This window comes from Oscillatoria nigro-viridis PCC 7112, from assembly GCF_000317475.1.
GTDB classification, from domain to species: domain Bacteria; phylum Cyanobacteriota; class Cyanobacteriia; order Cyanobacteriales; family Microcoleaceae; genus Microcoleus; species Microcoleus nigroviridis.
In genome coordinates this window covers 1-115,343 of the sequence record NC_019730.1, presented here as the reverse complement: position 1 = coordinate 115,343, position 115,343 = coordinate 1, and the positions used below count along the sequence as shown (strand labels likewise).

Here is a 115,343-nt window from a genome sequence, read left to right as displayed (position 1 = left end):
GATTACCAATTCTCAACCAGCATCGAGTCAAGGTTAAGCAGCTTTTTGCAGCCGATTTGCCTTTAGTCAATGCTGATGCCCAGCAGCTCTGGCGGGTGTTTGGCAATCTGATCGACAATGCTGTTAAATACAATCAGTCTGGGTTTATTTTGACTGTAGAAGCTAAAAAGGAAGGTGAGATGGTTCGCTGTACGGTTGCAGACAATGGGGCAGAAATTTCTCCTCAGCAATGTGCAAGATTATTCGAGCCTTATACGAGGGGAGTTGGAGTTAGTTTAAGGCAAGGATTGGGATTGGGACTTTATATTTGCAGGCAAATTGTTGAGGCTCACGGCGGAGAGATTGGCGTTGATAGCGAATTGGGAAAAGGAGCGAGGTTTTGGTTGACCTTGCCAAAGTTTGAAGATTGACAATATGCCATAATTTGCTACGCGATAGCTACGCCTCAAAAACCACTTTTTTTAGAACAATTAGAAGCTGCATTCCAACGGCTAAACCAGCCCTAAACGCAGTGCTTTAACGGCAGCCTGGGTGCGATCGCTCGCTTCAAATTTAGCTATAATCATCTCTACATGACCTTTGGCGGTGTGGACGCTCATGCCTAGCCCAGCGGCGATTTGTTTATTGCTTTTACCCTCAACTAGCTGCTGCAAAACCTGCATTTCCCGTTCTGTCAGCTTGATGTCGTCATTCGCATAGCTTTCGGGCAGTGGCGTTTTGAGATTTTGCAGCACGCAGTCGGCAATCTTAGGGTCTAGGTAACTGCCACCTTCTTGCACAGCCGTAATCGCTGCTAGAAGTTGTTCTGCGTTAGAGACCTCCACAAAAAGAATGATCCAATAGCTATGTGGGTTTAGCGAAAATTTCTACAAACCATTTGTGAAGATTGGGGAGACGATGAATCTGGGTTTCAATTTCTGCCATAGCTAACTCCGAAAGTTTAACTCCTGTGGAGTAAATTGTTTCTACCAATGTCACCACTGGATTTTTATCCTTAAATGTGAGAGTTTTGGCGAAATTTACAACAGTCTCAACAGTGTCAAGTAAACTACCATTCCAATGCTTTTCTAACCAACCAAAACAACGTTCTATTGGGTTATATTTACTATGATAGGGCGGATAATAAGCTAATTGTAACGTCAGTTGAGATTGTTGGGAAAAATCTAAAATTCGTTTCATAAACTGAGTACGACGAGAATGATTTTCCGGTCCATTATCCTGATTGATGACCAATTTTTGAATGTGACTAAAACGGTGTTTAACAGTTTGCCACCAACTTTCAAGTAAGTCAACTATACAATCAGCCGTCAACTTAGAAGTAACGAAGAATAAAAATAGCTCATTGTACTCAGGCAGAAAAATACCATAGGGAATCACACTTGATTGAGTCGAAAAATCGTGGTCAACTGCAATAGTTGGCGTCCGATTTTTACCACCTCTATCAAATTCTCCAATCTTGACGGAAGCTTTGGCATCAATGGAAATTCGGAGAGTATTTGGGTTATTATCGGCTGCTGTATTGACTTGTTCAAGTTGTTCAAAAATGGCTGAGGTCTCGGGGATTTTTTTGACTGGTTTAGTTTTCAAAACTCGTTTTAAGGTATAACCCAAATCATTCAATCTTCTTCTAATTGTTTCGGCGCTCGGTAGTTCTTCATCACTATAACCAAATTGTTTAATTAATTGACGACGGACTTCATTGGCAGTCATGCGCGTATATAATCGTGTACTCTTAAAGCTAGGATCAGTTTGACTGTGTGGGTCTACTAACGATGTAATATCTTTCAATAAGTTGGGTAATTTTGTTTCAACCCGCTTTCGTCCACTGCGCTTGAAACCATCGACAATTGGCTCACCACTTTTCAATTCTTTCATCCCTTTACGGATGGTCCGTCTATTCCATCCTAACTCCCGTTCTACTAACGTTTGTCCACCTATTCCTAAATCTTTGACTACCGATGCCATGAATTGTCGTCTGTCTGTCCCCTTGAGTTTTTTAGCTGTTTCGATGTAAAGAGATTTGGCGTGTTCGGTCAGTTTCATGATAGATTTTAGAGACATAAGATAGGCTGCACACTGAAATTATATTTTGACTATTATAGGATCAATCATTCTGTGGCGTTCTCTTAGTGCCTTTAACGCAGTAGCCGTGAGCGCCGCTTGACAAAGCCGCCATTACCTGAGTTGGATTGCTGTGGTGGGTGAGCATCAGGATGCGAGTATGCGGCAGTGCGGCTCTGATTTGCTGCGCGGCTGCAATACCGTCGATTCCGGGTAAGTCAATGTCCATCAGCACGATGTCTGGTTGGTGTTGCAGTGCAGCACTGACGGCTTCGTTGCCGTTAACAGCTTGTGCGACAACTGTTAAATGGGGTTGGTTATTGAGGATATGCTGTAGACCGAGCTGCATCATCGGGTCATCTTCAACTATCAGGATGGTTTTTAGTTGGCTTGTTTTTGGTTGGGTGGCGGTAGTTGCAGTCACGGCTAAGATTCCTACTACATTTTATCCATAGTCTATTGTTTTTCCTCATATTAAAGAGTGTCATCCTCCTATGGAGAGAAGAAAAGTATTGATTTTTGGGCAATTTCGTCGGAAGGTGGATGTCTATCGATAGGAGGATGGTATTGACACTCCCCGGTCTGAAGACACGGGGATTCTTAAGGACAAACTTTGGGGGATGAACCCACCCAAAGTTTGATTCTTAAAGGGTTTGTCAGCAACCCACTACCCACTCGCTCAACAATTGAGTCTATGGCTACATTTGATTTTCGGATGATATTGGCAGCACCATTTACATCTGCATTCAGTATTAATCCGCTCGCCGAACGGTACAAACCTCTTTTGATTCTTTTACCTGATGGTTGCCAATTGTCAGGTTTTTCACCAACTTTAACTGGCAGAAAATCTCGGTCTAAGAAGCTGGCTTTTGAAGTGTAAGATTCATCCTGTTCTACAAATCTCCATCCTAGAGAATCGCATTCTTGTTGTAATCTTTCTTTGACTTTAGCTGTCGGTATTTGGACAAAGTTCTGATTGGTTTTTTCTCCCATATTGACCTCTTGCTTCTGTCCTTTATTCCAACCAAAGGCTATGACATTAATTTGGTAACTTTCGCAATAATCTATGATAGTTCTGACAGCTTTATTAACCGCATATCTCATTCTTCTGGCGCGATTTTCCGATAACTGTTGCAGTTTTTTTGACGAGAATCCTTGAGGTAGCTTATGTCGGGAATGTTCTGATTGAACTCTGGCTTTTTGTTTGTTAAACTCTTGGTTCCAAGATTTCAGCTTATGACCATCAATAATAAATGGCTTACCATTGCTAGAAACACAAGTTAGCCAGTTGTTGATACCATGATCTATGCCCAGAATCCCTGTTACTTCGAGACTACAGCTAGGAGCTTGCTTGGTAAGAGATTCATGGACGTATTCAATCCAGACCTTACCATTTCTAGGGATTAACCTGAGTTCTTTAATCTGGCAACCCTTAAGCCTTTCTGGTAGTGGAATCCAGAGAGCATCTGTCCCGAAGTGTTCTTTCCCTTGCTTTCCTAGAGGGAGTCTTACCCTATTGCCGACTATTTTTAAGGCTTGTCCCGGATAGGAAACTTGGTACATACCGCCTTTGGTTCTGTACTTAGGCAATCTGGGTTTTTGATTGATTTCCCCTTTTTTGGCTAACCTTTCTAAGGCTCGGAAAGAGCTGAAAGATTCAGCAACAGATTTAAGGGATTGTTGCGCGACTTGCGAGTAAAGTAAGCTGTAATTCTCGTTAGTTTTAGCAATCCTGTACAAGTCGGGATATTTAACCGCACTTTTGTCTTTAAAGTATCGTTGCCGACTTTCGTAAGTCCCGACATTAAACAGATTGTTTGACCATCTCAGCAGTTGCTCTACAATGGATTTGTCGAATCCCTTTAAATGCCAGATATCTTTTTGTACTGCATACATTTGACTTTCACCTCCCTTGATTAATTTTACTGCATTTGGTAGTTGGGAAATTGGTAGGCAGGATAAATCCTGCGATGCCCTTTCATCCCTGGACTAAAGTCACAGGGTTTTCAGGGAGTTTTTTATAAAGTCGATTCTCCCGAGTTTTAGGTGATCATAAAAATTCTAGTGATGCGGCCCGAAAAGCCCGCGTGAAAGGATCACAATACCGTTTCCACTACAAATCCAGGAGAGTCATAAAGTCTGAACAGATTAGATCGACACTTCGTTGACTTCATCCAAATTGATTTCATCCAAATTGATTTCATCCAAATTGATAGCTGTTGCTACTTCCTTCGGTTGAGGTGTTAGATGACCATTAAGCTTGATAACTGTTTGTTTTCTCTCTCGTTCAATGGTAGTCAAAAGCCAATTTTGAGTGTGTCGGTGTTGCTTGCTGTCCCAGGCAAACAGAACTTTTTCTGCTGGTTGAGTCGGGTGCAGTGCCAAAATAATCAGTTGTAGCTTGTGAGGCTCGATCTCGAAGAATTCGGCAGCTACCCATAACTTAACTCGGTCTTGCCAAGTCAGTACAGGATGGCGAATCGCCCACTCAAATAGTTTGGGCGTCCCTTTGACTAGACCCACATTTGCACGGACTTGTATCACTTTAAATGGAGGAGAAGGGGAAGAATTTTCTTCTGTCACTCCCCTTTTTGCTCGGTCTAGTTTTGTTTGAATTGGAATGTCAACAAACAGTTTTCGCTGCGGTAAAAACAGTGATGGCGATAGTTCTTTGAGCTGGAAAACCCACTGCTGGAACTGGGGGTGACTGTTGAGAATTGGCTCGACAGGTAATCCCATTAAAATTTGCTTGACAAGCAGTTGCAAGCGTTCTTGAAGATAGGAAGGAACAAGAGGCGGCTCTTGTAGTGGGCTAGTATGAATAGTTTGATTGAGGTCTGATAGAGTAAGGAGGTACATTGCTCAGAGCATAAAAGACTGAGCAATAGCGGCGATCGCCAGAAGTCAGGGGGGAAGTGGGGAATGAGACAGTGATTTTTCCGGCTTCTCAACTGAAAACCGTAAGGGTGCAGGCTGCTTGTTACTAACTATACAAGTTTGGCTAAAAATGCTACTGATGAAGAAATGATATCGGCAATATCATCTGGATCGAGGGAATAAATCTTTGCTAAAACTTCTTTTTTAATTTTTTCAGAGCCTATCCTCTTGCTGCCACTCACTTGACTTATCGCCACCTCATCCAAACCGCCTTGATAAACTGATAGGGATATTTCTCCATCCAAATAAAGTTGCAGAGTCTTGGTACTGCCACCGCTTAACTTTGCCAGTTGCCGAAAGTTCTTAGAATCGGATTCGGGTATCGTTTTCCCTTTTAACCACCGATATACGGTTGAAAAATCTACTCCGATAGCGGACGCTAAAGCGCTTTGAGTCCAGCCTTCTTTCAGCAGCAGCTCGATCAACTGAGTCAGCCGCTTTTGGCGATCGAGTATGAGAGAAGACACAGAGCTAACAGTCACAAGTGCTTACCTGACGCTATTACCGTACACTATTTTACTTTCTGTAGCATAGAAATTGTTGTCTAACCTCTTCGCTACAAAAGGGAGGGATTGAGACAAGACCTTTTGAGAATCAGGTAAATTACCTGGCACTATACATCATATAAGGTAAAGTCCTTGTGTTTGCAAGGTTTGAGCAATTTTTTGACGATCGCATTTTTGACTGCCCCTGCTGTATTTTACCGCCTTTCTACAAAATTTGAGCAATCAAAGCCTTAATCGATTACGCAACTACCTTTGCATTATGCAATACTTAATCTTGCACCGTGCAAAAAGGACGGAACATCAATGTCATCCTCCAACACAGTTCGCGGTTCTGATGCAAATAACTTCTCTGTTGTTCCCAGCGCTGAACTCCCTGCGAGAGTTGCACAGGACTGCCAGCTAAACAAAGCCGACGCTAAAGATTTGTCTGCTCAGAGCAGTACGCTCACTGATGCTGAAGCATTAGAATTAAGCAGCTTGGAAGCTACAGTCGAACGGAGCTTGAAAGCTTTCTGGGAAATAGGGCAAGCTTTGCGCCAGATCCGGGATCGCCGCCTCTACCGACAAGACTTCTCGACGTTTGAAGACTATTGCACTAATCGGTGGGAAATGTCTCGTCGCTGGGCCTACCAACTGATTGAAGCGGCAACCGTCTATGAAAATGTGCGCCATGGCGCACCAATTCTTCCCGCCAATGAGCGCCAAGTTCGCCCTCTAACAGCACTACCCTCCCAAGAGCAGCCTAGGGCTTGGGCCCAAGCCGTTTCTACTGCTCCGAATGGCAAACTTACGGCTTTTCACGTTGCCCGAGTTGTTGAAGAACACCAGAAAAAAATTTCGAGGAATAAGTCTAACAACGAGAGCAGTTCCAAAAACCAACGAACTCAAACAGCCAATCATCCGTCAAACCGTGAAATTTCAGCATCCACTCAAAAGAATGCTGGGGAATTGGGAGCAACATCCAGTCAGACAGAAACTCCATGCCGAAGCTGCTGGAATTGCTATCATTGCAGTTTTGAGCCTGTTCAAGACGACCCTCACAGTTTTTATTGTCAAAAGCTAGGCAAACTAAGCTTTATTGAGAAAGATGGTAACGAACGAGGATCTAAATGTAAATTGTGGCTCGATCGATGGATCGAGCCAGAGTTAGTCAAAAAGGCAAAACGAGCCCAACGAGATACTTTTACCTTAACTCTACAGCTCCCGATACACCTGCAAGCCCAGATGCAAGATGCGGCTAAAACTCAAGGGCTGGCTGTAGTAGATTGGGCAGCACAAATCCTTCAAGCAGCAGTTGGTAAGTAGTATTGGGCTAGAATTCGTCTAAATTAAACAGCGTAAATTGGTGAGGAGATGTTGTCGTTTTTCTGGATCGGCGTTTGCCCTTAACAACTTCTTGAATTACTGGATTTGAGTGAATTGATGTCTTCTCATTCAAGTCAATAACTTCTGAGCTTTCTCCTGAACTTATTTCATGTTCGACTGGACAATCAGTATGATTTTTAGCCTGAGACTCGACAGGCTCAAACCACTCATTATACCAGTAAGCAGCGTTTATTGATTGAGGTCTATCGCTACTTAAAGTATTGCCAAGGAGCAAATCAGTTTGACCCAACCACCAAATCGGAACAGCCAGCCAAGGTGAAAACATATAAAACTGAAACAAAGCACATTTTAACAGAGTAGGGTTAGAGTCGATAGAAGTCTTGCGACTTCTACCTCTCCTTCAAAACCGTGCTTGCAACTTTCACTGCACACGGCTCCTTGATAATTCCACCTTTGTTATAGGTACGAGTTAGAACGGTGTTTCGTCAAAGTTCTTATTTAAGGAACCATCCGAAGCCGTCTTTGTATCGTGGCAATATCTATGCAGAAGTTGTAGATTGTCATGGGTGTTTTTGCCTCCCAGACTTTTTGGTTTAATGTGGTCAACTTCTACAATGTCTGTATCTGTAAAGTACAAACCGCAGTGAGAACAACGCCCTTTTTGTTTCTTAAGTAATTTGGCTTCCCGTGTTGGGATACCAGGGTATGTTCCCCTTCGCGCACTCCAATAAGACCAGTCTCCGTTGTAAGGACTAACCTCGCCTTTCACTTTTACGTGCCGTACAATTGCCGTGTCAGAGTGTGAGATTAATTCGTGTCCTTCGGCGGTTCTGAAACTTTTGTTGGTTTTTACTGTTAACCAGTATTTGTTGTACCAACTGCCGTCCCCTTTCCCCCTCGATTTGCCCCATGCCATTAATTTTTGATAAGTTAAGTAGTCAACCGTTGAGTAGGTTTCCTTACTACAGACTGTCGAGTAATAGTTTGACCAGCCCCTAATGATTGGGTTCAGCTTGCTAATTAAAGCAGCTTGTGGGGCGGTCTTATGGGTATCTATTACCTCAGCAATCTTGGCTAGATGCACCTTTATTTTGGCTGGGGAGGGGGTGATTAGTGTTTTAAAACCGAGCTTAATAGTTCCATTAGACGCAGCCCGGTAGTATCCTACTTTGTGCTGTTGTACATGGAATCCTAGAAACTCAAACCCAACATTACCATCAATCTTAATGAGGGTGTGGGTTAATTTTGTCTTGCTTGCCTTTAATTCCAATCCCATGTCACGCAACCATTCCGCGATTATCTCCTGACATTTCTTAACCACGCTCAAATCTTCGTGCATGATTACGAAGTCGTCAGCATAACGGATTAGGCTGAGGGCTTGGCGGTTATCCCGTTTTTTCCCTTTTAGTGTTTCCGCGTATTGCTTGACTCTATTCTCCATACCATGTAGGGCAATGTTAGCCAATAGCGGGGATATTACCCCACCTTGCGGCGTACCCTCATCTGTAGGGAATAGCGAACCTTCGGCACAATACCCGGCTTTGAGCCACACTTTCAACTGATGTCTAAGTGTTGGGTATGTGTTTACTTTTGCGAGTAATGCTTTATGGTCTATGCGGTCGAAGCATTTGGCAATATCAGCGTCAAGCACGTATTTGGCTTTCAGACGGATACTGTTGAATATTGCCTCAATCGCATCGTGACAGGAACGCCCTGCTCTGAACCCGTAACTGTTAGGCTCAAATTGCGCCTCCCATTCTGGCTCAAGCGCTGATTTTACTAGCGCTTGCAAAGCGCGGTCTTCGATTGTAGGTATTCCCAGTGGTCGTTTTTCGTCGCTACCAGGTTTAGGAATCATAACCCTTCTAGTGGGTTTGGACTTCCCGGTAACTCTCAACCGTTTAACCAGTTTTACCCGTTGAATTGGACTGAGGGATTTTACCCCGTCAATCCCAGCGGTATTCTTTCCCTGGTTGTCTTGGGTAACTCTACGTACCGCAAGACACTTTGCAGACCAAGACCTAATCAGGGTCTTCTGAAGTTTGCGAACTGCTTTGACATCACCTCGTAAACTCGCTTGGAATATCCGCTTTTGTAACTTAAAAGTCACCCGTTCTAGCTTGCGCCATTTGATGTCTTTCCATTCCACCGTCTGATTGTTCAGCGTATTAGATTTATTCATCACTACTTGTTTTTATTCCTTTGAAATTACCGAGTATCTGTCAGCATATCTCTGTCATTACAACAGAGCATTCGCTTTTGATACCATCCCGTCCTTAATTACCGTTCGTTAGCTACTTACTGGATTTCGACCTCTCCAGAGGTAATTAAGGGTTATTTCGTTCCGATTACACATTTGATTGAGTCTTTAGCGCGATGCTCTCCACCGGGTTTATGGGCGGTGCTTATAAGTCGGATAGACAACCGCTTATGCCCTATCCTTGCCTTTTGGCTTGGTGTTAATCAGCTTTTTACCGTATTTTCAACGGGTTTATGCCTTGATTCAGTCTTTTACACCATTTCAAGTGTCGATGGTTCAAACACATCTTTGCTTTTGCTACGCATGGACTCTTACGTAATAGTTACCGAGGCGACTCCCCGACTTCTACCTTTACCCCCGCTTTAACCTATTTGGTTGCTACCCAATAAATTAGGGGGTACGTTTTCACCTCTGCACTTGAGGGGAAGGACTAACCGCACGGCGGCGCACCTTCAAATGTAATCAGTTGTCACTAACTGCCTGAGCAGCTAGGCTGACCGTCCCATAAGGGTTTGACCCCTTATTTTAGGTTAAACGAATCGCACGTCTATATCTTGACCGATACCGCTCAGACAGTAATTCGACTGTGTTAACATTAAAGCACCCGTACCGCACGCAGGTTCATTGAAGCTGGAAATTCGCTCTGTTTTATCGCCACTGACTAACTTAGATATGAACTGACACAAAGCTAAGGGTGTCGGATAAAACCCTGAACTTTTTTGAGCAGTCTTTCCGCAAATTTGGGGTAGCAGTCGGCCCATATAATCTTCAGGATATAGCATGAGAATTGACAGGTCAAACATCTGATAAAGACGCATTGATGCACCTTCACAGCCGGCGGGTTCTTTGGGTAACATTTTATAAGCTGGATGTCCGAATGCGAACAAAACCCAGTCCAAGAAAAACTCCAAATAGTCCCAAGCTGACCAAGTTTTCCATTCTCCATGTTGAGGAATGCAATTGAGACTGTCATCTAGCATGGCTTCTGCGGTAGGAGAATGCTGCCATTCGATTTGGGGAATCGGTTCTGCTGGCAAAGTTTCCTCAATTACAAATTTGGGTAAAATTTCTGGTTTTCTGTTCTCCAGAATGGCTAGCATTGGCTCCATCTTCCACCGCATCCAGGCATGAGCGGGGACAGCTTGACACAAAGCCCAATAATCCCACCTTCCCCATAAACATCGGTCTATTTGTGCGAGAATTGTTAAAAGCCAGCCATGCTTTAAATCTCGTGTGAGGTTGGGGATTAAAGCTTGGTTTTTCTTTTGTTTATAGGGTTGATTTCTGAAATGTAACAGCGTTGACTCTCTAATTTGGGAGTCAATGATTGGCAAGACAAGCTTGTTTTTCATCAAAATAATGGGTAGAAAGCCCGTCTTAAAAAACGGCTTTACTTGAGTTAAAATTGGTATGAATATCCATCTTTCCTCTGAAGAATATGACAGTATTTGTGGCTAATACCTTGTACCAATTCTTTTGCCGAAATATTGAAAGAGCCACTGCTGCGAACAGCCACTCGACCAATATATTGACCAACTTTCTTTCCACTGGTTACTACTGCTTTAACAATGTCGCCAGTTTGAAAACCTTTGACAAATTTGTCACGAGGTACATAACGAGATGGAAAACCAAATTTATCAGTGCGGCACATTTGTCGAGTGCCGTGACCGTTGGCCTTGATTAACAATGGTTGAGTGGTTAACACAATTAATTTATCAACCTTGCCAACACAAGCAGCATCAAAATAATGAGTTTTGGGCAACTCTAATCGAATGCGATTGTATTTTGTCTGCCCGCCGGAACCCGTCGTAACAGGTAATCCCGTTAGCTTGAGTTGATTAAACAATGCCCAGCGGGTTGAGTTGACGGCGGTAGCATCTTTGAGTGGTTGTTTGACTTGTGCCATAATTTGCTTGAGCAAATCTGGCTTCTTTAAAAGGAAGTCGTTAATATCTTGAGTACCTTTCTTGAGATTACATTTTTCGCAAGCTAAACACAGATTAGAGATTCGATTGCTACCTCCTTTTGCCTTGGGATGAATGTGCTCTACCTGCAAAGGAATATTTTCTACCTTGCAGTAAGTACATTTTCTCTCCCATTTGTTAAGCAGATATTCTCTGATTTCGTACCCAAGTAATTCGCCTTGCTGATATCCGACCCCATAAATTTCAGGTTTCTCTAGTTGTTGAAGGTCGAATCGAACTAACTCCATCGCAATACTATTTACGGGTGCAAATTTGATGAATTTGTTGACCCAGGTCAGCGTAGTATCTACTCGATGTTTTAAGCTAGGAGCTAGCCAACCTTTCGGACGAATGCGATTTAGGAAACGCGCTTGACGGTAGCGGGTATGTCTAGCTCGACGACTTCTACGGATAGCACGACGAGAATCCAAGCTAGCTTTAATTGCTTGTCCTCTGTGATTTAGCTCACCTACGAAGATGATATTTTCACCTTTTAGTAGCGCAATTCCCGTAGTTTTACTACCGGGATCGAGTTTGATCTCGTAGCTTGCGGGGCGGAACGCCATCGACTGTTCAGTTGTATTGACAGCACGTTTAAGGTCGGGTAAGAGGGCATACGTCGCCGTATCCCTCTCCCCAACGAACCGGACGTGACACTTTCGCATCATCCGGCTCTGGCATTCTTGGACTCCGAGGTTATTTAGTACCATGAACTTTCCTGTGACAAATTTGGTGAAGGTGTATAAGATTGTCGATTTCATCTGTGCCTCCCTTTGTCACTTCAGTTATGTGGTGAGTGTGGATTTGTTCTCCGTTTAGCAGGTAGTCTCCGCATTCAGTGCATCTCCAGTGCTGGAATTGAGCCACTTTGTAGAGCTTCGAGCCTTTAGCCCATACGCTACTACCCAGTTTTGATTGGCGTTTCTTCCAGTAATCTACTTTGGTTGAGTCATCTGGACTAGCTGCGCCTTCAACCTTTGTATGTCTCAGGATTGGGATGTCACTTACATCTTTGAGATAAAGTCTCTTTCTTTTTCCTGTTCTATCCTTAGTGTCGGCAAAGAATGTCCAGTGGTCATTTCCCAGTACGGTAAAGTATTTGTTCTTGACCCTTTTGAGATGTTTCTGGTGGTGTCGTCTTTTACACCATTGCCATAGCATTTGTACAATTCTATGGTTGAATGTAGCGAAGATTTCCTTGCTGGAGCAGTGCCTGTAATAGTTCGCCCATCCTCTTAGTATAGGGTTTAGATGTTTGATGACTTCTTCCGGTTTTACCGTTTTGTGTCTTTTGAGCCATCCTCTAATTTCTCTGAGTTTGGCAATCATCTTATCCTTTTGAGGTTTGCAGAGCGTGGTTCCATCTGAGTAGCTTCGGATTGTAAAACCGAGGAAGTTGAACCCATTTCGCTTATTGACGATGTTGGTTTTTTCTTCGTTCAGTTCTAGTCCTCGCTTTTTCAGCCATTCCTTGATTTCAGGCAGAACGGCTTCCAAGTCTTCCTTTGTTTCGGCTGTGACAAGGAAATCATCGGCATATCTGATGTACCCAAATCTAGGATAATACCTGTTTGTGTAGTAGGTTTTGCCTTTGTATTCCCCACTCTTGCTCTGTTTGACTTTCTGGTGGTTGGATAATACTTCTCCTTCCAGTCCGTCTAGGGCGATGTTAGCCAGAAGTGGGCTAATGATGCCGCCTTGGGGAGTGCCTGTTTCTGTTGGGTTAAACTTGTTAGCCTCCACGTAACCTGCTTTTAGCCACTGTTTAATTAGCTCTTTGCTAGGAATTTCTCCGAGAGCATTGAGTATGTATTCGTGGCTGATGTGGTCAAATGCTCCTTTAATATCTGCGTCTAGAACCCATTCATCGCCTCCTTTTCGTAATCGGGTATGAACTTGTTCTATCGCATCGTGACAGCTTCGCCCTGGTCGAAAGCCATAGCTGTTGGCTTCAAATCTAGCTTCCCAACTCGGCTCCAGTGCGTTTTTGACCACTGCTTGCATCACTCTATCTTTGAGAGTTGGTATCCCCAAAGGACGCTTTTTACCATTTGCTTTTGGAATGTATATCCTTTTAGCAGGTTTTGCTTTCCAAGGGTTCAGCTTCAGGATTTCGTGTATTAGTTGGATTCTCATCTGAGGGTTGAGAGCAAGTTGGTTATCCACGCCTGCTGTTTTCTTCCCTTGGTTAGTTTGAGTGACCCGTCTAACTGCAAGTAGCAGGTTGGACTTACTTTTTAACATGAGTGAAGTAAGGCTCCTGACCTTATTCCACTCATTCCTCTGAGTCGCACGATAAATTCTCTGTCTGAGATTTCTCACCACCTTTGTAGCAGCTTTCCAATTAAGGTCTGCCCATTTCTCAGGTAATGCGTCTGTTCCGATTTCGTTACCGAATCTATCTTTCACAGAAGTTTGATTTCCTTACGTTGGTTTATCGTTAAACACCTGCCAGAATTTGGCTTCCTTTCAGTTGGAGCAAATCTTGAACTCCTATCTGTGGCATTACCCACAGCATTCGCTTTTTCTGGCATCCTTTACCCTCTAAGTATTCTGCTTTCCTTACGGTTGGCTTACTCAGACTTCGACCTGTACTGAGAACCTATAGGGCTTTCCGCAGTTCTATGTGTTTGAGATTCGTCACGGGTCGGGTTCCATCTCTACTCCGGCGGGATTATATTTCGTCGAACTAGAGAATCATCAACTCTAGTTCTACCCACTTACCTTTTGGTGAGAGTGTTTCAGCCTTATTTCACTCTTTATTCATCACGAAGTGTGCAAACGATGGTTACTGGTGATTAACCCTTTCGTGCTTCCCCTTGCTCCTTTCCAACTTAGGCTGTTAGATTAGGCTACTTTCGTGGTCTGCATTCCATTAGGTTCATTATTTACTACTAACGTGACCGGGGTATCGTGACCCTTTTACGTGGGGACAACGGGACGAAATCCGTTGGGAGAGAAGGCTCTCCACTCAGAACACGTAGCTTAACTACGTCGCGCAATGATGGTAAATGGGTATCTACGGAAGACCGCAGCTTCGCCATTTGAGAGTAATCTTCTAGCCACGGCAGGATGAACGGGATGTAGTGGTTGTTTATTTGGGTCCAGTACAAAGGTATAGTTTTGCATGAAATTCTCCCTTGCGGGGTAATGTTTGCTTCGCCAATATTTCAAGAGCTTGTTAAGCTAACAACACTGTTTCAGTGACCGTAAAACTGTTTAATTGTTAGCGACAGAGCAGAAGACTAGCACGCATCTAAGGGTGTCGTGACTCTCGAAATGTAGTCAGTTAAGACTGTGGCTGGTCAGAATGGCTTACTGGATTTCTCCGGCAAGCCTCATGCATTTAGGCTGAGGTTCCTGACGAGTACAAGTCTGAAAAATGCACCCCTAAAAACCGCGGTAGCGGTTCACACATTTTAAGAATAGGGAGTGGGGAATGGGGAGTGGGGAGTAGCTTTTTATAATTAGAATCGCTCTGGAAGCAATGTTGAACAATTGCCTATTTGTTTGATAACTTTTATGAAGTGAGTTCGTTTCCGGTTGCATTGGAATGGGAGTGGAGGTCAATAATTCCACATTCCCCCCCACTCCCATTCCCCCATTCTTAAAATGCTTCGCACAGCAGCAGCCCCACCTGCTTGAGTAAAGCTTTATTGCCATCAGGGCATCCCGACTGAATCAAACATTTAGGACAGCCAGAACTGCAAGAACAACTGCGGGCTAACTCAGCAGCCGCATGAGCTAATTGAGGGAGAGAACGAAAAATAGCTTCGGAGGTTCCCGAACCCCCTTCTGCTAAATCGTAAAAGAGTCCTGCATAGTCATTTGCACCTCTCTTCTCTACCAGAAAATTTACATCATTAGCTGAAGCCAAAATAGTCAGAGGTAAAGCTGCTAAAATTTGATGACCGAAACTGTGAATAGCCAACAAATTCGCGGGGTACTCCCACAACTGCTGATATCCGGGAGGAATCGGCTGTTGAGACTGAAGCAATTCCTGGCGAGTAGCTGTTACTACGTGTTGCAGGTAACATTCAACCGGGGAATTCAAACTAATTTGCAGTACAGGAGTCGCAAATTTGATTTCGTAAGGTTGCTCAAAGTTTACCTCATTAAGAACCGAGGTTAGCTCAGCCGAGCGAGTTCTTTTACCACAAACAGGACAGGCAGTACATTTTGATAAAGGCTCTCGGTAATTGACGCATTTTCTATTGAGACAAGTTAACTGGTAATTGCGAGTCAATAATTGATAACCCGTGACAAGTTGGCTAATTTCTCCCCAAGCCAGTTCCAGAATAGCTTGAGCTGGAATTGCATTACTATCCGTTGAATTGGTTTGAACATTTCCTTCAACTTCTGGAATAACCAACGGGATTTGTTGAGGCAAACTCAAATTCTGTTTGAGGCTGGTATCAGTGTGGCTAATCGCTAGAGTAAACAGTCGAGTTTCAGGGATGTTTTGTAAAATAGCTTTGCCATTCAAGAGTGAGCGCGAAGTATAAGTCACCAAACAGCCGTCTGAGTTTTGCGTGCGGTAAATAGCACCAGGAAATACCTCTCGATAAGCAATCTCCGCACTGAGGAGTTCAATCTCTTCTTGAGTATCCGCATCCACCAGTTGTATCGTGCTAGCACCCGTTCCCCCTCGAAAGTTTACATCTTTATGCGGAAACCCCTTAGCCCATAATTTATCCCGGCTTTTGTGAAGAACACCTTGCTCAATTAAAGCCGTTGCAATTTGAGGAGCGCTCTTGCCAAAGTAGTGCTTGAGCTTATTGGCAGGAATGCCAGTTTCAACAGCCGCGCACATCAAATGTTTGGCAATATCTATGGGATAATTGGCATTAAAGCTCACTAATTCAGATTCTGCCGACAGCAACAATTCAGGGCGAGCGGCAAAATAGTTATCCAAAGGTGATTGTGCAATGGGAATGAAGATAATTAAACCGGAGTTTGTGCGACCGGCCCGGCCAGCCCTTTGCTTGAAAGCTTGCAAACTTCCCGGCCATCCCCTAATAATAGCAAAGTCAAGTTGAGGCAAATCAATTCCTGCTTCGAGAGCGCTAGTGCTGAGGATGCACTTAACTTTTCCTGACTGCAAAGAGTTAATAATTTCGGTGCGGCGCTCGCTTGTTAAACTGCCGTAGAAAATTGCTACTTGCGACTCAATTCCCGAGTTAGTTTGAGTTACAGCTTCTTGCTTAAAAGTTGCCCACAAGTTCTTAATTGCTTGTCTGCCGTTACCGAAGCAAATTCCGCTTTGCCCTTGCTGCAACAAAAACATAATAATGCGAGCCACATCGGAATTAGCATCATGAGTCGGTTTAGTAACAATTAATTGCCGTTCTGGGACAGCAGCTCCGCTAGAGTTAATCCAAACTAACCGCTCGGGTTTATTGATATTTCGCTTTCGACTTCTACCAGATAGTAACTTCGCTAATTTAACGGGATTGCCAACGGTAGCACTCAACATCAGGAATTGCAGTTTTTGAGAAGAACCTCCGCGCTCGTCTACTGCCAATTTTAAGCGGCGAATTAAGCTAGCCATGTTAGCTCCGTAAACTCCGTTAAAAGTGTGAGCTTCATCTAGGACAATATAGCGGAGGCGACTTAAAAAATGCTGCCAAGGCTGACTCCAGTGAACGCCTTTCAGCGCATAGTGAATTAATTCTGGTGTGGCGCTGATTATGCTAGGATTGGTAGCCAATAATTGTTCTCGGGTTTTGGGAGGAGTATCCCCAGTTAGAAGGGCAAGGCGCGGGCGGGCAGGCTCAGGAATCAGTTGGAGCAAATCGGCAAGTTTTTGACTTTGGTCGGCTGTTAAAGCTTTCAAGCCATAAATAGAGAGTGCCGTAAATTGATGTTGGAGAATGCCCTCTAAAATAGGCAAGTACGCACTTAAAGATTTGCCAGAAGCTGTTGCTGTGCTGAGGATGACATCTTTGCCCTGGCGCACGGCTTTGAGTGTTTTAATTTGGTGCGAATAAAGCTGTTGAATGCCTTGGCGGTGCAAAGCAGAAATTATTGAAGGCGGCAAGTCTTGAGGAATTTTGTAGAGCTTAGGAGTTGTAGCAGGCGCGATTGTCTGATAAATAACCTCTTCGCCTAAAAACTCACACAAATCGGCTGTTGCAGTTGGCTGCAAGTGGCTGGCTTCTGGAAAGTTATTTTGGTGAAAATCATGTCTGGCTATTAGTTGGGAAAGAAGGTTGATATAATTGGGAGGCATCGGTCACTCTAAGAATGAATCTTTTCTCTTTTACTACCGATAGGTAGGAAAAAGAACGAGAGAAGAAATTCCAAAAAAACCAACTGGGAGTCGGACTGAATTTGGTGGCAATTATGGGTTTTGGTTCAGGAACCAACAAAGCGGTAGACTTCCACCTCACTGCGCGATTACCCTGCCCCGTGAGACGCTAGCATTAACACAGTACACTTGCTATGTATATAGCGGTTCTCAAGCAAGTGAGGCGTCAACTGCCCATTAAGCTGCTACGCATTTAAAGTGTCTGTTGGGAATGAGGGGAAGAGAGGGAGAGGGGAAGAGAGTGCAGTTCGGAGTTGAAGGTTGGAATGTAGCAAAGAAGAGAGGGAGAGGGGGAGAAAGGGAGAAGGGGAGAGAGGGAGAAATTTTTACGCTTTTTCTACAAGGATTGAAGTATATAATTTAAAGACGCGACAGCTTACCAATTACTAGATGTACCTCATTTAACCCAGAAATGTTATAGTACCCAATTAAGAATAATAAACTTATGCCTTACAGTAAATTCACTCTCAGCAAAGCTGTAGAAGATTTTCATCTCACAATCGTTGAAGGAGCGCGTTTTTTACCAGAAATACTCCCAGTGACTCCTAGTCTTTTACTACAGGATACTCTCAAAGAAACAATTCCTTGGGCGATCGCGGTGAGTAGCGAAAAAGCTCGTTCTGAGGGTATCATCAATCCTGTCTTACTGGAAGTAAAACGCCAGCTTCAAGGACAAATTAGCGTTTTTTCAGGCGAAGAATTCAATGTAGAACCGGAGGCTGAACTTACAGGCTATGTTGACTTTCTCCTGAGTCGTTCCCCGGAGCAACTATTTATCAAAGCCCCTGCGGTTATATTGGTGGAAGCCAAGAAAGAAGACCTTAAACCGGCTCTTGGGCAATGCCTTGCAGAAATGGTTGCAGCTCAACGCTTTAACCAACAAAAGCAACAGCCGATATCGACGATTTATGGAACGGTTACTAGCGGTACAGTTTGGCGGTTTCTTAAACTGGAAGAGCAATGCGCGTCCATTGATCTTACAGATTATCCGCTTCCTCCGGTTGAGCAAATCTTGGGGTTTCTGGTTTGGATGATGCAGGAAAGATGAGCTGCTATTAAACGTTTTTTGAGTAGATCGGTTAACTGATTTTCACCATTGGTGACAAGTTAAGGCTGTAAGTCTTTTGTCAAGAGGCTTTCGGAGAGTTCTTAAAAAAGAATTGGTCAGACCCTCGTTGCTTTTCAGGAAAAGGGGCAATAATTAACTTAACATTCGGTTTTCGCTGCTGTTTAATAATGCCTAAATCTCGATTTTGGGGGTCAGCAAAATACTTGATTGGCTCTGTTGCTTTACCTTGATGATGAGCCATAGTAAAATGATAAAGACCGCGATAAATCATTTCTAAAGAAATCTGCTCAAAAGGTAGAGCTAGTTCATCAGCTACCGCATCACCTAAATCTACTAAAACTGCATAAAATAACCAAGTTGCCCAAATCTGTAATTTAATCCCATTGATTGAACCCGTCCATAAATAGCTTAAATCTAACAGCCTTTTTACAATATTAAAAGCTTCTTCAATCCGCCAACGTCTTCGATACAAATCTGCTACTACATAAGGGGGTAATTTTTCTGGCTCTAGCACACTTGTTAAATAAGAATGCCAGGTTTTTTATGAACGAACTTCAATCAAACGTAAGGTAATAAACGGAGTTTTCTTTGTTCCAGACCCCAAACGTATCTTACGGTCTCGCAGTCCATAACTATCGGTAAATACTTCCTCTACTTTGATGGCGGCTCCTTTCTTTATTCGGGTAATAAAGTTAACCTTTTGCTCAATTAAGTTTAACCAAAAAATAAAGCGATCGAAGCCTCTATCTAATAGTAATAACGTATTTTCGCTGACTAAATTAAGGATATTCTCTTCAAGTTTTACATCAGATTCTTTCGCATTTTCGGTAAACCTAATTTCGACTGGCAATCTAGTTACTAGATCAATTACTGTACTTATTTTCCCCGCCAATTGTCCTATTTTAGCTGACTCTAAGTTTGATAATTTCCGAAATAATGCCTCTAATATTGAACTATCTATAATCCAAATCTGCTCAAATCTTGTTAAGGTAAACTGAATACTTTCTGGTAAGGTTCGTTGATTTCTCCTCTGCCAATTTGTTCTTAAACGCGGTAATAAATCCTTAAATACTTGTTCAAACAGCTCAGCAGGAAAGGTCAAAAATCTTTGTGAGAGTGCTTGTTGGCTGACTTTAGTGGGATTACACCACAGAAAGCCGTCTCTCGTTAACATTCGGGTCAGCTCTCTTACCCCTGCCACATCTCGCCATAGTAAGGTTAAGACCGCAGCCATCATCAATGGCAAGTTGAGAATTCGGTCTCGAAGTTTTAGCTGACGGTAGGAATTTTCCTGATTGAGCATGGCTGGTGTCAGTAATGCTTCTAGTTGCTGGGCAATTACTTCATCCTCTATCAGTGGTCGTTGTTTCTTTTTCGCGTGGTCCCGATTGGTAGTTCTGGTCTTGGTCATGGCTGGTCATAATTGCTCAACTACTTGCCTATTCTGAGTTTCATCTATTTTTTAACCAATGTAAATACCCCCTTGACAATTTACCCATCACCTTAACTTGTCACTAATGGATTTTCACTGGAAAGTGTAAGAATGATGAGAGTGGGTAAGTTTATTGTGGCTCGGAAGTTTATACAAATAGAGATGAGAGTGCGATTGTACCCTCAAAAACTGCTGCGATATCTAGACAATAACTCAATACGCTTGGGTTAACTATTTTTGTCATTGCGAGCGTCTTCGCGTTAGCTTTCGCGATCCGTTCGCCGAAGGCGTTCGGTGAAGGGTAGGAAAGCAATCCCGTCTGTTTTTCACATTGTTTTACTGAACGGACTGTCTTAAATGAACCGTATTGGACAATAAATAATGACTATTTTTCGGCTCTCTGAGCTTTAAATTCTAACTGCTTTCGCTGTCGTTCTACAAACTCAGCCAGAGAACTTTTCCTCCCTTCCATCTCCTGAAAATCCACCACAAAACTAGCTGTTTTCAGCTCAACCGCTAAAGCTTCAGTAATATCGATAATTTCCACCCAACTCGCACATTGATAATCTGAGTCTTCGTATTGCTTAATTCGATTTTCTTCCAGCCCCAGTCTATCCGCAAGTTCTTTTTGAGTCATTTTCGCAGCAATTCGAGCTTTAATTAAGACTCTTGGCAGCTCTAAAATCGAATCTACTTCAATTTTGAGGTCAAGAGTGCGATCGCACTCCACCAATCTTTCATACTCAGCTATTTCTGCCCTAAAAGTATCCAGATGACTTTGGATAGATTCACGCATCACTAACCACCAAGGATCGTTCTTTTTCACCTCTTCATCTTGGGCGTCATACTGGGCTAGCGTAGATTCACATCTTTTCGCTAACTCTTGGGTATACTCATATTGCTTTTTATTTCTAATCATGGCGACCACCTTACTAAATCTATAGCAATAATTCCTTTAGGATGCAGCTCTCTGTCCCGTTGAAATAATTCATAGGAAGTTAGATCGTAACTACCGACTGGCTGGTCGGACGGAAAGATTTCACCGCGATAAAGAGCTTTCTGTGCGGCTCTATCTGCATAATTTCTCAGTCGAGGAGCATGAGTTTTCAGATAATTCATATCAACCTCTTCTCTATCCCAACAAGCATCAAAATCTTGAGGAGCTAGTTTGCTAGTAATAAAACTACCAGTGATGTAAATTGTTCTGCATCCTGCTGCTTTTAGCTGCTAAGAATGCCATTTGCAAACCATCTATCATGCGAGTACGAAGTGGTGTTATTCCAAAGCGATCTTTGAATTATTCCCATTCGGCCGAATACACTCCTGGTGGCAAGTTGCCGTTCTCATCAAATTCGGGAATCATGCCCTCACACCTTTACATTTTAACACAATTTTATTGTCGGTTTTTATAGCTATTGATTTCCTCAGCATACCTGAATATGCAGGCAAAAAGCCATCGCTCTGAGTGATAATTAATAAGTTGTAACAGAAGCGACTGGTGCGATGCAGGGTTTTGAGTTAACTTTCAGGTCTAATTCGACACCGAATGTTCCGAATATTCCGACTCAATACGGTCAAATAGAAGTCGCCACAACTACATTTAGACTCAACGGTCAAACTCACACCTAAACGATGGAATACGACGAGGATTCGGAGGACTTAATCGTCGCTATCAGAACCTCCCAAGGTAACAGTCAATCAGTAGTTTATGATGCCTTGGAACAGGTCAAATCGATGACAGATGTATTTGGCAACGTCACATCATACAGCTACGACTTGCACCAAGCATCCGGGCCAACAATACAACTCCACCTGCTGGGTCGGTTGTAACTCGCATTGACGAAATTACCTTACAGAAAAAATATGGTAAGCGGAAAGCGAGCAAAACTTTATTTAGTCCGCTCGATGCAAGCGACTATCTTAGACTTTAGTTCCAGTAAAATTGGGCAACAAATCTGGACTTATTGTACATTATATTACGCCAAAAATGTTAATAAATAACTTGGATAAGTAATGAAATCACAGCTTTTTTTACAAGGCAGTTAATGAAAGACTGCCGAATTAACTCGGCAGCGCTTTCCTGTTATTTAAGGTGAGTGAGTTGAGTGATTCTGAGCAAAGCAGGCAACATTGAGTCAGGCTTATCTCCTGTTTTCAGAGCAATTTCTAAATCAAACAAAATGGAGAGCGATCGACTTAAGAAGTTCGCAGATACTTCCTTAACCTCCTGCTTAAGGAAATACAGCCGTTTGGGGTTACTAATTCCGCACATACTAGCAATTTCGCTATCTGAACGTTGTTGGTCGGAATTGATAGTAGCTTTTACCCACAGCCAAGTTTTAAACTGAGTTTGGAGAGTGGCAATAATTGCTAAAGGAAACTCTGCCCGAGATAGCAATTCATCAAGCACCTTAATTGCCGCCACTGCTTGACATTTTAAAAGAGCTTCGGCAAGTTGAAAACAGTTGGCTGTGGTAGCTGGAACGAGGATTTTAGCAGATTCTTTCGTAATGCGAGCGCCTGCTGCATAAATGGCTAATTTCTCCAGTTCACTAACTCTTCTAGCAGAATCGTTGCCAATCGCTACTGCTAGATAGCTGACAGCATCTCTGGCAATTGAGAGATTCATCTGTTTAGCAGTAGCAGCGATCGCACTTTCAATCAGATCAGTACGCCAAGGAGGAATGAGAGTAAACTCCTTGAGGTTACCAAACTGCAACAAATGCTTGACTACCTTGAGTCGCTTGTCGATAACAGCAGCAGTGAAGACTAAGTGCGTTGTAACAGGTAATTGGGGCAAAATTTGCAGCAATTCTAGCCCCATTTCTCCAAATTGCTTGAAATCGCAATTTTCAACGACAATAAGTTTGTTTCCTCCGCCGAAAGGAACTGAAGCAGCAGCAGAGAGGGCTGCATCTAGGGAAGAAGCATTTCTGCGGTGGATGTTGAAATCTCGCCAGAGAGGATGAGTTTGAGTCTTAAAATTTTCAACTTCTCGTTCAATTGCGTAGGTATCATTCCCAATTAGGATGCTAATCATGCTGCTAACTCTTCCTGTTGTTTGACAGTAACAGTAACAGAGCGGCCTAAAGCTTTAGTAACGATCCGCTGCACGGATTCAAGGTGACTCTGAAACTTGTTCGCGTATTTTCTTTCTACTGCTAACACACATGAATCAGCAGAAAGTTCGGCAATTTGAGCGCGGTTTAATAGGCTACGATTGCCTGGTTTCGCTGCTGCTACTACTTGCGCCCAAGTTGTCTCAAAGTCAGGAGAATCTGCCTCTATTTTTGGAGGGGTTTTATCAAAATTGTCAGGCTGATTAGATGGGAAAGTTGCCGGCAATCGCGTTTCCTTGGCAGCGGGTTTGCTTGACAGCATCAAGTTCAGCAGACAGACTTCTAACCAAGTAGCAGCATTGGTGCTAGTTCTCAATTGAAATTCTGATTTTTGCAATTGTGTACAAGCCGCATCAATTGTTTCAAAATCGAGATGAAGAGCGAGCGAGCGCAGTTGTGAGTAGCCTACTGGCCCTGCAATTAAATTCTGGCAGTGGCGCGTTGATTTGACAATGAGCAAATCTCTCATTGCTGCTAGCAAGCTGCTGAGAATAAGTTTAGGGGTTTTGCCGCTGTCAATGAGCGTTCTCGAAGATTGCAGTACGCTTAAGGTATCGCCAGAATGAATGGCTTTAAGAAGGGCGATCGAGTCTTGCTCGCTGATGCTGCCAGATACTTCGGCAACTTGAGTTAGGGTAATCTCTGAGTTTAGCAGTGAAAGCTGAGAAAGTAATTGCAGGGCATCTCTTAACCCTCCGTCGCAGGTACGAGCGATCGCCCGCATGGCCTCACTTGCGATCTCAATAGATTCAGCGGAGCTAATTTTGTGCAATTGGCCGACAATAGCATCAACTGACAAGGCTCGGAAGTTAAAAGTTTGGCAGCGGGAGATAATTGTCGGCAACACTTTATGTGCTTCAGTCGTACAGAGAATAAATACCACATGAGCCGGAGGTTCTTCAAGGCATTTGAGGAGAGCATTTTGAGCGCTGGTACTGAGTTGGTGACACTCGTCTAAAATCCAAATGCGGTAACGGCTCAGCGCTGGCGCAAAGTTGCTGTGTTGTATTAATTCTCTGGCATCATCCACGCCATTGTGAGAGGCAGCATCGATTTCAGTTACGTCTAAGCTTGAACAGGAGTCAATGGTTTTGCAGCTTGAACATTCTCCGCAAGGAGTGGCGGTTGGCTTTTTGCTATTCAAACAATTGAGGGATTTAGCAAGAATGCGAGCGGTTGAAGTTTTGCCTGTTCCTCTGGGGCCAGTAAATAGGTAAGCTTGAGCAATTTTGTCCGAGGTGATGGCATTAGTCAAGGTGGTTTTGATGGTGTCTTGACCCACTAATTCTTGTAGGTTTTTGGGGCGGTATTTGAGGTGCAGTGGTTGGTACATTTTGAGTCGTTAGAATACTTCTGGTAACTATTCCCCGATAGGGGATAGGAAAAAGGGAGTGGGGAATGGGGAGTGGGGAGTAGGGCAAGACAGGTGATACCAAATCAGGGTTAAAATCCCTTTATTGCTGAAGAGGGGAAAGGGGAGAAATTAGCGATCGAACTCAAAAAGGCGGTGAGTAACCCGAATTTAGTATGATTGGTAGTCAAATCGCTCGCGACTCCTCCTCTTCTTACTCTTTTCTTTCCTCTCCTCCCCACTTCCCCACTCCCTACTCCCCACTCCCTCCATGACTATTCTTGCGGAGCGACAATATATTCGCACTCCTTAGCCTCTGTACCCGACGCAGGCGTTCCAAACGGTGCAATCAGTAGGGGAGCGGTAGGAGTTGCCATTAACACCCGCAAATCTGAGCTGGAAATCGCTTTGGCTGTATCAATCAAATAGCGGATGTCGCACTTGAGACGAAACTCACAGCCCCATAGTTTGGCATCAACTGTCTCCGTTCCTGAACTGAGAGTATTGTTGAGTGATGCTCGCACTTGTTGGGCATCTAAATCGAATTCTAAAATAGCTGTTAGGTGAGACTTGTCGCTGTGAGAAGCTAACCTCTCTAAGGCTTTTAAAAAGCTCAGCCTCTCAACCACCACTTGATGGCTAAATTGATGTCGATAGGGAGCGATAATTTGGTCACAAATTGGATATTGCCCTTCTAGCAACTTCGTGGTCAACCGCCAATTATTCCACTCGAATGCGACAAAATTGCTAGGTTGCTCTGGCAAACCTTCATAGTAAATCGTAACTTTGTCAGTGGAATTCAAAGAACGCTCCAATAACCGGAGTACCTTAGCAGGGACAGTAAAATTAACTATTTGACTGCTCAAAAGGTGGGAATTGCTGCTTTCGTTCAATCCTAAAACCATTGCTACCCGATGCCCGTCTGTCGTCCAAACTCTCAGTTGATCGAGTCCTCTGTCTGCGTCGCGGCTGAGTTGAAAATTACCTCCAGTTAAAATGCGTTTATTTTCCTCGGAACTAACAGCAAATAAGCTAGCTTTGAGGACAGAAATTAACACGCTAGCAGGAAGCGTTACAAGTTTCTGTTGAACGCTGGGGATAGCCGGAAATTCGTCCGCAGCTAGCCCGCGAATGGCGTGCTTGCTTCTTGACGCACTCAGAGTGGCACTGACTGATGGAACGTCGCTTCCTTTAATAATTTCACAAGAACTCTTTAAGGTGAGGCTGCCGTTAGGAAATTTTCCCAAAATGTCAGCAAGTATGGGTGCGGGGAGGGTAAGCTTTCCAGATTGATTGACATTCGCACCAAAGCTCACTTGCATTCCAAATTCTAAGTTGTAAGCAGTCAGATGCAAATGTTGAGTTTCAGCATCAGCTTCAATCAAAATATTGGACAAAATGGGATGGCTGCTATTGCTGGGAATGATGCCTTTCAGGGCTTGTATATAATCGTTTAATTCTCTTGAATCGCAGGCAAGTTCAATAGCTGATGGGAGAGTAGAAGGGGAAGGCAATATCGCCTCATTTGACAATGTTTCTAGAGAAAGAGCTTCGACGGCTGGAAGTGCTGCAAAATTTGTGCAAGTTTGCGAGGTTTCTACTTTTTGTGGAGAGATTGTTAAGGGTTCGCAAACCGAGTCAGTTTCAGTTGTTGCTTTGACTGATTTCTTCACTGTTTTGGCAGAATTATGTGCTGTGGCAGTCGAGCGTTTTTTCTTAACTATTCTCTCCAAATTTTCCTCTTTAGGCGGTGTTCCTGTTAGTCGAGATTTTGCCATAATTAGTCTGGTGTCAGGGGTGCGATTGGCCGCTGCGGTAGCAGCACTTATTCAGGTTGTTGAGAAAGAGGAGTGGGAAGGGGAAGGGGAAGGAGAAAGAGAAGGAAAAGGAGAAGGGGAAGGAGAAGGGGAAGGAACCCACGCTTAAAAGCAAAGGATTGAAAGGTGGACATTGTATCTAACTCGGTGCGTATCGATACAATTATTGATTTTTTGAGCGTTGCTATCAACCCACAACTAAAGTTTTTTATCCATTTTTACTTTCTGCTTCCCCTTGCTTTTCCGTTTCCCTTTCTTCTTATTTTATAAATAGGACTTACGCACAGACTCTACTTGTAGGGTGCTGATGGCACACGTTACTACTACAGATAGTATGAAAATTGACTTATGCAGCGTAAGTCCCGATGGAGAAGCTTTCTGAAAGTTGAGCGTTAGTGACTGTTTTTTAGAAAGGACTTTACCTGTTAGTTGAGGACTTTACCTGTTATAGCAACAGCCAAGACGGTTAGGACATTCTTAATCGCTGAAACCATTGCTATTACTGCTTCTTCCTTCTTCCTTCTGCTATAGTTGAAGACTTTACCTCTTGGTTGAGAAGTTTACATTGTACTTGAGAATTTTATTGTTTGAGTACGAGTCATTGGGGGCAACAAATAATATCCGATATCGGCAGCGGCTTGCACCGACATAATAAAGTCGATGGTACTCTTTAAGTTTCTGTTGCCTGCTCAAATCTTGACCGATTAACAATCTGCTGAAAAGGTCGCTTCCGTCAATGCCAACTTCATCAAAAGTGCTGCCTTGCGAATTGTGAATAGTCAGAGCAAAGCAATTGTTAATTTCAGCAAACAAGTCATCTTTGAACCAGTAATATTTCCTCCAAAGAAATCCATTGCGTTTAGCACTCTTTAGCTTTTCTTTAAGTTCAGCCTGGTAGCGCTTATTTTCCGACTCGTGCAGGACAAAGATTTGCCGAAATAAACCGTCATCAGTTACAATCAATAGCCGCCAAACTCGATAGCCTCCGTGCTGGTTAATCTCAACTTCCTTGACGGTAAATTCCGTTGAAGTCGGCAAAATTACGGTTTTGCCGTCAGGTGCCATGACGGGTTTTTTGGTAATTAGCCTTTCTCCCGGTACAAATCTGGATGCAGCTTGACCGTAGACTTGCTTTCTGATAAGCTGATTGTAGTAGTTGACTCGTTTGTTAGTCCAGCACAGAATTCGGAAGCAATCGGGATTTTGACCAAATTCTCGCTCGATCGTTTTGACGGCATATTGCAGCAGCGTTTCTGATTTGACTTTGAATGCACCGTTTGACTTGTCTCCTTTTTTGTATTTAGAGTATGGCAAAAATATGTCGGCTTTACTATTGACAAAAGAGCGGCATTCTGTTAGAAAATCGAGCACAGGGCTTTCCCCTGCTTGCCTGACAACTTGGGTCAGTACAGCTTTATTGGTAATGCTAAAAGCAGGCGACTTTTTTTCTCCTACAGGATTGAGTTGAGCGGGGTCGCCCATTAAAATTAGCTTGCGGTGATTGAAGAATGTGCGTTCAAAATTGCGTTCTATCCATTTCCACAATTCGCTTCCAACCATCGAACATTCGTCGAGGAAGATGATATCGTAGAGGTGAAGGCTGCTGGAACTTGTCTGTGACAAGGCTTTTTCTTGTTCTTTTCTGACCATGCCTAATCCTAAAAGTTGGTGTATTGTCATAAAATCAACTCCGAAAATGCCTTGAGACGCTGCCATTTTTCTGAGGATGCCGACTGCTTTGTTAGTAGGTGCTGTGAGGGCAATGCGTTTGCTTTGACTCAAGAGTTCTTGGATAATTTGAAAGACGATTGTGGATTTTCCAGTTCCTGCGTAGCCGCACAGCAAGAAGAATGACTCGGTAGTGGTTAGAAAGCTTCTTAATTTGTCGATGGCTTGCTGCTGTTGCGGTTTGAGCGTGAAGGGAAATTGTGTAAGTTTCTGGGGTTGTTCGAGTAAGGTTTGAATCATTAGTTAGCGTCCATTACTAATTTTATCAACCTCTGATTAAGCGTTAGCTTGAGAGGAGTGGGACTGGGGAGTGAGAATTGGGGAGTGGGGAGTCAGCCTGTATAGCTTGGTGAAAAATGCTCTCAAACGCTTGAAATTTAGTAAGACGCCATCGCTCTAATTTTGTTGGGACAGCGAACGACAATAAACAAGATTTATTAGGGCGTATCTTCTAAATTAAGTTCCGCAACTTTTGCCAGAGCTTCTAAACGCTTGTGTAATGTTTTATGCCTGGGACATTCTACAGCGTACTCGTATTTAGCACCTGTATGTTGAAGTTCGGAAATCTGGCAGTCAATTAAGTTACTAAGATGACCGACTAGCTTTTTAACAGGTATTAGCCACGCCTTAGCTAATGCTTTAGTGCGGAATCCTATCCAAGCTCTAAAGTAAGACCCGTTTTCGCTAATTTGATATGCTACGTTGGGCGATAATTTAACAATAGGTTCAATTCGGGTCACACCCAAACATTTGAGTTCTGTTAAGGTGTAGTTTTGAATATCCCCATTGTCCCAATAAATTTTTATGGATCGTATTACCTCAATATTCAAACTAATAATTGTCCCCATTCGTTGAGTTCCTTCTCGCTGCTGTAAAAGGCGAGTTTCCTCTCTAAATCCGTTCCATCCTTGTTTTTTAACTAAACTTTCAATGCAGTGCTTCCAGGCTTCTTCCCAAGCTATCTCAAAGTCAGAAAGATTGAGGGGTGGAGAGTAAAAATTAGGAAGCTTCCCTGCTTCCCACTCCCCACTCTCCACTCCACCCATTTCTTCGCTCAATTGTCGAGCCAGTTTTTCTTTTAACTGCTGTTTGTGGATTGGCATAGCGAATTCTAAAAAATTGTCGGGTACTTCGAGAGCTAAATGCGTTTTAGCTCGGATTCTGATATCGGTAACAGATAAATAGCTGGCGGCTTTTAATTGTTGGGGTGTCGGGATATCTATGGTACAAATTGTCGGGTAGCCGGGAAACAAGTTGATGGGAAAGTGATACAATTGGTCGATAGCCGAGATGAGAATGTGGTGTTCGGTCAGGGATTCTACTTTGAAAGGAGTTGCATTGCTGAATTGTACCTGGTCGGAATTAGCCAGTACGATGGTTGTGCAAGTTGGAAGTTCTCCAGCAGTCTTTTTAGGGATAAACTGAGGAACGAGGGAGATTGTGAGGGCGCGGATTTCGTCGAGGTTATAAGTCCAAGAAAATGAATCTTCGCCGGGACTTGCGTCCCAAGTAATTGTCACAGGTTTTTCAGTTTTGTTGAGAGAAGTAACAATACCGTATTGGTTGCCTGTTTTTACGATCTCGTTTAATTTGAAGGGATGTTCTTCAGCAGGTGCCTCCGCGAGAAAAGGAAAAATTACTGCAATCACTTCTTGGATTTGAGGGGAGTGCTGGCTGGCTGATTCAGGAAAGGTTTTGTGGGGGTTAATATTAGAATTGTTAGTATTCATAACGGTAAAAAGTTGGTTATCCCTTAACTTCTCCCGCTAGGGGGTAGCTTTTAACTTAGAGCGTTTTTCAAGCAATGGTTCTTGCTTATTGCATTGCCGGAAATGACTTAGCTGTTGTTAGAGGGGAGACTCTGTTGCTGCAATCGCCAACTATACTGGTATCAGCCAGCCCTAGAATCGCACAGCTATCAACTTTAGGATTATTACTCATATAATTAGAGAAATCGATACAAAATGCGATGGCTCCTTTGCGTCAATTAAAACTCTAATAACAAGCTCTAATTAGTAGAGTTTAACAAACCCGGTTTTGAGCATCTATCACTCCAGTTAACAGCCCCCAGTAGATAAAAAATTACCCCAGCTATCAGTAGGAGCTGTAGCTGGGGTAATTCGCCCGAAAGCGGATATATTAATCTAACGCAGCTATATCGATTAATTCGATTTCACATAGAGCTGCGTCGTTATTCTTTAGGCAAAGTAGGCTTTGGTGGGATGTCAAAAACAATCACAAATGTGAATTCTTTGACAAACCGTTGCAAAACCCGAAAATGATCGTCTGCATCCCTCCTCCTGCGAAATCGCGCCACAACAATACGCTGACAATTAGGAAGCAGCTTAATGATGCACCACGGATGCAATCTCTCAAAATAAGTCATTTTAACCTCACCAGCGACAGTAACAGGTTGCGTTCTTTTTTCCTTGCTTGCCATTACGCTAGTTGAGAGAATATTCTTCAAGACAGGTCACGCTGACCTTGACAATTAATTAGGTTTGTGCTTTAAACCGCTCAAATTCTCTTCTAACGCACCTTCTTATCTTCGGAATGCGGACACAGCAAGTTCGCCAGTACGTCGGGAATCTCCTCAAAGTGTTCCAGCAGAAAATCCATTACTGCCAAATGGCGCAAATCAACAGCAGTAGGAAATCTTCGATTTTTTCCGCGTTTAAACCAACCCTGTACCGTCGAATCAGAGCGGGAACAAATGGAGGCAATTTGCTCGTAACTTACGCCCCACTTGACATAAAACTGTTTCGGCGTCATGCCCAATTGGCATTGGCTGTAAACTGCAATCAAATTGCGTTCTCTATCTGTCAAAGTATGCGGCTTTTTCATCCTCATACCTCTCTAAATCTTCCTCCCACGCCGTATCAAATTGACACCAAGCTGTACTCTTGGAATTAGGAGCCAGCCAAATTATGTAGCACCAAATCCAGCAGCAACGGCGCGGTTCGTAGTTGTAAAATTTGCCAATAACTATTCCCCAGTCACCTTCTTCACCAACATCAGTCCAGCGCACCATCTCGCCACACTCAAAGCGCGGGGGATGAATTTTGGCAAAATTTGCAGGCAACTCAGTTGAAGGTGGTATATCATTCAACTGGTAACTGCTCACCGCAACTGCGTTGCGGTATTGCTAATGATGGCAATCGAGCTGGCCTCTGTTGCATCTGTTGCAAGTGTAGTAAGGGGTTGAGCCAAAGCCGACGAAAATAGAGTATAGTAGCTTTCATGCTTAAAACACCAGCACTGACCAGCGAACCACCAGAGATAGCCATCGCAGTAGAGCAGATGGCACAGACAATGCTGTCATTAGGAGAATGGCTGCTCAAGCAACAACAGCAACTCAAACAGCAACAGCGAAAACTGGCAGAAAAACAGCAGCTTATCGAAGAACAACAACAGGAAATCGAACAGTTAAAAGAAGCATTATCCAAGCTGAAAAACCGCTCCTCATCAAACAGTTCTATCCCTCCATCAGCCGACCAAATTAAAAAACCTAGCGACAAAAGCAAGCGAAAAAAAGGAAAAAAACGCGGTCCAAAATACGACCATCCGGGCAAGACACGAAATGGATTTGGCGAACCCGACCACATCATTGAGTTACAACCCGAGCGATGTCCAGTTTGTCAGGCAGGAGTTGAGGCGATCACAACAACACCAACCAAAGTGCAACAAGTAGCCGAATTGGTAGAGCAACCAGTAGAAATCAGAGAATACCGTCGCCCATTATGTCAGTGTGTTGATTGTGGCTGGTCGGGATACTCTCAACTACCACCCTCCGTCATCGAAGGGTTTAGCTATGGTAGCAGGTTATGTAGCGTGGTGGGTTGGCTGGGATATGGTGGTAACTTACCCTGGAGAAAACAAGAATATTTTGTGGAACACGTCTTAGGAGTACCCATCTCTCAAGGAAGTTTAGCCAAAATGCAGCGCTACTTTCAGCAAAGTTTGCAGCCAATTTATCAACAATGGCTCACCTACGTGCAACAGCCGGGAGTGCGCTGCGTAGATGAAACAACTTACTGTATTGATGGCATCAAGTATTGGTTGTGGGTAGCCACCAGCGATCGAGTTTGTGTACTATTATTAGCTCCGACTCGGAGTAGTGCCGAACTTCAGCAGTTATTGGGACAAAACTTTGAAGGCATTCTCAGCAGCGATTGTTTCAGTGCTTACAACCGACAATCAGCAGCGGCGAAACAGAAATGTTTAACACATCTGGAACGAGATTTAGAAGCACTCAAGCTCAGTCGATTTGAAGCTAATCGTTTGTTTGCCCAAGGCGTGGGTGAGATTTTAACCACTGCCAGAACTTTGCACAGGGACTATCATGCTGGGAAATTGAGTTGCCTTCAACTCGCTGGCAATCGTTCGGTAATTGAAGCTCAACTGCAAGCAGTTTTGCACAATCCACCAGTTACGGGATGGCCTGCCGATGCCCAACGATTAACCAACCGAATGCAACGTCATTGGACAGAGTGGTTCACCTTTTTAGATTATCCACAAGTGAAACCTGATAACAATGATGCCGAAAGAGCTTTACGTCCAGTAGTTGTACATCGGAAAGTAACTGGCGGGGCGCGCAGCGATTGGGGCGCTCAACTGGTGGCTCAAATGTTCAGCTTTCTCGAAACAGTTCGGTTGCAAGGACATGAAGCGATCGCGCAACTTTATCAGTTACTTTGTTTAGCAGGTCGTAGTCCTCCGGGTTTACAGTTCAGTTGAACTTAATTGTGGGCTTGTGACGGTAGCTATTTTCAGTGGCAGCCTGCATTTTGAGCTTGGGAAATTTCCCGTTTCTACAAAACGCGCAAATTTTTCCATCACCATTTGTGGCTCCATTTGCGATACTGCAACGCAGTTGCGGTGAGCAGTTACTTCAACTGTTTTAGTGGCAGGCCCGAAATCAAATCTCGCTTTCCTTTTGAGATTGACATGAGTTATTAACTGTGCATCGACTGCAACAGATTTGTTTTGATAGGTTTTTAGGCCAATTTCTTGATAAAGAAATTGCTGGGCGATATTTCCTTAAATCAATCAATTGGAATCTATATTTGACGAACTATTCTCAAAGCCCAACTCTGGCTAGGCTATCAGTTTTTTGAGATACCGCCCAATCGCGTTGATGTCAAGTCCGGTTGCAGCAGACTGGTATAGTAAAGGTGTAGGTGCGATTCGTTTAGCCGAAACCTGAAAGAGGGGATGGCTAGCAGCGATGGGGTAAACCCAAGCAAGGGTTAGAGATCGCACTTTAATCCCCCACCGCCGACAACTTACTATTCATGCAGGTGAGGAAACCTAGTCAAGCATCTAGCTCTCGACAACTAGGGGAAAAGGGGAAAGATAAAGGTGCAAGCCAACATCATAACCAAAATCCAAAATAAACCAAGTCCTGACATCATGGTGCGTGATTTAAAGCACACAAAGAACCAGAAATAAATCTGGTTTCCCCTACACAAAGATTGACAACCTTTGCGTAAAGCAGGGGTGAACGCGGACTATCGGGATAGCTGAATACCGACACCGCAAGCAAAAATCCTATAACCGAAACATTACGAAAGTAATGAAGTCGTGGGGTAGAAGCGCAAGCTAGCAAATTGTCGATACAACCGTCGTAATTTATTGCCAGAGGATATAAGCTCTCTCAGAGAAATCTGAACTTCTGGGTCAGGAACATCTGACAAGGGTAAGGACTATCAGACTTCTACAACCGAGATAGCGCACCACCTAGAACCCCGGCGGAAAGACAAACCCTAACGGATTTAATCAATGGATAGTAGGAACGAAGTAATCCTTTTGTATGCTCCTCTTCAAAGAACAATTGTTGAGGTAGGCTGTCAGGCTACACGCTGCGAAAGGCTGGGATGGTTTAAGAAGCTAATGCCTAACCTGAAATAACAGGTAATGCCGAAAAAGGGATGGGGTAATGCCCAGGATATGCTGACGTAAACCGCGAAGGTGGTTAAGTGAAAAGGTGCAATTAGTAATGAACAAGCCTAAATCTGATTTGGAAACAAATACAGAGGGATGGAAAGCTATTAATTGGCGTCAAGCCGAAAGATATGTTTTCAAGTTGCAAAAACGCATTTTCGCTGCTTCCCGTTGTGGTGATGTCAAGAAAGTTCGCCAACTTCAGAAGACGCTGATGAGGTCTTGGTCTAATAGGATTTTGTCAGTAAGAAGGGTCACTCAGGATAACACTGGTAAAAAGACGGCAGGAGTGGACGGGCTAAAAAGCTTAACCCCAGCAGCTCGTCTAGAACTGGCAAGGGAATTAAAACTAACCGGAAAATCCAAACCGACTAGAAGAGTTTGGATACCAAAACCAGGAAGTAATGAAAAACGCCCACTGGGGATACCTGTAATATATGACAGAGTTTTACAAGCCGTAGTAAAATCCGCACTTGAGCCGGAATGGGAGGCAATTTTTGAGCCAAACAGCTATGGTTTTAGACCGGGCAGGTCATGCCACGATGCGATTAAGCAGATTAAACTCTGTATTCAACATAAAGCGAAGTTTGTACTAGATGCAGATATAGCTAAGTGTTTTGACCGCATCAACCATTATGAACTACTCCAAAAGTTGAACATAAAAGGCAAAATCAGGAGACAAGTAAAATCCTGGCTAAAATCTGGAGTAATTGACGATGGAGTATTCACTGCAACATCTGAGGGTACGCCACAAGGCGGGGTCATTTCTCCGTTATTGGCAAATATCGCCCTCCACGGGCTTGAAAATACACTCATGGAATACGCCAAAACCATAGACATGAAAGATAAACGTGGTTATCAACTTGACTGGCGACACAAAGTAATGTCCTTGAGCTTCATCAGATATGCTGATGATTTCGTGGTTTTACACAGAGATAAGCTCGTAGTCCAAAGATGTCGAGAGATAATCTCGGAATGGTTAGCTGGCATGGGTCTAGAATTAAAACCTGAGAAGACGAGGCTAACTCACACTTTCAAAAATGAATTAAGTGAGGATGGTAAAGCTGGCGCATGACTTTTTAGGTCATCACATTCAGCAATACCCTGCTGGAAAACATCGGAGCAGTTTAAATCTGCACCGTGAGATATTAGGTTTTAACACACTCATTACCCCAAATAAGAAGTCCAGTAAGGCTCACCAAGAGGAAATCGGAAGAATCATCAAAAAACATATCTCATCGCCACAATCGGCGTTAATTAGAGACTTAAACCCTGTAATAAGGGGATGGACTTCTTTTTATACAAACTCCGACGCTAAAACCGTTGGAGAACTAGCTAAACAAGATAACCTCACATACCTGAAACTTCGACGTTGGGCAAAACGCCGTTGTGGAAACATCAATGCAGGACATCAACTGTATTGGCATTCTATTGGCGGTGATAACTGGGCATTCTCAACCAGAGAAGAGGGAGCGAACCCTATAAGGTTACTAAAGCATAGAGAATTCGAGTGTAGCAGCACCGACTATGTGAAAGTTAAAGCCCACATTCCGCACCCTCAACTGGCACACACGCAGTTGGGGTGCCCCGTCCGAGTCGATCAGTCGGCTCTAGATGAGTAGAAATACTCTCGCCTGCCGTGTCAGGTGATCGAGCAAGCGATCGATTCAGTTGGAAAATGTACGAGCGTGTAAATTAACAACAAAAACCAATTATCCCCCGTGCGACGCGGAGGATAAAAATAGTCTAAACTCAAGTAGCAAACAATTCGCTCGATCGAATGAAACCCGTGCATCAAGCAACTGAACTCGCCGTCTCTAACCTCGACCATCTTGGTTTAATAGCAGGTCTAGTTGATGAAATAGAAATTGTCCAAAAAATCAATGAGTTAGTAGGGGAACAACCGGGTGAGATTGTCAGTCCAGGTCTAGCAGTCAAAGCAATGATTATCAATGGGTTAGGGCTTGTTTCCGCTCCATTATACTTATTTCCTAAATTTTTTGAAGGCAAAGCGCTCGAACATTTAATGGGTGAAGGTATTCAAGCATCACACCTGAATGAATACCGTTTAGGTAGAGTATTAGACAAGCTATATTTAGCAGGCAGCAGCCAAATATTTACAACTATTGCCGCTTCAGCAGCTCAAAAATTTGAGCTCGATACAGAGACATCCCATTTAGATTCAACTTCCTTTCACCTGCATGGCAAATACGAATCCGAGCTACCATCTGTATCTGTTATCGAGCCAGAAACGGCGCTAGATAGCGAAGATAGCGAAGATAGCGAGTCAACTAAACCCGTGTCATCTGCCGTGCCAATTAAGATTACCTACGGCTACTCCCGCGATCGCAGACCCGACTTAAAACAATTCATTTTAGATTTAATTTGTAGTAGCGATGGAGATGTACCGCTATTTTTACGGGTGGGTTCGGGAAATGAATCAGATCGAGCCATATTCGCATCAATTTGTCAGGAGTTTAAACAACAGTTAAACCTTGACAGTTTAATGGTTGCAGATAGTGCATTATATTCAGCTCCTAACTTAGAAATGTTAACCAATTTAAGATGGTTAACCCGCGTACCGTTGAGTATCAAGCAAGCGCAGCAACTGGTATCTCAGTTAAATGAAGCAGAATTTACCCCCAGTTCTGTGAGTGGATATAGCTGGTCAGAACACAAAAGTAATTATGGTGGAATTGAACAAAGATGGCTAGTAGTAGAGAGCAGTTTGCGACGCGATTCAGACCGACAAAAACTCGAAAAAAAACTCAAAAAAGCCCAGGCTGAAGCTGAGAATAAACTGCAAGAACTCTCAAAAATTGAATTTGCTTGTGCCGCCGACGCTGCCGCCGCAGCTCATCGCTTATCCAAACAACTAAAATTTTACAATATCACCCAAGTTAGTAGCAAAGAAATTACAGTAAAGACTAATACTAACGATCCAAATGCTCGCGAGAAATCCAGCTCGAAACAGAGATTTAAAGTTCAAGCAAAACTGGAACCAGATACAGGTGCGATCGCCAAAGAAACCAAAGCCTGTGGCAGGTTTATTCTCGCCACTAATGTGCTGGAAACTCAGCAATTAGAGCCTGACGATATGATTGTGAAATACAAAGAACAGCAGTCAGCAGAAAGAGGGTTTGGGTTCTTGAAAGATCCGCTGTTTTTTACGGACAGTGTATTTCTCAAGTCGCCGGAAAGAATCGAAGCTTTGGCATTGGTAATGGGTTTGTGTTTGTTAGTCTATACTTTAGGTCAAAGGTTACTGCGTCACAGTTTGCAACGCACTAATTCCCAATTGAAAAATCAGTTGGGCAAACAAACTAATCGACCGACGCTCCGTTGGATTTGCCAGATATTTCAATCAATTCATCTGGTGAGCCTACAAGGGATTCAACAAATTTCTAATTTAACAGCCGAGCGAATGGCTATATTGAACTTGCTGCCGCTCTCCTGTAAGTCTTATTATTTATTAATCTGAGATCGAGCAGTTTGTTTGATGAGCAAAACTGACAGAAATTTCATAAATATTTGATTCAGTAGTGATGTGTAATTATCAGGCTGCTGGAAATATCTGCTGTCGATTAATAGTTAATTATGACGGATGAAGGTGTTGTTAGATATCGAGAATCTAGGATTTGCCCGAAAGCAGTTAATTTTCAACTTGCCCCAACAGGTCGATGCGATTGTGACCCAACAGGTCGCGGGTATTTTTGATTATTATCTCGGACGAGAGACTCGGACGGAGCACCCCAACTGCGTGTGTGCCAGTTGAGGGTGCGGAATGTGGGTTAAAGGAGATAAAAGTCCTTACGATGAGGACCTAGTTTATTGGAGTTCCAGAATGGGGAAGAATCCTGATTTGCCAAGTAGGGTATCAAAACTCCTGAAATGGCAGAAAGGGAAATGCCCTCATTGCGAATTTATTTTCAGAAATGAAGATGTAATGGAAGTTGACCATATCGTCCCCAGAGCCATTGGAGGCAAGGATGAGTACAAAAATCTTCAACTATTGCATCGGCATTGTCACGATGTTAAAACTAAAGCCGACCTGGAATTAATTAGGAAACATAACCTGGAATTCGTATCTTCAGGAAAGAAACCTCAAACAAGTCGGAAGAAAGGGAAGCCCTCAAATGACAAGAGGACACCCGAGTAGCCGTGTGAAGCGAAAGTTTCACGCACGGTTCCGAATGGGAGGGAGAAGATGGTAACATCTTCTTTCGACCCTACCTTGCTTTCGTCAGCGAGGTGCGATGATCGACAAACGTCTCCAAATCGAACCACACCGGGAAGTAGAAGAACTATTGGAGAATATTGATGACTTGTTCTTCAGAATATAACCAGCCAGCCAAAAAGGTTGCAGGTAGAATCAAACAATAGTATAATTAGATTAGTGGCTAATAATTTTATTGGTGGCGCGGTGTTATGACAGCCCTTGAACCTGTTACCTTCAGAGACCTCATCGACGCGATCGCCACCTTGCCGATTATCAACTTTCCCGAGAATTCGAGTCAGTTGAATAGCAATAAGCGGGAAGTGAGTTGCAACAAGCGCCTCCGATTGCCCAGAAAGCGATTGAGCCGGATTTGGTTGGCTATCAAAGAATAGAAGCCAGCTAGCCTACTTGACGTAAAGCGCTCTTTCCTGGGTTATTGTCAAAATCCCTTTTATTCCTAAAGAAAAAATAGCCCAAAGGAAGTGGAATGGATTTTGGGGCCGGATTGTGGAGGTGGGAGCGACTTTGAAAGTCGATATGGGTTCAGAGGTGGTGTCGCTCCTTCACTCAGATGTGGTGGCAATATGGAACCCAACGCCGAGTTTTTGCTCAATAGCTGAGCGAATTCTTAGGCTGCAAAGCTTCGGCACGGTGTACGAGTTTGGGAAAATAGTCTTGAACAGGATGCAGAGAAAAGTGGTTTGGGATGCAGCAGCGCTAGCTTATCTGGATGCTGTGGAACAAGTGGAATTGGCGCGGCGGGCGATCGAACAGGCTTTATAATGAGGCTCTCGTTTACTGGCACTAAATTCGTAATTAGCGATCGGTTTCTTTAATTCCGAATTATTTTGCCATTAGCTTGTACCTTTAATTACGAATTATTCAGTCACCCCTCGTTCGGGCGATCGCACAACTAGAATTTGTTTGCGTCGTGCGATCCCCCCTACCTTCTTATCCTTTACGCGGCAGACGGCAACTTTTCAACTTCTTTCCCCAAAAACCGCACGTTGACGATTTCCCTGTAAGCCTCTAAATCGGGCTGCCAATTCTCTAAAAGTTTGTACAAATGTTGCAGTTTCTCGCCTTCTAATTCCCCTGTAATTTCGTACTGGAAACTACCGGAGAACAATACTGCGGGAGTTGGTTCTGCATCTTGTAATTGCAGCAAAGCTTCGGCAACGCTCAAGTTGAGTTCTCCCTGTTCTAGAGAGTACACTAAATTAACCGCTGCTTTTACAGGAGCTTTCCCCACATCAGACCAAGTGCCTTTTGCGAGTAAAGTGGACGTGATAAACTCGCGGGCTGCATTTTCATCGCCAGTTTCAAAGGTGACGAAACTTCTGGGGTTGATGCTCAAATTTTGATAGTCGGTGCGGGGTAGTGCTTCAACGTACTTGCGGATGATGTCGGGAATTTTTACGTCTTCTTGTGATTTTGTAGAGAGAGATTCGATGAAGGTGATGGCGTTCGATTGGGCGACGATATTGATGCCGTTGGTGAAGGCAACTTGAGAGATTTGGGGGCTGAAAACGGGAGGGCGGGCGAGTTCCCAATCGGTGGGGACGATGCCGCTGTATTTGAGGAAGTCTGCGTTGAGGAGGGTAGGGGAGTGGTTTTTGGCAGTCAGGGCTAAAGCTAGTTCTTGGATGGTTATTGTGGGTTTCATGGCTGTTTGTAGGGTGGTAGTGTTTGCATTTTATACTGTATATGGCTAACCTAAATCATTTGTATAATTCTCGTAACAGCAATCCCTTGTGGTTGCCACTGATTGTTGGGTAGGCGCTCCTGGCACTGCGCCTACAGATTTGCAAAAATGGTTTAGACACGCTATACTATCTGTCAGAGATTAAATTGTTTTTTAAAATCTTTTGTAGCATTTGTCAAATCATATTTAACACTTCCACTTTCCAGTAGCTCGCCATAATTCAACATAAAAGTATTTACTTCTTGCCAAATTATTTCAATAAATACCCCAGGCGAGATTTCATCAATTAACTCACTTTTGGCAGTAGTAAGTATTAAATTACTAGCATCTTTTTTAACTATGAAAAACTCAAAAGAACACCCAACTCCTACAAAATCATATGTTGTTTTTCTTTCAGGTATACTTAATACCGCACAAATGCCATAAAGAAGATCGATTAAAGATATAAAAATCATCATCGACTGATTTTTGTTTGATTTTGATATTTTTGAAGAGATTGTCTTATGTCTTCCTTGAAGAGTAATATGACCTCTAGTGTAGCTATCAATTTCTTCTTCTAATTCATCGATTTCTATTTTGAAAACTAGCATATTTTATTACTCACTTTGAACAGGGAACATACTAATAACTTCTCCCGTAGTAGTATCTACACTGACGCGGGTGCATCTCACTTTGGCACATACATCAAATTGAAAGTTGACCGTTGAGATAAGCACAGCGAAGAGCCAGGATTGAGGAAACGTTCTCAATATTCCATTGCGCTCCCGATATTTTCACCCTTAATCCAATGCGTTTAATTGTTGATTCAACTGTTCCCGAACCAATCGAACTTATGGACTCTTCTTTGTAGTATTGGTAATTCACTATTCGGCAGCGATGGGTCTCTAAATAATTGCAAAACGTTTTAAATGCTTGACTTTTAAAGTCTTTAAATAAATTTCTAACTTCATCAACTTTGCCTTGCCATAACATATTTTCTGCTAATTTCAATCGTTTTATTGAACCCCCTACCTTGTAGAGATTTTCTTTGAGATGATACCAATCTAAAATTTCTTGTCTTTGTTCATTATCTCCAATTTCTTTAAAGATGTTCCAAATCCCGGCATGACCATCTCCTAGACAATACATAGGGTGTAGTAATTTTTGGCTATTAGTCCAATCAATTAAATCTTGATTATTTTGAAAAAAGGCTCCCGAATAAACATTATCTAAACACACGGCTTTATAGTCTTTCCAGTAACAGCTCTCGCCCTTGGTTTCGTTGCGTAGTCTAACTTTCCCGCCATCCAATGTAATTTCTTTGACTCCTTGTTTAGATGTAGGCAATTCAAATTCTTGTCGCTTGACTAATCTTTGTAATGTACTGTGAGAAATTTTGATCCCCGTAAATTTTTCCAAATCTTTTTCGGCGCTTTGATAAGATTCGTTAGCAGTGATTAAAAGACAGCAATTTTCCATCAGTGGACTCAATTGACTGTAAGCTTTTAAGCCAAAATATTTTGCCTGATTATCTGTAATGTCGAGCGAGCCGATTATTGATTTTATTTTTCGGGGTTTTCCTGTTTGAATTCCTGATACTGCTGAAAAAAAAAGTTACCTATTTCTGGACCAACTTCTGATAACATTTTCTGACGGACTGATTTTTCTATACTTTCAAAACTTTTTAACTCGGTTGGCTCTGTATTTCTGTAAAGAATTTTTGCTACCGCTTTTAAGTGGGCTTTTAGTTGTTGTTGGTCTGAGGGTGTCATTTTATTTACCTCATCTTTATTTGACGATTTTACTAGCTTTTTCATTTTAACTCTTTTTTGACACATTCGCAAAAGTGAGATGCACCCCACTGACGCGAACTCTGAGATGTTGTCCCTGAATTTTAACTCTATCCTCAAAATTTTGCATTGTTGTTTGGGGGTTTCCTGAGCTTCTTGTTCCTTTTTTCACAATTTTCTCGGCAACTTTTTCAAGTTCAGCTCTCGTAGTCCCTGGCGGAAATAGGTCTCCAGGTCCTTTTGCAGAAGTCCCTGTGATATGGCGCTCGTCGATATGTTGCCAGCCTTTCTTTGAATTCCCATCTAACATGATAGGTTTCCCTCTCCAAGGAGGAGGAGGAGTGTAATTCGCATTATGAACCAGCACCCCCAACTCCGAGACGAAGTAAGTCGGAATACCCTCAACCTTAAAATTATAAACCGGAAACTTACCTTCTCGCTTCTCAATTTTATCGACATCAACAACCCGACCATCCCCAGTCTGCAACAAACTCCCAACAACTAAATCCTTCGCCTCAACCCACCCCTTATCCGTTACCCAGAAAGGATGCTCCCCAGTAGTAGAAATCACCTCCCCGTCTACATACAAATCAACCAGCGCATCAGTTTCCCGTACAAACGTATCCAAAACCTGCTTTGCTTCAATCCCCCCAGGAGTAGTCGGGTCATCAGCAATCACCCAATCGCCAACAACAATATCCTCAATATTCTTAATCCCATCAACCGTCAAAATCTCCGTACCAGCAACAAAACAATTCCCCGCTTTTGTGATTGTTTTTTGAGTATCTCCCAGGACATCATTAACACCCTGAATACCATTTTTAGGTAAATTACTAGCACCCAATAAACCCTTAATACCCTTAATCGCCGCCAGACCAAAAGGCACATAAGCCAGCAGATTCCAAGTATCCTGAATTTCAAACTTACCATTATTTTGCCAACTCTGATTCAGATTATTAGTAGCAATCGCCGCTCCATAACCATCGAATGCCGTATCTACCGCACCTAGCCCAACACCTACCCACTTCAAAGGCCCCATCGCAGTAGTAGCCCAAGTAGCAGCCTTCATCCCAGTTAGAAAAGAAACCCCAATCCCAGCCACACTCCCAGCATTGTAGAGCATCGCATGATTACGGATCGGCAATAAACTTGGTTTGTTACCTCGCGCAATTTTAACCGAATCACATTTAACTCACACCCGAACGTCAATTTTTAGGAATCTCCAACTGGGTGATGCTGAGCGATACAGGTTATTGAGTATTATTGTCTCGGACGATAGACTTCGATCCACTCTTGCAGTGTATGCTGCCCCTTGGGGGGTGTGGAATGTGGGATATAACAATCCGTAGCATCTATGATACGCTTCTCTTCGATCTACTTTTTTGCTCCAGAATTTTTACACCAGATAGCAAATAATTCACTACTTGCTAATTTGGGGCAAACTATTTTAACCGCTTCGACAAAAGAATCTCTGAGATTGTATAGCTGCATTAAAATATCAGATTCTCTCACAAAACAAGCTGAGGGATTAGGTTCCCAAAAAGTGCCACTGTAGCAACTGATTTTAATGCATGTGTCAGCTTCTTCAAAATTTAATTGGCGTTCAACACCTTGCTCATAAAAATCTAATTGAAAAGGATAATTAGCGCAAGCAATTGAGTGCAAAATTTGAGGTATTTGTTCAAGAATTGTTGATAAATCGGTTCTGACATCTACAGGCCACCGTTCTTGTCCAAATCCACTAACTTGGAATTGAAAAATATTTGTTTCTTCAAGCACATCACACAAATCCATGATTGCCGAAACAACATTATCATACTGGTAGTCATAATCAGGCTCTCGATCTAATTGAGGAAAATGGACTAAATTTCCAATAATTTGTAAGCGCAAGGTAAGCATAATTTTTCCTAAGGACCTAGTGTGGGAAAAGCAGTTTTATAAACACCACCAGGTTGTAGATATAGCTCAGCCCAAGTAGCGGGAACTATAGAACCATCGGGCATAATAACCTGCCCGATTCCTTCTGGAATTGGGGTAGCTACTGAACCGTCTATCTGACCATACATTGTTTTTAAGAATTCAGCAGCGGCTTCATTATCTGTCCATTGTCCTTGTCCTTGCTCCTTACCAGCAGCTCTACCTCGCAAATTTTTAGTATTTTTAGTAGCAGCACCATGTCTTTCAAAAGTGTGACCCCAAGTAGGTTTGCTTTTAATAGACCAATTAATGTTGTTAGAATCATAATTTGCATTATGAACCAGAATCCCCAAATCCGAAACAAAGTAAGTCGGAATCCCCTCAACCTTAAAATTATAAACCGGAAACTTACCTTCCCGCTTCTCAATTTTATCGACATCAACAATCCTACCATCCCCAGTCTGCAACAGCGACCCAACAACTAAATCCTTCGCCTCAACCCACCCCTTATCCGCTACCCAGAAAGGATGCTCCCCAGTAGTCGAAATCACCTCCCCATCCACATAAAGGTCAACCAGCGCATCAGTTTCCCGTACAAAAGTCTCCAAAACCTGCTTTGCTTCAATCCCTCCAGGAGTAGTAGGGTCATCAGCAATCACCCAATCCCCAACTTGAATATCCTCAATATTCTTAATCCCATCAACAGTCAAAACCTCCGTACCAGCAACAAAACAATTCCCCGCCTTCGTTAGTGCATCTGCATTTTGCAGAGCTCTATTAGCACCCAAGAAACCCTTAACACCACCCAGCACCACCCCAGCAAAAGGCACGTAAGCCAGCAGATTCCAAGCATCCTCAACCTCAAACTTCCCGTTATCTTGATAACTCTGATAAAGATTATTAGTAGCCCCCACCGCCCCATAAACATCCAATCCCGTATTCACAGCAGCAACCCACTTCAAAGGCCCCATCCCAGTAGTAGCCCAAGTCGCCGCCTTCATCCCAGTGATAAAAGACACCCCAATCCCAGTCACATTCCCAGCATTGTAGAGCATCGCATGATTCGGTTCAATCTTATTCCCAGTAGAGTATTCATAAACATCAGTTAGAAAACCACCAGACACACCCGACGCAAAACCAGCACCCCACTCTCCAAACATTCCCCGAATTTCCTCAACGCTAGCCCCGCCAGCAGCCGCACCAGCGATATAACCCGTACCAAAACTAACACCACCAATCGCAGCTAGTGAAGATATTGTATTCAGCGTGGCCATCATATCGCCCATCGTGAAATAGCCGCTGGGGTCAGTATTGCTAACCGGATTAGCATGAGCGTATTGATAATCGTGCTGACTCATCGGGTCATCCAAATACCCAGGAAAAGCATCCTTAGAAATAAACCTTCCCAAACTAGAGTCATAATACCTTGCTCGTAAATAATCCAATCCAGTAGCGCTATCCCGCTGTTCCCCCGCAAACCCAAAAGAATTACCAAAAGTCCCCGTTTGCTCTAACAATCCTCCAAAAGCATCGTAAGTATAGCGGTCAGTTACCAAACCAACATTATCCGTAATCGCCCGAGTCGAACCCAATCCATCAGTATGAACAAATCCTTCTCTACCATCGTGACGCGACCTGACCAATCCCACACCCTGAGTATAATCAGCCTTAACCGCTCCACTAGCATCGTACTCCATCAACACTTCAGGTAAACCCCAAATCGGAGCCGTCAAATAATTCGTCCTTACCCCATCATTAATAGCTGCAACGCGGCTACCAAAAGCATCGTAAACAAACTGGGATTGAGACGTACCGTTATTCACCCCAACCAAGCGATTTTCACCATCATTAATCCAGTCATAAGTAACAGTCTCAGTACCCGACGACCGAGTTTTGAGAGAACCATTATTATCGTAAGTAAAGTTGGTCAGATTGCTACCTTCCGCCGTCCGATTGAGGCGATTGTTGTTATCGTAACTATAGGTAGTTGACCCTGACAAAGTATCAGTTTTGGTTAAGCGATTCCCCACCAAGTCATAGCCATAGCCAAGAGTTCGATTTCCGACAGCAGCATCAGCAATCTTTTCCTCCGTCAATCGATTGAGTGCATCGTAGCTGTAATCGACAGTGCGACCGTTATATTCTTGAACCTGCTTGCGATTGCCAACAGCATCAAGGGTGTAATTAAAACCGGAGAAAACAGTACCAGTGACATTTTTAGTAGTTAACTCAGTTAAACGGTCGCGCGTATCGTATTTGCGCGTTTCTACCGAACTGTCCGCAAATTTAGTTTGAATTAAATTACCAACTTTATCGTAATCGTAATCAGCCAGAGTGCGATTTCCCTCCTTGACTGTATCCAAACGATTCAGCTTGTCGTAACCGTAAGAAGTCGTTCCCGCCCCAGTCGTCAGGGAAGTAATATTGTTTAACAGGTCGTAGCCGTAACCGACAGTTTTCAAATCCGGCGTGGTAGTTGTTTGTAACCTGTCGCGAGTATCGTAAGCGTATTGCGTTACGCCGCGTCCGTCTGTCACAGTCCGCAATTGCGATGTAACGGGGTCGTAAGTATAGGAAACGGGCGAGATTCTGGGGTCTGTGAATGTTTTTTGGTTTAAACGTCCGAGGGTGTCGTAGGTATAGTTAATCGTGTCCCCGTTAAAATCAGTTTCGCTAACAATTTGCCCAAATTTATCGTAGACTGTTTGATTCCGCTGTCCCATTGGGAGAATGGTTGCTGTGGGGCGGAAAAATGCGTCGTATTCAAACTTGGTGACGTTTTGGTTGGCATCTTTAATCTCGGTTAATCGGGCCAAATTGTCGTAAGTGTATTTTGTTTTGGCTTGATTTGCTTGTTCGATTTCGATTAACTGACTGAGATTGTCGTAAGCGTATTTGGTAGTGTGTAAATTCTCATCGGTGACGCTGGTGATGCGACCGAACTGGTCGTAACCCGTCAATATTTTATCGCCATCATGGAAAGTTGTTTCAACTTTCTGCCCGTATTCATCGTATTTATAACGAATGCTACGACCGAGTGCATCGGTAACTCGAACTAAATTGCGACGCTTGTCGTATTCAAACTCCGTGCGTTCGTTTAGGGCGTTAATAACCGCTTTGATTTGGCTGTAAGCATCGTATTCGTAGGTGGTGGTTTGATTGAGTTCGTTGGTTTCGGTTTTAACTCTTCCTTGTGAGTCGTAGGTCAGCGATAAGCGAGAGTTATCGAAGAAAATTGTTTCTTGAATTCGGGCTTTGTCATCGTAAACATAGCGGGTTGTACGATTTTTGAAGTCTGTAACTGACTCAACTTGTCCGCCTGGGTTGTAGGTGTAGGTGGTGTCATTACCAAGAACATCTTTTGAACGAATTAATTGACCGATGTCGTTGTAGAAATACGCTTCTTGATTGGCATAAATATCTGTTTGAGATTTGATGCGACTGGCGGCTGAATATTCGGTTTTGACTCTCTTGTTGTCATCCCAATTGAGGGGCGTAGAATCCGGTAGAATTGTTTCTGCTAAACGGCCTAACTCATCGTAGGTATAACGAGTTTCTAATCCAGTAGTCGAGACTTCTGCAATTAGATTATTGGCAGAGTCGTATTTTTTGATGACTTTCGGATTATAGTAACAAACGGCATCCTCATGCTAGCTGATTATACGCTTTTAGGGAGTGTAAAAATAAAAATCATAGCATTTTATCTTCTGAATATTGTCATTTTTAAAAACACTATACTTCAAGTAACACAAGGCATTTTTTGCTCCTAAATACTCAGCAATTTATACCAGGAATAGAACTCATTTATGAATTCATAAATTTTCATACGTGTGTTTAGATCGGGGTCTCTAACAAATGCTTGTTCGAGTTGTTCTTCTGGAAGTTGAACATGAAGTTCTGATTGAATGGCTTCAATAAATCTTGTCGTATTAAATCCCGCCTCTCCACACAAATTCCAAAATGAAAGTAAATCTAGATCCTCAAAAGAAACTTCGGCTCGAATAAATTCACTTTCAATATTTCCAAGTATAGCAATTGCACGACGAATAGCAAGTGCTACCTCTTGTTGTTTACTGCAAGGTTTTTGAAAGCAAATTGTAATAAAATCTGATTCTGATTGAGAAGGATTCCTCTGTAAGAAAACTCTGCGATCTTCTTCAAAATGCTGATTGGTCATAACCCCTAAAAGTTGCTTCACACTTTGATGTTGATTTTTGATGAATTGAAATACCATTTTAATTCTTTGAACCTTCTACTAAATTACGTACTCCAACAGCAGCAAAATAACCTAGATTGAAGCCTGTAATGTATACCGATGCTAACTCAATTCCTCCAGGAACAGAGGGGGTAACACCGAGTATAGATTGTTGAAGCCACCTATAAATAATTAAAGCATTACCACTACTATATCTTGATAGGGAAGCTACTGAAACTTCATCTCAAAAATGAGCATAATTCCATTTTTTTTAACCAAATATTTACTATTGAGCCATTAACCTAAGTGATTCAAAGGTTATCATTTGGATTGATATCTTTTTAGCAAATTGATCGCATCTTCAATAGTGTAAACGTTTAGCCACTCATCATCAGGGACATCAATTTTTAGTTTTTCTTGAAGTGGTATGGCAAACTCAAAACTCAGGACATCTGAGTCGATTTTTAAGTCTTTAACTAAGCGATGTCTCAAACACAATTGTCGTTGCGAACCTACAATATCCTTAAGTAATTCACAAACTGATCTTTCAATGTCTTGGCTTTCATGTGATTGCATAATATCTCCTTCTTTATCAGCTTGTTTCTATCAAATATTTTATCAACAAAGCAGTATCTGCAATTGCTAACCCTGTTCTTAAAATAGAACTAGCTCTACCTATTGTTCTGAGTATTTTATTGCTGCCAAAAATACGAACAGGGCTGCGGTTCCACTGTGCGTTGTCAAAAAACATGAACGACAGAGCGCTAAGAGGGGCAGTGTATTTACTTGAATTGCCAACTATGGGAACTCTACGCGGTCCTCGATACCAGGATGGCATTGTTTGCAGTATCTTTCCTAAGAGTTTTTTAGGAATTGGTAAAGTTCCTCCATAAACAAGAAATCGGATTACATAGTCATGAGGTGCGAAATTTTCAAAAAAGTCTACAACCCGTTCATTAAAATTTGCCCCCCCTGGAAAAGTTAATATGTAGTAATCATCCAGCGGAAAGCTATCGTTATTTTCTATTGTAGCTCCGATTAGATAACTACCACTTTCCCACTGTATGCCCGCTAAAGTGTTAGCAATATCGGCTGCCGCTTGAGCCTCACCCGCACTAAACAAACCAGTAGGATCGGTATACGTGACTGGATTAGCATTACCATAAAGATACTTATGCAGCGACATCGGATCTTCAAAGCTGCCCTCATAAGTATCCCTCCGAGTAAATCGCCCAGTATCAGTATCATAATACCGCTGCCTCAGATAATAATCCCCCAAACTAGGATCGAACTGTTCCCCAGCAAACAGATAATCATTAGCAGTACCGCCCGCAGACGCAATGAGATTCCCAAACGCATCATAGGTATAAGTATCAGTCATCGCACCCGACGCATTAGCCAACCCCCTCGTACTGCCCAACCCATCAACTAAATAATACGAATCAACATTCCCCCTCTCTTGAGAAATCAAATCCAACCCATACACATAACTAGCACTCAAAACATCATTAACCCTTTTCTCCAAAACCTGAGCATAATCCCGATTCTTATCAACCAAATACTCAGGAGTCACCCCATTAACAGTCTTACTAACCCTCACTCCATCCGCATCGTAAGCATAGCTAATATTCTCACCCGTCGGAGTTTGAACGCCAACCAAACGTTTTTCTTGATTCCAAGTATAAACCGTCTCTTGAGTACCGTTCTCAATCTTGCGAGTAGTATTCCCATTCGCATCGTAACGATACTCAGTCGTCTTAACCAGCCCCCCATTCTGCCGCAATTCCTCCTTCAACAACCTATCATTATCGTCATCAACATAACTCGTCACCCCACCAACAGAATCAGTCTTCGTCAACCGATTCCCTACAGCATCGTAACCGTAACTAATCGTGCGAGATCCATTCACAGTATCGGTAATCGTTTCCTTTGTCAGCCGATACAAATCGTCGTATTCGTACTCAACCTTGCGCCCGTTTTGTTCGGTAACAACTCGCCGATGCCCGACAGGATCTAAGGTGTAATCAAAACTTTGAAGCGTCGCATTATTTCTTTGATAAGTCAACAACTTCAACCGATTCAACTCATCATAAGTCCGAGTTTCCACAACCTCATTCGGTAACTCAGTTCGTTCTAAATTCCCCTCAGCATCGTAGAAATAACTCGTCACCGCCAAATCCGGGTCAATCACTTTCTCCAAGCGATTTTGCTCGTCATATTCGTACTGACTCAACCCAACAGGAGTCCTTACAGAGGTCCGATTTCCCGCCGCATCGTACTCGTACTCAATCGTCGCCCCGCTTGCCAAATACGGCCCATCCGGGTCAATTCTCGACACCAACCTTCCTAATTCATCGTAATTAAAAACAGTCGTTTCCTGCCCTTTAACAACAGTCTTAATCTGCCCGCTACTCGTGTAGGTAAACGTAACGGGAGATTCCCCAATAACAGAAAACTGCTTAGAAGTCAAGCGATTCTCAGCATCGTAACCGTAGGTAACAGTATTGCCGTTAAAATCTGTCACCGTCTTAACATTTCCTACCTCATCGTAAGTAGTAACCGACCTTTGAGTTAGCGGCAACTCAACAGCAACACGACGACCGTTTTTATCGTACTCAAACTCAGTGCGATTATCCTTCGCATCCTCCTGCCAAATTAACCGTCCAGCTTCATCGTAACCGTACTCGGTTCTGAGATTAATTGGATTAGTTCCAGCTTGATTCAAAGTCTGCACGACAGCAGTCAATCTACCCAAAGCATCGTACTCGTACTTGACTGTTTTACCCGCAGCATCAGTAGCAGAAATGCGCCGTCCCAAAGAGTCGTATTCAGTCTTGGAAGTCGGATTATCTAATAGATTGTTGGGAGTAGCATCGGGATAAATAGTCTTCACCAACCGTCCCAAATTATCGTACTCGTAGCGAGTTATTCTGCCCTTAGCATCAATGGTAGCAACAGTCCGTCCCGCGTAGTCGTATTCTGTTTTAGTCCGAGGATTATCAGTCAGATTGTTCGGCGTATCGTCGGGATAAATTACCTCTACCAACCGCCCGTTATTATCGTAGCGGTATTCGGTACGATTTCCCCGTTCGTCAATCTCAGCTTTGACATCGCCGTTTTTGTAATACTCAGTCTTGCTGCGAGGATTGTCAGACAAGAAAGCAGGCGCAATGTCGGGATAAATTACCTGAGTCCAATCAATTGTAGCAGGAGTTTGACCGGGCGCGAGAACGCTGACTAATTGCGCTAGTGTATCGATTTTATCCTGGTAAATCGTTTCAACTAACCGCTCAGCATCGTCGTAATTGTAATGAGTTGCATGCTTATCTGAATCAATAGTAGCACGCAAACGCCCGCCCTTATCGTAAATGTTAATTGTCCTGGGATTGTCAGCGGGATTACCGAGAGTATTGTCGGGATAAATCGTTTCGACTAGCTGACATGAACTATCGTAGCGGTATTCGGTTTTATTGTTGCGGGCATCGATGACAGCAATTTGATTGCCGTTAGCATCGTATTTGTACTCAGTTACCTTATTTTCAGCATCAGTAACTTTCGTAACTTTACCGTTACTGTCGTAATCAGATTTAGTAACTAAAGTTTGCACACCCGAAGGAGTAGTTACAGTGCGAGTTTCAGTTTTGCGGTTGCCGCTGCTGTCGTAAGTGTAAGTTGTTGTATTCCCGATCGCATCCTTCACTGACAGTACGTTACCCGCAGCATCGTAGGTAAAGCTAGTAACTTTATTAGTCGCATCTGTAAGGGTGAGAAGATTTCCCCTCATATCGTAGCTGAACTTACTAACATTCCCCGCCGCATCTTTAGTCGTCAGCAAATTGCCACTCGGAGAATAAGTATAACTCGCAGCATTACCCAAAGCATCAGTCTCAGTCAAAACCTGCCCGCGACTGTTATAAGTCCACCGCGTAATATTCCCTAACGGGTCTTTTTCACTTAACTTATTCCCTTTCGCGTCGTAAGTCCACTCAGTCTTCGACCTCACCTCAACCGAAGTCCCAGCAGCATTTAACTCGCTAGTAATTACAGTCTCACTCAGAACGTTATTATCCGCATCGTAAGTCCTGTCAACCCTCTTCCCTAACGGGTCAATCTCAGTTAAAACATTCCCGCGACTGTCGTAAACGTAAGTAGTTTCCTTGCCAAAAACATCCTTAACCTTCTGAAGCGAATTATTCGGATCGTAAACCAACTCCACCGCCGAACCGTTCGCATCCACCATCTGTTTGAGGCGACCTTGTTCATCGTACTCAGTCTTAACTCCACTGCGTCCCAACGAATCAATAACCTCAGTCAAAAAGTGCGGTCTGTCCTCATCTCCATAAACAAACCGAGTAGTATTATTCTCCCTATCCTTAACAGCAACCAAATCCCCCTTAGCATCGTATTCGTACTTAACCTTCTTCCCATCCGGGTCAACAACACCGACAATCCTCCCAGCAGCATCCCTCTCAAAAGTCACCGACTTACCCGTACTGCTAGCAATCCCCGCATCGCTAAAAGTCAACTTATTCCCATTCGCATCAGTAGCAGTCAGCAAATCCCCAGATGCCGCATCAATCTCGTAAACAATACCCTCTTTAGTAGTCAACACATAAACCCTACCAAAAGCAGGATTTTCGGGATTGAAGGGCTGCCCGTTCACCCCGTAATACTCGCCGTACTCATTCCGTATCAAATTCGCGTCCTTAACCGTCAGAGTCATCGTCGAACCCTTTTGAGACTCAAAAGCCGGCTTGTACATCGCAGCCCCCGGCCCAGCAGCCCCTAAATACTGATTCAAATGACTCGGAGTCGGCTTAAAAGTAAAGGTTTCCCGCTTACCTCCGGGTAGGGTGATGAATACCTTAGTCTTGCTATCAAATGCTGCGGTATTGATGCCCAATTCTTCGTAAATCGGGTCAGCCTTCAAAGAAGTCTTCAAATCAGTATCCCGGAACTCCATCCGCCAGCCGTAGCCAAAATCATCGCCCTTATTCGCATTCAAAGAATCGTAAGTCCGAGTCACGTTAATCGGAATACCCGCCACTGGAACCGTCAAATCAGTAAACGACAACCGGAAATTCCCCAACTTCAAATCACCCGAAACATTCACCGTCCTTTCAGTAGTCGAACCGTTACCGTTGGTATCGAATGCAGTGAACTTGAGAACGTAAGCGCCGTTAGCCAAAACAGTCGGGTCAAAAGTCGCAATCGTTCCGTTGCTGACAGCAGTCGTTCCGCGATAAACCTCCTTAAATCCTCCGCCATCGCCCGGAATTTGCCCGCCACCGACTGGCGCTACTTCTAATGTATAGTAAGCTAAATTGCTGTCGCTAATCGTGCCAACTATATTGACAGGCGCGGTGATTTCTGCATCAGATTCTAAACTGATGTTGATAGTTGGCGCATTGACATCGCTAGTATCAATTGCAGCCACAGAAGCAGTCGCAGTTCCCACATTTCCAGCCGCATCTAGTGCCGTTGCAACTGCCGTAATACTGCCTAAATTATTTAACTTGACATTTGCCTGACCTTGTGCATCTAAAACAACAGGAGTGCCGTTAATAGTTAAGCCCAAAGATTCGACTTTTACGTTATCGACAGCATTCACAGTAAACGTGACATAATCCCCAACATCGACGGTATTGTTGCTAGCAATTAAACTCACTTTCGGCGCAACAGTATCGGCGACAACGCTTAAATTGTAAGAAACAGTAACGCTTTCCCCAAAAGTATCAGTCACCTTAACCTCAACCGGATGATTGCCGATATTAGCAGCAGTCGGCTTCCAACTAATGCGGCCGAATTCATCAACAGTCATGCCCGGAGGAGATTGAATTAAAGCAAAAGTCAACAAATCCCCATTCGCATCAGTAGCCTTCAAATCTAAGCGATAACTAGAACCGGGCGAAACAGATTGAATCGGAATAGTTGGAACAACCGCTGGTGAATTAGCCCTGGCAATTAACTCAAATCCTTGGGCCGCACCCGTACCCGAATTGTCAAGGGCCCCGACTACTATTTGATGGTTTCCAGCAGTCGGATTGTTCCAAGTAATCGCACCCGTAGCTGAATTAATAGTCATTCCCGGAGGAGATTGCAGTAACTGGTACTGCGAGATAGTACCGTCAGCATCAGTTGCTTGTACCTGATATGTATAAGGGCGTTCTGGCGATGCTGTAAATACAGGTGTGGAAGTAATTGCTGGGGGAAGGTTGATAGCAGTAGTTCCCGCAGTGACAGTGAAAGTTTGAGTAGCAATTGCCCCCTGCTTATCAGTCACGGCAACTTCTACAGAATGCTGTCCGATTTGATTGGCATTGGGAGTCCATTGAATCTTGCCGTTGCTGTCAATTGCCATCCCTACTGGATACTTATTCAAACTGAAAGTCAGCGGGTCATTTTCGGTATCAGTCGCGACAACTGTATAAGCGTAAACTTGATTTACTGCCGCCTTTGATGGAGGAGTTGAAACCACAGCCGGAGGCGTATTTATTCCCCTGACGGTCAGACTGAATTCTTGGACGGCATAACCGCCGTTACCGTCAATTGTCCTTACAGAAACAGTATGTTCGCCTACTTGTTCCGCGTTAGGCTGCCAGCGTAAAGCCCCCGATTGCGCGTCAACAACCATCCCTGAAGGCGCTTTGTCCAAACTCCACAGCAACCTGTCTCCATCTGCATCGCTGCCTGTCAAATTGTATTGATAAAGCTTCGCTAGATTGGTAATTTGTTCTGCGGGAGTAGAATCGATACTGGGGGCGCGATTTGAAGCGACATTATCGGCAATTAGGTTAAACGTTTGAGTAGCTAAACCTCCCAACCCGTCGCTAACTCTGACGGTTATTGGATAGGTTCCTTGCTGCGAGACTCCGGGCGTCCAACTAATCAATCCTTCTTGGAATGTCATGCCGGCGGGCGTGGAAGCTGGCGTTGCGAATGCCATGCCGTTCGGAGGATTTAATAGAGTATATGTTAAGGGGTTGCCGTCTGGGTCTTTGGCTTCTACTTGATAGAAGTATGTCTTGCCCAAACGGGTGTTTGTGCGGGGAGTGGAGGTGATGGATGGCGGGCGATTGGGGGCGGCTGGGCTGACGGTTAATTCGATTCTTTGGAATGCTTCTCCGCCTTTGTTGTCTGTTGCTTTAATTAAGATTTCCCAAGGTTCGACTTCGCCGGCGTAAGCCCAATTGAATGCGCCTCCTTGCTGTGCGGTTGTGGGAGTCCAATTTACTACTCCGGTGGTGGGGTTGATTGTGGCGTTGGTGGGGGTAACTGGTTTGCTGGTATTGGGAATTATGGAGTAGGTAATTGTGTCTCCGTCTAAGTCTACGGCTTTGGCTTGATATTGGAATGGTTGGTTGACGGCGGGATTGATGTTTTGTGGTAATTGGGATGTGAAGACGGGGGCGTTGTTTCCGGGGGTAACTTCGATTTTGAAGGCTTGCAAGTCGGTGCCGCCTCTGCCGTCATTGACTCTGACGATGATATCGTGAATTCCGACGGAATTGAGTGGGGGACGCCAAGATATGGTACCGTTGGGGGCAACTGCCATTCCCTGGGGTGCGAGTACCAATTCAAAGGTTAAGTCGTCGTCGTTTAAGTCAGTTGCAGTTGTTCTGTAGACTAATCTTTCTCCTGCTTTGACTGTTGTTGGCGGGGTACTGGTAAATTCGGGGTCAATATTGGGACCTGCTAGTCGGGAATTAGTGGCGGCAAAATCTACTCCAAATTTCGTATTGTTGGCGGTGACTGTTACTTCTTGATAAATGGGATTGGTTGGAAAAGTTTGAGTCCATCCGGGTTGTAATTGCGAGACGATAAGCTCCTCATCCTGAATGATTTATTGGCAAAACAGAATTTCCCAGCACTTCGGTAATTTCTCATTTGCCAAGTCATTATTAGTCAATTATCTTCAACAATTAAATTCAACTTATCCTCATAACCGAGCATTATCTTCTTCTGCAAGGTGTTCTGTAACTTCTGAAATTCTGAATTATTTACAGAAAAAACAATTCTTGCCTCATCACAATCTTTATGAGCGTTGGGTCTTGAAGGATCAAAACGAACAATTAATTGATCGCGACTTAAAGTAACTTCTTTAATTCCTCCATATTCTCCCCAACACTCATCGTCTATCTCCCAATAAACACTCTCTACGTTGGGAAGAGCATCTTCTTTATGAAATTCATGTCTTTGCATAACAAAATAATATTCGTTATCCTCTCCTGATGAAAAACCAATATAAAATAACTCTTCTTGAATTGCTACACGTTTTGCACAAAGTTCAAACACCATCATAAACTTACTCTACTTGTTTTTATGAGCTTTTTAACACAGAATAATTGTATCACTCTTTAGCACTCTGTTGCAAGCAATTTTTCGATTATCACTCTCCAAAGTAACATAAAGCTTATTGTTTGAATTTATGAGAGGAATATCTAGAGGCGAATACCATTTTTTATTGTGATAACTGCCGGAGTTTCTTCATTAGTCACAATAATTGTTAGTCCTGGATATTCCTTGCTAAATTGCTTAATTACACCTCCTACTGCTTCTGGATCTGAATCAATACCTAACCCAGCTATGCAGGTATTACATGGATAGGCTTCAATATGCATATAAACTGTTTTACCAGCTAAATCATTTTGACTCAAGTTACTAGACCTAATAGCTTCATGAATTTGAGTTACCAGGTCGCCTTCCGCATGGTTACTATTAATATCATTCGGCGACTTGAATCTAGTTTCTTCAAATGCCCCAATATTGACCCGAGCCTTTGGTGAACCACCTCCGAAAACACGGCTTTCAAAACCTGGTATATCACTTATAGCTACCCCGGCTGTTCCACCCATGACTTGTCGTTTACCTAACTTAGTAGTTGTCACCTTTCTAACCACTCTAAGCGTATTTTGTCGAAAGTCTTGAAGAGCAGAACTCAAGCTCCTACTAATTTCAAGATTACCAAGATTACTACCCAACCCCTTAATATTGACTTTGTACTTAATATTAAACCAAGTAAGAGCTGGTAAAAAAGGAAGAATATCCCACCAAGTAGCTTGACCTTTGGCAACATTAATTGTACTTTGAGCCATGCCAAGCCCAGTACCAAATAGATCGTAACCCAACGCAGCTCTCGGCAACCAACTCGCCGTACTGAATTCAGCAAATGTAGTACCACCAGCACCAATCCACATACTAGCAATCGCCCCACCAAGCCGACCCAAGTTAAAGAAAATTCCCTTGTGATTATTTGTAGCTGTTTCTCCGTATATTGATGTCCGAAGATGCGAACTAATTCCAAAGGTCAAAGCATCTGTTAAACCAGCAAAAAACTGATCGTACTTAGCAACAGCATCCCAAACGCTTCCTCCTCCAGCCACAGTCCCCACAGCACTTCCAGTCGTATAACTCAACCCAGCCAACACCGAATACCCAGCCAGAGTACCCAACAACTCTCCAATAGAGAAATACCCACTAGGGTCAGTATTCACCACCGGATTAGCATGAGCATACTGATAATCATGCAAACTCATCGGGTCACTTAAATTCCCCTCATAAGCATCAGCAGAAACAAACCTCCCCACCAACGGGTCATAATACCGCGCCCGCAAATAATCCAACCCAGTCTCAGAATCCCGCTGTTCCCCAGCAAACAAATAAGCATTATTAGAACCCCCAGTTGAGAAAATTAAATTGCCATAAGCATCATAAGCATAACTATCAGTAACCCCACCCAAACCATTCGTCAGCAACCGAGTCGAACCCAACCCATCAGCATGATAAAACGACGGCTGATTCCCCTGCAACTTCCCAATCAAATCGTACCCGTAGACGTAAGAACCCTTCGCATTCCCAAGAGCATCATACTCCTCAACAACCTGAGAATAAGGTTGCAACTCATCAATCAAATATCGAGTCTCCACCCCATCAACAACCTTACCAACTCGAATCCCCTGTGCATTGTATTTATACCCGATATTCCGAATAACACCACCCTCATTAACCGTCACCCCCACCAACCGATTCTCGCCATCATTCTCCCACCGATAAACAGTAGAATTGCTTCCAGTTACCTCAGAAACCAAATTCCCACTGTCATCGTAAGTGTAATCAGTTACCACTCCACTAGCAGTCAAGAAATCGAGCTGATTCAAATTGTTGTAAGTATAAGTCGTAACTCCACTCACAGAATCAGTCTTAGTCAACCGATTGCCAACAGCATCGTAAGTGTAACTGACAACCCGATTGTTTCCATTCGGATCGTTAGTAACCTTCTCCTCCAACAAGCGATGCAAATCGTCGTACTTGTACTCAACTTTCCGCCCGTTTTGTTCTACTACTTCCTTGCGATTGCCCGCACCATCGACCAGATAATCATAACTGGAAACAACCTGCAACTCCTGCTGAGTAACCGGGTCAATCTTGGCAGTTTTCACCACATCCAACCGTCCCAAAGCATCGTAAGTCCGAGTCTCAACTAAATTATTGGGATACAAAGTTTTCCACAGATTGCCATCCGGGTAATAGACATACGTTATCGTCCCCAAATCCGGCGTGCTAACAGTCTTTAAGCGACCTTCAGCATCGCCTTCCGTGTAGTAGGTGTAGTTGGTAGTGCGAGTCGGAGTTTTTACCTCGCTAACTTGCCCGCCTTCATACTTGTATTCAATCGAATTCCCGCTGGCAAGATAAGGACCAGTCGGGTCTTTTCGAGAAAGCAACTGCCCCAAACTGTCGTACTTGTAAACAGTCGAACCCCGGTTATCAGTAATAGTTTCCTCCAATTCGTTATTCGAGTAAGTAACGCTAACAGTCGCACCGCTGGCATTCTGATACTGCTTGCTAACAACTTGGTTGAGATCGTTATAAGTGTACGTAACTGCCTTATTATTGAAGTCAGTAATCGTAACAGTTTTCTGGGCATCATTGTAAACAATAGTCTCACGCTTGCTATCCGGTAGAATTACAGCCTTGCGACGACCTTTATCATCGTATTCGTAAGTCGTTACCTGACCCAAAGCATCCTTAACAGTTGCCAAATTGCCAGCAGCATTGTAAGTATACTCAGTCCGTTTTTGCGCGACATCGATAACAGCTTTCAGTTGTCCTTTTGCATCGTATTCAAACTTGGTAGTTTTGCCATTCGAGTCAGTTGTTGCAGTGACTTGACCTTTACTATCATAAGTAGTAGTCGTCGAAGTTCCTCCAGCAAAAACAGTTTCCGTTTTGCGATTGCCAACAGCATCGTAGGTATAAGTGATGTAGTTGTTAGCATCAAAACGAGTCAGGGTAACGCGGCCTGCTGCATCGTATCCGTACTCAGTACGGTTCCCCGAAACATCAATTTCGGCTTTGACTTGTCCGTTTTTATAGTATTCGGTTTTCGTCCGAGAATTGCTGGCTAAATAAGCAGGAGTAATGTCGGGATAAACGACAGTCGTCCAGTCAACAGATTGGGAAGTCAAACCGGGAGAAATAGCGTTGAGGAGTTGCTGGATTTGATTGGCTGTATCGTTGGGATAAATGGTTTCAATTAGCTGTCCCGCATCGTCGTATTTGTAGTGAGTAACTCGCCCATCGCGACCGATTGTTGCCCGTTGGTGGCCACCTTTATCGTAAACAGCAATCGTTCTGGGATTGTCGGAATTGCTGGTAGTATCGTCGGGATAGATGGTTTCGACTAATTTTCCTTGCCCATTGTAGCGGTATTCGGTACGGCGGTTGTTTTCGATGCTGGCACTTTGGTGGCCGGCTGAGTATTCGTAGGTTACAGTGCGACCGTCTTGAGTTGTAGACTTAATTTGTCCTTCGTTATTGTAAGTCCATTCTGTTATGAATTCTTTCAGTGCGGTGGGAGTTAATACTGTCATTACCTCCCGCTGCATATTGCCGTTGCTGTCGTAGATATAGTCAGCTTTGTTACCAGATGCGTCTTCTAAATGAGTTACATCGCCTGCTGCATTGTATTGGAAGTTGGTTGTGTTATTGGTGGCATCGGTGATGGTTAAAATGTTGCCTCTGGTGTCGTAGCCGTATTTGGTAACGCTGCCTCGGGCATCTTTAGTTGTCAGCAAATTCCCGCTAGGAGAATAGGTATAAGTCGCAGTATTCCCCAAAGCATCAGTTTCAGTCAAAACCCGTCCCCGACTGTTATAAGTCCACCGCGAAATGTTCCCTAACGGGTCTTTTTCAGTTAACTTATTCCCCTTCGCATCGTAAGTCCACTCAGTCTTTGACCTCACTTCTACCGGATTAAGTGCAGCATTTAACTCGGTAGTAATAACCGTCTCAGTCAAAACATTATTATCATCATCGTAAGTCCTGTCAATGGGTGCATCTCACTTTGGCAAATACATCAAATTGAAAGTTGACCGTTGAGATAAGCACAGCGAAGAGAAAGGATAGAGGGAACGCTCTCAATCTTCCATTGCGCTCCTGATATTTTTACCCTAAACCCAATTCGTTTAATGATTGATTCAACTGTTCCAGAACCTATCGAACTTATGGATTCTTCTTTATAGTATTGGTAGTTGACTATTCGGCAGCGATGAGTCTCTAAATAATTACAAAATGTTTTAAATGCTTGTTTTTTCATCTCTTTAAATAGATTGATAACTTCATCTATTTTACCTTGCCACAACATATTTTCTGCTAATTTCAAACGTTTTAGCGAACCTCCTACCTTGTAAAGATTTTCTTTCAGATGATACCAATCTAAGATTTCTTGTCTTTGTTCAGTATCTCCTATTTCTTGAAATATTTTCCAAATTCCCGCATGACCGTCTCCTAGGCAATACATAGGATGTCGCAATTTTTGGCTATTAGTCCAATCAATTAAATTTTGATTATTTTGAAAAGATGCTCCCGAATAAACATTATCTAAACAAATGGCTTTATAGTCTTTCCAGTAACAACCCTCGCCTTTGGTGTCGTTGCGTAGCCTGACTTTCCCGCCATCTAATGTAATTTCTTGAACTCCTTGTTTAGATGTAGGTAATTCAAATTCTTGTCGTTTGACTAATCTTTGTAATGTACTATGAGAGACTTTGATTCCGGTGAAAATCTCTAAATCTTTTTCTGCCATTTGATAAGATTCGTTGGCACTAATTAAAAGACAGCATTTTTCCATCATTGGACTGAATTGACTATACGCTTTCAATCCAAAATATTTCGCTTGATTGTCGGTAATTTCGAGCGAACCGACTATTGATTTTATTTTTCTGGGTTTTCCTGTTTGAATTCCTGATACTGCTGAAAAAAAAAGTTACCTAGTTCTGGTCCCACTTCTTCTAGCATTTTCTGACGGAGAGACTTTTCTATGCTATCAAAGCTTTCTAACTCGCTTGGAGCTGTATTTCTGTAAAGAATTTCTGCTGCCGCTTTTAAGTAGACTTTTAGCTGTTCTTGGTCTGAGGGTGTCATTTTCTTTACCTCATATTTTTGGGCAATTTTACTAGCTTTTCCATTTTAACCCTTTGGTGACATATTCGCCAAAGTGAGATGCACCCCTGTCAATTCTCTTCCCTAACGGGTCAATCTCAGTTAAAACATTCCCCCGAAAATCATAAACATAAGTAGTTTCCTTACCAAAAACATCCTTAACTTTCTGAATCGAATTATTTGGATCGTAAATCAATTCCACCGCAGAACCGTTGGCATCAATCATCTGCTTCAAACGCCCGGAATCATCGTACTCAGTCTTGACTCCACTCCGTCCCAACGGGTCGATAACCTCAGTTAAAAAGTGCGGTCTGTCCTCATCTTCGTACTTAAAAGTCGTAGTATTATTCTCCCTATCCTTAACAGCAACCAAATCTCCTTTAGCATCGTATTCGTACTTGACTTTCTTGCCATCCGGGTCAACAACACCGACAATCCTCCCAGCAACATCCCTCTCAAAAGTCACCGACTTCCCAGTCGAACTAGCAATCCCCGCATCGCTAAAAGTCAGCTTATTCCCATTCGCATCAGTAGCAGTCAGCAAATCCCCAGACTTAGCATCAATCTCGTAAACCAATCCCTCTTGGGTAGTCAACACATAAACCCCACCAAACGCCGGATTTTCAGGATTGAAGGGCTGCCCGTTAACCCCGTAATACTCGCCGTACTCATTCCGTATCAAATTCGCATCCTTAACCGTCAGAGTCACCGTCGAACCCTTTTGAGACTCAAACGCCGGCTTGTACATCGCAGCCCCCGGCCCAGCAGCCCCTAAATACTGATTCAAATGACTCGGAGTCGGCTTAAAAGTAAAGGTTTCCCGCTTACCTCCGGGTAGGGTGATGAATACCTTAGTCTTGCTATCAAATGCTACGGTATTGATGCCCAATTCTTCGTAAATCGGGTCAGCTTTTAACGAAGTCTTCAAATCAGTATCCCGGAACTCCATCCGCCAGCCGTAACCGAAATCATCGCTAGAATTCGCATTCAAAGAATCGTAAGTCCGAGTCACGTTAATCGGAATTCCCGCTACTGGAACCGTCAAATCAGTAAACGACAACCGGAAATTGCCCAACTTCAAATCACCCGAAACATTCACCGTTCTTTCAGTAGTCGAACCGTTACCGTTGGTATCGAAAGCAGTGAATTTGAGAACGTAAGCGCCGTTAGCCAAAACAGTCGGGTCAAAAGTCGCAACCGTTCCGTTGCTGACAGCAGTCGTTCCCCGATAAACCTCCTTAAATCCTCCGCCATCGCCCGGAATTTGCCCGCCACCGACTGGCGCTACTTCCAATGTATAGTATGCCAAACTGCTGTCAGAAATCGTGCCGGTGATATTGAAGGGCGCGGTGATTTCTGCATCATCTTCTAAACTGATGTTGATAACAGGCGCGTTGACATCGGTCGGGTCAATTGCTGCTACAGTTTGAGTGGCATTCCCCACATTTCCAGCCGCATCTTTAGCAGTGGCAATTGCGGTGATTGGATTTGAATTATTTAACTTGACAGTTGCCTTGCCTTGTGCATCTATGACAACCGGAGTGCCGTTAATTGTCAATCCCAAAGATTCGACTTTCACGTTATCTACGGCATTGACTGTAAACGTAACCGACTCGCCAACATTAGCTGCATTCTTGCTTGCAATTAAGTTTACTTTCGGTGCGACAGTATCGGCAACAACGCTTAAATTGTAGGCGACAGTAACAGTCTTGCCAAAGGTATCGGTGATGGCAATTTCGACTGGTTTAACCGTACCGACATCACTTGATTTAGGAACCCAACTAATGCGGCCTTCTTCATCAACAGTCATGCCCGAGGGAGACTGCAACAAAGAATAAGAAAGCAAATCGCCTTCAGCATCACTGGCTTTCAAATCGTAGCGGTAAGTAGCGCCCGTTGCTACAGATTGCTGCGCCGGTACGGCAGGAATAACGGGTGCCGAATTCGCCCTCGCAGTTAATGTAAACCCTTGGGCCGCCCCCAAGCCGCCGGCATCGAGGACGCCCACTACGATTTGATGGTTTCCAGCAGTCGGATTGTTCCAAGTCAGCAATCCAGTAGTCTGGTTTATCGCTACCCCCGTCGGGGCTTGCAGCAACTGATAAGTTAAACTGCCGCCGTCGGGGTCGGTCGCCCTTACTTGATAGCTGTACTGACTCCCCAAAGATGCTGCAAAAATCGGCGTCGAAACTACAGCCGGAGGCCGGTTGACGGTGGCAGTTCCTACCTGTATGGCAAACTTCTGATTTCCCGCGCCTCCTTGGGCGTCAGTAGCTACAACTTCTACTTCGTAAGTACCGACAGCATTGGCACCCGGAGTCCAAGAGATTAAACCGGTGCGGCCGTCAATCCTCATGCCTTCGGGTTTAGTTCCCAAACTGTAGCGCAGGGCATCGTTTTCCGGGTCGGTCGCAAATACTTGATATTTGTAAGTTTGGTTCGTCCCGGCAACCGTCACCGGAATCGAAGCAATAGCGGGCGGCGTGTTAATGCCCGTTACTTTTAAAGTAAATTCCTGACCTGTATAGGAACCGAGGGCGTCAGTCGCCCGCACCGCAACGGTATGTTCCCCAATTTGGTCGGGAGTGGGCTGCCAGCTAAGACCCCCAGTTTTCGCGTCGATTACCATACCTTTGGGCGCGCTGTCAAGGCTCCAGAAGGTCGGGTCGCCGTCGGGGTCGGTTGCAGTCAGTTGGTAGCGGTAAACTTTTTCTAAATTAGTGACCGCATCCGGTACCGAAGTAATGGCGGGCGGGCGGTTGGCAGTCGAATTCGAGACGCCCACAGTCCAAGATTGGGTGTCGGTGCCGCCTTGCCCATCGCTAACCGATACCGACACGGAGATGGTGCCGGTTTGCGCGGCATTCGGAGTCCAAGCAAGAGCACCCTCCGGGGTGAGGGTCATCCCTGCGGGGTGAGAAACCAAAGTAAAGGCGAGCGGATTGCCGTCGGGGTCGGTTGCAGCCAGTTGGTAGAAATAACCGCTGCCGGTGCGGGCAGTAGTGCGGGGAGTGGAAGTGATGTCGGGCGGGCGGTTGGGAATCGCCTCGATTACCTGCAACGGCACTTCCAGCTTGGATTCTGAGCCTTTGCCGTCGCTGGCAACAACCGTGAAAGCCCTCGCGCCCAACTGCGCGGATGTCGGCGTCCAAGTTACCAAGCCGGTAGTTGGGTTGATGGAGACGCCAGCAGGCGCGCCCGGCAAGAGCGCGTAAGTAATGGTATCGCCGTCGGCATCGTTTGTAATTGCCCGGTACTCGAACCGCTTGCCAACTTGGGGTTGCAAGTCCGACGGCGGTGTGGAAGCAAACAGCGGGGGATTGTTGGGCGGCACCAGTTCCACTTCAACGTACTGCAAAGCCTGACCGCCCTTGCCGTCATTCGCCCGCAGGACGACATTGAACTTCACCGCAGAGGGTGCCGCCTCTGGGCGACCGAAAGCAATCAAGCGATCGCGCGTCGCCCGCAGTTCTTTATAATATTCTTCTACCTGGGCTGCCGTCGGAGTCCAAACTACAGTGCCGTTTTTCGGGTCAACGCTCATCCCTGGGGGACTCAGCACCAAACTGTAAGTTAACTCATCCGCATCAGGGTCGGAAGCCAAAGCCCTGTAAACCAAGGGTTCTCCAGCTTTTAGCTTGTAGGGAGGCGCTACCGTCAAGAAAGTGGGGTCCGAGTTGGGCGGTTCTTCTGCTTTGTGGACGCCGAACAAATGGGTAAAAGTTTGTCCCGCAGCGGTGACGGTATCGGTAAAAACCGAGGTACTAGGGGCAGTCTGCACGTAACCGCTGGGCGCTACAGCCCGCACTTTGTAAGTACCGGCTACTAAGTTGTCAAAGGTAAACTGATAGTTGGTTTGGCCCAGACTCGACTCAGAATCGTCCTTTTTGGTCAACTGTTTCGGTTCGTCTGGGTCTAAGACTCCGTTGTTGTTAACATCCAGGTAGACCGGCACGTTTTCCATTAAAGGCTCTAGAGTGTAGCGGGGGTCAAAACCGCCGAAAACGCTGCTTAACTGGTCGATATCGCTCAAAATTACCGCTTCTGGGTCGAGTTTTTTGAGGGTATCCAGGGTCGAATATTTGCCGATTCCGAAGGCGGAAAGACCGATGCCAGCATTTTGCAAGTCAGTCCGCACGCTTGCTGCTACTGCCGGGTCTAAAGCGCCGTAGCCGTCGGACATGAAGATGACGTTCTTGTCTCCCGGCATCAAAGGAATAAGAAGGTCGATCGCCTGTACTGCTTTGGTAAAATCGTTGTGACCGTTAGGGGTGGTGTAAGTGGCGCTTGCCAGGATTTCCCGGATATCGGGGATGCTGTTGTTGTTTTTATCTGCCAGGGGCGTCGTATAGAACTGAACTCCCGGCGTTACGGGGTCCATATCTTGAATTTGGGCGGTAATTTGGTGTGGAATCAGCCCGATATTGACTCTATCGCCCAAACCTTGAGCTATTAATGTATCGATGAGAGTTAGGGTAGCGGCGACTTGCGCTTTGAGAACGTCATCTACTCCAGCCGGGCCATCAAACGGAGCAGCCGTGCTGCCAGAAACGTCAATTGCCAAGACGATCGCCGGATTGTTACCTTTAACTAATTTAGAATCGCGGAAACCGTTGCCGTTTAAATCGTCAAATACAGCTCCCTGAATTTTACCCAAAGCGCCGTAAGCATCCACGGTAAACTTTTGCAAGCCCTTGCCGCCGCGCGGGTCTGCCACCTCCACGGTAAAGTCAGCTTTGCTCCCGGCCGCAATATTTTCCGGGAACCACAGCAACTCTCCGCTATCGCCGTTAATCAATGCTCCCAGCGGGCCGTCCACCAAGCGGTATTTGAGTCGGTCGCCGTCCGGGTCAACCGCAGCTAACTGATAGCGGTAAATTTTATCGTCCAGTCCGAAGCGGACTACGGGGTCGCTGACGATAACCGGATTGCTGTTGGTCGGGTCGGGCCACACCCGAATGCTGTATTCTTGGATATCCTTGCCGCCTTGACCGTCTGACGCTTCCAACTTCACGGGATACAAACCGGACGAACCCCCCGCGTTGCTGCCCGTTTCCCCCGTTCCCGGAGTCACGACATCCGCAGCGGTTTTCTCGTAACGAAAAGCGCGGAATTGGTAATTGACCGGGGCGCTGGAAGTCCCGCCCTCTATTAGCAGAGCGTACTCTCCTGTAGCTGGCAGTTCCACTTCCAAATCGTTGCCAAGCCAATTATAAGTAACCGGCTTGTTGTCAGGACCGATTAGCTTCCAGTAATTTGAATAATTACCGACAATAGAATCGAAGAACAAGCGATCGCCTTTCGTACCCTCAAACTTGTAAAACTTGCTTTCAGTGCCGGATGCCAGCGTACCGCTCACCGGCACGTTAAACGGCATTTCACTAGCTCCTGACATTTCCAAAAGTTGGAACGAGTAGTTTTGGTCTGTTGCTTGCTGGCCTTCGATTACCAGTTTGTACAAACCGTTTCGAGTCAGAGTGACCGGTTCGGTATCCTGGAAGTTGGATGCAGTAAATACTGTTTTGCCGATCGGGTCGTATAAAGTTGCTCCGACATTACTTCCCGCCATGCCGTTGAAAGCCACTCGCAGGCCTTCCACGCCTTCAAAAGTATAAACTTTAGCTTCCGTTCCGTTGGTTCTTACCGATTCCACGATACCGGTTGCCAAGTAATTGACCCCCCTCAAGCTCTGGGGCAATTCGGCAATGCGGAACTGATAGCTGCCGCTCGACGAGGAAGAATAGCCGTAGGTTTGCACGGTATATTCCCCTGTTTGCTGGAGGGTCAGGATCTGCGAATTCGCGTTGGTATCTTGGTTGTCGAATACTCTGGTGCCGTCAGGGGCTATCAACCTTGCTCTGATTTGCCCGTTATTGTTGATGCTGCTGTTGTTGATGCTGTCAAAGAAGATTTGAGTGCCGGCATTGGCAGTAAACTTGTGGGTGATGGTGCCATCGGCTGCCAGCGTGCCGCTAATTGTAGAATTGAGTCCGGCGCTAGTTTGTGGTGTTGGCGTGTTATCAGTCGCGTTAAAACTGTAGCTGACGGGTGAAGAGTTGTTTCCGGTAATAGCTAGGGTGTACAAACCTGCTGTCGGCAGCGCCACCTTAAAGTCTGCTGAGTTCCAAGGCGGAGAAACTATTGCTTTGTTATCGGGTCCGTAGAGCACCCAATTTCCACCGTTGCTCCACGCAGCAGCGCTTAAATCGAAGTTTAATACTTGACCCTGACGGCCGGTAATTTTATACAAGTCAACTTCTCCTATTTCAGCAGTGCCGATATTGGGCGCGGTCAAATTTAGAGGAGAAGAGTCGGCTAAATCGCTCAATTTAAAACTGTAATTGCCCGTGTTATTGTTGGTGGCATCAACTACCAGGCGATAAGTTCCGCTGGCATTCAAAGTTGGCGGCTGCCAGTCAGCGCTCGTATTAACACTCGAATAGCCCGACGTGCCAACAACTGCGTTGCCAAAAGGATCGTAGAGTTGCGCCGACAAATTGCTGTTCCCAGTTTGACCGTCAAAAAACAGCTTTTGTCCGACCTTACCATCAAAAGTATAGGTATCTTTTTCGCCTGCTTTGTCGATGCTTTGACTGACAGTTTGACCGAGAGTTAAAGGCACTGTTGTTAACTCGGGCCTTACCACTTTAAACTCGTAATTGTTATTAGGTCTGTCCTGACCTGATAAAACTAACGAGTATTCGCCAGTAACGGACAAAGGTTGTTCGGGATCGTTCGTCAAGCCTCCAGAGGTCAGGCGCTTGCCGTATGGGTCGTAAAGGTAGTAGTAATTGTACGGATCTCCGGCAGTCATATCGAAGTAGAAAGAGCTGCCTGCTGCACCTTGAAATTTGTAGGTTTTAGCTTCGCGCTTGCTGGTGCCGAAGTTGCCAGAAATCGGAGCATCTAAAGTCAAAGTTTCGCCTTCTGCCAAATCGAGCAATCGGAAACTGTAAGTATTTCCCGCACTGTCAGCAGAACCATCTACAATTAGCTTGTAATTGCCTTCTTTGGTAAGGATTACAGGTTCTCGATCGTATGAGGCATATTGACCGTTATACCACTCGCCAAAAACCGTTACTCCATCCGGGTCTACCAATTTTACTGTCAGAAAAGTTGATGAATTTTCCAAGCTGTCAAACCACAGCTTTTGACCTATAGTTCCTCGAAAAGCATAGATATCCTGTTCCCCAGCTTCGCCAATCGTACCGCTAACTGTATCGCCCACAGTGTAAGGTGTCGTAACGATATCCGGCGTTACTATCCGCAGGTTGTAGTTGTTGTTGGTAGCGTTTTTGCCCGACAAAATTAGAGTGTATTCGCCCGAAAAAGGCAGCGCTGTTTTCTCATTGTCAGAACTCAAACCCGCGTAATCAAAAATCTGCTTTCCGTAGGGGTCGTAGAGAAAATAATTGTTAGCAGCATCGCCAACCGTAGAATCAAAATAAAGAGGCTGACCTTGAGTGCCGTTAAAGCGATAGGCAATCGCTTCCCGCTTGAAAGTGCCGAAGTTCCCCGCAATCGGAGTATCTAAAGAAGTAACAGTTGCCGCTGCCGAGTCGAGGAAGCGGAATTGGTAAGCACCCGTATAATCGTAGGAACCGTCTACTTTTAAGGTGTAAGTTCCAGCCTCAGTTAAAGTCAATAAATCTGAGGAATTTCTATCGTCGCCAAGATTGTGACCGTTCAACAGAAGTTTGCCTGTTGGCGAATACAAGTAAGCGGTAATGTTGCTGCTGGGGAACAAGCTATCCAACCACAACTGTTGACCGGGAGTTCCAGTAAAAGTGTAGGTATCTTGTTCTCCTGGTTCGCCAATCGCACCCATTATTGTATTTCCAATTGTGTGAGGTTGGGTGACGAGATCGGGCGTTACCATCCGCAAATTATAATTGTTATTAGTTTGACCCGTCCCGTTAAAAACAAGAGTGTACTCGCCAGAACTAGGCAGCTTTGTCGGTTCAACGCCGTAATCGTAGGAGTAAGGATAGGGAGGGTCATAAGACAAGTCCTGATAGAAAAAGCGCTGCCCGTCGGGACTGTAGACGGAGTAGTTAGACCCGCCTCCCTCAATGCGATCGAAATAGACATATTGACCCCCAGTACCCGTGAATTTATACACGACCGCATCGCGCTTGCTCGTGCCAAAATTGCCGGTAGTATTTGTATCTAAAAAGGTGGTTTGTGCGGCAGCAGCCAAATCGAGAAGGCGGAAGCTGTAGCTGCCGGTAGCGTCACCAGAACCATCTACTACAAAGCGGTAATTACCCGTTTCTTTAAGGGTAGTAAGAGCAGCGGGTTCGAGATCGCTTCCCAAATTTTGACTGTTCCAGATTATAGCGTTGGTGGGGCTGTACAAAGTGCCATTAATATTACCCGCAGCCAGGAGGCTGTCGAACCACAAACGCTGACCTTCCGTACCCGCAAAAGTATAAGTATTTTGCTGGCCGGCTTTGCTAATTTCCCCATTCACGGTATTGCCGATTGTCAAGGAAAATGCACCATCTGTTGGTGTGACGAGCCGCACGCCGTAATTGTTATTAGTTTGGTTGTCACCATCAAAAGCGAGCACGTACTCGCCGGAGCTTGGCAGTTTTTGTTCGTAATCAGAGACACCGTATTGATAGAAAAGCTGCTGGCCGTTGGGACTGTAGAGCCTGTAGTAGTTGTAAAAATCCCCATCAAGGCGATCGAAATAGAGGGTCTGGTTTTCTGAGCCTTGAAACTTGTACAAAACAGTTTCTCGCTTGCTCGTACCGAAATTGCCGGATACAGTTGTATTATCCAAGCTGGTTAAAGTTGTTGCGCCCGTATCCGTATTGTCGAGCAGTCGGAAGTTGGCTGTAGTTTGCGATGTATTATTTGATTGCAGCACCAAATAGTATTCGCCGTCAGCTTCTAAAGTCTGCAATTCAATATCGTTTGATAAATCTCCGGTATAAGCAACTTGCAGCCCGCTCGAATTCAACAACTTTGCCGTAACGTTGGTACCGCTAGTATTTAAACCGTCCAACCAAACTTTTTGACCGACTGTCCCCGTGAATTTGTATGCTTTCGTTTCCCGAGGATTTAAGGATACATTGATGGGGGCATTTAAGGCGAGCGTTGGCGATGCTTTGAGGTCAACCAATTGGAAGCTGTAATTGCCCGTGGTAGTGGCAGGGTAACCGTAAACTTCCAGCTTGTAGGGGCCTGTTTGCGTTAGTTGATAGGCGCCGCCGTCGCTCTGGCTGTCAAGATTGTTAAAGACAAAATCATTAGTGCTGTTTGGCTTTAAAAGTCTCACCCACCGCCCTGGAGCGTTGCTTTGACCGTCAAAATAAATTAGCGTCCCGGCCTTGGCTGTGAAGGAGTTTTCATCCACTTCACCCGGTGCTGACAGCGTACCGCCGTAGGGCATCCCCAACCCGCTGTTGGTTGTAGCTGGCGGTAGGGTACTGTTGGCTTGGATGTTGCTGTAGCTGACCGAATTTGCCGAAGGATTCCGCAGCGCCAGGATGTAAGTGCCGTCAGCGGGCAGGGTGGAGGTGAAGCCAGTGTTAAGGTTGGCCGAGCCGACCCTGTTGTTTTCGTAGTAGTAGCTTTCAGGGTTCAGCAGGTTTTGAGGAGCGTACAGCACCCACTCTGCACCGGAACTCGCGCTAGAGCCAGCGAACGTCAATTGCTGTCCTGCCGTGCCGTTTATTTTATACAGGACGGTTTCTTTTGCAGCCAGAGATCCGCTTAGCGGGGTTCCCAACGGCAGTAGCGGCGCTGCGTCAGAGAGAATGAAGCTGTAATCTCCAGTTTTACCGTAAAGGCCGTCAACTGTCACCTTGTAAGTGCCCGCTTCGGTGAGGGTGAAGGGCGGGCGGTCTGTACCCGTGTTGCCATTCAAAACCTCTTTACCGCTGGGACTGTAAATTTTAACGGTGATATCGCTGTTGCCGATGCGGGGGTCGAAGTACAGCGTTTGACCGACATTACCCGTAAAGGTGTAGGCATCTTGTTCTCCCAGCTTGCTGATGCTGCTGGTAACGGGGGCAGAAAGCGTCATCGGGGCGGGGGGTGAAGTCGTGGTAATTAGCTGAATTTGGTAGTTGACGGGCGTGCTGTTTTCTCCCCTCAGCATCAGGTAGTAAGTTCCGTCTCCCTCCAGGGGGTATTCAAAATCGGTGGAAAGATTTACGTTGTTAACAAGTACGCCATTGTTGGAGTTGTAGAGGCTCCAGGCGGCAGTGCCTGAGTTTTCTTGACTGTCGAAGTAAACGCGATCGCCTTTGGCTCCTGTAAATTGATAGAACTGTATCGCTCTCCCAGGATTTAGCGTGCCGGAGGTCGGGCTGGTGGCGTCTTTTTGCAAGACTGGCACGTTGCTGGCATCTACCAGGCGGAAGCTGTAAGGGTCAGTTGTTTGGTTGTCACCATCCACAGTCAGCGAGTAGGTCCCGTTCTCCGGCAAAATGACAGGACTCCGCCAATAAGAGTCTGACTCCATCGGCGAGTTGTTGATGACTTTGGTGCCGCTGGGGCTAACTAATGTGGCTCGGTTATTGGGCGTCTCCATCAGCGTATCGAGGAACACCCGCTGTCCTTTGGTGCCAGTAAAGGTGTAAACGTCCTGCTCGCCTTTTTCGCCGATGGAACTCGAAACAGGGACATTAAATGCCAGCGTCCCGGCTTGCACGTCGGGAGTAATTACTTTGAACGAGTAGTTGACCGGGGTGTTGTTGTTGTAGCCCCTGATTGCCAGCGTGTAAGTGCCGGAGTTCGGCAGTACCACTTCCATGTCGGTATTCTGGGAAGCGTCACCGCCGGGAACCACGTTATTCCCAGAATCGTAAAGAGTCCAGTTTGTATTTACAGTTCCCCCCGGCGTATCGAAAAAGAGGCGCTGGCTTTTCGAGCCTGTAAACTGATATAAATGCGTTTCCTGCCCTGGGTTGAGGGTGCCGCTGATGTCGGTATCCAAGTTCAGGAGTGCTGCCAGTCCCAAGTCGAGAACGCTAAAGCTGTAAGTACCCGTGTTTTCTTCAGTCCCGTCAATTTCTATGCGGTAAGTGCCGCTTTCTTTTAAAGTAATCGGATTTCCGTCATAGTTGTATTCGAGATTGTAAATCGGCAGAGCGGCACCGCTGGGACCGATCAGTTTTGCTGTGTGCGGCCAGTAGCCGTTCGGGATATCTTGCTTGTAGAACAGCCGATCGAAGTAAATGCGCTGTCCGACTTCTCCGGTAAAGGTGTAGTAATCTGTTTCGCCTTTTTCCTTGAGTTCCCCGTAAACGCTGTTGGGCTCCGCGTTGCTGCCGGGGACGATGGGTACTGTGATGTCGTCGGGCGTGACAATCTCGAACGAGTAATCGACGGTGCTGGTAAAGCTGGAGTTGCCCCTGATGGCGAGCACGTACTCGCCGTCCTTCGGCAAGTACAGTTCCATATCTGCTTCCGAGCCGCGATACTTGGCTTCTTTGCTGTCGGCCGAGTAGAGTATCCAGTTGAAGCCGCCGCTGTTGGTTTTGTTGTCGAAGAACAGCTTTTGACCTTTGCTGCCGGTGAAGCGGAATAAGTCGTCTTCCGAACCGGGGCTGAGAGTGCCTTTGATGGTTGTATCGAAGGGAACGGCGGGTACTAAGCCGAGGTCGATAACGCTGAAGCCGTAGCTGCCGGTGGCGTCGCCGTTGGTTGACGTTACGATGCGGTAATTGCCGGTTTCTGTCAGGTTGAGGATTTTGTTGCTGTCTAAGTTCGTTGATACAGTCTCGCCGCTGGGACTTTGGATGTCGAATTTCCAATTCCCAGCAGCACCGCTGTATTGCAGCGGGTCTATGTAAATGCGCTGTCCGGCCGTGCCGCTGCGGGTGATTATGGAGATTTCGGGACACAAAAATTTGTCGAGTCTCCAGCGCTATTTGGAGGTACAGCCGGAACAGCTTGTCAAGGCACTCGGGATTCTGAAGTAAGGCGACAGAGCTCAATATTTTCCTGTCCTTTAATATTACGGCAGTTTATAGATATTCCGAAACCGACAGCATTCAGCATCAAACAGCAACTTAACCGTTCCCGTTCCGCTATTGCGCCCTTTCAATCCAATAATTTCAGCGATTCCCCGATCGGGAGAATCAGGATTGTAATAATCGTCCCTGTAAACTCCAAGCACAACATCCGCATCCTGTTCAATCCCACCAGAGCCACGCAAATCCGATAAACTTGGACGTTTATTTGTGCGAGTCTCTACCCCCCGATTGAGCTGGGAAAGCAGCACAACTGGCGTGTCAACCTCGCGAGCCAAAATCTTCATCTGCCGCGTAATTTCGCTGATTTTATTGACAAAATTTTCATCCGCTGAATTCACCATCAATTGCAGGTAATCAACAATTACCAAACCCAAGGGGCCGCGCTCGCAAACAAACTCCCTAACTCTCGAACGAATCTCTAGGGGAGATGGTTCCAAACTTTCGTCTATCCAAAAATCAGCATCGCTAACTTTCCCCAAAGCCGAAGCTAGCACTTCGTACTTACCAGCTAGGTTAACTTGCCTGATATCTTTCACCGACACCCCACTCTCAAGTGCCATTAGCCGCGCTGCCAAGTCCCGACCCGGCATTTCCATCGAAAACATCAAAACCCGACCGTTCCTGGGGAGGGAAGCAATGTTGTACCCAAGCGCGCAAGCCAAAGCTGTTTTGCCGCTGCCGGGGCGACCTCCTATGACAATCAATTCGCCTCGGTAGAATCCCCCTCCCAATAGGTCGTCGAGGTCGTAAAACCCCGTGCTGATTCCAGGACAGTAGTTAGCAGTCTCCAAGCGCTGTTCCTCAATTTCATCTAGATATCGCCAAAGTTCGTGGCAGTATTCCGAAAGAGGCCGAATAGCTTTCTGTCGCTCTTCTTTGTACTTATTGAGGACAAAAATCTTTTGCTCGGCTTCATTTAGTATGGCATCCAATTCGGTGGAAGTTTCGTAGCCAAGCTGCACCAGGTCATTACCAATTTTGATGAGTTCGCGCCGGACAAACTTGTCCACGACTAGCAAGGCATATTGGTCGATGTTGACGGCTGAAACAGTTCGGTCTACCAGCATTACCAGTTTAGTTTGACCCCCTACTACTTCCAGCAGGTTGTGGTCGTCGAGGAAAGTGGTGACGTTCATCAAGTCTGTGGGCTGCTCTTTAGAGTGCAGCGCTAAAGCGGCCCGATAAATGTGTTGGTGGACTGTAATTGCTAACGCTTCGGGACGCAGAATATTTGCGACTCGGTTAATGGCGATTGGGTCGATCAAAATTCCGCCTAAAATTGCTTCCTCTGCATCAATATTAGTCGGCATAATTTTGTCAACAAAACTGACTCCCATATCTGGTACTCTCCTTTGAGATTGTTGTTACTTGAACTGTGTTGTTAGTTGCCTACAGAATTGGAAACTGTCTACAGGAATTGAATAATCAGTGTTTTCACAGCTAGGTCTCATAGCTAAGTAGTAGACAATTTGTTCAAAATTTGTTTGAGTTGCTGAGGAAATCGATGCATCCACTGCAAGTAAATTTGCTGCTGAATACCTAGCGCGGCAAAAGCTTCTTTGCCTAGTTGCTGGAACTGTTCGCATAACGTTCGATGAGTTTCTAATGGCATATAATGAGGGTCAACATAATCCTCAGTTATTCTTGTTGTCTGTGCAGAAGGAGAATTTTTTGGAGTTGGAGAAGAGCCTGTTGAAGCTGGAGACGAAACAACATTTGTTGGGTTCGAGTTTTGAAAACCGTTAGTTTTCTCCCACCAGCGACCGCGCAAACAATCAACGACCCACCCTGAAGGGTTGGATATTTGCTTTGTTTGGCTTCGGACTTGCAGCAAGTTTATGGCGGCTTGGATTTCGTTTAAGCTGTGCTGGAGGACACAAATTTTTAATTCAGAATTCATGCCTCCTGTGGCTCGCGTAACGGCTTCGACAATTTCAGTTGCATCGGGATTGGCAATTGCAACCGCTTCGATAATTTCAGTCGCATCAGGATTAGTAATTGGAACGGCTTTGACAATCTCAGTCACATCGGAATTGGCAATTGCAACCGCTTCGACAGTTTCAGTGGCATCGGGGTTGGCAATTGCAACCGCTTCGATAATCTCAGTCGCATCAGAATTAGTAATTAGAACGGCTTTGACAGTTTCACTCGCATCGGGGTTGGCAATTGCAATTGGTTCGACAGTTTCAGGAACTTGGGGAGTAACGGTCGAAGATATTTCAGGACTTAACGGAACAGCTTTATTGGTAGGTATTGGTGATTTGGCGGCAGAGATTGTTGGATTGTCGAGGCTGTTGAGTTCTGTCAGCAGTTTTTGCGGGGGTTTAGAGGTCAAACCTCTTTGTTCTGAAGTGCAAGGCATTGCCACATCGACTGCCTGACTGTTATCTGAATTAATTCTCAGACATTCAGCGGTTGGGGCGGAACATTTATTTTCACTAGGGGTTTTTAGTTCTTGTTCTGAATTTTTATTTAATTCAGTGCTTTTAGATTTGATCCCAGTTACAAGCTGTGGTTTTTTATCTGGTGATGTTAAATTTTCTTCCTCTTTAGAAAAATTAAAAAAAACAGCAGCAACATTTTCAGTGCTTTGCTGTTCTTTTTTATCCTCTGTAAAGAGTACGGCACCATCAGGGTTTGAACCCCCTGTTTGCTCAATTTTTGGCTGGTTCAGTCGATTTTTTGACGGATTGCTCAGTTTTTGGAATTTTGAATTGGTGTGAGTGAAGGGGCGAACGTCGCCCAGGTGCTGCACTGCTATGCGAAAAATGCCACGCCCGTAGTTTTTGAGAATTTTGACCAAGCCGAGTTTTTCGAGCTGTCTGAGGGCTGCCCGCCTGGTGTTAGGGCTATAGGGCTTGCCGTTTCGGACTCTTGTGGCTCGTTTTTCGCCCAAGGGGATGTCATAGATGTCGATTTCCTCTGGTTTGCCGCCGATGCAGGTTCTGTACAGGTAGAGGGCGAGTTTGACGGCGCTGGGGGTAGCGCCTTCTAGTATGTCGGCTAGGGCTTCATAAATTGCGGCGTGTCGGGCGAATGGCGGTTTGTGCCAGGTAGTTGTATCTGCAACCATTTTTTGTTCCGGGGTAAAAATGAGCGTAAATGTCCCTTCATGCGACTGTGACAGCCGCAAGGTTTGCCAGAGCGGTTGTTGTGAATTTGACCGCGGGCTATTGAGCGCGAATGCAGCGCTCGCTGCACTCAACAGGATTTCAGGTTGGCTTCAACAACCAGGTGTGGTAGTTGCGCCGGAACTCGATTCATAGCGCCGTCGCTTGAACTATCGGCAAACTTTAGCGAAGCGGTTTTAAGGTCTTGTACTTTTGCGATCGCTTTTTTGTAGCGATGCAGTTGTCCTAAATCCAGCAGTGTTGAGACTGACCGCCCTGCTAAAAGATGAGAAAGGGTGCGCGACTATTTTTTCAATCCTGCCAGACCAGCCGATACGGGATTTGGTGGCGAATCAGTCTAATAAGACTGATCAGAGTTGTTCTAAAGGCTGAAAACTTTACGTGGTAAGAGTTTCAAAAATGACTTGTCGCGGCATTCTAGAGGTTTTGTCGCGGCATTCTAGAGGTTTTGTCGCGGCATTCTAGAGGTTTTGTTCTAACGGTCAAACTTATATTGGGTATGGATTTGAGAGCTATTTTCAATACCTATTTTTTTTAGAACAAGTTTCAGAACAGCCCGAGCATTCTTTGCTGAAAAAAAAACCAGCCGGGAAAGGTGGGTTTGTAGGGTCGCTTTGGTGAGAGTTATGTCCTGGACACACGGGTGGTCATCACCTAGCCCTGTCTGGCGTGTTAAATCTGAACCGGAGAAAAAGGATAAAACCGCTATTTCACGTTCGGGTTTTTGAGACTTCGATCAAAAAAAATTGTTTTTCGGAACTTGGACTCACAATCAAAACGCTGAAACTTAGTAACCTCGTTCCTCACGCCAGACAGGGCTAGTGGTCATCACCTGAGTTTGATGGACGAGAATACAGAGGCTACAGCCCTTGAACCGGGGAAAAAACTAAGGTGATGGCGATGTTAGTCAAGCTCTGCTTGCTGTCGCTGTTTGAGCGTAGAATCCCCGTCTCTTGACTAGCGGGGAGTATGTCAAATTAGGACTAAGGCTAAGCATCATCAGGATAGAGGCTCTTCAGGGGGGGTTGCCCCTACTTTCACACCGTATATTGAGGCTGTGCGTAAGTCCTAAATATGTCAATCTGAAATGCTTAACAGATGCCAGATTTGGGATTCTAGTTCTGGTGCAGGGATTCGCTCCCCACGTTCCAACATAGATACATAACGCTGCGACATCCCTAGCCAACCTGCTAATTGTGCTTGACTCCAACCTTTGGCTACCCTTGCTTCTTTTATCTCATTGCTTGTCAGTTTAGGCTTGGGAGATTCTTTCATGCGGGGCCCAAGCTGTTTGAGTTCAGCCTTGGTTGCAAGCAGTTTGGCGATAGGTACTGGCGGATGGATAGTAATTTTGGCTGCCAACAGCGTGTCAAAGTATCCTATTTTTTTTCGATACTTGCTACCAGGTCTCAGCCATTCTGGGTAAGTCTCTTCGTCAAACTCGATCTGAAACCCTCGCTTGAGTTTCAGCAGCACTTCCAGGGTGCGATTCCAGTTCTTTGTCACCTTGTAAGTTTGTTTACGGTCTGACCGAGCTAGATCGATTACCGTTTGGGGTAATAGCGCTTTTAGGAGTGTCTCCACTTTGTAGATGCCACTGGTGTGGAATCGGCTTTCCATCGTCAGATGAAGTGCTAAGCGCAAAGCCATTTCATCATGGTAGGCGTCAATTTTGAGAATGTCCTGAGCTAAATAGCCAAACTGATACAACGCTTCTTTGGCGAAGTAACCTGCTTTGTTCAAGAAGGCATGAGTCCAGAGTCCCGGTTGGACGGTTATGTAGATTTCATCAGGATGCTCTATTTTGCCCTCCAGATTCTGCTGACCTGTTAGCTGAATTTGAACATTCCACATTCGCGAGGTGTCAACGCTGGCTCTAATTCCACCTTTTCTGTGCTTGCCTTCAACCCATGTGGCTTTGATTGCTAAGCAACCCAGAGCATACGCAGTTTTAGCTATTTCATTGAGTTTTTGAGATACTGGCAAGTCTGTACGTTTATCCCACCCCATTTCCTTGATTAAGTCACTGCCTTCGAGAGTGAATAAGCTTTTCCACGGCTCTTCTTGTCTCATAATGTGAGCCGCAAAAATCAGGTGCAATTTGGCAGCAGTTAGCCCAAATCTGTCAATAATTTGCATTGCCTCGTCTAAAGGCAACAGCGTGATGTCGCCGGGGCTGGCAATGTAATGCTCAATGATGTTGTTGGGGTTGCCCTTGGCTCGGTGTTGGAAGTAGCCGACACCTGAAGGGTATTCTTGCCACAAGTCTGTTCTGAGTTGTGCGTGGAGGCTGGATACCATAGGAGGGGGTGTCGCAACAGGGGCGATCGGTCTACTCTGGTACAGACGAGGTTCTGTAATGGGTTTGTCTGGGGTATCTCTAACTTCAGCCAGACTTTCTGAGCTGGTGCTGTCACTCATAGTTTTAGTCAATAGTTAGAACCTAGTATTTAAATCACTGGATTTTTAAGAAATTCTAGAATTTTAAGTCGGCATAATGTCGTCAAGTTGCAATTGCAAATTGGGAAAGAGGTAAGAAGAAATCGGCTCTCCCAAGCGATATTGTTGCTGCTGGTAAACTCCATCAATCAACTGGCAGACCGTGAAAGTAGGTTGCTTGGGATTGCCGATAAATTGCAAACCCCCCAAGCCTCGAAAGTCCACAATCCAATATTCTGCAATCTTCAAAAAAGCGTATTCTTCCACTTTTATTGCATAATTATCTTGCCAATTAGTGCTGACAACTTCGGCAACAAGCTTAATTGTACTATCTTTACAAATCACTGGTTCTTTTTGCCAAAGGGGTTCACTACTAAGTTCTGCTTTATCTAAAACAACTACATCAGGACGCAGTGCTGTGGCCTCAGCGTATAGGGGTTTTATTAAACAAGTTTTTGGAACCAACCAATTGAAATTACCACGAAAAATTTCTACGTAAATTCTACCAGCAATACTACCTGCAACCGCTTCGTGAGGACCAGTAGGTGACCTGTCTCTGAGTTCTCCATCAATGAGTTCATATCGTGTATTATCCCCATATAGGGCAATAAACTCCTCAAAGCTAAGTAGTTTGGATGGGGTGTATGTCATAGGTTATTTTTTAATGGGAGGTAGCTTAATTAGAAGTTTCGTGGGGTAGGGAGTAGAGTTCTGTTAAGTTTATTATACTCGCTCGATTGCATGACCGCCTTCGAGCTTGTCAAACTAATGGAGGCGGATTGCGATCTGATAAATCGCCCCGTGCCGATTCCAGAGAACCATCCATTATATTCCAATCAATGTCATCATCGGGGAACAGCGATAATTGTCCAGGCGAGACGTTGGATTGCCCGCGATTGTGATAAGAAAGGTGACACGCAGTACAAAGGGCTATTAAGTTTTCTGGACGGTTGTCCTCCGGTATCCGGTTGCGGTGGTGCACTGTCAAAGTTAGGGAACATCGTTCGGACTTGGTTAAGCCACTTTTCTTACCGGGTCGGAGGCATTGTTGGTTGCATTTAGTACAGCGCCAGAGCGCACTTTCTTTCACGGAGAGCGCAATAAGAGTGCCAATTGTCGGGATACCTCTTGGGTTTTGTCATAGCTCATTTCTCACTCTTGCGGCGCTCGCTTTTGTTGCCATCACTCAGAAGCCATCAAGTCAAAGAGTGCTGTAAATTCGCTCAATATTCCATATCTCTTAACGCCTTCCTCACTATTATTCCACTTTTAGTATAAGAGAGCTCGGATGAGTGGTACGAATACTCTTCCTCAAGCTTTAAGATTGATGGCTAACCAACTTGAAAATATCAGTGAGTTGCTTTTCGGTTTTTCTAACCGATATCAACCAGTTAAATCCTTCACGTAGCATCAACAAATAGCCCAATCAGCTTAGTTTATTTTTTCGACAATTAATCCACCCTGCCATCCCTCAAAGAATATGCCTGGAAAAATCCTCAAGCTACACCCCCAATTACAGCAGAAAACAATTTTGATCAGCTTTTAGATAAAATCAAAACTAGAACCGCCCTTTATCTCGGCAAGCGTTCTATCTTTAGTCTGCAAGCTTTTTTAGATGGTTACACTTTAGCCTGTCGCCAACTCGGAATTCCTGTTACTGAACAGGAACAATAATTTGCAGAATTTAAAGAGTGGATTGAAAAACAATTTAACCAGCCATCTACCCAGTCTTGGGCGCGAATTATCCTTTTGTATTCAGAAGATGAATCCCAAGCGCTTGATACATTTTTTCAGCTCTTTGAAAATTTTTTACAGCGCGAATCCTCGCTTGATGCCGACACAATCTCTCGCCACCAGCAGCCCCGAAAATGGTAATAAAAAGCAGCTAAATTCAATGCTTGAAAACTTATCCGAAGAAGCGCTTGCCCAACTTCGTGAAGAAGCCGAATCTTTGCACCAACAAGAAAAAAGCCCAGTATAGAACCGCTTTGAGATATTGAGGGCGATCGCTCGCAAGCAGTTGATCGGCTTTTAGCAGTTGGGCTCTCTCGGATATTTGGTGCAGAATGTAGCAATTGATACTAAATTGCTATAAGTCCCCACTTCAGTAGCACTCCGGTGAGACCGGATTGGGGAAGAAAGCGCCGATCAAGCAAGCCGGATTGCGAAAAGGCTCCTGAGCGACTTGCAGTGATGAATGTTTGGCTCAACTTTGCCAAGAGGAGTCTAACTCGAAGTTGCAAGGGTTTTCCAGTACCTAAGAGCTGCTGAGCGGCTGATATTCATGACTTGAAAATGGGCGGAAGTCATTATAGCATTGAGTAGTTATATTACACAGCAGGCGAAACTGAAACGGTGTTGGCGGTTGATTTACTCGCTCTACACGCACTTCTACAAAACTAGGATTCCTCAAGAGAAGTTCAAAAATCTCACTCTTCAAATATCGCGGACAATACCCGACAATGTAGTGGTCTTCTGTATTTAAAGTCAATGCTTTAGAATCATAATGATTTTGAAATTCGTGAGCCAACCACAACTTTTCTCCAGGTTCTAAACAGTTAATTCGCTCAATCGCACATTGTGGCAAGTAGCGCAACCCATGCGAGAAAAAGTGGAGGCGATACCGCCCTTCTGAATCTGGTTCAGGAATGAGAAAAACAGTTAGAGTATCTGTTTCTCGCCGCCCACCGCTGCGAGCTAACATGGCAATTGGATCGCTTTCATTTTGAGTCAGATTTAGCCAGTGAATAAAACTTGAGTAATCGGGGCGATTTGTCGGCATCAACCGATTAGCAAATACGGAAAATAAGTAGGTTGATGTATATACTTTACCTAAGCGCGGAAACGAGGGCAAGGGTTCAAAACCGCACTTCTGTTGAGCTTCTAAAACGCCTTGCGTGTAGGTAAATTGGTAGTTGGTTCCGTCAAATGTTAGCCTGCCAATGGGAAACCAGGAACGGCTGTTTGGATCTTGCCAAGCCAAAAAAAGCGTTGAGTGTGTTTTCACGGTAGCGTTTTCCTCAAGTTAAGCAGTCTGTGTTGATTGAATTCAAGAATTTTTTGGGCAAACTCGGCTGCAATCGGTGAGATACGAGTGTTAGGAATTCGATTAAAAATATCCACTAAGTAGCTAGAGAAAATTAATTACATAGTTTTCTCCAAATTCTTTCAGGATTTTTTCCACAGATGTAACAAAAGTTCCCCAACTCTTGTAAGCAGATATTTCAATCCATTCATACTTAATAAACAGCCATAAAATTTCAATTAAATTTAATTCAGGTGAGTAAGAAGGCAACTCAAAAAGAGTAATATTACGTTGTTTCCACTCTTCTATTTTGTCAACAATAGCATCACTGGTATGAATAGAAGCTTGATCTGTGACAATCACCGTTGGCTTATCTACTGTGGGGAAAAAAGCATCAATACAGGCAATAACCACATCGCAATTAATACTTTGAGATGAAATATAAGTTTCAAGATGGTTATTTCGATTCATGATTCCTAGTACATTCATTCGCTGACTACGACTAGGAATTGTTAAATATTCTCCGATATCCTGCCAGCCATAGGGGACACAAGGAATCAAACAACATCCCGTTTCATCCAAGTAATATAAATCAATTTTTCCCTGATCATCCAATTGCTTTAATTCTTCTAATTGCGCCTTTTTCTCTTGATATTCCTGGGATGGAGGCGTTCCGGCAACTCCTTTACGAAGGAGTTGCCAACTCATGTTTAGAGTTTTTAGTATTCTTTGAATTGTTTTTGTACTGGGAGTTATGCCCCAGGTCTCTTGAACTTTTTGGCTAACATTTTTTAATTGCCTTGGCTCTTGTTTAGCCCCTTCTTTAATTTGGGCTTTCTGCGAAGAGTTAAATAGTGGCGATTCACCTCTTCCTGGTTTATTATAAAGTCCTATCATTCCCTCTAATTCCCACCGATTGAACCAGTTATAGAGGGTCTTATAACTTATTTTAAAAATATTCATTAACTCTCCTTTTTTTACTCCTTGCGAAGCTAATATGAGGCAATGTGCTCTCTGACGTACCTGATGATGTCGGCTTTGGCGATAAATTCGAGTCGAGCAATTTAGACGAAAGAGGATTTATTTCCCTGATAAACATATGAAATTCTAATTAACTCATAATTTTGCCTGGAATATCATTCTACTATGTATTTGTGTAATTAATTCTGTCTAACTACTTATGCAAATCTCATCTATGATAAAATTGCAATTATCACACAAATAGGAGTTTTGTTCAGCTTGGGGCGCTTGCCGTAACACATTATCTCCTGCTTTGTCAAGTCGTTAATAAAAAATGGCATATTCGCCAAACAAAATTTACGAATAATTACATCTACTCAGCAAAAGCGAACCGAGACAATTTGAGGAAAGAATGCCGGCAAGAGATACAATCCATAATATCGTTAAAGAAGCGCTGATAAAAGATGGTTGGGAAATCACTAACGACCCCTATGTAATTTCTTACGGAGAGCGATTTCTCTTTGTAGACTTGGCAGCGGCAGCGTCCGAAGTCAACAACAAAATAGAAGGGCGTTTTATTGGCGCAAAGCGAGAAAATACCCGCATCGCCATTGAAATTAAAGAATTTCGAGGAGTGTCACCTATTGCCGATCTGGAACAAGCTCTTGGTCAATATATACTCTATCGGTTATTGCTAGGCCAAGTTGACCCAGAACGGATAATTTATTTAGCCGTTCCCACTCTGGCCTATAACGGCATTTTCAGCGAACCTATTGGCGAACTCGCCATTACAGAAATACCCTTAAATTTGGTAGTAATCGATTTAGAAAAAATAGAGGTTCAACAATGGATAACTTAACGGATAATGCAACCACATACCGAGAAATTGTCAAACAGGTAATCGGGAAATATGCCCAATTAAAGCCTTCTCACGGAGAGATCCGACTTGATCCCGTGTTTGACGAAACTCACGATCGCTACGCCTTGATGCAAGTTGGTTGGGATCGGGGGCGGCGAATCAGAGGAAACCTCATTTATATCACGTTGGAAGCTGGTAAAATCTACATTGAATATGACGGTATGGAATGCGGCATTACCCAAGATTTAATTGAGGAAGGCATTCCTCAAAACGATATCATCTTAGCTTTTCTGTCACCCGATCAAGTCCTTGTTGCCGCATAAAACAATGCCGGTCGTGCTAAGCACAATACAAGTAGTGTGCATCAGGGAGAAAATTATCGCTGTTAGCCAAGGATTTACAACTGACGCACCCTACTAGCTAGCCCTAGCTATATGACTTTACCAATCTAGCTCTTGCCGAAGCATTGAGCGCAGAGGAATTACATAATGTTTGATATTTTAAAATCGTGGCTATCATCTTTAACACCGATTCAATTTCAAGAATATACTGCGTTTACTACTACTTTACTTATATTAATTACTGTAATTAGATTTATTTATGACTTGAATAAAGATAGAATCAAAATAATAGTTACAGTTGAACGTGAGCGTGATAGCTTGCCAGCAATACAACAGCCTTTAATAAATTATTTTTTGCTTAAAGTTATAAATAAAAGCTATAATCCTATCGTAATTAATGAAATTGGAGTGATTACCCAAAGCGAAACAATTAATTTGGTAGATATGCCTTGGATATTTACTCACCTAAAAGAGGATCAAGGGGAAATTCTGGGAAGTCTCGAATGGGTAGCGATTCCTGGTAGAGTGAATCCACAATCTATGGGGATAGCTCTAATTTTATTTTCTAACTTAGAAAAAGCTTATAAAAATATCAAAAAAGAAGGAGAAAAACTGTCGTTGGAAGACCCTGGATACCTGCGAACAGTTAATCTTGTCACTACTTATGAAGAATTGATGAAGCCGAATTCGTATAACACCAGCACTCAAGTGCTGACAGTCAAACCTTATACAGTGATTACTACAGGTCAGCGTTTTATTGGCAAAAAAACAAAGATTCAATTAGGAAACCTTCATACATCTGTGCAAGCTATGACTCAAAAAAAAAGATTCCTTTGATACAAGTAAGGAATCATTTAGGCATTAAAGTTTGGACTAATTATTAAACAATCTAATTAAAGGTAAAGGCCTGACGGGGTGACAACCCCGTCAGAACTCAGAGCAGGTGAGGCGTTGACCAACTTGTGATAAAAAAAGATAGGTCAGACGAAAGTTACCCATGACCTATCAAAAAATATGCTCCCTCAATTTTATCAGACGCATCTCCAGCAACAGTTAACTCGGACTCAGTTTTTAATATTAGGTCTCTTGCTCCATGTCCTGCAATCAGAAAGGCAAGTTAAGTTGGAACGGTTAGCCCGAATGTTTCCACACCCGATTACGATCGAAAGTCGGCGTAGGAAATTACAAAGATTTTTGGAGCTACCCCAATTAACACTCAACCTTCTTTGGTATCCTCTGATTACTTATTGGTTAACTACCTATTGTCAAGCAGGGCAAAGGTTAACAATTGCGATCGATCGCACTCAATGGGGTGTTATCAACATACTGATGGTAAGCCTGGTGTGGGAGCAAAGAGCCATTCCCTTATTTTGGACTTTGTTGCCCAAATTAGGAAGTAGTAACGTGACAGAGCAAATGGACGCGATTGCCCAAGTTTTGCCACTCTTAAAAAATTATCAAGTAGTGGTTCTAGGAGATGCCTGAATTTTGCTCAGTCGATCTGGCTAACTGGCTCAGGACAGAGAACTTGCATTTTTGTTTGAGGCTTAAATGCTCTCATTGTATCGAAACAGAGCCTCAAAAATGGCAATCCTTAAAAGAAGTAGGATTAGTTCCCGGAATTTCTCTCTATTTTCCAAGTGTCAAAGTCCGAAAAACTCAACCAATAGCAGGGTTTGATGTGGCTGGTAAATGGAAAAGGAAATATCGGGGGGTGTCAGTTAAGGAAGGTTGGTTTATCCTGACAAATCTGGGCAATCTGTCCGACGCGATCGCAGAATATAAAAAGCGGATGGGCATTGAAGAAATGTTCCGAGATTTCACTCATTGGAGGCTATGATTTAGAGGGAACTGGTTTAAAAGGCAAACGCCTTATAGCGCTGATTCTGTTGATAGCGATCGCCTATAGTAGTGCTGTCATACAAGGTACAACTCTCAAAAAGAAACCAGCTAAAGAGTATATTGTTCGCCCTAAAGAGTCAAAAAGAAAGTATCCTCGCCGGAGTACATGGGGCAGTGGTCTAGATAGCCAACAATGGGTTATATATCTGGACAAATACGTTGCAGAAGTTCAAGAGTTAATGGCATTAACCCCTCAGAAACGCTGTTTTTATCAACGGGGGATGAGGGCCGCAACTCTCATCCGGTCTAGTTCCTAGCTATCTTTGTCACCCCCCCAGGGTAAAGGCATATAATGAATATCAATGCAACCCCAACAACCCCCGCCCAAGTCCGCCAAGACCTAATCGACGCCTTACAACTCGACCTGATCGGCCCCATCCCCGACGACGAAGCCCACGCCGCAGAAATCATCAACCAACCCCCTTCCCGCTCGTATCTCAGCGGTTTTTTCGTACCCTGGTTTGCCAAGATTAGAGGCATACGGAGCGATGAAAACGGCGAGTGTTTCCACTCGATCGATTTTAGCAAGCAGACCGATCGAAACTTTGCCGTTATTTCTCAGTATTTTGCTTTAAAACCGCCTCAATTTCCGCCAGCTTTTGGCGCAAAACCTCCTGCAACTCCACAAGTTGGTCAACCTCAGCTTGCTCCAACACTTGAGGTGAGAGCTTTTTCAAATTCCCGGCTGCCAACTTAACCTGCTTGAATTGGCGGGCTGCCCCTGGGAAATCATCCAGATTAGAATTGATAATTTCTTGCACCAATTTACGAGTTTGAGTCACCGACAATTTCTCGGCAATAACTCGATCGGTTGCTTGAACTCTAATCGGCTGCGCTTCTTCCTCTGGCAAGACTAAATTTTTAGCAGAGAGTTTAGAAAGAGCCATTGCATGAACCCCTTTAAGTCCTAATTGCCTGATAGCAGTCTTAAGGTCATCAGCCAAAGACAGCATCGGGAAAATGTTGGCATCGATAGAAGCGGGATTGAGCTGCAAATCCAACAGTGTCCGCAAAACGGCCAACTCTTGTTCATCCAAACCCACAGCGGCCAAACCCTGTTGCTGCTCGTCAGGTGCCACCGTCACCAACTCGGAAACCAAGTTCATCCGTTTTTGCGCGTTCAAGCGTCGCACCACTGTCGAGAGAATGCGGGGGATAGTTGCAGCTTCCAAACCAGTATTTTCAGACAACTCCCGCACGATAGCTTCCGCTTTGTCGAGAGGGTTGAGGTCTTCCCGGTGCAGGGAAGTCAGCAGTGCTTTGCGGTGCAAAGAGGCGGGTTCTGGAATAATCACAGCTTGTAAAGTTTGCCAGCCCAGCTTTTTAGCGCTGCGCCAGCGCCGCTCTCCATCGAATATCACCAAATCCCCCCGTTGAATCAAGATAATGGGTTGCAGTTGTCCGTCACTAGCGAGGGAACGGGACATTGACTCGATACTTTCCGGCAAAAATGTCTGTCTGGGTTGCTCTGGATTGGGCACAATTCGATCTAGCGAAATGGAGAGGATACCGCTTGCGGACTCTAATTGTTCTCGCAGGGCGGCCAGCGGATTTTCCAATTCGGTCGATCCTGATTTTCGCAGTTCTTCAATTTCTGCTTTGAGTTCCTGAATCTCGGATTCAGCTTCAGAGAGGTGCATTGACTGCTTGGCGGATGAAAAATAATTTCCCAAGTCGGGAGCTTTACGGGTGGCCATAGCGATTTTAGATTTTAAATTGGGGATTGGAAGAAGTCAGTTCATGGCTATAAGCCAAAAACGAAGGATTCGTTTTCGCCGGCGCAAGTTGTGACTGTGAATCAAACACTATTTCTTTTTTTTTCCTTTTTTGGCAATAGCCGGAGCAACTCCATTTCCCATTAAAGTAGCTAACTGTTTAACAATTTCTTTGAAGTCGCCTAAAGCTGGGTGAAGCGGGCGATAAAGGTGTAATGGCAACCCTTGACCGCTGGCATTGACAAATTCTGCACTGTCCCGAATAGGTGGAAAAACGCGGATATTCATCTGCTCTAGCTGGGCTGGCAAGGACTCTAAAAGTTGTCGGTGGACGGCTCGTTTCGTATCGTATTGGTTGGGTACAAACCCTAAGATTTCTGGTTGCGGCTTGAGGCGTAATTGTTTGCAATGGTGGTAGTACCACTCCAGCAGGTGAGCTGCTCCTTGAATTGATTTTGGTTCGAGCTGTACGGGCACTATTATATGAGTGCAAGCAGTTAGTGCCATCAAGGGCAAGGGGCCGAGGGTAGCGGGGCAGTCGAAGATAATTAGGTCGTGATCCATTGGATAGTCGCTCAGGCAATCGCCTAGAAGATAAGCGCCACGCTTGTGCAGAACTAACTCGTCTGCTGTTTGCGTCAGCGTCATTCCGCCTTGACAAACGGTTACATTATTGGTGTGGGAACTCCAGCTAGGAGTAAGAGGCCAAGAACCATTGAAGCTTTCTCGCATTATGGCGGACAGTGTGTGTTCTGGCTCAGGCGGATTTAGGCCGCAAAAAAGGGTCAGGGAGCCTTGAGGGTCGAGATCCATAATGGCTACTTTCAAACCCCTTAACCCCAGTTCGTAGGCGAGGTGAACTGAAAGTGTGGTTTTGCCAGTGCCGCCAGCATTGCTGATGACTGCTAGTCGAATTTGCATGGTTTTGAATTAAGTAGATGATTTAAGTATCATATATCGAGAGTCGGCATCAGATATCGATATATGAGAGCATCGCGGTAAACCACCGTTGGGCCCCACGTTGAAACAGCAAGTTAATATTTAGTCGGTCGAGCAGAATCTCGTCAAGTTTAGTACAAGAGAAGACAGTTGAAAAGAATTTAAGTTCGATCGCTAGACTGAAACACGGAACATCATATATCGATATCTGAGGTATGGATCTAACCGCCGAGTTAACTTCGATCGCAGTCTTGGGACGGTGCGAGCGTACAATGTACTAGGGAACTTCAAAGGGACGGAAGGGTTGGGCGAGTCAACTGAACAATTTGCATTAAAATACCTAGAATTAGTTGAATGTTTTCAATAAAATGCTCTGTTGTTTCAATATAAACCGTCCTATCTTCTAGTTTCATGAACCTCCAGATACTGCCTGTTGTCACTGCACCATAAACACAGGAAATGCTGTTATCTTTTTGAATATTAAAAATCTGGGCTGCCAACATTTCTGCAATGCACTGGGCAATTCCCGATTTGATATTGTCATTCTTGGCTTCGACAAGTGTAAACACGGGAGCATTTAAAGATAATTGTTCTGGTGAATGACTAATCATAAAGTCACAAATGCCATTCAGTCCTTTGACTCGATCAATATTAAATTCCGTACCGGAAAAGAGGCTGATTTGACGATCGCACCGCCTGCGGAGTTCAATCAATACCGGAGCGACTATCATCTCCGATCGCGCTTTTTCCGTGTCAATTCCCAAGGCTAAGGGAATATTTTCGGCTAAGGTTTCCTTTAAAAGCTGACTGGGTGCGATCGGTTCTACAGCCGTAATAACTTCAGAGACTTCTCGAATTGTCAATCCGAGTTTATTTTTAATATCATCTAGGGAAAATTCGCTATAAGACATAGTTCCACCTTTCACTCCGTCGTTCTAACTTTATACTTAGATTTAGATAAACACATTGCCATTTACCTGAATTTTCTCAGTCAGTGTTTTAACCTAAGAGCGTTTTTTAGGAGTGCAAGCATCCTGCTCGCTTGCATTTCTATCTCGCGAAAGAGAACTCCGGCTCGCACTCCTGTTTTTACTAAATTGGGATAATCCTAACAGATACAACAATAATAACCTTTGTTCCCCCTCCCAGTTCGCTCTGAATCTCCAAGTGACGTACTCCCACACTCAATCAAAGACTAGAGTGTGGGCTTCTCCTCCGAGAATTCCCGGATTCGCGTTTTATAGTGAGGCGAACGCCCAACCCCACTTTCTTTATTAGAATTCCAGAGTTCAGGTCACGAGGCATGGATGTACCACAAGAGCATTCATGCCACCTATCACTTAACTCCTTTGAAACTCTGTTGAGGCACATTGCACAATGTTGAGATGTTCCAGCAGGATTAACTTTCACGACCAACCGCCCAGCTCTTTCAGCCTTGTACGGAAGGATTTCGTTCAAGAACCCAGCTATCCCCGCATCAGCAAAACTCTTGTTCAACCCGGACTTTGCGGATTGACCATTAGGCAAAAACTTACCCGATTCATCTTGCTTGGGTTTGTTGCGTTTTGCCATATTGGAAACTTTAAGGTCTTCTACAAAGATAACCTCAGCCTTGTTGACCAACTCACCTGCAAGCTCAAAATGCCATTGTTTGCGTTGTCTAGCTACCTGTTGATGTAACTTTGCAATGCGTGACCCAAGTTTGCGACGTGCAGTAGAACCTTTTTTTCTTAGCTCTCTTTTGGTTTGCAGTTTGGCTAATTTCTCTTCGGCTTGCCGATAAAATTTAGGAGGTTCTACCATCGTGCCGTCTGAGCAGACGGCAAAATATTCCAATCCCGCGTCAACGCCAATACTGTTAGTTTCAGTCGGTTCAATGCCAATAGTAGGAGTGTCAGGGACTGATGCATCTTCTAGAGTCAGTGTCGCATACCAACCATCTGCTTTGAGAGTAACCAATGCTCTCTTAATGACAAAACTGTCAGGAATAGGGCGATGTTGAATGAATTTGATTTTTCCTAGCTTGGGAAGTTCAATTCGATTCCCTTGGATGCAGTCAGACTTCACTCGCTGATAAGCGAAAGTGCGATAGCGGTTTTTGCCTTTAAATCGAGGCTTCCCGCTCCGCTTACCATTGATATCACCTTTGATAAAACGAGCAAATGCCAGGTCTACTCGCTTCACCATGTCCTGCAAGACATCGGCATGGATATCTTTGTACCATTCTCTTTCTGTCTTGAGAGACACAAGTGAGCGTTTCTGTCCGTAATACTCAGGATGTTCCCTTGGGGATGCAATACTGCATACCAGTGGACAGGCATTAACTGAACACCTGTTCATTTCAAACCAATCAAATCTGTCTGCCAACAAAAAATTGTATTGATGCCGTAGCATATCGAGCCATTTGCTCATACGGCGTCTTTGGTCGGACGTTGGCAGTAGTTTGAACTGGTAGGCTAGTTTCATGAGACAATTGTACTGCATATTTAATGTAAATACAATCGTGAAACAAACAGAAACAACAACGTTTAGGCTTACTTCAGAAGAAAAAGAGGTTCTGGTCAAGTATTGCGAGTTAACATCTCGAACCCAAAGCGATGTGTTTAGAGAATTCCTACGAACATTACAAAAGAAATTGTCAAAGAAGGGGGTGTTGAACCCCCCTCTTTGACCCGCATTCCTCTCAACGCTGACCCTAAGAGGGTACAGCGTGAGGCTCCTGCGGCTTTAGCTGAGCGCTAATCTGCTCGACCCGCTGCCACATTCCACCCAGACCAAATCCGCTGACTTGCTACTGCGGATCGAACCCGCATCTGTCGTTACGTACAGACAGGTACAGCCGATAGCATGGAGTAAACAATCAAGTGAGCGTGAGTTGTTAGCAGATTATCGGCTGTACCTCTGCTCGGCATTGCTCTGTCAAATCGTGCTGCTCTGAACAAAATCGTCCTAATGCTTTGCGATCTACCGAACGTCACATATCAATATCTGAGGTACGAACTCTAAAAACCGAGTTAACTTTGATCGCAGTCTTGGGATTTGGTGATCGTACAATCTGCCGAACGTCATATATCGATATCTGAGGTACAGACTCTCACCGCAGAGTTGATTTTGATCGCAGTCTTGGGATTTGGTGATCGTACAATCTGCCGAACGTCATATATCGATATCGGAGGTACGGGTTGTAAACACAGAGTTAACTTTGATCGCAATCTTGGGATGGTGAGCTCGCCTAATCTACCGAAATGCACTCGGTGAACGTCATATATCGATATCTGAGGTACGATTCTCAAAACCGAGTTAACTTTGAGAATAGTCTTGGGATGTGGCGATAGACTAAGGTTGAACTTCATATATTGATATATGAGGTACGAATCTAAAAACCGAGTTAACTTTGATCGCAGTCTTGGGATTTTGCGATAGTACAATCGGCCGAAATGCAATTCTGAGTCAAATCGCTGATAATATCTAAGCTCATATTGTCAACTAATTTAGTCAAAGCCGCAGCAAGAGACTTCTGCGACAGGGGAATTCGCTCAATCAACAGCCTTACCGCTTGCTCGTCTCCACAAGCGGCTGCTTTATAAAGCTTCTCAATCGACTCCCTCGGCAACACAGACAGCGACTCAGGAGTCAGTTGCTGGGCAGGCTCATCCTGTTCGGACTTCCTCGGCGACTCCTCTTCATAGATATAGCGAACACCCAAATGAAGCGCCATCTTCTCAAAAATTACTGTTTCTCGGAACGGTTTGGCAACAAAGTCATCGAAGCCGTTCGACATGGCGAGTTCCTGGGTTTTAACAAAAGCATTAGCGCTCAAAGCAATAATCTTAGTGTTAGAACCGTTCGGCCGTGCTCGAATTTTTTGAGCAGCTTGAAAGCCGTCTAGAACAGGCATCCTCAAATCCATCCAAATTAAATGCGGCTTGTACTTTTGCCACAATTTAACAGCTTCAATTCCGTTATCCGCGAACCACACAAGAAAGCCAGCCGACTTCAATATCTGAGTTAGCAGCAACCGATTTGCCGACTCATCGTCCGCTACCAGAATGCGATAATTTTGTTGGTTGGGTGCCAGTCCATTCACTTGTTTTTGAGGCTGGATGTCACGGACTTCGCTCTGTGTTGCACGACTCACTTTAATGTAAAAACTGAAAACCGTTCCTTTCCCCACAGAACTTTTGACCTTAATATCGCCACCCATCAGCTTGACGAAAGAGCGGCTGATGGGCAATCCCAAGCCCGTTCCCGTTTGTGATTTCCTGCCAGTTTCAGTTTGCACGAACGGCTTGAACAAACGGCTAATCTCTTCAGGGGCAATACCAGGACCTGTATCCTTCACTGAGAACTGGAGAAAGAATTTGGGTAACGGTTTTTTTGCCAGCGGCTGAAGGCATTTTACAGTCAGCTTCACCCTACCCGTCTCAGTAAATTTAACAGCATTGCCCAACAGATTAATCAAAACTTGGCGCAGCTTGCTTTCATCAGTTCGGATGTATTGCGGCACATCAGAACTGCGTTCAAAAACAAGTTGCAAGCCCGACGACTGAGTTTTGAGCTGAAATAAAAGTTTTAAGTCATCGAGCAAACTGTACAAGTCAACAGCAGTTTCTTCGAGGGTGATTTGACCTGCTTCAATTTTGGACAGCGACAAAATATCGTTGATTAGTTTCAACAAATGCTCGCCGTTGCGATTGATAATATTTAAACTCGGCTGCTGTTCCGGGGCAGTTTGTTTGGAGCGGACAAGAAGGTGGGCAAAGCCGATAATAGCATTGAGAGGCGTTCTCAATTCGTGGCTCATGTTCGCCAGAAAGGTACTTTTAGCGCGATTGGCACTTTCGGCTGCAATTTTAGCTTGTTTTAGTTCCTTTGTTTTCTGTGCAACTTGCTGCTTTAAATCGCCAGAATATTCTTCTAACCGCTGGCGAGATGCTTTTAACTGGCAATTCATGCGCTCGAAAGCACAGGCTAGGGCTTCGAGTTCGGCAACACCGCTACCTAAAACTGTTGAGTCGAAGTCGCCACCAGCTATCGCCTCTGTTGCCGAAATTAACCGCAGCAGCCGCTGTTCTATTCTTAGAGAAATGGACAGCAAAAGGCAGATAGAAAGAACCAAAGCCAGCAGCACGAGCAAAATAGTGTTGCGGGTGTTAGCCTGAACTTTGTCCGTAAAATCGGTTTCAGGGACAACTGCTACAATCAGCCAGTTTAAGCTTGAAGAGTTTTCAAAAGGTCTGACTTGCAGTAAGTATCTAGAGTTGCTGGCGGTAAAGTTAAGATTTTGGCTGCTGTTAATAGCAGCGAGGCTGCCATAATGTTTAAGCAAATACTCTGTGGAAAGCTGGATTACTTGTTGTTGCAGAGCTCGGGCGCTTCTTCGCTGCAGTCCGTCAGCAGAAATAGACGGTTTTGGTTCAGTTACCTCGTTCCGAGCAACTAAATGTCCCGAACGGTCTAAGATAAAGGCTTGACAGTTAGGGCTGATGTGGAAATCGTGCAAGTTGAATTTTGAGGTTGGGGTAGAAAAAGCAGGATTTGTTTTTTGTTGAGGCAATATTGTTTTTGGAGAGTCTGACCCATTTGTTTTCCCATTTGGTTTGATTGTGACTCCGGCTGTTTGACTTGGGGGAAGTTGGTTCACCGAACCAGTTTGCATTTTCTTATAAGTCCCTTCTCCTTTCCCAACCCCAACTTCTTCTTTTAAGTAGGGCTTACTGAATAAGTTAGGAAAAATCGCGATCGCAATTAATGGGCAATTCAAGCTCGGCAAAACATAACTTTTTGTTGACTATAACTTGCCCAGTTATAGCTTTTAATAATCATTGAACCATAAATAGGTGTGATTTTTGGTTTTTGACATAAAAACACACAAAAAACCCGTCTTAACCAGGTAGCAAGGTTCATCACTAAAAAAGTAATAGCAATAGCTGTTTCCGAAGTATTATCAAGCTTTGCCATCACTCGATTCAAGCTAAATCTTCTTTTACCTTGTCCAAATTTGCCCTCAATAGAGTTACGAATTCTTTCATCTTCCCAGGCTTGTTTCTTGGTTTCCTTACTAACAATTGCTGGTGGCCTTCCTAAAGGGGGGCCACTAATTCTAATTCCTCTTTCTTTACACCAGGCTCGATTTTCCCTGGTTCGATAAATGCGATCGGCATGGACTGATTCTGGATAGCATCCTGTGTAAATTTTAAATGCTTCAAATGAGTGCTTTTAAGTCTCCTGATTCGTTAAAGTTATCCCAACTTATCCGGTCTAAAAATACATATCCTTCACTGCAACTCGCTGACAGTTTAGCTCCAAACTCTACGGGTTTTCCTGCTTTTCCTCTAACAATGGGACGGATGTGCGGTTGGCTTAAACTTACCCCAACTGTCCGATATACTCTGTTTTTTATTTTCCAATAACCAGAGTTGTTGGCGATAGACTTCTGTGAGAACTAGCAAGGTTTTATATTGCTTTTTGGTCAAACTTTGTAGGGTGGCACCTGATTCGATTAGCTGTTCAATATTAGCGAGGTTTCTTTTGATATATTGCAGTTGTTTTTTAAGGGCTTGGATTTTTTTGTTTCGTTTAGGTCGTCGTTGTTTTGCTACTGCTAAGTAGTCTTTCCTGGCTATTTTCCGGTAGGTTCTGGGTTTTTTATTGATTTTTACTTTGAGGGATTTATAGAGAATATCGATGATTTTTTCGGTATGAACTCTGGCTCGGTTTAATAGCCCTAAGTCGGTGGGATAGCTAATATCTGCTGGAGCACAGGTCGCATCTATGACTAATTTTCCTTGATTGGTTAATTCATTTTTTGCGTCCGAATCCTTTTTTTTTCGGGCGGTTTTGGGGTGGTTTCGCGCATTTTTTCCACCATCCGTTCGTTCACTTTCTTGATTAAGTTTGCACTGATTCGCTGCCGAAAGTGGACTAATAATGATGGATCAAATGGGGGTTCATTACTGTATGTTGATTGACCTATAAAGTATTGCAGGTATGGGTTTTCTCGGATCTGTTCTACTGTTTCTATGTCGCTGATTCCCAGCTTTTCTTTGATAATTAATGCCCCTAATGCCATCCTAAATGATGCAAGCGGGTGCTCCCATTTCGGTCGGAAAATTTGCAGCATATTCTGATTCAAATTCTAACCAAGGAATTAGTTGGGTCATTTTTACCCAACGGTTATCTTCTGACAATCTTCCTTCAAAGGGGAGTTCAAAGTCGGATGGGGAGCTTGGGGCAAGCTCAGCTTTTCTATACACGATCGCAGGTGGTGATGCACGGGTTTTGACTGATTATACCTGTTTTTCACGGCGACCCTTACTACTTTTTTGTTCGGAAAACCCATACACTGTTTACTTTTCTCACTGATTCAGCAAGCCCTAAGTAGCTGTCAAGGCGGTCCCAGATGCGGCTCGTTGCTTCTCCCAATAGCTGTGCAACTAAGTCATTCATTGTTTGCCGCCCTGTTTGAAAAGAAAGCCATCCCGTTAGAGCTAGTAAGGTTGAAATTAGGAGAGCGTTGGGGACTGTAAGCACAACGCGCAGCGGGAGGGCAGACTTTTTTTGAATTGAGCTTTTTGGGCGGAACATTGGTTGAAAAAAGGGAGTGGGGAGTGGGGAGTGGGGGAGAGAGGGAGAGCGGGAGAGAGGGAGAGGGGGAGAGGGGAGTGGGGGAGAGAGGGAGAGCGGGAGAGAGGGAGAGGGGGAGAGGGAGAGACTGAGAGAGTGGGAGATTAGAGGTATGCAGTAAACAGCAAGCTGTTTGAATTTTCAGGTAGAGGGCAGTTACATAATCCCTCATTTCTATTCAATTGGGTGAGTATATGTTAGATGTTGAAGCCCTCTAGTTTTTATCGGGTTGTTGCAAGTTTTCAAACTTCTCCCCCTCTCCCCCTCTCCCTTTCTCCCCACTCCCCCGCTCCCCCACTCCCCATTCCCGTTACCTATTCCCGCAGCTCCGGCTCCAATCAAAAAGCAGAGCGACTTTTAAGAAGCCGAGTAGTTCGGGCTGTTGGCGGTTGTCGCTGTTGAAATCTTGTTCCAGGGTAGTTGAATTCTTCTCGTGCAATGCGGCTCAGCTCGACAATCACAGACAAGTCTACTCCGGCTCGTGCAGCAGCATCGGCCGCCGATAGATTCTGATTTCTTACCAGAGCTAAAAATTGTCGCACGCTGTAGACTACTGGGTCGTTGGCTGCTGTGTAGCCTTTTTGAATGGCAATCAGCAATCCTTTTTCAACATCTGATGCAGAGGGTGCGCGACCTCTATCAACGTTCACAGTCGGCGACATTCTTGGGGTGACGGGAGCGATGCGAATTCCTAAGTGTTCTGGTTCTTTGTTGGTAGGAACGATGTTGAAGTTGTAAAGTCGCTGTTTCCCTTTTGAATCTACAGTTTTGATTGAAAGGTTAGTGATGGTAGCTGTGGTAGCTCCCGGAAAATTGAGCGCTTGAATGGGACGCAAGAAAACAGTTTTGGCTTGGCCGCTTGCCAACTGTGCATCGGTGCTGAAAACTATTTTTGAGGGGTCGGCAATTAAAACGTAGGCGACAGCTTCATCGGTTGAGCTGAAGTCGATCGCACTCGCGCGACCGGGATAGACTAAAATATCGATCGCACTATTGACGGCAATGTCTCGACCCACAGTTTGATAGCCTGTTACTCTTGATTGAGAAAAAGCACAGTTCGGGTAGCTCGCAGCAGCGAGCGCTGCTGCAAGGATTGACAAACTGAGAGTTTTAATTCTTGGGAAAAGCATTGTAGCATTCATAATTGTTATCGGCAGATATTGAGAAAGCTATTCAATTTTGGTTGCACCGGAATGATGGGAATGGGGAGTTGGGAATGATGGAGAATCATTGACCTCAACTTTAGAATTCCGATGGTAACGGATTTGATATCGTGCATTGATTACACTCAGCCAGCGGGCTGAGTAAAACCACCCACTCCCTACTCCCCACTCCCCACTCCCCCGCTCGCGACGGCTCGGTTATCGGTAAATGTTGAGAAAGCTGTTAACAGTAATAGAAACCGGGGTTCCTTTATTAACCACAGCTACATTGGGGCGGTTTAAAAGTTCTTCAGTTGCTCTATCTGAGCGGCTTTCCATCCGTTTTGCTAGGGGGCTGAAGAAGCCGTCGAGGACGGCTGACCAAATTTGCGGGTCTCGACTTTCAACGGTGGTTGTACTGCTCCCAAACCTACCGCTAATACTGCTAGAGCTTCTGACTTTAGGCTCTGCGAACACTTGACCGACTCGTCCAACTCCCGACAGCACTGCGGTGAGGATATCCTGTCCGGCAATATCTGAACCTGGGTCGAAGTAGCCTGAAGCAATCAACGGCCGCCCGCCCTCTCCTGCAATCAAAATTGCGCCTTCTGGAATGGGCTGCTGTTTAATCTGACCGTTTCTATCTGAGTAGACGAGCGCTACAGCACTAGCTTGTACCATGCGATTGGTTTTGCTGACGGTGTTGGCTTTGGCAATGACAACTGTGCCGGCAGGAAAAGCAATAGAGCCGTCAGTTGCCGTGAAGTCGGCTGTGAGAGTGACGGCAAATTTGTCGTAAAGCTGTTTGCCTGAGCCTTCATCCCACAACAGGGGAACCGAAACTATGCCGTTGGCTGTGGTTCCAAGGGGAACAATCGCTGTTTGGGAGGTTGAGGAACTTTGGGGCGTGCGGTTGAGAATGCCTTTTGCCCCTGGGGAGTTTACTTGTTCTAGGGTTGGGGAGTTTGTTAAGGTAGAAGCCTCTGGAGCAGCTTCAGGGGAAAGGGTTTGAAATTCTGTATCGGGCAAGGATGTTTGGGACTCGCTCAGTCGAGTCGCAGTCTCGATTGGGTTATCGGTAAAATCGGAATTTGTTTGGGGAGAAAGGGCAGCCGGAGTTAATTGGTTAGTTGAGTTTTGGGAGTTGTCGGTGGTTTCGAGGCTGTCCTCTCCTGCAGGAAACTCCGGGTGTAGCCTTTCCCCGGTGACGTTATTTGGGCGGTTATAAAATTCTTGTGGGATTTGCTCGAAAGAAACGTATGAGGGTTGCGACTTTTGGTTGCCGATATTGACTGTTAGGAATTCAGTTGTGGGAGCTGGCTTTGTCAGAGCGGCGGCGGTAGCACTTGTTGTCGCTGGAGTGCTTGGTGTTGCACTCACGGCATTCGCTATTCGGTTAGGGTCAAAATTTCCCCTAATTTGTCCGAGTTGAGCGAGTTGGTTCCACCGCTCAAACGGGTCGATTTTTTCGGATGTTGGAGTTGGAATTAAAGGTGGGGGTACTAACGGTTTGAGTATGGGGGCCGGTGCGGGTGTTCTTGAGGGTACTCTTTGAGGTATGGGTGCGGGTACTGTTACCGTCCGCACTACTGTTCTGGGTGCGGGTAGGGGTTCGCGTAGAGGAGTAGGTGGCGGTGCAGCGCTCCGGGTAGCGACTAGACGCGGAGTTCGCGGAGTTCGTGGGGTTCTTGACGGTTTGGGCGACGGTTCTGTTTTGGGTTTTGCGGTTTTTTGCGGTTTTTCGGCTAACAGTTTTTGTTGGTCTTGGTAAGCTAATTTAGCCAGCAACTCCGGTTTTTCATCTTTAATGGTGGGAGAAGAGCTTTCTTTTGGTGTTGATTGTGCGATAGGTTCGCGAGGTGATTTAGGCTTGATAAATTGCCAAATTAGCAGTCCTAGCAATAGTATTCCACCAGTCAACAGCAGCATTGTCACTGCTCTAGGAACGCCTCTTTCGGAAACAGGCGGGGGCAGTGGTCTTTCCTCATCTTGAGCGAGTTGATATTGAGTTTCAAGTGTTAGGGGTGCATTGGGGTCGAAATTAGCAATGAAGTTTTCATCAATATCATCGTCAGAAGGGGAAGGGTTTGGAGAAGGGGAAATAGGGGAATTGATGTTATCGTCATCATTATTGGGGGTATATTCACTTGATGCAGTTGTATGATTCATATTGGCTGTAGTGGTACTATTATCAGGAGTGGTATTAATTGGATTTTCGGTTAATCCATTTCTTGTGTTAGTCATGGCTTTAGAGTTCAATGTGTTGTGTTTAACTGTACATAAAAAAGCAAAGAGAGAAGACTTCAAGCAAAGGGATGGAACATACTAAATGTTTAAATTATTTAGTTGTTACGGTAGGTTTTTAAATTTACCCACTTGCCGGTTCGTCCCCTTTCCATGTCTCTTTCCTCTTCTAGGGTTTGAATTCGACAATTCGGGAAATTTCTAATCCGGCTGCTCTCAAAGAGTGAATAGTCTTCTCTAATTCATTAGCGTTTTCTTTGAGAGGGGATTTGGGAATTTCTACGGCTTTGACGGTGAAAGTTCGATTAAACTGTTCTCGGCTTTCTCCAATGCCTTGTTCCAGCACGACGCGAGTAGCAATTACATCTATTTCCCAAACTCCTCTTTTTATTTCTCTCGGTTCTGAGATGTGAGAGATATAAACTCCTGAGCGGGTTTTTCCTGAATAGATGGTGTTGGGAACGAGTTTGGCAAGTTCGACCAGGGAAGCTTTACCAAACTCTGATTCCATCATCAAGGAACCCATCCAAGCAGTTGTAGGAACTTGGGAACCTTTAACTTTAATGCCGGGGTCGGGGTCATTTGTGCCGGGAATTTTGCCTGACCAAGCCCAGGTTAAATTTACCCAACTGGATACAAAATTTTGGATAATTTTCGGCTCTCTGTACAGTTCATCTTGTTCTGCAATTCGTGCTGCGGTTCCGTCTTTTAACTGGACAAATGTAACTTTTCTTTGAGATAAGGCTCTCAAACTGACTGTATTCACTAAAACAGTAATTGTCAGGAGGAAAACAAAGCTTGTTAGTAGAACAAAGCACAAGGCTAAGGTGTTTTTAGATTCAGGGAGTAAGGGTTGTGATTGTGGGAATTTCATATTATCGAAGGGGATGGCGAGATGGGGGATAGAGAATAGGGAGATAGGGAGGTAATGGATTGGGAAACTGGGTTTGAGTAGTGAGTAACAACTCGGTTCGGTGAAGAAAAAGCTATCGGAATTTCCTTCCCCTAGATCAGTTTTCCAGCAATAACGCCGATCGCGTTACTGGCAATATCTGTAAGCTGTTTGGTGCTATTGGCGATCGCACTGTACAAAGCAGTTCCTCCACCCTTGGCTATTAACACGGCTAGAACGGGAGAAAACACAGCTAAAAAGAATAAAAAGGCGATATCTGTAACTAACTCTGCCTCGGACTTGACAATCACTACAGCGACTAATCCAACGACGATGTTGTACCCCAATTGCACTCCAAATAACGACATAAATCCTATTAGCCAAGCCCAGATTGGTTTTCCTTGTAGTGGCAATAGTGATAAACCCATTGCCAGAGGTCCGAATAAAGCTGTTAGCAACAAGGCAGCTTCTAAAATGTTGACAAATGCCCACTGCACTGCTCTAAGAATTAAGCGAATGATGGGCAAGACAGTAGACCTAAAAACTTGTCCGGCAAAATCGCCATTTCCTATATCCTGAAGATTGGCAACATTGCCTAAGTTTTCGACAAATCGCTGCAAGCTTTTGAGAGGCCCTCCATTTTGCTGTTCGGCTGCCTGAAGGATTTGTTGAGCTGGCTGTTTTTTGCTGTTCCAACATTCCACTAAAGCTGATCCAACTTTCCCCTGACATTCGCTGTAGAGTTTTTCAATTTCTTCTTTGCCAGCACTGGTAAGGTTAACGTCGCTCAGGGCCGTTCTGAAGGTCATTTCTCCGACTTGAATTTTCATAATTTCTTGAACTTGAGTGCTGCCTACAGCTTTGATGAATTTGACACTTTCAGCTAAGACTTTACCGTTGTTGCTGAGAAATACTACAATTACGAGTGGCCAGATAAACATGGCTACTAGCTCTGACCAAGACTGTTTTTCGATGATTTCTTTGCCACTGGTGACAGCGAGGTAAGTAACAGATATTCCCGCCAGAATTAGTCCTAGTTTGACTAAGGCAATCCAGAGAGAGGATTCTTGAGTGTTGAAGGTGTTAAACCAAACTAAATTCCACGATTCGACGGTTTTTTGAGAGACTTCTATGGCGTCAGAGAGAGTGTCCAGGGCTTGTCCTGCTGTGCTAGTTTGGCCGATTAGTTGTGTCAGCATCGCGGTGTCTCCTTTTTGTGATGTCAGTCTTCGCTTGCCCCCAGGGTGATGCCTCCCGGCATTTGAAACAGTCCGGCTTGAGTAGAAGAAGCGGTAGCAGCCGCAGCATCCTGCCGTCTCTGGGCTGTGTTAATTTCGTTGAGTTCTTCAGCTTGTTGAGCGTTGAGAATGTTGGCAAAACTGCGATCGATTTGAGCTTGCTGGCCCTGCATGACTAAGGCACTTTGATTTTCTGCTGATAAGGCTGCTTGCTTAGCTGCGATCGCACTTTGTTGAGATATGTTTCTCATAATGTTCTGTGTGACATCTTGACCTTCTGAATCAGCACCCAATTCGATTGAATTTTGGCTCTCGCGATTAGTTTGCTCTACGTTCTGCTGGACAATTTCTTTCATCTGAGCTTGCTTTTGTTGAGCTTCTTTACTGAGAGTGGCTTTATTGGCTTCACTGACAGCACTTTCTCTTTCTGCGAGTTCTGCGGTATTCTCTTTGAGGCTGTAAGAATCTTGCGGTCTCTTCTCTAAAGCGGCGGATAGTTTTGTCCCTTCGCTTTCGGAGGTGTTGCCGTCCATTATGCTTTTAACTGCTTCTTTTAGATCTGGAACTTTCAATTCTCCCAGGAATGAAGAGAGGGTTGACTCTATTTCACTGCTAAATTTTTCGACTTTATTTAACAAATTGTCCCAGATGCCTGAGATGCTGTCGGAGATGGTGGAGATGGTATCTGAAATTTCGCCTGTTATGTCGCTAATTGTGTTTTCTATACCTCCTATTTCTTTCTGGTTGTTCAAGAAGTTATTAGCTGATTGTTGGATTTGGCTTTCTATTTGTTGATTGGGAACTGTGAAGCTGGAGCGGTTGAAAGTGCTGCTGTTAGCATTGTTTAAGCTGGGAAGCTGTGTTGCAGTCGGATTGCTGTCAGAGGTTTGAGCTTTTGCTTCAACAGAATTTAGTATTAAGCTCAGCCAAATTGCAGGAATGCCGAGGGCAAGTTGGACAAAAAAATTCGGTGATTTCATCGGTTTTTCTCCGTCTAGCTAGCAATAAGGTCTTGAGGGGATTTGTGTCCATTGATATCAGTGACTGCATTCTTGCCAATATGGGTTAATGAACGCCCTTCTTTAACGGCTTGTACATATTCAGAGGCAAATTGTTTGAGTGCTAGCAGTTGCCCTTTTAACGTATTGGGATATTGAGCCATCACTCGGGCGCGAGCCATCAATTCAGCTTGATTGTTAGCCACACTGGCTAATATCATTTCGCCTGGATAGTATCGGCTTTGCCAGAAACGACCTCCTTTTTCAATTAGCCAATTGGAATAAAGGTCGGCAGCTCTGGGAAGGAAAGCTTCTGTGGCATTCTGGCTAATAATTTCAGCCGGATATCCCAAATTTTTGATCCAAGAAGTGGCTCCGTTTGATGTCAATCTTCCGGTAATTCGATACACCATGTTTTGCATAATCATAGTGCCCGCACCACAATCGCAAATACTGTCGATATCTTGGGCGAGCAAGAGCACTGAAATGCCATTTTTTCTACCCACTGCACAGAGTTCGCCTACTACTTCAGCAAATCCGTCTTTCTTAAACAAAATCGAAAGTTCGTCTCCGATAAATAGGCTTTTAGGGTGAGAAAGTGCGTTGCGGATGCAAGCAGCGTGGGCGTTAATAGCCATTAAATACTGGTCTTGTTCGTTGCCCAGACCGCTAAGGGCAAAAAACTTAACAGCGGGTTCGGGTGAAAATGTACTCGGTCTGCCAATTGCTTTCCCTAAAGGTGAGGCTAGTAATGCGTTGCATTGAGTGATAATTTGGTTGATGGCAATGCGGTCGAAGTCGGTAAAGTTTTGTAGGTTTAGTTGCTCTTTCGTGCAGAATTTTAGGAGGTTTGTGAGGGTTGGCATTTCTTGCCAAGCGGTCGATTTCCAGCCTTTTTCAAATGCCGTATTGTAGCGCTCGATAATGTCTGGGTCTTCCAGAAATTTTTTCAGAGTTAGCAGCAAAATGGCATCGACTCGCTGGGCTAATTTTGGGTCGCGGACTTTGCCCATGCTGATAATAGTCAGCGCTTTTCTGATAAACTCTTTCCATTGGTCTAGTCGGCGCGATCGCTCTTCTCGATCAAAACGCCTCAAATCGGGTATTTCCAGTAGATTTGAGCTGCCGGAGGTGATGTCGTAGTAAGCACCTTCGTCTCCTAACAGTTTTACTGCTGTCTCAAAGGTGCTGCCGCTTCCTGCTGAGATGTCCATACCGACTACTGGGATATTAGCGGCTAAAGCATCGACCGCAAATCGCCATCCTACAACGCTTTTACCGCAACCGGATTCACCTGTTATAACGGCGCGGCTGGTTTGGTTGTGCATGAGGTCAACGTACACGGGTTTGCCGCCTTTGGTGATGAATTCAACTCCTTTTGAGTCGATGTCCCTTACAGCAGTTAAGGGCAAAATACCGGGGACAGTTTCGGTGTCTAAGGTGAGGCGGCGTTCGTTAATTAGCGAACTGCTGTGCAGCAGCCAGCTTACAGTAATGGGCAAAGTTTCTAGCCACAGTTGCCAAGCAATATTGCGCTCTCTTAATACCTTGGCAGAGCCGAAGCTGTGGGAGAGCATTTGGCAAGCGTGTGTTAGTTGCTCCGGGGTTGGTCGGTAGACTAAGAAGGTGACAGCAGCGTGAATTGCTCTTGCACCTTTGTACATTTTTTTCTGGGCTTCAAAGGATTCTTCCTGTTTGACTTCTGCTCCTACATCGCGACCTTGACCTTTTTCTAAAGCGCGTTTTTTGGCACTTTTAGATTGTTTAGCTTGCCTTGCTAAGTTGTCTTGAATAATAAAGTTGGGAGCGGCGCTAATTTCGACAACGGCTTCAGTATCGCGGACGTAGCTGTTGCTCATAATTTTCCAGAGCCATTGCAGTTGCTCTCTGGTATTGAGCCAGCCGCCGGGGCCCTCTTCCATTGTTAGCACGCCGCATTCTGCGTTTCTGCCGGGAAGCAAAATGCGTGAGCTAGCTTTTCTGTGTTCGGGGCAGCTCGAACGGCCGCTCATACCTTCAATTAAAATGGTGCAGGCGTGTTTGTGACTGTTGAGGGTTTCGGTTAGTTTGTAGTCGGAGGCGGTTTCTTTTAAGGTGAGAAGTTGGGGAATAGGGGGTACGGGTGCGCTGTTGAATTTTTGCCACAGCCACCCCCACAGCGAACGGGCATTCATGGGTTGAATTTCCAGTCCGATTTTGGTGTTTAGCAAGAGTTCCCAACGGATGTATCCTTGCTCGAAAGCGTCGAGCAGCAGTTGTTTGTAAAAGCGTTCAGAGTAGATGCGTTGGTTGCCTGTAAATTGTGCAGCAATGCTGTTGGCTGTGTTGATAATTCCATTGATGAATTTACTCAGAGGGTCGTTGGATTTGGAGCCAGATTGAGCGTTGAATGTCCAAGTGCAGAAAATAGTTTGGTTCCACATTTGTCTGGTGCCTGCTAAGTTGAGTTCTTGAATGCGTTTCTGTTCGTTACGAACGAGTACAGAAATGGGTTTGAGGTGACAGTTGTCAGCCAATTCAGTTAACTGTTGCTGGCGAAGGCAATCGCTGCTGTAGCAGCCGGTGTGAAAGGTCATTTTTTCGCCTGGGGCAATGTCTTTTAGCCCCTCTTCTAAGGCGGTAGCTGCGTTGTTTACTTCATGGCGGTACAGGATGTTGTGAAAGCCAGCCGTCTCGAATCCGAATACAATTTGGTATTGACTGCCTTCATTCAGTAAGTAACCAGAAACTTCTCGACCATCCTTTTTGATAGTGACTAAACACAGGAGGTTTTGGTAGTTTTGGAAGGGCATAAGTCGGCTGTTATCTCCTTGTTGATTGGGAGCAACTTTGGGTTTAAGTTTGACTCGGACTTGTGAATCGCTGATTCGGTGGCGAATCGGGTTTGGTCGGTGTTGGGGAACGGGAGAAAGGTATAAAAGATTACCGTTGTACCACTCATTCCCCGGCGGAGGTCTAAACCTGTCTACAAAAAGGTGAGGTTTGTTACCTGTCAGAAGCCACCAGCTTACAATTAGCCAGAAAGTAGTGGTGAAAAACCAAGGCATTCTTAAGCTGAATAAGCCGTTGGTGAGGATGTAAGAAATTACGGTGATTACCATCCAGGGAATTAGCTGTTCCGCTGGAATGATGCCAATGCTGGCTTGTTTACCAAGAATTTTATTGACGGAGATGAAGTCTTTATCTGGGTCTTTGAGCATGGTAATAGGGGGAGGGAAAGAGGAGGGGGAGAGTGGGAGAGGGGGAGAGGGGGAGAGTGGGGGAGGGGGAGAGTGGGAGAGTGGGGGAGGGGAGAGTGGGGAGGGGAGAGTGGGAGAGTGGGAGAGGGGGAGAGTGGGGGAGGGGGTGATTCGGAGAGGGGGAGAGTGGGGGAGGGGGAGAGTGGGAGAGTGGGAGAGGGGATAATAGAAAGTGGAGTTAAGAAATTAGAGTTTGAAATGAACAGAAAACCAATTCAATCCCACCGAGATTTAGAAGTGTATCAACTTGCATTAGATGTGGCTATGCAGATTTTTGAACTCTCTAAAAAGTTTCCTATTGAGGAACGATATTCATTGACAGATCAAATTCGTCGGTCTTCGCGTTCTGTTTGTGCCAATTTGTCTGAGGCATGGCGTAAACGGCGTTATGAAGGAGCTTTTGTATCCAAATTAAGTGATTCTGAAGCTGAAGCTGCTGAAAGTCAAACTTGGATTGAATTTGCTGTTAAATGCAATTACTTGGATGTTCAGGTTGGTAGAGAGCTGTATCAACATTACAATCAAATACTGGGTACACTGGTCAATATGATTAATCACCCTTCTATGTGGCTTCTTCCAGTGGCAAAAAACCATACTAAGAGTCGGTGAACGAAAGAGTGGAAGAGGGGAGAGGGGGAGAAGAGGAGAGGGGGTGATTCGGAGAGTGGAAGAGGCGAAGAGGGGAGAGTGGAAGAGGCGAAGAGGGGAGAGTGGAAGAGGCGAAGAGGGGGAGAAAAGGAGAGTGGAACAAGGGAGAAGTTTGAAAACTCGCAACAACCAGATAAAAACTAGAGGGCTTCAACATCTAACATATACTCAGCCAATTGAATTAAAATGACGGATTATGTAACAACTGCAATCTACCTGAAAATTCAAATAGTTTGCTGTTTACTGCCCACCTCTAATCTCCCTTTCTCCCACTCTCCCACTCTCCCCCTCTCCCACTCTCCCCCTCTCCCACTCTCCCACTCTCCTCTTCTCCCCCTCTTCCCTAAGCTCCTCCACCTCCGCCATTGCCAATGAACAGAAAAGTTACTACGTCAACGGCAATTACAATGGCAAAGGCTAAAGCAACTTGGGTAACAATTGGTCTCCAGTCGTTACCTTGTTGTGCTTGGTTGTAGGCGAAAAGAGAAGCGGCTGCTACTAACAAAAGAAATGCTCCGCGAATTAAGTTGAAAATCAGTTCGATGACTTCGGCATCAATAGCTTCGCCTCCCGCTGAAGAGGCTCCTTCTGCGAGTTCTTGCATAAATTCTTCTAAGCCGGAGAGGAAGAGGGCGTTGGCTGGGGAATCGAGTACGGAGCAAAGCGCAGTAGAGGTGATAATGGCAGTGGCAATGTGCCAAAAGCGAATTTTGCAGCCAATGTATCGCTCTACAATGGGAATAGCTCTAGTGAGGTGCCATAAACTCAAAAACACAATGCTGGAGCAGCCTAAAGTCGCAATTAAGAGCGGGTCGTGAATGCTGAAGTAGATGAGCGAGGCTAGGCAAATGCCGAGGAATGGAAGGTCGCCCAGTTTTATTTTCTGTTGTTTTAACCAGCGTGATAATGAGTTGCGGTTTCGTTCATTTCTTGTTTGGTCTAAGTAAGTAGCCATGTCACTATCTCGATAAATTTAGTGCTTTAATGCTAATTTAAGTTGCATCTAATCCCTGCAAAATCGCCAAAAAAGGTGATTTTATACAGTGAGAGTGACCCCCTCCAAATGGAGGGTGCAAGTGAAAAAAGTTATTTCAAATTTCCATTTCGGTGTCAGTTTTTCTCGCTTCCTGCTTGTTGGAGTTCTGGTTTTGAACAAGTTGCTGTTGGGATAGGAAATTTTCTACTACTTCTGGTGGAATATCGCACAAAAGTACCTCAACATTACCTTTTTGGAGGCTGGCTTCAAAAACTATCTCGCTGTGAGAATTAAAGCCTTTGACAGTACCCTTCGACTTGGATTTATCGCTGAATTCGACTTCAAAGTCGAGGCGCGAACCCTGGGAATCGGTAAAGCTGATTTCATCTTGATTGCTTCTCTTTACCATTTCAGCTAAACGTTCTTGGTTGAGAGCTTGTTGAAAAATTTTTAAGCGGTCGAGTTCTTCTTTTTCTTCAGGTTTCAGGAAGTCGTTTGTCACTTTCCATTCTCCAGTTTTATCCTGTACTGCTGAAAACAGTTCCTCGTCTTCCTTAGTTTTTAAGCTGACAGCGGTAGAGGAGTCAAAATTTGTTACATAAAGTTTGGCTTGTCCAAAATCAACCCCGTCCTCTAATGCAATGCCTTCCGCATTTGCTTCTTCTTCAGCTAGGCTGTAAATTTTTGCCAGTGTTGCTGCAAGTTGGGCATCCTGAGTAAGATTTTGGGCTGTCACAGTGATTTTTTTAGCAGTAGCGCTAGCGCTGCTGCTAGCTGGGAGTGTTGATTCTAATGAAATTTTTTCACCTATTTCTGTTCCGTTTTGTACGAATTGGTCGCTGAGGGATGGAGTCGAGCTGTCGGGCGGTTCTAATTTTGCATCGCCAGCTTGAACGCCTGTCTCGCTTTTTTGAAGAGAAAGTTTGTTCTCTAAAGCTTCTATTCGCTCTTCTAGGGTATCGAGTCGCTTTTCAAGTCGGTTGAGTGCTTCATTTATTTGTACGAGTTGTTCTTCAAAACTCGCCTCTGTGTCAATCTTAATAGAAGCCGTTTTTTCAGAATTGTTGTCTCTCACACGACCGGAAATTTTATCAACTTTTCCGTGGACTTTGCTAACCGCTTTAGCTAAGAGCATACCGGGTGTTGAGACAAATTCGGCATCCGGTTCAGATAAGATGTTTTGTTCCGGTTCTGGCTCCGGTTCAGCTATTGGTAAAGCTTCGGATTCGACCGTTGCATCTGCCATTGAATCCGCTTCAGCCAAGTTGGTAACCCGCTGCGAGAGGGAGTCAGCTCGCTGGCTTTGAGCTTTGAGCCTTTTGACAATACCGGCAACTTGGCGCTCTTTTCCAGCCCCAAGAGCAGCTTCTATAATTTGAGAAGCTGCTTTTTTCCCCATCAGAGTAGCGAGAACCGCAACTTGAGCGCTCAGGCCGCTGACAGTTGTACCTTCTACCTCACTTCCAGAAATGGCTGTTCTACCGCTAACTTGTACAGCAGCATCGAGGATACTATCGATGTTCTGGTCGTTTGATTTTTTGCCTTGAGGTCGCTGTTGGCTCGTTCTGGTTTTTGAAGGTGTGCGTGCTAAGGATTCAGCAACTTCTACCGCTTCATTTGTCAGAAGTTTTCTTTTGGCTTGGGATTTAGCTGATAATTCTTCGTCTTCCAAATCTTCTCGCTCAGAGTTTTGAAGGTGGCTGTTAGTTTGAGGCTTAGCTTTAGGTTGAGGTTCTTTGACTTCAAACTCATCTAGCTCAGTTAGTTCATCTCTCGGAGAGCGGGTTAAGGCTTGAGATTTAAGAAGTAGTTCCTCCGACTCCAACTCCTCTAGGTCATCTTTTCGAGGTCTAGTTTTGTTTTTAGAATTGGCTGAGGGTTCGTCATCCTCCCAAGTTTTTATTTCATCTTTTTTAGATTTGGTATTGGTTTTAGATTTCGCTCTGGGCAAGGGTTCCTCATCCTCTAACTCATCTAGCAAATCGTCTTTTTTAAACTTAGTTGCAGTTTTAGATTTAGACGGGGAGGGTTCTTCATCCTCCAATTCATCTAGTAAATCGTCTTTCTTAGACCTTGTTTTAGTTCGAGGCGAATCGAGTAATGCTTCAATTCCTGTTTTAGTAAATCGGTTGTCGTCCGGCTCTCCCAAGTGCTCCATCATGTACTTTCCTGTGGTAGAGCCGTACTCGGGTCGAGCGCTCAAACTGAGGACGAGTCCGTTGTGCTTGACCTCCACGCTAATGCCAGGTTTGCCGTCTGCTTCCGTTAGTTCTTCAATTGCATCGGCAAAATCTTCTACGCTGGTGAGTCCGTTTTCCAGGCAGTAATCTAAAGCTTTCTCGCAGCGATTTCTTAGGTAGTTGAGGATTTTCTTGCCCTCGGCTGTGTTAGGGGTGATGTAGTTTCCCTGGCTTCGGCTTCGGTATGCTGTTTTTGTAGCCATAATCTTTGTGGCGGCGTGAGTGGATATTTCCCATGAAATTCGAGCAGTATGGGTACTGACTTCACTCGGAAGAGCGGTTTTGGGGAGTTAAAATGACCCCCTCCAATCGGAGGGCTGTTTCATTCTCACCAAAAAACTCAAATTATGGGTGGAGAGGGGGAGAGGGGGAGAGGGGGAGAAGGGGATGGGGAGTCTTTTCGATGACTTACAACCTCAAAAATTCATCGCCTTCTTCGGTTCCCCCCATCACCCCATCACCCCATCAACCGAGAATGAAACAGCCCTGCCTCCAATCGGAGGGGGAATTGTCGTCTACTAATAAATAGTTCCTGTTTGGAACTCGCTAAAAAACTAACTGTTCGGTCAACGAGCTTTCTTGGCGTTCACACCTACCCGCTCTTAGATGTAGGGTAGTTGATGTTAAAGTTGTGTATCTGCATCTCTTTTTTGTGAAGATGTAGAAGCTAATTCAGCATCAACCTCTCTGAGGTATTTGATAAACTGAGAGCTGTTGTTTTCAGAAAGTTTCTTAATGATTTGACCTGTTTTCAAGTCAGCAGCCAAGACCGGATTATCAGCTTCATCTCTGACTAAACACCTAACATTATTGCGAGATTGGCTAATAAAAGCTGTCCAGTTCCCCACAGAGATTTTAGTCTCTCCAGTTTGGTTATATGCTTCAGAAATCGCATCTTTCAGCAATTCTGAGAGGTGGGCGGGGCTGGCAGCAATGTCTTCGGGTTGAGATGGCGGTTTGTTTTGGGTAGGGGTTTGCGATACGGATTGCGATCGCTTTTGGGTAGGGGTTGGCGATACAAGCGGTCGCTCTTGACAAGGAGTTGGCGATACGGATAGCGGTCGCTCTTGACAAGGAGTTGGCGATACGGATAGCGATCGGTCTTGACAAGGGGTTGGCGCGACTTTTGAAAGTTCCTCAACTGATTCAATTAGTTGCACAGAGCTAGGGTTGATGTTTAAGATCAGAGCACTGCCTTTAGGCGAGGGTTCAATAGTGGCCTCAAAGGTACTGCCGATCGGCAATTTAGGTGAATTAGCAGAGAACATAGCTAATTCTTGTCCGTCAAGGAGGACAATAGGACTGCCGTCGCGCCTCGAACCGCTACCACTAACAGAACCCACCTCAAAAGTCAATGTTTTCTGCCTCCATTTTGGACTGCTAAAGTCAACATCTTTCAAGTCATTGTACTTCTGCCCAATCAGCTCAGCTCTGTCAAACTGAAAGGTTTGCAATTGCTGGCAAATTTCATCCGTAAACAAATTGAGAACCAATGCTGCTTTAGGTGTTTGGTTTTGGGACTCAAGCCAAGTATAATCAGCAGGAGCTACAATACGTGAACTGACATCTTTGGTGCGACCAAGACCATCGCGGTAAGTTAAGTCTAAACTGTCGATGTCGTTGACATTTTCGCAAAACTTCTTCTCAAGAATTCCCACCAGTTTGTCGCTGGGTTCAATTAAGGCAAAATTGACCATTGGCAGGCTCGGATGCAAAGTTGCTTCATATTTAATGCCTTTGCTGTCTAACAATTCTTTCCAATGTCCAGCTAAGTCTTTGCCAACTGGCTGTCGCTTCTTATCCCTGACAGTCTTATTGCTGCCGTCCCGTTCAAATTCCTCGAAAGGGACGCTCAGAACGTAAGTGTCTTTTGGCATTGCTTCGTGCAGTCGCTCGTACTCAGGTTCAAGGTTGAATTCAATCAGCAGTTGGCGAGAAAGTTCCTTACAAGCTTTGCGAGGAACTTCTAAGTTGGGATTTGCGGTTTCGACGTGCCACATCGCACTAGCAGCTAAAAACCGTTCTTCAGGGTCAGTCCAAGCTTCGGTCACATCGGCTCTTAAGCTCTCGTATAACTTGCTGACGGCTTCTTTAATTGCCTTAGAATCGCCGCCGCACTCCAAGTGAATTTCGCCCATCCTTTCTCGATAGCGTTCCTTAATATCTTGCGCCCACCTGACATAATGTTTCTCCCATTTTTCTCGCTCATCTAAGTCAGAAGGAGACTCAAACAAGTAGCGAAACTCGTCGCGGTGGCGGCTTTTTAAACGAGTCGGTTCCCACTCTGGGTTAACAGCCTCCCTAGCAATGCAATTGATAGCGGTGCCGTCTCCTATAGGTAATGGCACTGTTTTGTAAAGCCTGGGGTCGTCTTTGTAGTCAAATAAGTAGCTTGGGTGCTGTTCTGACCACTGCTTAGCCTTGGACAGCAGGGTGGGGTGGTGGTCTTCGGTGCGAGTAGCACTTTTGGGACTGTCCACTTCAATTTGCAGGGCATCAAATAGCTTTCCAAGAAGCTGCCGCTTCTGTTGATTGAATAAACTTTCTGGCTGTCCCGGTTCTGCTGCTGACGATTGCACTCTCCCGATTAAGGTAGCCACCCAGCCGATTTTGTTTTGGGCGATCGCTACGGCAATTTGCCGCAATTTGGTATACTTGCGATCGCCCTCACTATCGGTAGCTTTAGTGTAGTCAACTTTCTCTCGCTTCTCAACTGCATCGTACTCATTCTCTTGATTAGCGTGCCTGGTTTCAGAGGCGATATTCGGCATTCGGGAAGCAGGCGTAATCACTAATTGATCGCCGTCAAAATCGCATTGATGGTGCTGCATGGCTTGGTCTGGGCGAATGAAAACGCACCCTTTGTACTGCGTTAACTCAGGATGGCTTTTGTTGTCTACTGTGTAGCGGCGGATGTTATCTTTACTGACAATTGGGTATCGGGTAACGATAACTTCTGTGCCGTGTCGCAAGTGGGGGGCAACAATTGTACCGGGTTGGAGGTTATCACAAGGTTGAGCCATTGCTGAACCATGATGAATTGCTCCCTTAATTGCTAAGTCTTTCCACTTTTTAGCCAGTTGTTCTTGCATGAAATCGACGACTTTGGGAAAGTCGAGGAGTTGACCGAGTTTGTCGTTCCTCAAAATTGAAATTAGCCGGGATTCGTGGCGCTGGGCTTTTTCATCTGTTTCGTCTTCTAATCCGCTGCTGTCTTCGTGAAGGCTAGATTGAAAAGCAGCTTTTTTGTCGTGTTGCTCTACTAAGTATTTGGCAAGTTGCAGCCGGTTATTTTGCAAATCAGCGAGCTTTTGGGCTTCTATTTTGGTCGGTGTGGCTATGTCAGCCTGAATAGCTGCTTCGGAATACCAAATCGAAAATTGCCAGGAATTTTCGTATTCAGTTACTTTGGCGTTGCCTCGATTTCCCAGTATAGCTTTGGGAAATTCGTAGTCACCACAGGGGATAAGTTCAGCTAATTGCTCTTTAGCAACTCCTTTGATAGAAGAGCGATCCATGATGATATCATAACCCAACTCGGAGGTTAAATTAGCATCAGGCAACAGCGTTCCTTTGGCAAGAAAGCTAATTTCTGGAGTGTGGCAGTCTTCTTGTCCCCATTCCTGCATCCAGGCAAATCTGAATTGAAAAGGTCGGTTGTAATTCCCTCCTAATTGTTGGGCTAGTGCCGGTGAAATTTTACCGTGACAGTCTCCGGTTTGCCACTTATGAGCTTTCGCTTTTTCACTTTGGTCATCGCTTTGAGAATCAACAATTTTGACTCGCAAGGTTTCGCCGTCAAGGGAGCTATCTAACAATTTGGCTCCTTGGTTGCAACTGCTAACTAGCAGTGAGCCGTAGCGACAGGCGTGGTCGGGTTGAGTTTTGAATAAGCTCAACATTTTGGTTGAGAGTTCAATGTCTGCAAAGTACACATTTTTGCCGGAGCTGAAAGCAACTCTTCGGGTAATACCATCTTCGAAATCGATGTTTTTCAGAGGGTCGAAGCTGCTATCATTTGGGTCTGGTTTAACGATGCTTAGGGATGCTAATTCTTCAGGTTCAAAAAGCAATTCAAGCAGAGAGTTACGCAGCACTTCTGATTCAGCTTGGTACCGCCCCTTTGCTCTACCGTCAGTCAAGGACATATCAAAGACTGGGATTTTTAGTCCTTCCCCAGCTACCCATTCTGTGGAGCGATATTCTGGGGTAAGTTTTCTTCGGCTCATTGATTAGCTCCTGAATCCTAGTTTTTACATTTTTAGGACTTACGCACAGTAATAGTCCAGATTTTGACAAGGTTGTTCCTTCACAAATTCCTGCTACTGAGTGATATTCACCCCCTCCAATTGGAGGGTTTAGAAGAAAGAAGTAGCGTGTTACCATCAGAATGACAATCCCAATGTGGAGAAAAAAAATGAAAGTAGTTCGCACAACTACGGCTATGGAAAGCCAACGGGATTATTTCTCTGATAGCGATAGCGATGCACTTGCTCGCGTTGCTTTTGGAGAAGGTGAAAACAGTCAGCAGTTTGGCGGTTTGAGTTTTGATGCTGACGGGGTTATTAAAGGTAGAGCATCAACGTTGTTCAACGTCACCGAAGAACAAGTGGAGAACCCTCAATACTGGATTGATTTATAAGAGATACCGACCGAAATTAAGTCTTCGCTCTTACAAAACAAACGTGTCACATTGTAATACCATTTCTAAAAAGTCTTGCTACAATTTGCATCGTTGGGTTTATTTCACGAAATCAACCTACTGTTGCTACTGTTGCATGACTTTTCATAAATGGTATAATTCGGAGGTGTCTAATTCGGATATGTCTAATAATTCAGGTGTCAAATCAAGGCCTTCCTGACACCTGAAGAGATGGCTAACGCCGTTTTTTGGACGGCGTTTTATCCGAAGAACGACTCTCAAGCGTCTGGTTGGCTTGAAGAGAGTGCAAATTGTTACCGGGAAGCAAGCTGTAAACCACTTTGCGCTTGCGAAAAACCCTAGTGCCATCTACAGACATTCCTTGTTTCCAAGCGTCTGAAATCGCCTTTTTGTCGGCAGAAATTACGATTGTTGTTTCGACTCGGCGATAGGGTTCTGGCAGTTGAGATGGGTCAATCAAAACTTCGCAGGTAGGCGGATTTTCCTTGACAGTAATGCGGCGGTGTTTGCCAATAACTTCGGAAGTTAACACGCCGCACTCGTTGAAGTAGAGAACGGTTTTGTCTAAGCGCTCTCTCCACCCCTGGAGTTTGTTGAGAGCTCTTGAATGCAGTTCTATCAAATACTGCATTCGCGCTGTAATTCCTGCAATTTCGGCATCAATTTGGTCGGCTAAGTCGGCATGGGCATCAACAGCGAGTTCCTGGGTTTCTTGGGTTTGCCAAAGGGATTGCAGCAGTTGGTCGATTTCTTCTGAGCTTTCTGCAGATTCTAGTTGATGCCAAACTTGAGCCGCAGTTATTGAACTTTGAGCAAGCGTCGCTGTGGCTAAATTCATGCTTAGTATCCTCCGTTGATGCAGGTGTGATAATAATCGCGACGTTCTTCGAGTTGAGTAAGCGCAGCCATTGTTTCCGGGTCGGATTTAAGAGAGATTTGTTTGTCCTTTTGAATTTTGCTAACTGGTTGAGAATGAGTTAAATTTTGTGAGTTTGACTGGGTGATTTTTTGCATACAATTCAAAAAACTTTCTTAAAAATAGCGCGACCGCGCTCTTAAAAA

The 115,343-nt window shown here is 44.6% G+C and carries 76 protein-coding genes and 4 pseudogenes (1 of these 80 running past the window's edge); 20 read left to right on the top strand and 60 right to left on the bottom strand.

Annotated elements, in window-relative coordinates:
- Positions 1–410 carry the 3' portion of a hybrid sensor histidine kinase/response regulator gene (locus OSC7112_RS32570; protein WP_015179686.1) on the top strand. 754 nt of this gene lie to the left of the window's left edge, so 410 of the gene's 1,164 nt are visible here — the last part of the coding sequence; its start codon lies beyond the left edge, outside the window; the stop codon is at positions 408–410.
- Between the two features lie 81 nt (positions 411–491).
- Here the strand turns inward: OSC7112_RS32570 and OSC7112_RS32565 are convergent, their stop codons facing one another.
- The 6 genes from OSC7112_RS32565 to OSC7112_RS32540 form a co-directional block, all read right to left on the bottom strand.
- A complete protein-coding gene (locus OSC7112_RS32565) occupies positions 492–824 on the bottom strand; it encodes a response regulator transcription factor (protein ID WP_051041638.1) in 333 nt (110 codons plus the stop codon).
- 19 nt (positions 825–843) lie between these two features.
- Positions 844–2,043 (bottom strand): ISAzo13 family transposase, encoded by a 1,200-nt coding sequence (locus OSC7112_RS32560; protein ID WP_083888119.1) that lies wholly within the window; start codon positions 2,041–2,043, stop codon positions 844–846.
- 61 nt (positions 2,044–2,104) lie between these two features.
- Complete coding sequence (locus OSC7112_RS32555) at positions 2,105–2,485, bottom strand: response regulator (protein ID WP_051041637.1); 381 nt, start codon at positions 2,483–2,485, stop codon at positions 2,105–2,107.
- A 176-nt stretch (positions 2,486–2,661) separates the two neighbouring features.
- The gene (locus OSC7112_RS32550) at positions 2,662–3,957 is read right to left on the bottom strand and encodes an RNA-guided endonuclease InsQ/TnpB family protein (RefSeq protein WP_015179685.1); all 1,296 of its coding nucleotides are present in this window, start codon (positions 3,955–3,957) and stop codon (positions 2,662–2,664) included.
- A gap of 252 nt (positions 3,958–4,209) precedes the next feature.
- Complete coding sequence (locus OSC7112_RS32545) at positions 4,210–4,920, bottom strand: hypothetical protein (RefSeq protein ID WP_015179684.1); 711 nt, start codon at positions 4,918–4,920, stop codon at positions 4,210–4,212.
- Between the two features lie 128 nt (positions 4,921–5,048).
- Positions 5,049–5,480 carry a helix-turn-helix domain-containing protein gene (locus OSC7112_RS32540; protein WP_015179683.1) on the bottom strand — a complete coding sequence of 144 codons (432 nt, stop codon included), beginning with the start codon at positions 5,478–5,480 and terminating at the stop codon, positions 5,049–5,051.
- 327 nt (positions 5,481–5,807) lie between these two features.
- Here OSC7112_RS32540 and OSC7112_RS32535 point away from each other — a divergent pair, with 327 nt between their 5' ends.
- The gene (locus OSC7112_RS32535) at positions 5,808–6,809 is read left to right on the top strand and encodes a hypothetical protein (RefSeq protein WP_015179682.1); all 1,002 of its coding nucleotides are present in this window, start codon (positions 5,808–5,810) and stop codon (positions 6,807–6,809) included.
- Positions 6,810–6,816: 7 nt separating this feature from the next.
- Here OSC7112_RS32535 and OSC7112_RS32530 read toward each other — a convergent pair whose 3' ends face one another.
- The 7 genes from OSC7112_RS32530 to OSC7112_RS32505 form a co-directional block, all read right to left on the bottom strand.
- A complete protein-coding gene (locus tag OSC7112_RS32530; protein WP_015179681.1) occupies positions 6,817–7,155 on the bottom strand; it encodes a hypothetical protein in 339 nt (112 codons plus the stop codon).
- A 144-nt stretch (positions 7,156–7,299) separates the two neighbouring features.
- Complete coding sequence (gene ltrA, locus OSC7112_RS32525) at positions 7,300–9,012, bottom strand: group II intron reverse transcriptase/maturase (protein WP_015179680.1); 1,713 nt, start codon at positions 9,010–9,012, stop codon at positions 7,300–7,302.
- A gap of 608 nt (positions 9,013–9,620) precedes the next feature.
- Complete coding sequence (locus OSC7112_RS32520; protein WP_015179679.1) at positions 9,621–10,442, bottom strand: DNA methyltransferase family protein; 822 nt, start codon at positions 10,440–10,442, stop codon at positions 9,621–9,623.
- A 47-nt stretch (positions 10,443–10,489) separates the two neighbouring features.
- Entirely contained in the window at positions 10,490–11,764 is a 1,275-nt protein-coding gene (gene iscB / locus OSC7112_RS32515; protein WP_015179678.1) for an RNA-guided endonuclease IscB, read from the bottom strand.
- Positions 11,751–13,463 carry a group II intron reverse transcriptase/maturase gene (ltrA, locus tag OSC7112_RS32510; RefSeq protein ID WP_015174455.1) on the bottom strand — a complete coding sequence of 571 codons (1,713 nt, stop codon included), beginning with the start codon at positions 13,461–13,463 and terminating at the stop codon, positions 11,751–11,753. Before ltrA (OSC7112_RS32510) ends, iscB begins: the two co-directional genes overlap by 14 nt.
- A 576-nt stretch (positions 13,464–14,039) precedes the next feature.
- Entirely contained in the window at positions 14,040–14,183 is a 144-nt protein-coding gene (locus OSC7112_RS36625; RefSeq protein ID WP_083888258.1) for an RRXRR domain-containing protein, read from the bottom strand.
- A gap of 478 nt (positions 14,184–14,661) precedes the next feature.
- Positions 14,662–17,286 carry a DEAD/DEAH box helicase gene (locus OSC7112_RS32505; RefSeq protein WP_015179677.1) on the bottom strand — a complete coding sequence of 875 codons (2,625 nt, stop codon included), beginning with the start codon at positions 17,284–17,286 and terminating at the stop codon, positions 14,662–14,664.
- A 523-nt stretch (positions 17,287–17,809) separates the two neighbouring features.
- Between OSC7112_RS32505 and OSC7112_RS32500 the strand changes: the two genes are divergently transcribed.
- On the top strand, positions 17,810–18,412 hold the full coding sequence (locus OSC7112_RS32500) for a hypothetical protein (RefSeq protein ID WP_015179676.1): 603 nt from the start codon (positions 17,810–17,812) through the stop codon (positions 18,410–18,412).
- A 79-nt stretch (positions 18,413–18,491) separates the two neighbouring features.
- On the opposite strand, the pseudogene OSC7112_RS32495 reads toward OSC7112_RS32500, so the two are convergent.
- From OSC7112_RS32495 to OSC7112_RS42275, 3 genes and pseudogenes are all read right to left on the bottom strand, one after another.
- Positions 18,492–19,790, bottom strand: a pseudogene (locus OSC7112_RS32495) (IS4 family transposase).
- A gap of 460 nt (positions 19,791–20,250) precedes the next feature.
- Entirely contained in the window at positions 20,251–20,784 is a 534-nt protein-coding gene (locus OSC7112_RS32490) for a helix-turn-helix domain-containing protein (RefSeq protein ID WP_015179673.1), read from the bottom strand.
- Positions 20,781–21,044: a DUF6932 family protein gene (locus tag OSC7112_RS42275; RefSeq protein ID WP_397319802.1), complete on the bottom strand. Its 264-nt coding sequence runs from the start codon at positions 21,042–21,044 to the stop codon at positions 20,781–20,783. Before OSC7112_RS42275 ends, OSC7112_RS32490 begins: the two co-directional genes overlap by 4 nt.
- Before the next feature lie 324 nt (positions 21,045–21,368).
- On the opposite strand from OSC7112_RS42275, the gene OSC7112_RS42055 reads away from it, so the two are divergent.
- Both OSC7112_RS42055 and OSC7112_RS32480 read left to right on the top strand, forming a co-directional pair.
- A complete protein-coding gene (locus tag OSC7112_RS42055) occupies positions 21,369–21,494 on the top strand; it encodes a hypothetical protein (protein WP_015179671.1) in 126 nt (41 codons plus the stop codon).
- A 3-nt stretch (positions 21,495–21,497) separates the two neighbouring features.
- Complete coding sequence (locus OSC7112_RS32480; RefSeq protein ID WP_041623871.1) at positions 21,498–21,695, top strand: RHS repeat protein; 198 nt, start codon at positions 21,498–21,500, stop codon at positions 21,693–21,695.
- Between the two features lie 253 nt (positions 21,696–21,948).
- On the opposite strand, the gene holA is transcribed toward OSC7112_RS32480, so the two are convergent.
- From holA to dnaN, 3 genes are all read right to left on the bottom strand, one after another.
- Positions 21,949–22,905: a DNA polymerase III subunit delta gene (holA, locus tag OSC7112_RS32475; RefSeq protein ID WP_015179670.1), complete on the bottom strand. Its 957-nt coding sequence runs from the start codon at positions 22,903–22,905 to the stop codon at positions 21,949–21,951.
- Positions 22,902–24,317 carry a DNA polymerase III subunit gamma/tau gene (dnaX, locus tag OSC7112_RS32470; protein ID WP_015179669.1) on the bottom strand — a complete coding sequence of 472 codons (1,416 nt, stop codon included), beginning with the start codon at positions 24,315–24,317 and terminating at the stop codon, positions 22,902–22,904. The genes holA and dnaX overlap by 4 nt, the downstream gene beginning before the upstream one ends.
- A gap of 293 nt (positions 24,318–24,610) precedes the next feature.
- Positions 24,611–26,008, bottom strand: coding sequence for a DNA polymerase III subunit beta (dnaN, locus tag OSC7112_RS32465; RefSeq protein WP_223300944.1), 1,398 nt, complete (start codon positions 26,006–26,008; stop codon positions 24,611–24,613).
- On the opposite strand from dnaN, the gene OSC7112_RS41440 reads away from it, so the two are divergent.
- Positions 25,992–26,261 (top strand): hypothetical protein, encoded by a 270-nt coding sequence (locus OSC7112_RS41440; protein WP_223300943.1) that lies wholly within the window; start codon positions 25,992–25,994, stop codon positions 26,259–26,261. The genes dnaN and OSC7112_RS41440 overlap by 17 nt on opposite strands.
- Before the next feature lie 431 nt (positions 26,262–26,692).
- On the opposite strand, the gene OSC7112_RS32460 is transcribed toward OSC7112_RS41440, so the two are convergent.
- From OSC7112_RS32460 to OSC7112_RS32440, 4 genes are all read right to left on the bottom strand, one after another.
- Positions 26,693–28,120 (bottom strand): ATP-dependent DNA helicase, encoded by a 1,428-nt coding sequence (locus OSC7112_RS32460; protein ID WP_015179667.1) that lies wholly within the window; start codon positions 28,118–28,120, stop codon positions 26,693–26,695.
- Between the two features lie 197 nt (positions 28,121–28,317).
- Positions 28,318–29,610: a hypothetical protein gene (locus OSC7112_RS34960; protein WP_015179666.1), complete on the bottom strand. Its 1,293-nt coding sequence runs from the start codon at positions 29,608–29,610 to the stop codon at positions 28,318–28,320.
- A 799-nt stretch (positions 29,611–30,409) separates the two neighbouring features.
- Entirely contained in the window at positions 30,410–30,724 is a 315-nt protein-coding gene (locus OSC7112_RS32445) for a hypothetical protein (protein WP_015179664.1), read from the bottom strand.
- Complete coding sequence (locus OSC7112_RS32440) at positions 30,696–31,004, bottom strand: hypothetical protein (RefSeq protein ID WP_051041636.1); 309 nt, start codon at positions 31,002–31,004, stop codon at positions 30,696–30,698. Before OSC7112_RS32440 ends, OSC7112_RS32445 begins: the two co-directional genes overlap by 29 nt.
- A gap of 116 nt (positions 31,005–31,120) precedes the next feature.
- On the opposite strand from OSC7112_RS32440, the gene tnpC reads away from it, so the two are divergent.
- The 6 genes and pseudogenes from tnpC to OSC7112_RS37510 all read left to right on the top strand — a co-directional run bounded on the left by tnpC (position 31,121) and on the right by OSC7112_RS37510 (position 38,825).
- Positions 31,121–32,617, top strand: a complete 1,497-nt coding sequence (gene tnpC / locus OSC7112_RS32435) for an IS66 family transposase (RefSeq protein ID WP_015176254.1) — start codon at positions 31,121–31,123, stop codon at positions 32,615–32,617.
- A 1,261-nt stretch (positions 32,618–33,878) separates the two neighbouring features.
- Positions 33,879–35,364: pseudogene (ltrA, locus tag OSC7112_RS32430) on the top strand (group II intron reverse transcriptase/maturase); the annotation flags it as partial.
- 248 nt (positions 35,365–35,612) lie between these two features.
- Entirely contained in the window at positions 35,613–37,304 is a 1,692-nt protein-coding gene (locus OSC7112_RS32425; RefSeq protein ID WP_150111640.1) for an IS1634 family transposase, read from the top strand.
- A 309-nt stretch (positions 37,305–37,613) separates the two neighbouring features.
- Positions 37,614–37,982 (top strand): annotated as a pseudogene (locus OSC7112_RS32420) (HNH endonuclease); the annotation flags it as partial.
- Between the two features lie 269 nt (positions 37,983–38,251).
- Positions 38,252–38,434 carry a hypothetical protein gene (locus tag OSC7112_RS32415; protein WP_015179663.1) on the top strand — a complete coding sequence of 61 codons (183 nt, stop codon included), beginning with the start codon at positions 38,252–38,254 and terminating at the stop codon, positions 38,432–38,434.
- A gap of 121 nt (positions 38,435–38,555) precedes the next feature.
- Positions 38,556–38,825 carry a hypothetical protein gene (locus tag OSC7112_RS37510; protein ID WP_015179662.1) on the top strand — a complete coding sequence of 90 codons (270 nt, stop codon included), beginning with the start codon at positions 38,556–38,558 and terminating at the stop codon, positions 38,823–38,825.
- Positions 38,826–39,000: 175 nt separating this feature from the next.
- On the opposite strand, the gene OSC7112_RS32410 is transcribed toward OSC7112_RS37510, so the two are convergent.
- The 18 genes from OSC7112_RS32410 to OSC7112_RS42265 all read right to left on the bottom strand — a co-directional run bounded on the left by OSC7112_RS32410 (position 39,001) and on the right by OSC7112_RS42265 (position 79,616).
- Entirely contained in the window at positions 39,001–39,708 is a 708-nt protein-coding gene (locus OSC7112_RS32410; RefSeq protein WP_015179661.1) for a hypothetical protein, read from the bottom strand.
- A 173-nt stretch (positions 39,709–39,881) separates the two neighbouring features.
- Positions 39,882–40,337 carry a hypothetical protein gene (locus tag OSC7112_RS32405; RefSeq protein WP_015179660.1) on the bottom strand — a complete coding sequence of 152 codons (456 nt, stop codon included), beginning with the start codon at positions 40,335–40,337 and terminating at the stop codon, positions 39,882–39,884.
- A gap of 94 nt (positions 40,338–40,431) precedes the next feature.
- Positions 40,432–41,498, bottom strand: a protein-coding gene (locus tag OSC7112_RS32400) for an ISKra4-like element ISOni1 family transposase (RefSeq protein ID WP_150111761.1) whose coding sequence is annotated in 2 segments (ribosomal slippage) — positions 40,432–41,330 and positions 41,330–41,498 — 1,068 coding nt in all. Because the reading frame shifts where the segments join, the coding sequence is not laid out codon by codon here.
- Between the two features lie 46 nt (positions 41,499–41,544).
- Positions 41,545–42,660 (bottom strand): polymorphic toxin-type HINT domain-containing protein, encoded by a 1,116-nt coding sequence (locus OSC7112_RS41430; RefSeq protein WP_223300942.1) that lies wholly within the window; start codon positions 42,658–42,660, stop codon positions 41,545–41,547.
- Between the two features lie 230 nt (positions 42,661–42,890).
- On the bottom strand, positions 42,891–43,415 hold the full coding sequence (locus tag OSC7112_RS32385; protein WP_015179656.1) for a hypothetical protein: 525 nt from the start codon (positions 43,413–43,415) through the stop codon (positions 42,891–42,893).
- 8 nt (positions 43,416–43,423) lie between these two features.
- A complete protein-coding gene (locus OSC7112_RS34950; RefSeq protein ID WP_479687540.1) occupies positions 43,424–46,804 on the bottom strand; it encodes a polymorphic toxin-type HINT domain-containing protein in 3,381 nt (1,126 codons plus the stop codon).
- 395 nt (positions 46,805–47,199) lie between these two features.
- The gene (locus OSC7112_RS32375) at positions 47,200–47,667 is read right to left on the bottom strand and encodes a hypothetical protein (protein WP_015179655.1); all 468 of its coding nucleotides are present in this window, start codon (positions 47,665–47,667) and stop codon (positions 47,200–47,202) included.
- Between the two features lie 282 nt (positions 47,668–47,949).
- Entirely contained in the window at positions 47,950–48,204 is a 255-nt protein-coding gene (locus OSC7112_RS32370; protein ID WP_015179654.1) for a hypothetical protein, read from the bottom strand.
- Positions 48,205–48,220: 16 nt separating this feature from the next.
- Complete coding sequence (locus tag OSC7112_RS32365; RefSeq protein WP_479687539.1) at positions 48,221–55,312, bottom strand: putative Ig domain-containing protein; 7,092 nt, start codon at positions 55,310–55,312, stop codon at positions 48,221–48,223.
- A gap of 221 nt (positions 55,313–55,533) precedes the next feature.
- Complete coding sequence (locus tag OSC7112_RS32360) at positions 55,534–55,929, bottom strand: Imm10 family immunity protein (RefSeq protein ID WP_015179652.1); 396 nt, start codon at positions 55,927–55,929, stop codon at positions 55,534–55,536.
- A 140-nt stretch (positions 55,930–56,069) separates the two neighbouring features.
- A complete protein-coding gene (locus OSC7112_RS32355; RefSeq protein WP_015179651.1) occupies positions 56,070–59,927 on the bottom strand; it encodes an RHS repeat-associated core domain-containing protein in 3,858 nt (1,285 codons plus the stop codon).
- Between the two features lie 59 nt (positions 59,928–59,986).
- Positions 59,987–61,053, bottom strand: a protein-coding gene (locus OSC7112_RS32350; protein WP_150111564.1) for an ISKra4-like element ISOni2 family transposase whose coding sequence is annotated in 2 segments (ribosomal slippage) — positions 59,987–60,885 and positions 60,885–61,053 — 1,068 coding nt in all. Because the reading frame shifts where the segments join, the coding sequence is not laid out codon by codon here.
- A 31-nt stretch (positions 61,054–61,084) separates the two neighbouring features.
- Positions 61,085–72,934, bottom strand: coding sequence for a putative Ig domain-containing protein (locus OSC7112_RS32340; protein WP_015179650.1), 11,850 nt, complete (start codon positions 72,932–72,934; stop codon positions 61,085–61,087).
- Positions 72,935–73,045: 111 nt separating this feature from the next.
- Positions 73,046–74,401: a replicative DNA helicase gene (gene dnaB, locus OSC7112_RS32335; RefSeq protein WP_015179649.1), complete on the bottom strand. Its 1,356-nt coding sequence runs from the start codon at positions 74,399–74,401 to the stop codon at positions 73,046–73,048.
- Positions 74,402–74,517: 116 nt separating this feature from the next.
- Entirely contained in the window at positions 74,518–76,137 is a 1,620-nt protein-coding gene (locus tag OSC7112_RS32330; protein WP_015179648.1) for a hypothetical protein, read from the bottom strand.
- Positions 76,138–77,272: 1,135 nt separating this feature from the next.
- Positions 77,273–78,616 carry a helix-turn-helix domain-containing protein gene (locus OSC7112_RS32325; protein WP_015179647.1) on the bottom strand — a complete coding sequence of 448 codons (1,344 nt, stop codon included), beginning with the start codon at positions 78,614–78,616 and terminating at the stop codon, positions 77,273–77,275.
- A 63-nt stretch (positions 78,617–78,679) separates the two neighbouring features.
- Positions 78,680–79,285, bottom strand: coding sequence for a Uma2 family endonuclease (locus tag OSC7112_RS32320; RefSeq protein WP_015179646.1), 606 nt, complete (start codon positions 79,283–79,285; stop codon positions 78,680–78,682).
- 109 nt (positions 79,286–79,394) lie between these two features.
- On the bottom strand, positions 79,395–79,616 hold the full coding sequence (locus OSC7112_RS42265; RefSeq protein WP_317623969.1) for a hypothetical protein: 222 nt from the start codon (positions 79,614–79,616) through the stop codon (positions 79,395–79,397).
- A gap of 816 nt (positions 79,617–80,432) precedes the next feature.
- Here OSC7112_RS42265 and OSC7112_RS40480 point away from each other — a divergent pair.
- The gene (locus OSC7112_RS40480) at positions 80,433–80,615 is read left to right on the top strand and encodes a hypothetical protein (RefSeq protein WP_190274474.1); all 183 of its coding nucleotides are present in this window, start codon (positions 80,433–80,435) and stop codon (positions 80,613–80,615) included.
- 276 nt (positions 80,616–80,891) lie between these two features.
- Here OSC7112_RS40480 and OSC7112_RS32310 read toward each other — a convergent pair whose 3' ends face one another.
- Both OSC7112_RS32310 and OSC7112_RS32305 read right to left on the bottom strand, forming a co-directional pair.
- On the bottom strand, positions 80,892–81,641 hold the full coding sequence (locus OSC7112_RS32310; protein ID WP_015179645.1) for an HIRAN domain-containing protein: 750 nt from the start codon (positions 81,639–81,641) through the stop codon (positions 80,892–80,894).
- 123 nt (positions 81,642–81,764) lie between these two features.
- Positions 81,765–82,739 (bottom strand): IS630 family transposase, encoded by a 975-nt coding sequence (locus OSC7112_RS32305; protein WP_041623867.1) that lies wholly within the window; start codon positions 82,737–82,739, stop codon positions 81,765–81,767.
- A 292-nt stretch (positions 82,740–83,031) separates the two neighbouring features.
- On the opposite strand from OSC7112_RS32305, the gene OSC7112_RS32300 reads away from it, so the two are divergent.
- The 5 genes from OSC7112_RS32300 to OSC7112_RS38940 all read left to right on the top strand — a co-directional run bounded on the left by OSC7112_RS32300 (position 83,032) and on the right by OSC7112_RS38940 (position 85,659).
- Positions 83,032–83,478 (top strand): XisH family protein, encoded by a 447-nt coding sequence (locus tag OSC7112_RS32300; protein WP_015179644.1) that lies wholly within the window; start codon positions 83,032–83,034, stop codon positions 83,476–83,478.
- The gene (locus tag OSC7112_RS32295) at positions 83,466–83,801 is read left to right on the top strand and encodes a XisI protein (protein WP_015179643.1); all 336 of its coding nucleotides are present in this window, start codon (positions 83,466–83,468) and stop codon (positions 83,799–83,801) included. Before OSC7112_RS32300 ends, OSC7112_RS32295 begins: the two co-directional genes overlap by 13 nt.
- A gap of 165 nt (positions 83,802–83,966) precedes the next feature.
- The gene (locus OSC7112_RS32290; protein ID WP_015179642.1) at positions 83,967–84,656 is read left to right on the top strand and encodes a hypothetical protein; all 690 of its coding nucleotides are present in this window, start codon (positions 83,967–83,969) and stop codon (positions 84,654–84,656) included.
- Between the two features lie 177 nt (positions 84,657–84,833).
- Entirely contained in the window at positions 84,834–85,304 is a 471-nt protein-coding gene (locus OSC7112_RS42610) for a hypothetical protein (RefSeq protein WP_263053641.1), read from the top strand.
- Positions 85,297–85,659, top strand: a complete 363-nt coding sequence (locus tag OSC7112_RS38940) for a hypothetical protein (protein ID WP_150111743.1) — start codon at positions 85,297–85,299, stop codon at positions 85,657–85,659. Before OSC7112_RS42610 ends, OSC7112_RS38940 begins: the two co-directional genes overlap by 8 nt.
- 613 nt (positions 85,660–86,272) lie before the next feature.
- Here the strand turns inward: OSC7112_RS38940 and OSC7112_RS32280 are convergent.
- The 12 genes and pseudogenes from OSC7112_RS32280 to OSC7112_RS32220 all read right to left on the bottom strand — a co-directional run bounded on the left by OSC7112_RS32280 (position 86,273) and on the right by OSC7112_RS32220 (position 105,715).
- Positions 86,273–87,418: a ParB/RepB/Spo0J family partition protein gene (locus OSC7112_RS32280; RefSeq protein ID WP_015179641.1), complete on the bottom strand. Its 1,146-nt coding sequence runs from the start codon at positions 87,416–87,418 to the stop codon at positions 86,273–86,275.
- A gap of 108 nt (positions 87,419–87,526) precedes the next feature.
- Positions 87,527–88,357 carry a ParA family protein gene (locus tag OSC7112_RS32275; protein WP_015179640.1) on the bottom strand — a complete coding sequence of 277 codons (831 nt, stop codon included), beginning with the start codon at positions 88,355–88,357 and terminating at the stop codon, positions 87,527–87,529.
- A gap of 305 nt (positions 88,358–88,662) precedes the next feature.
- A complete protein-coding gene (locus tag OSC7112_RS32270) occupies positions 88,663–89,286 on the bottom strand; it encodes a hypothetical protein (protein ID WP_015179639.1) in 624 nt (207 codons plus the stop codon).
- A gap of 277 nt (positions 89,287–89,563) precedes the next feature.
- Complete coding sequence (locus OSC7112_RS32265) at positions 89,564–90,841, bottom strand: RNA-guided endonuclease InsQ/TnpB family protein (RefSeq protein ID WP_015179638.1); 1,278 nt, start codon at positions 90,839–90,841, stop codon at positions 89,564–89,566.
- 922 nt (positions 90,842–91,763) lie between these two features.
- Entirely contained in the window at positions 91,764–94,139 is a 2,376-nt protein-coding gene (locus OSC7112_RS32260; protein ID WP_051041633.1) for an ATP-binding protein, read from the bottom strand.
- Positions 94,136–95,631: pseudogene (locus OSC7112_RS36585) on the bottom strand (IS5 family transposase). Before OSC7112_RS36585 ends, OSC7112_RS32260 begins: the two are co-directional and overlap by 4 nt.
- A 708-nt stretch (positions 95,632–96,339) precedes the next feature.
- Positions 96,340–97,143 (bottom strand): hypothetical protein, encoded by an 804-nt coding sequence (locus OSC7112_RS32245; RefSeq protein ID WP_015179637.1) that lies wholly within the window; start codon positions 97,141–97,143, stop codon positions 96,340–96,342.
- A gap of 219 nt (positions 97,144–97,362) precedes the next feature.
- The gene (locus tag OSC7112_RS32240; RefSeq protein ID WP_015179636.1) at positions 97,363–99,387 is read right to left on the bottom strand and encodes a hypothetical protein; all 2,025 of its coding nucleotides are present in this window, start codon (positions 99,385–99,387) and stop codon (positions 97,363–97,365) included.
- 169 nt (positions 99,388–99,556) lie between these two features.
- On the bottom strand, positions 99,557–100,207 hold the full coding sequence (locus OSC7112_RS32235; RefSeq protein ID WP_190274473.1) for a hypothetical protein: 651 nt from the start codon (positions 100,205–100,207) through the stop codon (positions 99,557–99,559).
- A gap of 185 nt (positions 100,208–100,392) precedes the next feature.
- Complete coding sequence (locus tag OSC7112_RS32230) at positions 100,393–101,478, bottom strand: hypothetical protein (RefSeq protein ID WP_015179634.1); 1,086 nt, start codon at positions 101,476–101,478, stop codon at positions 100,393–100,395.
- A gap of 23 nt (positions 101,479–101,501) precedes the next feature.
- A complete protein-coding gene (locus OSC7112_RS32225; RefSeq protein ID WP_015179633.1) occupies positions 101,502–102,497 on the bottom strand; it encodes a hypothetical protein in 996 nt (331 codons plus the stop codon).
- Positions 102,498–102,511: 14 nt separating this feature from the next.
- Positions 102,512–105,715: a putative type IV secretion/conjugal transfer ATPase gene (locus OSC7112_RS32220; RefSeq protein WP_015179632.1), complete on the bottom strand. Its 3,204-nt coding sequence runs from the start codon at positions 105,713–105,715 to the stop codon at positions 102,512–102,514.
- Between the two features lie 237 nt (positions 105,716–105,952).
- Here OSC7112_RS32220 and OSC7112_RS32210 point away from each other — a divergent pair, with 237 nt between their 5' ends.
- Positions 105,953–106,363 carry a four helix bundle protein gene (locus OSC7112_RS32210; protein WP_041623889.1) on the top strand — a complete coding sequence of 137 codons (411 nt, stop codon included), beginning with the start codon at positions 105,953–105,955 and terminating at the stop codon, positions 106,361–106,363.
- Between the two features lie 382 nt (positions 106,364–106,745).
- Here the strand turns inward: OSC7112_RS32210 and OSC7112_RS32205 are convergent, their stop codons facing one another.
- The 3 genes from OSC7112_RS32205 to OSC7112_RS32195 all read right to left on the bottom strand — a co-directional run bounded on the left by OSC7112_RS32205 (position 106,746) and on the right by OSC7112_RS32195 (position 113,847).
- Positions 106,746–107,357, bottom strand: coding sequence for a hypothetical protein (locus tag OSC7112_RS32205; protein ID WP_015179630.1), 612 nt, complete (start codon positions 107,355–107,357; stop codon positions 106,746–106,748).
- 136 nt (positions 107,358–107,493) lie between these two features.
- A complete protein-coding gene (locus OSC7112_RS32200) occupies positions 107,494–109,821 on the bottom strand; it encodes a hypothetical protein (RefSeq protein ID WP_015179629.1) in 2,328 nt (775 codons plus the stop codon).
- Positions 109,822–110,241: 420 nt separating this feature from the next.
- Positions 110,242–113,847: a hypothetical protein gene (locus OSC7112_RS32195; protein ID WP_015179628.1), complete on the bottom strand. Its 3,606-nt coding sequence runs from the start codon at positions 113,845–113,847 to the stop codon at positions 110,242–110,244.
- 188 nt (positions 113,848–114,035) lie between these two features.
- Here OSC7112_RS32195 and OSC7112_RS32190 point away from each other — a divergent pair, with 188 nt between their 5' ends.
- Complete coding sequence (locus OSC7112_RS32190) at positions 114,036–114,260, top strand: hypothetical protein (protein ID WP_015179627.1); 225 nt, start codon at positions 114,036–114,038, stop codon at positions 114,258–114,260.
- 235 nt (positions 114,261–114,495) lie between these two features.
- Here OSC7112_RS32190 and OSC7112_RS32185 read toward each other — a convergent pair whose 3' ends face one another.
- Positions 114,496–115,119 carry a siphovirus Gp157 family protein gene (locus OSC7112_RS32185; RefSeq protein WP_015179626.1) on the bottom strand — a complete coding sequence of 208 codons (624 nt, stop codon included), beginning with the start codon at positions 115,117–115,119 and terminating at the stop codon, positions 114,496–114,498.
- 2 nt (positions 115,120–115,121) lie between these two features.
- Positions 115,122–115,295, bottom strand: a complete 174-nt coding sequence (locus OSC7112_RS40475) for a hypothetical protein (protein WP_015179625.1) — start codon at positions 115,293–115,295, stop codon at positions 115,122–115,124.
- Positions 115,296–115,343 lie beyond the last annotated feature (48 nt).

Bases quoted from the DNA above. Each gene is read 5' to 3' on its own strand.
- OSC7112_RS32560 (WP_083888119.1), bottom strand. From the start codon at position 2,043: ATGAAACTGACCGAACACGCCAAATCTCTTTACATCGAAACAGCTAAA.
- OSC7112_RS32550 (WP_015179685.1), bottom strand. From the start codon at position 3,957: ATGTATGCAGTACAAAAAGATATCTGGCATTTAAAGGGATTCGACAAA.
- OSC7112_RS32545 (WP_015179684.1), bottom strand. From the start codon at position 4,920: ATGTACCTCCTTACTCTATCAGACCTCAATCAAACTATTCATACTAGC.
- OSC7112_RS32535 (WP_015179682.1), top strand. From the start codon at position 5,808: ATGTCATCCTCCAACACAGTTCGCGGTTCTGATGCAAATAACTTCTCT.
- OSC7112_RS32530 (WP_015179681.1), bottom strand. From the start codon at position 7,155: ATGTTTTCACCTTGGCTGGCTGTTCCGATTTGGTGGTTGGGTCAAACT.
- ltrA (WP_015179680.1), bottom strand. From the start codon at position 9,012: ATGAATAAATCTAATACGCTGAACAATCAGACGGTGGAATGGAAAGAC.
- OSC7112_RS32520 (WP_015179679.1), bottom strand. From the start codon at position 10,442: ATGAAAAACAAGCTTGTCTTGCCAATCATTGACTCCCAAATTAGAGAG.
- iscB (WP_015179678.1), bottom strand. From the start codon at position 11,764: ATGGTACTAAATAACCTCGGAGTCCAAGAATGCCAGAGCCGGATGATG.
- OSC7112_RS36625 (WP_083888258.1), bottom strand. From the start codon at position 14,183: ATGCAAAACTATACCTTTGTACTGGACCCAAATAAACAACCACTACAT.
- OSC7112_RS32505 (WP_015179677.1), bottom strand. From the start codon at position 17,286: ATGCCTCCCAATTATATCAACCTTCTTTCCCAACTAATAGCCAGACAT.
- OSC7112_RS32500 (WP_015179676.1), top strand. From the start codon at position 17,810: ATGCCTTACAGTAAATTCACTCTCAGCAAAGCTGTAGAAGATTTTCAT.
- OSC7112_RS32490 (WP_015179673.1), bottom strand. From the start codon at position 20,784: ATGATTAGAAATAAAAAGCAATATGAGTATACCCAAGAGTTAGCGAAA.
- OSC7112_RS42055 (WP_015179671.1), top strand. From the start codon at position 21,369: ATGCAGGGTTTTGAGTTAACTTTCAGGTCTAATTCGACACCGAATGTT.
- OSC7112_RS32480 (WP_041623871.1), top strand. From the start codon at position 21,498: ATGGAATACGACGAGGATTCGGAGGACTTAATCGTCGCTATCAGAACC.
- holA (WP_015179670.1), bottom strand. From the start codon at position 22,905: ATGATTAGCATCCTAATTGGGAATGATACCTACGCAATTGAACGAGAA.
- dnaX (WP_015179669.1), bottom strand. From the start codon at position 24,317: ATGTACCAACCACTGCACCTCAAATACCGCCCCAAAAACCTACAAGAA.
- OSC7112_RS32460 (WP_015179667.1), bottom strand. From the start codon at position 28,120: ATGATTCAAACCTTACTCGAACAACCCCAGAAACTTACACAATTTCCC.
- OSC7112_RS34960 (WP_015179666.1), bottom strand. From the start codon at position 29,610: ATGAATACTAACAATTCTAATATTAACCCCCACAAAACCTTTCCTGAA.
- OSC7112_RS32445 (WP_015179664.1), bottom strand. From the start codon at position 30,724: ATGAAAAAGCCGCATACTTTGACAGATAGAGAACGCAATTTGATTGCA.
- tnpC (WP_015176254.1), top strand. From the start codon at position 31,121: ATGCTTAAAACACCAGCACTGACCAGCGAACCACCAGAGATAGCCATC.
- OSC7112_RS32415 (WP_015179663.1), top strand. From the start codon at position 38,252: ATGACAGCCCTTGAACCTGTTACCTTCAGAGACCTCATCGACGCGATC.
- OSC7112_RS32410 (WP_015179661.1), bottom strand. From the start codon at position 39,708: ATGAAACCCACAATAACCATCCAAGAACTAGCTTTAGCCCTGACTGCC.
- OSC7112_RS32405 (WP_015179660.1), bottom strand. From the start codon at position 40,337: ATGCTAGTTTTCAAAATAGAAATCGATGAATTAGAAGAAGAAATTGAT.
- OSC7112_RS32385 (WP_015179656.1), bottom strand. From the start codon at position 43,415: ATGCTTACCTTGCGCTTACAAATTATTGGAAATTTAGTCCATTTTCCT.
- OSC7112_RS32375 (WP_015179655.1), bottom strand. From the start codon at position 47,667: ATGGTATTTCAATTCATCAAAAATCAACATCAAAGTGTGAAGCAACTT.
- OSC7112_RS32370 (WP_015179654.1), bottom strand. From the start codon at position 48,204: ATGCAATCACATGAAAGCCAAGACATTGAAAGATCAGTTTGTGAATTA.
- OSC7112_RS32360 (WP_015179652.1), bottom strand. From the start codon at position 55,929: ATGATGGTGTTTGAACTTTGTGCAAAACGTGTAGCAATTCAAGAAGAG.
- dnaB (WP_015179649.1), bottom strand. From the start codon at position 74,401: ATGGGAGTCAGTTTTGTTGACAAAATTATGCCGACTAATATTGATGCA.
- OSC7112_RS32330 (WP_015179648.1), bottom strand. From the start codon at position 76,137: ATGGTTGCAGATACAACTACCTGGCACAAACCGCCATTCGCCCGACAC.
- OSC7112_RS32325 (WP_015179647.1), bottom strand. From the start codon at position 78,616: ATGAGTGACAGCACCAGCTCAGAAAGTCTGGCTGAAGTTAGAGATACC.
- OSC7112_RS32320 (WP_015179646.1), bottom strand. From the start codon at position 79,285: ATGACATACACCCCATCCAAACTACTTAGCTTTGAGGAGTTTATTGCC.
- OSC7112_RS32300 (WP_015179644.1), top strand. From the start codon at position 83,032: ATGCCGGCAAGAGATACAATCCATAATATCGTTAAAGAAGCGCTGATA.
- OSC7112_RS32295 (WP_015179643.1), top strand. From the start codon at position 83,466: ATGGATAACTTAACGGATAATGCAACCACATACCGAGAAATTGTCAAA.
- OSC7112_RS32290 (WP_015179642.1), top strand. From the start codon at position 83,967: ATGTTTGATATTTTAAAATCGTGGCTATCATCTTTAACACCGATTCAA.
- OSC7112_RS42610 (WP_263053641.1), top strand. From the start codon at position 84,834: ATGCTCCCTCAATTTTATCAGACGCATCTCCAGCAACAGTTAACTCGG.
- OSC7112_RS38940 (WP_150111743.1), top strand. From the start codon at position 85,297: ATGCCTGAATTTTGCTCAGTCGATCTGGCTAACTGGCTCAGGACAGAG.
- OSC7112_RS32280 (WP_015179641.1), bottom strand. From the start codon at position 87,418: ATGGCCACCCGTAAAGCTCCCGACTTGGGAAATTATTTTTCATCCGCC.
- OSC7112_RS32275 (WP_015179640.1), bottom strand. From the start codon at position 88,357: ATGCAAATTCGACTAGCAGTCATCAGCAATGCTGGCGGCACTGGCAAA.
- OSC7112_RS32270 (WP_015179639.1), bottom strand. From the start codon at position 89,286: ATGTCTTATAGCGAATTTTCCCTAGATGATATTAAAAATAAACTCGGA.
- OSC7112_RS32265 (WP_015179638.1), bottom strand. From the start codon at position 90,841: ATGAAACTAGCCTACCAGTTCAAACTACTGCCAACGTCCGACCAAAGA.
- OSC7112_RS32245 (WP_015179637.1), bottom strand. From the start codon at position 97,143: ATGAATGCTACAATGCTTTTCCCAAGAATTAAAACTCTCAGTTTGTCA.
- OSC7112_RS32240 (WP_015179636.1), bottom strand. From the start codon at position 99,387: ATGACTAACACAAGAAATGGATTAACCGAAAATCCAATTAATACCACT.
- OSC7112_RS32230 (WP_015179634.1), bottom strand. From the start codon at position 101,478: ATGCTGACACAACTAATCGGCCAAACTAGCACAGCAGGACAAGCCCTG.
- OSC7112_RS32225 (WP_015179633.1), bottom strand. From the start codon at position 102,497: ATGAAATCACCGAATTTTTTTGTCCAACTTGCCCTCGGCATTCCTGCA.
- OSC7112_RS32220 (WP_015179632.1), bottom strand. From the start codon at position 105,715: ATGCTCAAAGACCCAGATAAAGACTTCATCTCCGTCAATAAAATTCTT.
- OSC7112_RS32210 (WP_041623889.1), top strand. From the start codon at position 105,953: ATGAACAGAAAACCAATTCAATCCCACCGAGATTTAGAAGTGTATCAA.
- OSC7112_RS32205 (WP_015179630.1), bottom strand. From the start codon at position 107,357: ATGGCTACTTACTTAGACCAAACAAGAAATGAACGAAACCGCAACTCA.
- OSC7112_RS32200 (WP_015179629.1), bottom strand. From the start codon at position 109,821: ATGGCTACAAAAACAGCATACCGAAGCCGAAGCCAGGGAAACTACATC.
- OSC7112_RS32195 (WP_015179628.1), bottom strand. From the start codon at position 113,847: ATGAGCCGAAGAAAACTTACCCCAGAATATCGCTCCACAGAATGGGTA.
- OSC7112_RS32190 (WP_015179627.1), top strand. From the start codon at position 114,036: ATGAAAGTAGTTCGCACAACTACGGCTATGGAAAGCCAACGGGATTAT.
- OSC7112_RS32185 (WP_015179626.1), bottom strand. From the start codon at position 115,119: ATGAATTTAGCCACAGCGACGCTTGCTCAAAGTTCAATAACTGCGGCT.
- OSC7112_RS40475 (WP_015179625.1), bottom strand. From the start codon at position 115,295: ATGCAAAAAATCACCCAGTCAAACTCACAAAATTTAACTCATTCTCAA.